Source organism: Rhodanobacter sp. TND4EL1, assembly GCF_054061035.1.
The window spans coordinates 57,672-171,723 of sequence record NZ_JBSSDT010000004.1; the positions used below are offsets into that span (position 1 = coordinate 57,672).

The 114,052-nt window shown below is 65.1% G+C and carries 105 protein-coding genes (2 of these 105 only partly in view); 59 read left to right on the plus strand and 46 right to left on the minus strand.

Annotated elements, in window-relative coordinates; all coding sequences use genetic code 11:
* The 5 genes from prmA to ACVWWQ_RS14085 all read left to right on the plus strand — a co-directional run.
* Positions 1-429, plus strand: partial view of a 50S ribosomal protein L11 methyltransferase gene (gene prmA, locus ACVWWQ_RS14065; RefSeq protein WP_133951594.1) — the end only. 471 nt of this gene lie to the left of the window's left edge; 429 of the gene's 900 nt are visible here — the last part of the coding sequence; its start codon lies off the left edge, out of view; it ends in the stop codon at positions 427-429.
* Between the two features lie 70 nt (positions 430-499).
* On the plus strand, positions 500-1,360 hold the full coding sequence (locus ACVWWQ_RS14070) for a zinc-ribbon and DUF3426 domain-containing protein (RefSeq protein ID WP_133951596.1): 861 nt from the start codon (positions 500-502) through the stop codon (positions 1,358-1,360).
* Between the two features lie 158 nt (positions 1,361-1,518).
* Entirely contained in the window at positions 1,519-1,842 is a 324-nt protein-coding gene (locus tag ACVWWQ_RS14075) for a helix-turn-helix domain-containing protein (protein WP_099654345.1), read from the plus strand.
* Between the two features lie 69 nt (positions 1,843-1,911).
* Entirely contained in the window at positions 1,912-3,522 is a 1,611-nt protein-coding gene (gene purH, locus ACVWWQ_RS14080; protein ID WP_133951598.1) for a bifunctional phosphoribosylaminoimidazolecarboxamide formyltransferase/IMP cyclohydrolase, read from the plus strand.
* Between the two features lie 88 nt (positions 3,523-3,610).
* Positions 3,611-4,321, plus strand: coding sequence for a glutathione S-transferase (locus ACVWWQ_RS14085; protein WP_133951600.1), 711 nt, complete (start codon positions 3,611-3,613; stop codon positions 4,319-4,321).
* Between the two features lie 141 nt (positions 4,322-4,462).
* Here ACVWWQ_RS14085 and ACVWWQ_RS14090 read toward each other — a convergent pair whose 3' ends face one another.
* Positions 4,463-5,008, minus strand: coding sequence for a DUF2782 domain-containing protein (locus ACVWWQ_RS14090; protein ID WP_457383439.1), 546 nt, complete (start codon positions 5,006-5,008; stop codon positions 4,463-4,465).
* A gap of 179 nt (positions 5,009-5,187) precedes the next feature.
* On the opposite strand from ACVWWQ_RS14090, the gene polA reads away from it, so the two are divergent.
* The 3 genes from polA (at position 5,188) to ACVWWQ_RS14105 (ending at position 10,789) form a co-directional block, all read left to right on the plus strand.
* Positions 5,188-7,929 carry a DNA polymerase I gene (gene polA / locus ACVWWQ_RS14095; protein ID WP_133951605.1) on the plus strand — a complete coding sequence of 914 codons (2,742 nt, stop codon included), beginning with the start codon at positions 5,188-5,190 and terminating at the stop codon, positions 7,927-7,929.
* A gap of 315 nt (positions 7,930-8,244) precedes the next feature.
* Positions 8,245-8,463, plus strand: a complete 219-nt coding sequence (locus ACVWWQ_RS14100) for a hypothetical protein (RefSeq protein WP_133951607.1) — start codon at positions 8,245-8,247, stop codon at positions 8,461-8,463.
* 73 nt (positions 8,464-8,536) lie between these two features.
* Complete coding sequence (locus tag ACVWWQ_RS14105; protein ID WP_133951609.1) at positions 8,537-10,789, plus strand: 3'-5' exonuclease; 2,253 nt, start codon at positions 8,537-8,539, stop codon at positions 10,787-10,789.
* Positions 10,790-10,796: 7 nt separating this feature from the next.
* Here ACVWWQ_RS14105 and ACVWWQ_RS14110 read toward each other — a convergent pair whose 3' ends face one another.
* Genes ACVWWQ_RS14110 through ACVWWQ_RS14120 form a run of 3 tightly spaced genes read right to left on the minus strand, consistent with a single transcriptional unit; the run spans position 10,797 to position 14,029 of the window.
* The gene (locus ACVWWQ_RS14110; RefSeq protein ID WP_133951611.1) at positions 10,797-12,053 is read right to left on the minus strand and encodes a heme biosynthesis HemY N-terminal domain-containing protein; all 1,257 of its coding nucleotides are present in this window, start codon (positions 12,051-12,053) and stop codon (positions 10,797-10,799) included.
* Positions 12,050-13,207 carry a uroporphyrinogen-III C-methyltransferase gene (locus ACVWWQ_RS14115; protein ID WP_133951613.1) on the minus strand — a complete coding sequence of 386 codons (1,158 nt, stop codon included), beginning with the start codon at positions 13,205-13,207 and terminating at the stop codon, positions 12,050-12,052. The genes ACVWWQ_RS14110 and ACVWWQ_RS14115 overlap by 4 nt, the downstream gene beginning before the upstream one ends.
* A gap of 57 nt (positions 13,208-13,264) precedes the next feature.
* Positions 13,265-14,029 (minus strand): uroporphyrinogen-III synthase, encoded by a 765-nt coding sequence (locus tag ACVWWQ_RS14120; protein WP_457383440.1) that lies wholly within the window; start codon positions 14,027-14,029, stop codon positions 13,265-13,267.
* Positions 14,030-14,117: 88 nt separating this feature from the next.
* Between ACVWWQ_RS14120 and ACVWWQ_RS14125 the strand changes: the two genes are divergently transcribed.
* The 3 genes from ACVWWQ_RS14125 to ACVWWQ_RS14135 all read left to right on the plus strand — a co-directional run bounded on the left by ACVWWQ_RS14125 (position 14,118) and on the right by ACVWWQ_RS14135 (position 15,590).
* A complete protein-coding gene (locus ACVWWQ_RS14125; protein ID WP_099654354.1) occupies positions 14,118-14,588 on the plus strand; it encodes a YiiD C-terminal domain-containing protein in 471 nt (156 codons plus the stop codon).
* A gap of 56 nt (positions 14,589-14,644) precedes the next feature.
* On the plus strand, positions 14,645-15,058 hold the full coding sequence (locus tag ACVWWQ_RS14130) for a hypothetical protein (RefSeq protein WP_133951619.1): 414 nt from the start codon (positions 14,645-14,647) through the stop codon (positions 15,056-15,058).
* Positions 15,059-15,143: 85 nt separating this feature from the next.
* The gene (locus ACVWWQ_RS14135) at positions 15,144-15,590 is read left to right on the plus strand and encodes a rhodanese-like domain-containing protein (RefSeq protein ID WP_099654356.1); all 447 of its coding nucleotides are present in this window, start codon (positions 15,144-15,146) and stop codon (positions 15,588-15,590) included.
* Between the two features lie 79 nt (positions 15,591-15,669).
* On the opposite strand, the gene ACVWWQ_RS14140 is transcribed toward ACVWWQ_RS14135, so the two are convergent.
* Positions 15,670-16,722, minus strand: coding sequence for a 2Fe-2S iron-sulfur cluster-binding protein (locus ACVWWQ_RS14140; RefSeq protein ID WP_133951621.1), 1,053 nt, complete (start codon positions 16,720-16,722; stop codon positions 15,670-15,672).
* 62 nt (positions 16,723-16,784) lie between these two features.
* Between ACVWWQ_RS14140 and ACVWWQ_RS14145 the strand changes: the two genes are divergently transcribed.
* From ACVWWQ_RS14145 to ACVWWQ_RS14180, 8 genes are all read left to right on the plus strand, one after another.
* The gene (locus ACVWWQ_RS14145) at positions 16,785-17,225 is read left to right on the plus strand and encodes a hotdog fold thioesterase (protein ID WP_133951624.1); all 441 of its coding nucleotides are present in this window, start codon (positions 16,785-16,787) and stop codon (positions 17,223-17,225) included.
* Between the two features lie 88 nt (positions 17,226-17,313).
* Positions 17,314-18,258, plus strand: a complete 945-nt coding sequence (locus tag ACVWWQ_RS14150; protein ID WP_133951626.1) for a serine/threonine protein kinase — start codon at positions 17,314-17,316, stop codon at positions 18,256-18,258.
* A gap of 182 nt (positions 18,259-18,440) precedes the next feature.
* Entirely contained in the window at positions 18,441-18,983 is a 543-nt protein-coding gene (locus tag ACVWWQ_RS14155; protein WP_099654360.1) for a DUF1190 domain-containing protein, read from the plus strand.
* Positions 18,983-20,161 (plus strand): glutathionylspermidine synthase family protein, encoded by a 1,179-nt coding sequence (locus tag ACVWWQ_RS14160; protein WP_133951628.1) that lies wholly within the window; start codon positions 18,983-18,985, stop codon positions 20,159-20,161. Before ACVWWQ_RS14155 ends, ACVWWQ_RS14160 begins: the two co-directional genes overlap by 1 nt.
* Positions 20,162-20,189: 28 nt before the next feature.
* Positions 20,190-20,624: a hypothetical protein gene (locus ACVWWQ_RS14165; RefSeq protein ID WP_099654362.1), complete on the plus strand. Its 435-nt coding sequence runs from the start codon at positions 20,190-20,192 to the stop codon at positions 20,622-20,624.
* Positions 20,625-20,655: 31 nt separating this feature from the next.
* Positions 20,656-20,991: a VOC family protein gene (locus tag ACVWWQ_RS14170; RefSeq protein ID WP_133951630.1), complete on the plus strand. Its 336-nt coding sequence runs from the start codon at positions 20,656-20,658 to the stop codon at positions 20,989-20,991.
* Between the two features lie 134 nt (positions 20,992-21,125).
* Entirely contained in the window at positions 21,126-22,298 is a 1,173-nt protein-coding gene (locus ACVWWQ_RS14175) for a class I SAM-dependent rRNA methyltransferase (RefSeq protein ID WP_133951632.1), read from the plus strand.
* A gap of 41 nt (positions 22,299-22,339) precedes the next feature.
* Complete coding sequence (locus tag ACVWWQ_RS14180) at positions 22,340-23,410, plus strand: DNA topoisomerase IB (RefSeq protein WP_133951634.1); 1,071 nt, start codon at positions 22,340-22,342, stop codon at positions 23,408-23,410.
* Between the two features lie 19 nt (positions 23,411-23,429).
* On the opposite strand, the gene ACVWWQ_RS14185 is transcribed toward ACVWWQ_RS14180, so the two are convergent.
* Complete coding sequence (locus tag ACVWWQ_RS14185) at positions 23,430-24,620, minus strand: NAD(P)/FAD-dependent oxidoreductase (RefSeq protein ID WP_133951636.1); 1,191 nt, start codon at positions 24,618-24,620, stop codon at positions 23,430-23,432.
* 123 nt (positions 24,621-24,743) lie between these two features.
* Between ACVWWQ_RS14185 and rmuC the strand changes: the two genes are divergently transcribed.
* The 3 genes from rmuC (at position 24,744) to ACVWWQ_RS14200 (ending at position 27,509) form a co-directional block, all read left to right on the plus strand.
* Positions 24,744-26,387, plus strand: coding sequence for a DNA recombination protein RmuC (gene rmuC, locus ACVWWQ_RS14190; RefSeq protein WP_166669776.1), 1,644 nt, complete (start codon positions 24,744-24,746; stop codon positions 26,385-26,387).
* A gap of 187 nt (positions 26,388-26,574) precedes the next feature.
* Positions 26,575-27,177 carry a GTP cyclohydrolase I FolE gene (gene folE / locus ACVWWQ_RS14195; protein ID WP_133951638.1) on the plus strand — a complete coding sequence of 201 codons (603 nt, stop codon included), beginning with the start codon at positions 26,575-26,577 and terminating at the stop codon, positions 27,175-27,177.
* A 29-nt stretch (positions 27,178-27,206) separates the two neighbouring features.
* Positions 27,207-27,509 carry an EF-hand domain-containing protein gene (locus tag ACVWWQ_RS14200; RefSeq protein ID WP_457383441.1) on the plus strand — a complete coding sequence of 101 codons (303 nt, stop codon included), beginning with the start codon at positions 27,207-27,209 and terminating at the stop codon, positions 27,507-27,509.
* Positions 27,510-27,639: 130 nt separating this feature from the next.
* Here the strand turns inward: ACVWWQ_RS14200 and ACVWWQ_RS14205 are convergent, their stop codons facing one another.
* The 8 genes from ACVWWQ_RS14205 to ACVWWQ_RS14240 are packed head-to-tail and all read right to left on the minus strand — an operon-like array spanning position 27,640 to position 33,480.
* Positions 27,640-28,845 (minus strand): ABC transporter permease, encoded by a 1,206-nt coding sequence (locus ACVWWQ_RS14205; RefSeq protein ID WP_133951640.1) that lies wholly within the window; start codon positions 28,843-28,845, stop codon positions 27,640-27,642.
* Positions 28,842-29,576: an ATP-binding cassette domain-containing protein gene (locus tag ACVWWQ_RS14210; protein ID WP_133951642.1), complete on the minus strand. Its 735-nt coding sequence runs from the start codon at positions 29,574-29,576 to the stop codon at positions 28,842-28,844. Before ACVWWQ_RS14210 ends, ACVWWQ_RS14205 begins: the two co-directional genes overlap by 4 nt.
* On the minus strand, positions 29,573-29,743 hold the full coding sequence (locus tag ACVWWQ_RS14215; protein WP_166669777.1) for a hypothetical protein: 171 nt from the start codon (positions 29,741-29,743) through the stop codon (positions 29,573-29,575). The genes ACVWWQ_RS14210 and ACVWWQ_RS14215 overlap by 4 nt, the downstream gene beginning before the upstream one ends.
* Positions 29,740-31,314 carry an alpha/beta hydrolase gene (locus ACVWWQ_RS14220; protein WP_133952035.1) on the minus strand — a complete coding sequence of 525 codons (1,575 nt, stop codon included), beginning with the start codon at positions 31,312-31,314 and terminating at the stop codon, positions 29,740-29,742. Before ACVWWQ_RS14220 ends, ACVWWQ_RS14215 begins: the two co-directional genes overlap by 4 nt.
* Positions 31,315-31,323: 9 nt before the next feature.
* Complete coding sequence (locus ACVWWQ_RS14225) at positions 31,324-31,518, minus strand: helix-turn-helix transcriptional regulator (protein ID WP_099654371.1); 195 nt, start codon at positions 31,516-31,518, stop codon at positions 31,324-31,326.
* Complete coding sequence (locus ACVWWQ_RS14230; RefSeq protein WP_099654372.1) at positions 31,511-31,915, minus strand: hypothetical protein; 405 nt, start codon at positions 31,913-31,915, stop codon at positions 31,511-31,513. The genes ACVWWQ_RS14225 and ACVWWQ_RS14230 overlap by 8 nt, the downstream gene beginning before the upstream one ends.
* On the minus strand, positions 31,899-32,534 hold the full coding sequence (locus ACVWWQ_RS14235) for a hypothetical protein (protein WP_208321638.1): 636 nt from the start codon (positions 32,532-32,534) through the stop codon (positions 31,899-31,901). Before ACVWWQ_RS14235 ends, ACVWWQ_RS14230 begins: the two co-directional genes overlap by 17 nt.
* Positions 32,535-32,580: 46 nt before the next feature.
* Complete coding sequence (locus ACVWWQ_RS14240; protein ID WP_457383442.1) at positions 32,581-33,480, minus strand: alpha/beta fold hydrolase; 900 nt, start codon at positions 33,478-33,480, stop codon at positions 32,581-32,583.
* A 491-nt stretch (positions 33,481-33,971) separates the two neighbouring features.
* Between ACVWWQ_RS14240 and ACVWWQ_RS14245 the strand changes: the two genes are divergently transcribed.
* From ACVWWQ_RS14245 to ACVWWQ_RS14260, 4 genes are all read left to right on the plus strand, one after another.
* Entirely contained in the window at positions 33,972-34,553 is a 582-nt protein-coding gene (locus tag ACVWWQ_RS14245; protein ID WP_133951647.1) for a fimbrial protein, read from the plus strand.
* 86 nt (positions 34,554-34,639) lie between these two features.
* The gene (locus tag ACVWWQ_RS14250) at positions 34,640-35,383 is read left to right on the plus strand and encodes a fimbria/pilus periplasmic chaperone (protein WP_133951649.1); all 744 of its coding nucleotides are present in this window, start codon (positions 34,640-34,642) and stop codon (positions 35,381-35,383) included.
* Entirely contained in the window at positions 35,380-38,157 is a 2,778-nt protein-coding gene (locus tag ACVWWQ_RS14255; RefSeq protein ID WP_133951651.1) for a fimbria/pilus outer membrane usher protein, read from the plus strand. The genes ACVWWQ_RS14250 and ACVWWQ_RS14255 overlap by 4 nt, the downstream gene beginning before the upstream one ends.
* Complete coding sequence (locus ACVWWQ_RS14260; protein ID WP_166669778.1) at positions 38,154-39,263, plus strand: fimbrial protein; 1,110 nt, start codon at positions 38,154-38,156, stop codon at positions 39,261-39,263. The genes ACVWWQ_RS14255 and ACVWWQ_RS14260 overlap by 4 nt, the downstream gene beginning before the upstream one ends.
* Positions 39,264-39,927: 664 nt before the next feature.
* On the opposite strand, the gene ACVWWQ_RS14265 is transcribed toward ACVWWQ_RS14260, so the two are convergent.
* The gene (locus ACVWWQ_RS14265) at positions 39,928-40,674 is read right to left on the minus strand and encodes an FAD-binding oxidoreductase (protein WP_133951655.1); all 747 of its coding nucleotides are present in this window, start codon (positions 40,672-40,674) and stop codon (positions 39,928-39,930) included.
* A gap of 93 nt (positions 40,675-40,767) precedes the next feature.
* On the opposite strand from ACVWWQ_RS14265, the gene ACVWWQ_RS14270 reads away from it, so the two are divergent.
* From ACVWWQ_RS14270 to ACVWWQ_RS14280, 3 genes are read left to right on the plus strand one after another with little or no spacing between them, the layout of a single operon-like run.
* Positions 40,768-41,730 carry an ABC transporter ATP-binding protein gene (locus tag ACVWWQ_RS14270; RefSeq protein WP_133951657.1) on the plus strand — a complete coding sequence of 321 codons (963 nt, stop codon included), beginning with the start codon at positions 40,768-40,770 and terminating at the stop codon, positions 41,728-41,730.
* Positions 41,727-42,500: an ABC transporter permease gene (locus tag ACVWWQ_RS14275; RefSeq protein WP_099654381.1), complete on the plus strand. Its 774-nt coding sequence runs from the start codon at positions 41,727-41,729 to the stop codon at positions 42,498-42,500. The genes ACVWWQ_RS14270 and ACVWWQ_RS14275 overlap by 4 nt, the downstream gene beginning before the upstream one ends.
* Before the next feature lie 8 nt (positions 42,501-42,508).
* A complete protein-coding gene (locus ACVWWQ_RS14280) occupies positions 42,509-43,228 on the plus strand; it encodes a pseudouridine synthase (protein WP_133951659.1) in 720 nt (239 codons plus the stop codon).
* Positions 43,229-43,388: 160 nt separating this feature from the next.
* Here the strand turns inward: ACVWWQ_RS14280 and tsaD are convergent, their stop codons facing one another.
* Positions 43,389-44,420: a tRNA (adenosine(37)-N6)-threonylcarbamoyltransferase complex transferase subunit TsaD gene (tsaD, locus tag ACVWWQ_RS14285; protein WP_133951661.1), complete on the minus strand. Its 1,032-nt coding sequence runs from the start codon at positions 44,418-44,420 to the stop codon at positions 43,389-43,391.
* A gap of 101 nt (positions 44,421-44,521) precedes the next feature.
* On the opposite strand from tsaD, the gene rpsU reads away from it, so the two are divergent.
* Positions 44,522-44,737, plus strand: a complete 216-nt coding sequence (rpsU, locus tag ACVWWQ_RS14290) for a 30S ribosomal protein S21 (RefSeq protein WP_007081639.1) — start codon at positions 44,522-44,524, stop codon at positions 44,735-44,737.
* A 187-nt stretch (positions 44,738-44,924) separates the two neighbouring features.
* Positions 44,925-45,371: a GatB/YqeY domain-containing protein gene (locus ACVWWQ_RS14295; protein ID WP_133951663.1), complete on the plus strand. Its 447-nt coding sequence runs from the start codon at positions 44,925-44,927 to the stop codon at positions 45,369-45,371.
* 27 nt (positions 45,372-45,398) lie between these two features.
* Here the strand turns inward: ACVWWQ_RS14295 and ACVWWQ_RS14300 are convergent, their stop codons facing one another.
* On the minus strand, positions 45,399-45,695 hold the full coding sequence (locus tag ACVWWQ_RS14300; protein ID WP_133951665.1) for a hypothetical protein: 297 nt from the start codon (positions 45,693-45,695) through the stop codon (positions 45,399-45,401).
* 151 nt (positions 45,696-45,846) lie between these two features.
* Between ACVWWQ_RS14300 and ACVWWQ_RS14305 the strand changes: the two genes are divergently transcribed.
* The 5 genes from ACVWWQ_RS14305 to ACVWWQ_RS14325 all read left to right on the plus strand — a co-directional run bounded on the left by ACVWWQ_RS14305 (position 45,847) and on the right by ACVWWQ_RS14325 (position 51,847).
* Entirely contained in the window at positions 45,847-46,017 is a 171-nt protein-coding gene (locus ACVWWQ_RS14305; protein WP_099654557.1) for a DUF1328 domain-containing protein, read from the plus strand.
* A 243-nt stretch (positions 46,018-46,260) separates the two neighbouring features.
* Positions 46,261-47,997, plus strand: coding sequence for a DNA primase (gene dnaG / locus ACVWWQ_RS14310; RefSeq protein WP_133951667.1), 1,737 nt, complete (start codon positions 46,261-46,263; stop codon positions 47,995-47,997).
* A gap of 130 nt (positions 47,998-48,127) precedes the next feature.
* On the plus strand, positions 48,128-48,748 hold the full coding sequence (locus ACVWWQ_RS14315; RefSeq protein ID WP_099654558.1) for a DedA family protein: 621 nt from the start codon (positions 48,128-48,130) through the stop codon (positions 48,746-48,748).
* Between the two features lie 8 nt (positions 48,749-48,756).
* Positions 48,757-49,758: a bile acid:sodium symporter family protein gene (locus ACVWWQ_RS14320; protein WP_133952037.1), complete on the plus strand. Its 1,002-nt coding sequence runs from the start codon at positions 48,757-48,759 to the stop codon at positions 49,756-49,758.
* A gap of 826 nt (positions 49,759-50,584) precedes the next feature.
* Positions 50,585-51,847, plus strand: a complete 1,263-nt coding sequence (locus tag ACVWWQ_RS14325; protein ID WP_133951669.1) for a low temperature requirement protein A — start codon at positions 50,585-50,587, stop codon at positions 51,845-51,847.
* Positions 51,848-52,429: 582 nt separating this feature from the next.
* On the opposite strand, the gene mgtA is transcribed toward ACVWWQ_RS14325, so the two are convergent.
* The 6 genes from mgtA to ACVWWQ_RS14355 all read right to left on the minus strand — a co-directional run bounded on the left by mgtA (position 52,430) and on the right by ACVWWQ_RS14355 (position 59,213).
* Positions 52,430-55,069, minus strand: coding sequence for a magnesium-translocating P-type ATPase (mgtA, locus tag ACVWWQ_RS14330; protein ID WP_133951671.1), 2,640 nt, complete (start codon positions 55,067-55,069; stop codon positions 52,430-52,432).
* Between the two features lie 209 nt (positions 55,070-55,278).
* The gene (locus ACVWWQ_RS14335) at positions 55,279-55,506 is read right to left on the minus strand and encodes a hypothetical protein (protein ID WP_133951673.1); all 228 of its coding nucleotides are present in this window, start codon (positions 55,504-55,506) and stop codon (positions 55,279-55,281) included.
* Between the two features lie 305 nt (positions 55,507-55,811).
* Positions 55,812-56,711, minus strand: a complete 900-nt coding sequence (gene cyoE / locus ACVWWQ_RS14340; RefSeq protein WP_133951675.1) for a heme o synthase — start codon at positions 56,709-56,711, stop codon at positions 55,812-55,814.
* Between the two features lie 2 nt (positions 56,712-56,713).
* Positions 56,714-57,889 (minus strand): COX15/CtaA family protein, encoded by a 1,176-nt coding sequence (locus ACVWWQ_RS14345; protein WP_133951677.1) that lies wholly within the window; start codon positions 57,887-57,889, stop codon positions 56,714-56,716.
* Complete coding sequence (locus ACVWWQ_RS14350) at positions 57,889-58,458, minus strand: hypothetical protein (RefSeq protein WP_099654391.1); 570 nt, start codon at positions 58,456-58,458, stop codon at positions 57,889-57,891. Before ACVWWQ_RS14350 ends, ACVWWQ_RS14345 begins: the two co-directional genes overlap by 1 nt.
* Positions 58,455-59,213: an SURF1 family protein gene (locus ACVWWQ_RS14355; protein WP_133951679.1), complete on the minus strand. Its 759-nt coding sequence runs from the start codon at positions 59,211-59,213 to the stop codon at positions 58,455-58,457. Before ACVWWQ_RS14355 ends, ACVWWQ_RS14350 begins: the two co-directional genes overlap by 4 nt.
* A 59-nt stretch (positions 59,214-59,272) precedes the next feature.
* Between ACVWWQ_RS14355 and ACVWWQ_RS14360 the strand changes: the two genes are divergently transcribed.
* On the plus strand, positions 59,273-59,488 hold the full coding sequence (locus ACVWWQ_RS14360) for a twin transmembrane helix small protein (protein ID WP_099654393.1): 216 nt from the start codon (positions 59,273-59,275) through the stop codon (positions 59,486-59,488).
* A 226-nt stretch (positions 59,489-59,714) separates the two neighbouring features.
* Here ACVWWQ_RS14360 and ACVWWQ_RS14365 read toward each other — a convergent pair whose 3' ends face one another.
* The 5 genes from ACVWWQ_RS14365 to ACVWWQ_RS14385 all read right to left on the minus strand — a co-directional run bounded on the left by ACVWWQ_RS14365 (position 59,715) and on the right by ACVWWQ_RS14385 (position 63,977).
* Positions 59,715-60,602: a cytochrome c oxidase subunit 3 gene (locus tag ACVWWQ_RS14365; protein WP_133951681.1), complete on the minus strand. Its 888-nt coding sequence runs from the start codon at positions 60,600-60,602 to the stop codon at positions 59,715-59,717.
* A 112-nt stretch (positions 60,603-60,714) separates the two neighbouring features.
* Complete coding sequence (locus tag ACVWWQ_RS14370; RefSeq protein ID WP_166669779.1) at positions 60,715-60,858, minus strand: hypothetical protein; 144 nt, start codon at positions 60,856-60,858, stop codon at positions 60,715-60,717.
* Positions 60,859-60,916: 58 nt separating this feature from the next.
* On the minus strand, positions 60,917-62,533 hold the full coding sequence (gene ctaD / locus ACVWWQ_RS14375) for a cytochrome c oxidase subunit I (RefSeq protein WP_133951683.1): 1,617 nt from the start codon (positions 62,531-62,533) through the stop codon (positions 60,917-60,919).
* A gap of 74 nt (positions 62,534-62,607) precedes the next feature.
* Positions 62,608-63,519: a cytochrome c oxidase subunit II gene (gene coxB, locus ACVWWQ_RS14380; RefSeq protein WP_133951685.1), complete on the minus strand. Its 912-nt coding sequence runs from the start codon at positions 63,517-63,519 to the stop codon at positions 62,608-62,610.
* A 20-nt stretch (positions 63,520-63,539) separates the two neighbouring features.
* The gene (locus tag ACVWWQ_RS14385; protein ID WP_133952039.1) at positions 63,540-63,977 is read right to left on the minus strand and encodes a DUF2244 domain-containing protein; all 438 of its coding nucleotides are present in this window, start codon (positions 63,975-63,977) and stop codon (positions 63,540-63,542) included.
* Between the two features lie 295 nt (positions 63,978-64,272).
* Between ACVWWQ_RS14385 and putA the strand changes: the two genes are divergently transcribed.
* The 6 genes from putA to ACVWWQ_RS14415 all read left to right on the plus strand — a co-directional run bounded on the left by putA (position 64,273) and on the right by ACVWWQ_RS14415 (position 75,158).
* Positions 64,273-67,428 (plus strand): bifunctional proline dehydrogenase/L-glutamate gamma-semialdehyde dehydrogenase PutA, encoded by a 3,156-nt coding sequence (putA, locus tag ACVWWQ_RS14390; protein ID WP_133951687.1) that lies wholly within the window; start codon positions 64,273-64,275, stop codon positions 67,426-67,428.
* Positions 67,429-67,574: 146 nt separating this feature from the next.
* Complete coding sequence (locus ACVWWQ_RS14395) at positions 67,575-68,657, plus strand: AraC family transcriptional regulator (RefSeq protein WP_133951689.1); 1,083 nt, start codon at positions 67,575-67,577, stop codon at positions 68,655-68,657.
* A gap of 128 nt (positions 68,658-68,785) precedes the next feature.
* Complete coding sequence (locus ACVWWQ_RS14400) at positions 68,786-70,021, plus strand: parallel beta-helix domain-containing protein (protein WP_099654561.1); 1,236 nt, start codon at positions 68,786-68,788, stop codon at positions 70,019-70,021.
* On the plus strand, positions 70,018-71,184 hold the full coding sequence (locus tag ACVWWQ_RS14405) for an SO2930 family diheme c-type cytochrome (RefSeq protein WP_133951691.1): 1,167 nt from the start codon (positions 70,018-70,020) through the stop codon (positions 71,182-71,184). Before ACVWWQ_RS14400 ends, ACVWWQ_RS14405 begins: the two co-directional genes overlap by 4 nt.
* 70 nt (positions 71,185-71,254) lie before the next feature.
* The gene (locus ACVWWQ_RS14410) at positions 71,255-73,741 is read left to right on the plus strand and encodes a TonB-dependent receptor (RefSeq protein ID WP_457383443.1); all 2,487 of its coding nucleotides are present in this window, start codon (positions 71,255-71,257) and stop codon (positions 73,739-73,741) included.
* Positions 73,742-73,748: 7 nt separating this feature from the next.
* Positions 73,749-75,158: a coniferyl aldehyde dehydrogenase gene (locus ACVWWQ_RS14415; RefSeq protein WP_133951695.1), complete on the plus strand. Its 1,410-nt coding sequence runs from the start codon at positions 73,749-73,751 to the stop codon at positions 75,156-75,158.
* Positions 75,159-75,232: 74 nt separating this feature from the next.
* Here the strand turns inward: ACVWWQ_RS14415 and ACVWWQ_RS14420 are convergent, their stop codons facing one another.
* Positions 75,233-76,732, minus strand: a complete 1,500-nt coding sequence (locus tag ACVWWQ_RS14420) for an OmpP1/FadL family transporter (RefSeq protein ID WP_133951697.1) — start codon at positions 76,730-76,732, stop codon at positions 75,233-75,235.
* A 268-nt stretch (positions 76,733-77,000) separates the two neighbouring features.
* On the opposite strand from ACVWWQ_RS14420, the gene ACVWWQ_RS14425 reads away from it, so the two are divergent.
* The gene (locus ACVWWQ_RS14425; protein ID WP_099654402.1) at positions 77,001-77,294 is read left to right on the plus strand and encodes a YcgL domain-containing protein; all 294 of its coding nucleotides are present in this window, start codon (positions 77,001-77,003) and stop codon (positions 77,292-77,294) included.
* An 82-nt stretch (positions 77,295-77,376) separates the two neighbouring features.
* Complete coding sequence (locus tag ACVWWQ_RS14430; RefSeq protein WP_133951699.1) at positions 77,377-80,811, plus strand: ankyrin repeat domain-containing protein; 3,435 nt, start codon at positions 77,377-77,379, stop codon at positions 80,809-80,811.
* A gap of 4 nt (positions 80,812-80,815) precedes the next feature.
* On the opposite strand, the gene ACVWWQ_RS14435 is transcribed toward ACVWWQ_RS14430, so the two are convergent.
* The 6 genes from ACVWWQ_RS14435 to ACVWWQ_RS14460 all read right to left on the minus strand — a co-directional run bounded on the left by ACVWWQ_RS14435 (position 80,816) and on the right by ACVWWQ_RS14460 (position 87,479).
* Positions 80,816-80,977, minus strand: coding sequence for a hypothetical protein (locus ACVWWQ_RS14435; protein ID WP_457383444.1), 162 nt, complete (start codon positions 80,975-80,977; stop codon positions 80,816-80,818).
* 429 nt (positions 80,978-81,406) lie between these two features.
* Complete coding sequence (locus tag ACVWWQ_RS14440; protein WP_133951703.1) at positions 81,407-83,236, minus strand: monovalent cation:proton antiporter-2 (CPA2) family protein; 1,830 nt, start codon at positions 83,234-83,236, stop codon at positions 81,407-81,409.
* A 147-nt stretch (positions 83,237-83,383) separates the two neighbouring features.
* Positions 83,384-85,594: a peptidyl-dipeptidase Dcp gene (dcp, locus tag ACVWWQ_RS14445; protein WP_133951705.1), complete on the minus strand. Its 2,211-nt coding sequence runs from the start codon at positions 85,592-85,594 to the stop codon at positions 83,384-83,386.
* Positions 85,595-85,712: 118 nt separating this feature from the next.
* Entirely contained in the window at positions 85,713-86,060 is a 348-nt protein-coding gene (locus ACVWWQ_RS14450) for a hypothetical protein (RefSeq protein WP_133951707.1), read from the minus strand.
* 52 nt (positions 86,061-86,112) lie between these two features.
* Positions 86,113-86,790 (minus strand): dethiobiotin synthase, encoded by a 678-nt coding sequence (bioD, locus tag ACVWWQ_RS14455; RefSeq protein ID WP_133952041.1) that lies wholly within the window; start codon positions 86,788-86,790, stop codon positions 86,113-86,115.
* Between the two features lie 2 nt (positions 86,791-86,792).
* Positions 86,793-87,479, minus strand: a complete 687-nt coding sequence (locus tag ACVWWQ_RS14460) for a TMEM175 family protein (RefSeq protein WP_099654409.1) — start codon at positions 87,477-87,479, stop codon at positions 86,793-86,795.
* Positions 87,480-87,538: 59 nt separating this feature from the next.
* On the opposite strand from ACVWWQ_RS14460, the gene ACVWWQ_RS14465 reads away from it, so the two are divergent.
* Positions 87,539-88,030 carry a GAF domain-containing protein gene (locus tag ACVWWQ_RS14465; protein ID WP_133951709.1) on the plus strand — a complete coding sequence of 164 codons (492 nt, stop codon included), beginning with the start codon at positions 87,539-87,541 and terminating at the stop codon, positions 88,028-88,030.
* A gap of 47 nt (positions 88,031-88,077) precedes the next feature.
* On the opposite strand, the gene yihA is transcribed toward ACVWWQ_RS14465, so the two are convergent.
* Entirely contained in the window at positions 88,078-88,779 is a 702-nt protein-coding gene (gene yihA, locus ACVWWQ_RS14470) for a ribosome biogenesis GTP-binding protein YihA/YsxC (RefSeq protein ID WP_133951711.1), read from the minus strand.
* A gap of 116 nt (positions 88,780-88,895) precedes the next feature.
* Between yihA and ACVWWQ_RS14475 the strand changes: the two genes are divergently transcribed.
* The 5 genes from ACVWWQ_RS14475 (at position 88,896) to ACVWWQ_RS14495 (ending at position 92,693) form a co-directional block, all read left to right on the plus strand.
* Positions 88,896-89,693 (plus strand): cytochrome c4, encoded by a 798-nt coding sequence (locus ACVWWQ_RS14475; protein ID WP_133951714.1) that lies wholly within the window; start codon positions 88,896-88,898, stop codon positions 89,691-89,693.
* Positions 89,694-89,758: 65 nt separating this feature from the next.
* On the plus strand, positions 89,759-90,649 hold the full coding sequence (locus ACVWWQ_RS14480; protein WP_133951716.1) for a thiol:disulfide interchange protein DsbA/DsbL: 891 nt from the start codon (positions 89,759-89,761) through the stop codon (positions 90,647-90,649).
* 58 nt (positions 90,650-90,707) lie between these two features.
* Positions 90,708-91,358: a thiol:disulfide interchange protein DsbA/DsbL gene (locus tag ACVWWQ_RS14485; RefSeq protein WP_133951718.1), complete on the plus strand. Its 651-nt coding sequence runs from the start codon at positions 90,708-90,710 to the stop codon at positions 91,356-91,358.
* Positions 91,359-91,470: 112 nt separating this feature from the next.
* Entirely contained in the window at positions 91,471-92,280 is an 810-nt protein-coding gene (locus ACVWWQ_RS14490) for an endonuclease/exonuclease/phosphatase family protein (protein WP_133951720.1), read from the plus strand.
* Positions 92,277-92,693, plus strand: coding sequence for a hypothetical protein (locus ACVWWQ_RS14495; RefSeq protein ID WP_133951722.1), 417 nt, complete (start codon positions 92,277-92,279; stop codon positions 92,691-92,693). Before ACVWWQ_RS14490 ends, ACVWWQ_RS14495 begins: the two co-directional genes overlap by 4 nt.
* On the opposite strand, the gene ACVWWQ_RS14500 is transcribed toward ACVWWQ_RS14495, so the two are convergent.
* On the minus strand, positions 92,607-94,205 hold the full coding sequence (locus ACVWWQ_RS14500; protein WP_133951724.1) for a glycoside hydrolase family protein: 1,599 nt from the start codon (positions 94,203-94,205) through the stop codon (positions 92,607-92,609). The two genes, ACVWWQ_RS14495 and ACVWWQ_RS14500, sit on opposite strands and share 87 nt — an antisense overlap.
* A 129-nt stretch (positions 94,206-94,334) precedes the next feature.
* On the opposite strand from ACVWWQ_RS14500, the gene ACVWWQ_RS14505 reads away from it, so the two are divergent.
* Positions 94,335-96,362, plus strand: coding sequence for a transglycosylase SLT domain-containing protein (locus tag ACVWWQ_RS14505; RefSeq protein WP_133951726.1), 2,028 nt, complete (start codon positions 94,335-94,337; stop codon positions 96,360-96,362).
* A gap of 37 nt (positions 96,363-96,399) precedes the next feature.
* Positions 96,400-97,338 (plus strand): complex I NDUFA9 subunit family protein, encoded by a 939-nt coding sequence (locus ACVWWQ_RS14510; RefSeq protein ID WP_133951728.1) that lies wholly within the window; start codon positions 96,400-96,402, stop codon positions 97,336-97,338.
* Positions 97,339-97,357: 19 nt separating this feature from the next.
* Here the strand turns inward: ACVWWQ_RS14510 and ACVWWQ_RS14515 are convergent, their stop codons facing one another.
* Positions 97,358-98,953, minus strand: coding sequence for a tetratricopeptide repeat-containing sulfotransferase family protein (locus ACVWWQ_RS14515; RefSeq protein ID WP_133951730.1), 1,596 nt, complete (start codon positions 98,951-98,953; stop codon positions 97,358-97,360).
* 216 nt (positions 98,954-99,169) lie between these two features.
* Here ACVWWQ_RS14515 and ACVWWQ_RS14520 point away from each other — a divergent pair, with 216 nt between their 5' ends.
* From ACVWWQ_RS14520 to ACVWWQ_RS14530, 3 genes are all read left to right on the plus strand, one after another.
* The gene (locus ACVWWQ_RS14520; RefSeq protein WP_166669780.1) at positions 99,170-100,786 is read left to right on the plus strand and encodes a tetratricopeptide repeat-containing sulfotransferase family protein; all 1,617 of its coding nucleotides are present in this window, start codon (positions 99,170-99,172) and stop codon (positions 100,784-100,786) included.
* Between the two features lie 79 nt (positions 100,787-100,865).
* A complete protein-coding gene (locus ACVWWQ_RS14525; protein WP_133951734.1) occupies positions 100,866-102,113 on the plus strand; it encodes a multifunctional CCA addition/repair protein in 1,248 nt (415 codons plus the stop codon).
* A 58-nt stretch (positions 102,114-102,171) separates the two neighbouring features.
* Positions 102,172-104,385 (plus strand): LTA synthase family protein, encoded by a 2,214-nt coding sequence (locus tag ACVWWQ_RS14530; RefSeq protein WP_457383445.1) that lies wholly within the window; start codon positions 102,172-102,174, stop codon positions 104,383-104,385.
* On the opposite strand, the gene ACVWWQ_RS14535 is transcribed toward ACVWWQ_RS14530, so the two are convergent.
* The 3 genes from ACVWWQ_RS14535 to ACVWWQ_RS14545 all read right to left on the minus strand — a co-directional run bounded on the left by ACVWWQ_RS14535 (position 104,362) and on the right by ACVWWQ_RS14545 (position 108,241).
* Complete coding sequence (locus ACVWWQ_RS14535; protein ID WP_457383446.1) at positions 104,362-104,784, minus strand: VanZ family protein; 423 nt, start codon at positions 104,782-104,784, stop codon at positions 104,362-104,364. The genes ACVWWQ_RS14530 and ACVWWQ_RS14535 overlap by 24 nt on opposite strands.
* The gene (locus ACVWWQ_RS14540; protein WP_133951736.1) at positions 104,781-105,974 is read right to left on the minus strand and encodes an SAM-dependent methyltransferase; all 1,194 of its coding nucleotides are present in this window, start codon (positions 105,972-105,974) and stop codon (positions 104,781-104,783) included. The genes ACVWWQ_RS14535 and ACVWWQ_RS14540 overlap by 4 nt, the downstream gene beginning before the upstream one ends.
* 89 nt (positions 105,975-106,063) lie before the next feature.
* Positions 106,064-108,241 carry a TonB-dependent receptor domain-containing protein gene (locus tag ACVWWQ_RS14545; RefSeq protein WP_133951738.1) on the minus strand — a complete coding sequence of 726 codons (2,178 nt, stop codon included), beginning with the start codon at positions 108,239-108,241 and terminating at the stop codon, positions 106,064-106,066.
* A 210-nt stretch (positions 108,242-108,451) separates the two neighbouring features.
* Here ACVWWQ_RS14545 and ACVWWQ_RS14550 point away from each other — a divergent pair, with 210 nt between their 5' ends.
* Together ACVWWQ_RS14550 and ACVWWQ_RS14555 are read left to right on the plus strand one after the other, a co-directional pair.
* On the plus strand, positions 108,452-109,246 hold the full coding sequence (locus tag ACVWWQ_RS14550; protein WP_099654427.1) for a hypothetical protein: 795 nt from the start codon (positions 108,452-108,454) through the stop codon (positions 109,244-109,246).
* A gap of 70 nt (positions 109,247-109,316) precedes the next feature.
* Positions 109,317-110,078 carry a pteridine reductase gene (locus ACVWWQ_RS14555; protein ID WP_133951740.1) on the plus strand — a complete coding sequence of 254 codons (762 nt, stop codon included), beginning with the start codon at positions 109,317-109,319 and terminating at the stop codon, positions 110,076-110,078.
* A 17-nt stretch (positions 110,079-110,095) separates the two neighbouring features.
* Here the strand turns inward: ACVWWQ_RS14555 and ACVWWQ_RS14560 are convergent, their stop codons facing one another.
* From ACVWWQ_RS14560 to folB, 5 genes are all read right to left on the minus strand, one after another.
* Complete coding sequence (locus ACVWWQ_RS14560) at positions 110,096-110,494, minus strand: type II toxin-antitoxin system PemK/MazF family toxin (protein ID WP_457383447.1); 399 nt, start codon at positions 110,492-110,494, stop codon at positions 110,096-110,098.
* A gap of 9 nt (positions 110,495-110,503) precedes the next feature.
* Positions 110,504-111,364: a DUF6159 family protein gene (locus ACVWWQ_RS14565; RefSeq protein ID WP_133951742.1), complete on the minus strand. Its 861-nt coding sequence runs from the start codon at positions 111,362-111,364 to the stop codon at positions 110,504-110,506.
* 76 nt (positions 111,365-111,440) lie between these two features.
* On the minus strand, positions 111,441-111,929 hold the full coding sequence (gene folK / locus ACVWWQ_RS14570) for a 2-amino-4-hydroxy-6-hydroxymethyldihydropteridine diphosphokinase (protein WP_133952047.1): 489 nt from the start codon (positions 111,927-111,929) through the stop codon (positions 111,441-111,443).
* 5 nt (positions 111,930-111,934) lie between these two features.
* The gene (locus ACVWWQ_RS14575) at positions 111,935-113,215 is read right to left on the minus strand and encodes a mechanosensitive ion channel domain-containing protein (RefSeq protein ID WP_133951744.1); all 1,281 of its coding nucleotides are present in this window, start codon (positions 113,213-113,215) and stop codon (positions 111,935-111,937) included.
* Between the two features lie 131 nt (positions 113,216-113,346).
* Entirely contained in the window at positions 113,347-113,706 is a 360-nt protein-coding gene (gene folB / locus ACVWWQ_RS14580) for a dihydroneopterin aldolase (RefSeq protein WP_133952049.1), read from the minus strand.
* A 93-nt stretch (positions 113,707-113,799) separates the two neighbouring features.
* Between folB and dbpA the strand changes: the two genes are divergently transcribed.
* On the plus strand, positions 113,800-114,052 hold the 5' portion of the coding sequence (dbpA, locus tag ACVWWQ_RS14585) for an ATP-dependent RNA helicase DbpA (RefSeq protein ID WP_133951746.1). It continues 1,127 nt past the right edge of the window; 253 of the gene's 1,380 nt are visible here — the first part of the coding sequence; its start codon is at positions 113,800-113,802; its stop codon lies beyond the right edge, outside the window.

Consider the following 114,052-nt stretch of genomic DNA (forward strand, 5'->3'; position numbering starts at 1 on the left):
CTGGACGGACTCGACCTGCAGGGCCGGACCGTCACCGACTACGGCTGCGGTTCCGGCATCCTGGCCATCGCCGCGCTGAAGCTCGGGGCGAGCAGCGCGGTCGGCGTCGACAACGATCCTCAGGCACTGACCGCTTCCGCCGACAATGCCGAGCGCAATGGCGTGGACAGCCAGCTGGCGCTGTTCCTGCCGCAGGACGTCGAGGTGCCGCCCGCCGATGTGTTCATCGCCAACATACTGGCCGGCCCGCTGGGCGAACTGGCACCCATCTTCGCCGCGGCCGCGAAGCCCGGCGCACCGTTCGCGATCTCCGGCATCCTCGCCGGCCAGCAGGATGAATTGCTGCAGCGCTACGGGGAATGGTTCGACCAGTTGCAGGTGGACACCCGCGAAGACTGGGTGCGCATCAGCGGCCACCGGCGCGGCTGAAGCCGTCATCGCCGCTTGACCGGGCGACGGCCCTGTTAAGCTTGGCCGATACCGATTCAAAGCGGCCTGCATGTATACCCAATGCCCAGAATGCCTGTCCGTGTTCTCGCTGGACGCGCAGACACTCGCCAAGGCGCACGGCCATGTCGTGTGCGGTCATTGTCATGCCGGTTTCGACAGTCTCGCCACGATCACCGAACAGCTCCCGCCCGAACCCTTCGTCGAGCTGCCTGTCAACGAACCCGCCTTTGAGCCCCCGTTGCTCGACCTGGTGGTCTACCGCCCGCAACCGGAGCAACCGATCGTCGCGGTCACTGGCGAAGCCCCGGCAGATGCCGGGGCGCTGGCGCCCCAGGACGATTTCTCGCAGCTGGTCTTCGCGCCGCGATTTGCCCGGGAAACCAAGCCGAAGACACCAAAGCGAACGCCGCGCGAGCGACCACGCCACCTGGCGCCATCCACCGAACGGCGCTGGCCCTGGCTGCTGGCCTGCGGTCTGCTTGCGCTGGTGTTGGGCGGTCAGTTGGCCTGGGCCAAGCGCGACAACCTGATTCGAGATCCGCTGACGGGCAGCTGGCTGCGCAGCAGTTGTGCGGCACTCAGCTGCCGCTTGCCGCTGGTGGCCGCACCACAACGACTGCGCTTGCTGGCCAGCAATGTCCAGGCTCACCCCAGCGTGGCCCACGCGCTCATGATCAGCGCCAGCGTGCGCAATGATGCTGCGTTCGCCCAGCCCTACCCGGTGCTGACGGTCACCCTGTCGAACGCCCTGGGACAGCGCATCGCCATGCGTCGGCTGCAGCCGCAAGAGTACCTGGATGATGCCTCGATCCTGCGGCGCGGAATGGCGCCCGGCGCCAGCGCCGTGCTGCTTCTCGAGGTGGAAGATCCCGGCGAAAAAGCCGTCGCTTTCGAGATCGGCTTCGAATAAGCCTGCCCGTGGTACTTAAAATTATCTGCCCGCGCGGGTAGACTCGCTTGCTCGCATCTGCACGCTCGACGGCATCGAACATACGCCGCGAGACGCCAAGCTTCATCGATAACCATTCGCGACGACCCATGCAGTCGTCGCTTCGTACGTGAGGGGAAATGCCCGTGAATGCCGTAAGACTGTCTGCCGACGAGCCCCTCAAAGCGGGTTCGTCGCAGAACGCAGCTTCGTCTGGCGCCAGCCTCCATGGCCAGAGCGCGCTGAGCGAGTGCGTTTCCCGCACGGTGCGTCGCTACCTCGCTGACATCGGCGACACCGAGTGTGCTGAAGGCTTGCACGCGCTGGTTCTGCGCGAAGTGGAAGTCCCGCTGCTGCGTGAGGTGCTGGCATTCCACGACGGCAACCAGAGTCGCGCCGCGAGCGCGCTTGGCATCAATCGCGCCACCCTGCGCAAAAAGCTGGCCGCACACGGCCTGCTGTAAGCGCACTCAAAAGCCGTCCGGCATTCGGGCGGCTATAATGACCGGCTTTCCCTCCCTGGAAACCCGCTCATGCCCGCTCCCCAGCTCGTCCCGGTTCGTCGCGCCCTGCTCAGCGTCTCTGACAAGACCGGCCTGATCGATCTGGGTCGACGCCTCGCCGCCAAGGGCATCGAACTGCTTTCCACTGGCGGTAGCGCGAAGGCACTGCGCGACGCCGGCATCACCGTCACCGACGTCAGCGACGTCACCGGCTTCCCGGAAATCATGGACGGCCGGGTCAAGACCCTGCATCCGAAAGTCCATGGCGGCCTGCTTGGCCGTCGCGGCACCGATGACGCGGTGATGGCAGAACTGGGCATCGCACCGATCGATCTGCTGGTACTGAACCTGTATCCGTTTGAGGCCACCGTGGCGAAGGCCGGCTGCACGCTTGAGGACGCCATCGAGAACATCGACATCGGCGGTCCGGCGATGCTGCGTTCGGCGGCGAAGAACTGGAATGACGTCGGCGTGCTGACCTCGCCCGATCAGTACGAAGGCGCGCTGGCCGAGATCGAGGCCCAGGGCGGTCTGACCCGCACCACCCGCTTCAAGCTGGCGGTGACGGCGTTCAATCGCGTGGCCAATTACGGCGGTGCGATCAGCGACTACCTGTCCGGGCTGGAACTCAACGACACGCAGGACGCCATCGCCGGCCATGCCGCGTTTCCGGCCCAGGTCAACGGCCGCTTCACCAAGGTGATCGACTTGCGCTACGGCGAGAACCCGCATCAGCAGGCCGCGTTCTACAGCGATCTGTATCCGCATCCGGGCACCTTCGCGACTTTTCGTCAGCTGCAGGGCAAGGAATTGTCGTTCAACAACATCGCCGACGCCGATGCGGCATGGGAGTGCGTGCGCAGCTTCGTCAAACCGGCCTGCGTAATCGTCAAGCATGCCAACCCGTGCGGCGTGGCGGTGAGCCTGGACGGCATCGGCAAGGCCTACGACCTGGCGTTCCAGACCGATCCGACCTCGGCATTTGGCGGCATCATCGCGTTCAACCGCGAGGTGGACGCCGCGACGGCCAAGGCGATCGTCGAACGCCAGTTCGTCGAAGTGGTGCTGGCGCCGGCTTATGCGGACGACGCGCTGAAGGCATTCCACAAGAAAGGCAATGTTCGCGTGCTGGTGATTCCGCTACCCATCGACGGCAGCCTGCTCGACGCACACCCGGGCAATCATTCCAAACGCGTGGGTTCGGGCCTGCTGATCCAGAGCGCCGACACCGGCATGATCGGCGCGGCCGATTTGAAAGTCGTCACCCGGAAGGCACCCACCGAGGCGCAGATCCATGACCTGATCTTCGCCTGGAAGGTGGCCAAGTTCGTCAAGTCCAACGCCATCGTCTACGCCCGCGACCGCCAGACCATCGGCATCGGTGCCGGCCAGATGAGTCGCGTCTACAGCGCGAAGATCGCCGGCATCAAGGCCGCCGACGAGAAGCTCGAAGTGCGCGGCTCGGTGATGGCCAGCGATGCATTCTTCCCGTTCCGCGACGGTATCGATGCGGCGGCGGCGGCGGGCATCAGTGCGGTGATCCAGCCGGGTGGCTCGATGCGCGACGCCGAGGTGATCGCCGCCGCCGATGAGCACGACATGGCGATGGTGTTCACCGGGATGCGCCATTTCCGGCATTGATGCCGGAAGCAAATCAGACCAGCGCGTCATTGAGTCTCGACGCGCGCAGGCGCACGCTGGGCATCCACCCTGGACGCGGGAGGCTGCCATGCATTACCAGCTGTTCTACTGGAGTGGCCTTCAGGGCCGCGGCGAGTTCGTGCGACTGGCGCTGGAGGATGCCGGCGCGCCCTATGACGACGTCGCCCGCGCGCAGGGCGACGATGCGATCGTGCAGTACCTTGATGGCGTCCACGAAGGCCCACTGCCATTCGCGCCGCCGTTTCTCAAGGCCGGTCGGCTGCTGATCGCGCAGACTGCGAACATCCTGCACTACCTTGGCCCGCCGCTGGCCCTGGTACCGGAAAGCGAGAGCCGACGGCTGTACGCGCATCAACTGCAGCTGACCATCAGCGACCTGGTCGCCGAAGTGCACGACTCGCATCATCCGATCGCCAGCGGCCTGTATTACAAGGATCAGCGCGAGGAAGCGAAACGCCGCGCCGCCGACCTCCTTGAGCAGCGGCTGCCGCGATTCCTCGACTATTTCGAGCAGGTGCTGGAACGCAGCGGCGGCCATCATGCCCTGCACGAACATTCCTACGTGGACCTGTCGCTGTTCCAGTTGATGAGCGGGCTGGCATACGCGTTTCCGCGCGCGATGCAGCGCATCGGCCACGGCGTGCCGCGGTTGTGCGCGCTGACCCAGCGGGTGGCGCAACGACCACGCATCGCCGCCTATCTGGCCTCACCGCGGCGCGTGCCGTTCAATGAAAACGGCATCTTTCGCCATTACCCGGAGCTGGACGATCCGGCATGAACTCGCTCAGAACAGCGCGGTCAGCGTGGAACCCGGCGCAGGCATCGGCCAGCTTTCACGCAGGCGCCCTAGGTATCCCTTGCCACGGTTAGCCGACGTCACCGGCAAACTGGCCGACGACGCCCTCGCGCGACGCTCGACTCAGTGCCCCGCGTCTTTCGTGGTCGTGTCCGTGGACTCGGCCGGCGGCTTGGCCTTGCCCCACTCCAGCACCTTGTACATCACCGGACCCACGGGCTTCTGGCCGTGCTCGTCGACCAAGCGCCCCTGCGGATCGACCATGTAGGTCTGGGTGATGCCGCTTTTTGGCGTGATCACGACCATGTAGACGCGACCGTTGCGGCTGTATTCCTGGATGTTGTTGTCGCCTTCCTGGCGCACCCGCACTTCCGGCGTGACCTGGTCGCGCGGCGGCTTCGCGGCACCGTCGTCATGCATGGAAGGCAGGGCCTGCGGCTTCAGGTTCAACGGCTTTTCCGAGGAACGGGCGGCCGCATCGGCAGCTGACTTGGTGGCCGAGCGGGTCGTCCTCTCCACCGGCGGAGTCACTGCCTTCACGCCCGGATCGTTGATCCCCGGCGGTGGCGGCACGTTGGTCGACGGAGCAGATTGCGCCAACGCGACCGAGCCCAGCAGGCTCGACGTGAACAGGAAGCTGGCAGCAGCCAGCAAGGCAGCGGTTTTCATGGCGGCAACCTCGTTCGGGGAAGGCAGCATAGCAGTGCGCCGGCCCCGCTTCCGTGAAGCGCGACGTTTCGCCATGCATGCCAAAATGGCCTGCCGGGCAGCGACATGCGCCCCACTCTTTCCTGTTCCGCCGGTCAGCCACTGCCGGCGCGACCTGCTTCCCATAGGTCAGCAATGCCATGCCCAAACTCATCCTCATCGACGGCTCGTCCTACCTGTATCGGGCCTTCCATGCACTGCCCCCGCTGACCAACGCGCACGGTGAACCCACCGGTGCGCTGTTCGGTGTGGTCAACATGCTGCGTGCGACCCTGAAAGCCAAGCCGGAGTACCTGGCCTTCGTCAGCGATGCACCCGGCCCGACCTTCCGCGACGACCTGTACGACCAGTACAAGGCAAACCGCCCGCCGATGCCGGACGACCTGCGCGCCCAGGTCGAGCCGATGCTGGCGATCGTCGGCGCGCTGGGCTTTCCGATCCTGCGTGTGCCCGGCGTCGAGGCCGACGACGTGATCGGCACACTGGCCGTGCAGGCGCGCGAACTCGGCATCGACGTGGAGGTGTCCACCGGCGACAAGGACATGGCGCAGCTGGTCGGCCCGCAGGTCACCCTGGTCAACACCATGAGCAATACGGTGATGGATCACGCCGGAGTGGTGGAGAAATTCGGCGTGCGGCCGGAGCAGATCATCGACTTCCTCGCGCTCACCGGCGACACCGTCGACAACGTGCCCGGCGTGCCCAAGTGCGGCCCGAAGACCGCAGCCAAATGGCTGGCTGAATACGACACGCTGGACGGCGTGATCGCCAACGCCGACAAGATCGGCGGCAAGATCGGCGAAAGCCTGCGCTCGGCGTTGCCGCAGCTGCCGCTGTCGCGCGAGCTGGTCACGATCAAGACCGATGTTCCGCTGGACGTCGGCCCCACCGGGCTGGCCCAGCGCGAGGCCGATACCGCGCAGCTGCGCGAGCTGTATGCGCGTTACGATTTCAAGGCGGCACTGAAGGATCTGGACGCCACGGCGGAACCTGCAGGAGCGCACCCTGTGCGCGATCACGACGAAGCGGAAATCGCCCCGCAAGGCGATCGCGCCCAGGATGCGCTCCTACAAGCTCCGGGCGAATACGAACTGATCACCACGCAGCCAGCCTTCGATAACTGGCTGGAAAAGCTGCGCCGCGCCGAGCTGATCGCGTTCGACACCGAAACCACCAGCATCGACGCGATGCGCGCCGACATCGTCGGTGTCAGCCTCGCGGTGGAGCCGGGCAAGGCCTGTTACATCCCGCTCGGCCACGACTACCCCGGCGCGCCGAAGCAGCTCGATCGGGATCAGGTGCTCGCCGCGCTGAAGCCGATCTTCGAGGATCCGTTCCGGCCCAAGCTCGGCCAGCACGCGAAATACGACATCAACATCCTGTCCCGTTACGGCATCGCCGTGCAGGGGCTCGCACACGACTCGATGCTCGAATCCTACGTGTGGAACGCCACGGCCACCCGCCACGACATGGATTCGCTGGCGAAGAAATATCTCGGCTACGACACGATCAAGTACGAACAAGTGGCGGGCAAGGGCGCGAAGCAGATCTCCTTCTCGCAAGTGGATCTGGACACCGCCTGTCGCTATGCCGCCGAAGATGCGGACATCACCCTGCGCCTGCATCACGCGCTGTGGCCGAAGCTGGAGAGCATGCCGGCCCTGCGCCGCGTGTATCAGGACATCGAGATTCCACTGGTGCCGGTGCTGGCCGAAATGGAACGCCGTGGCGTGCTGATCGACGGCGATGCACTGCGCCTGCAAAGTCAGCAGCTGGGCAAGCGCATGCTGGAATTGCAGCAGCAATCGCATGCACTGGCCGGGCATGAGTTCAACCTGGACTCTCCCAAGCAGTTGCAGGCGGTGCTGTTCGACGAGCTCGGTCTGGCGGCGAAGCTGAAGACACCGACCGGCCAGCCGTCCACCAACGAGGAAGCGCTGGAGGCGATCGCCGACACGCACGACCTGCCCCGCCTGATTCTCGACTATCGCGGTCTGGCCAAGCTGCGTTCCACCTACACCGACAAACTGTCGGGCATCGTCAATCCACGCACCGGACGGGTGCACACCAGTTATCACCAGGGCTCGGTGGCGACCGGGCGCATCTCCTCGTCCGACCCGAACCTGCAGAACATTCCCGTACGCACCGAGGAAGGCCGCCGCATCCGCCAGGCCTTCATCGCGCCGCCCGGCTGGCAGGTGATGGCGGCCGACTACTCGCAGATCGAGTTGCGCATCATGGCGCACCTGTCCGGTGACGAAGGCCTGCTGAAGGCGTTCCACGAAGGCGGTGACGTGCATCGCGCGACGGCTGCCGAGGTGTTCGGCCTGAAACCGGAGGACGTCAGCGCGAACCAGCGCCGCGCGGCCAAGGCCATCAACTTCGGACTGATGTACGGCATGAGCGCATTCGGCCTGGCCAGGCAACTCGGCGTGGACCGCGGCGAAGCCAGCGATTACATGGCCCGCTATTTCGCCCGCTATCCCGGCGTGCACGCGTTCATGGAGGCCACCCGCGAACGCGCCCATCGCGACGGCTATGTGGAGACGATCTTCGGCCGCCGGCTGTATCTGGACAACCTTGCCGCGCGCAATCAGGGCCTGCGTCAAGGTGCCGAGCGCGCCGCGGTGAACGCGCCGATGCAGGGCAGCGCGGCGGACATCATCAAGCGCGCGATGATCGCGGTGGCCGCCTGGCTGCAGCCGCGTGACGACGCGCACATGCTGATGCAGGTGCACGACGAACTGGTCTTCGAGGTACGGGCCGATGCGGTGGATGCCGTTCGGGCAGGAGTGGTCGAGCGGATGTCCGGCGCGGCAGAACTGGCGGTACCCCTGCTGGTCGAAGTCGGCGTTGGTGCAAACTGGGATGAGGCGCACTAAGCCTCGCGCGGCACCCGATGTCGGCCGATTCGTTAATTTTCCATGAGAATGAATTTTATTTAAATATCTTCGGAAACCATGCAACTTTTCGCCAAAGCCGCGCTCTAATCCATCGGATGCACGCAACGGCATCCATGGCGAGCTCACCTCCCTGAGCCGCCACAGCCACGAACCTCTCCCCTGGGTCTTCGTGTCTGCCCCGCCCCGGAGGCTCCCCCTAGCCTCCGGGGCCTTTTTTTGCCTGGCCCGGGGTCTGTACATTTCGTGCACACCGGCGTACGGCATACTCGACGCACATTCACCAAGGGGAACACCATGCGTACAGGCCTGATCATTGTCGGCGTCATCCTCATAGCTGCGGGTATCTGGGTGGTGGCTGGCCATGCCTTCTACCAGGACACCGACACCCTGCTTCAGGTGGGCTCGGCCAAGGTCACCGCGACCCATGACAAGGGCGTACCACAGTGGGTCGGCATCGGCGGTATCGTGATCGGCGCCTTGCTGGCGCTCGGTGGATTCATGCAGAAGCGATGATTCACCGCGAGCAGCTCCTGGAAAACCGCCGCTTTCGCGGCGGTTTTCTTTTGCGCCCACTACAATGGGCACGATGGATGTCTCGTACCTGATCGACCCGCTCAACGAAGCCCAGCGCGAAGCCGTCTGCGCCCCGCCCGGCCACTACCTGGTGCTGGCCGGCGCCGGTTCCGGCAAGACCCGCGTCTTGACCCACCGCATCGGCTGGCTGACACAGGCCGAGGCCGTGCCGCCGTGGGCGATCCTCGCCGTCACCTTCACCAACAAGGCCGCCGGCGAAATGCGCGCGCGACTGGACGCGCTGATTCCCGGCAGCACGCAGGGGCTGACCGTGGGCACGTTCCACGGCATTGCCCATCGGCTTTTGCGCCGACACTGGCGTGATGCGGGGCTGCCGGAAACGTTCCAGATTCTCGATTCCGACGACCAGTTGCGGCTGGTCAAGCGCGTGGTCGCCGGACTGGGCCTGGACGATGCGAAATTTCCGGCGCGCCAAGCCTGCTGGCAGATCAACCACTGGAAGGACGAAGGCAAGCGGCCGGACGGCATCGAACATCGCGACCATCCGGTCACCCACACCTTCGTCAACATCTACAAGGCGTACGAGGATGCCTGTCGCCGCGCTGGCCTGGTCGATTTTGGCGAACTGCTGCTGCGCGCGCACGAGCTCTGGCTGAAGAACCCGGCCGTGCTGGAGCACTACCAGCAACGCTGGCGGCATTTGCTGATCGACGAATTCCAGGACACCAACACGTTGCAGTACGCGTGGATCCGCGTACTCGCTGGCGCCACCGGCAAGGTCTTCGCGGTCGGCGACGACGACCAGTCGATCTACGGCTGGCGCGGCGCCAAGGTCGAGAACATGGCGCAGTTCCTGCGCGATTTCCCCGGTGCACGCACGATCAAGCTGGAGCAGAACTACCGCTCCACCTCGACCATCCTGAAAGCCGCCAACAGCGTGATCCAGCGCAACGGCAGTCGCTTGGGCAAGGAGCTGTGGACGGCCGGCGATGAGGGCGAGCGCATCGCGCTGTACGCCGCCTACAACGAGCAGGACGAAGCCCGCTTCGTGATCGAGCGCATCCGCGAATACATCGACGAACACGGTTCGGCCCGCGACTGCGCGATCCTCTATCGCTCCAACGCGCAGTCGCGCAACTTCGAGGAACAGCTGGTCCAGCGCAGAATCGGCTACCGCGTCTACGGCGGTCAGCGCTTCTTCGAGCGCGCCGAAGTGAAGGATGCGCTCGCCTATCTGCGGCTGACAGCCAATCGGCATGACGACGCCGCGTTCGAGCGCGCGGTGAACACGCCGCCACGCGGTATCGGCGAACGCACCCTCGACGTGCTTCGTCGCCGCGCGCGCGGCGAGAACATCTCGATGTGGGAAGCCTCACTCGGGGAACTGGTCGGCGGCAGCGAACTGGCTGGTCGGGCGAAGAATGCGGTCAAAGCGTTTCTCGCCATGATCGACGAAATGGCGAGCGCGTTCGCGGGAACGGCGAACGGGGCACGGGGAACAGCGGCCGAAGGATCCGGTGAGCCGGACCCTGCTTCTCCCGTTCCCGATCTTTTGACCCTGGCCGAACAGATCGAGCACGCGATCACCCATACCGGCTTGCGCGACTTCTACGAGAAGGACAGCCGCGGCAACGCCGAGTCGCGGGTGGAGAATCTGGACGAACTGATCAACGTGGCCAGCCGCTTCGAGCGCAGCAACGAAGACATCGACGCGGGCATCAGCGAGCTCAACGCGTTCCTGTCCAACGCCACACTGGAAGCGGGTGAGAACCAGGGCGAGGCGTGGGACGACTGCGTGCAGTTGATGACACTGCATTCGGCCAAGGGACTGGAATTCCCGGTGGTTTTCCTGGTCGGCATGGAAGAAGGCCTGTTCCCCAGCCAGCGCTCGGTGGATGACGAAGGCCGGCTGGAAGAAGAACGCCGGCTCGCCTACGTCGGCATCACTCGTGCCCGCGAAAAGCTCGTCGTCAGTCATGCCGAGTCGCGCCGCATGCACGGCACCGAGATGCTGGCGCGGCCCTCCCGCTTCCTCGCCGAGATGCCGGCCGAACTGATCGACGAAGTGCGCCCGCGCGTCAACGTCACCCGGCCGATGTACGCCGGCCGTCCCCGCGAAACCTCATCATCGCTGGAAGAAACACTGCCGGTGCAACTGGGTCAACGGGTCAGCCACCCCAGCTTCGGCGAAGGCGTCGTGGTCAGCGCCGAGGGCAGCGGCGCGCATACGCGGCTGCAGGTCAATTTCCACGAAGCCGGCAGCAAGTGGCTGGTGGCCGCCTACGCGAATCTGACCGTTCTGTAGCAGCCTTTTATTCGCGCAGCCTCGGCATGCCGTGCACATCACGCTCTTCGATCGCGATCGGGTGGGTGTCGGGCTGCATCGGGTTGGCGGATTGCGCCAGTGGCATGACCGCTTCGCCGCGACCGAGTGCCAGTGCGTTGCGATAGCAACGCTGGGCCTGGGCGGCGTCACCCTGCCCGGCAAAGGCTTCGCCGAGTGCTTCCCACGCCGCCGCACTGGGCACGAGCGCGAGGGAACGCTGCAGATATTGATGAGCCTTGCCCCACACCTTCAGCCGCACGCACATGCGGCCAAGCGTGAGCAGCAGCTGGGCGTCGTTCGGATGGGCATCAAGCCAGCCTTCGGCACGACGCAGGCGCGCTTCGACATCGTCGCCGGAAAGGCTGCCGTAGGTTTCGATCAGCAACGGAGACCATTCCCGGCGCAGCGCGGACTCCACTTCGTCCATCGCTGGCAGAACCAGACCGAAGCCGGCCGCTCGCCGCGCATAGGCATCGACCACCGCGGGCACCCGACGCTGCGCCTTCGGCCATTGTGACCACATGGCGTTCAGCGCAGCCCCGTCGGGAGCGGCACCGATGGCAGCGGCCAGCACCTGCGTTTCCAGCGCCGCATAGGCGCGATGGCCGAGCGCGCCGCTTTTCTGCAACGGCGCCAGGGCGTCACGGGCGCGGCGGATGTCGCCGGTCGCCAGCGCAGCCTGCACCAGCTCACGCCAGCCGCCCGGAGTCAGCGTGCCCTTGTCGGCTTCCGGCGCAAGCAGCGCCATCGCTTCGGCCGGCTTGCCGTCGCGACGCAGCACGCGTGCGCGCAGCACGCGGGCCGCCTGCGGCACCGATTGCGCGGCCTGGTCCAGCGCCTCCAGCGCCCGACCGGGCTCACCGCGACGCGAGGCTGCTTCCGCCGAAGCGAGCAGCGCCGGACCGCGCAGACTGTCCAGCCGCGAGGCACGATTGAGATCGCGCTCGGCGTCGCCGTGGCGCCCTTCGATCAGGGCCACCAGGCCTTCGCCAAGGCGCTGCTGACTCAGTCGCCGGTGCCGCCGCGACATCGCGCCAAACGGCCAGCGCAGCAGTCGCCACAAGCTGGTGAGCAGTGCCCACGCCAGCAGCAGGATGACGATCGCGGCCACCACCGTGGTTTCCACTTTCCAGCCACGCAGGCGCAGCAACACGTAGCCAGGATCCTCGGCTACCCAATGCCAGCCGAACGCCGCCAGCGCGGCGGCGACCACCGCCAGCAGGATCCAGTACCAGAGCTTCATGGTTGCGCCTCGGCCGGCGTGGCGCTGCTGCTGGACGAGGCCGGACCCAACGCACGCACCGAGCGCAGGTTGCGCAACTCGGTCAGCGCCGCACCCAGTTGCACCGTCGGCGTGGCCGGCAGTTGGGCCGCGAGTTGTTGCAACGTGGCGCGCGCCTGCTGCACGGCGGGTGCAGCCAGGTCGAACTGGCTGACCAGCGCGGCGTCCGTGCGCTGCAACGCCGCTGTGTAAGCCTTGCTGTCATAGGCCAGCAAGGCCGCTTGCGCCTGGGCCAGATCGAGCGAGGTCAGTTCGCGCGCGAAACGCGCGTCGGCCACCGCCAGCGGCGCGCCATTGTCCCGCTGCACGCTGACCACGCTGGCCAGTGCGCGACGAATGCGCGACCACGCGTCGGTGGCGCCCACCGTGCCCTGGTCCAGCGGCTTCAACGGCAGCGTGGCCAGTGCACCACGCAAGCCGAGCAATTGCTGCAGGGCGGCGGCCTGGCTGGCCGGCTGGCTTTTGACCAGCGCATCGCGCTCGGCGCCGATGCTCTGGCGCAGGCCACTGAAGGCCCCGTCATTGACCGCCGCCAGGGTCTGATCGGCCAGCGCATATGCGGCCGCAGCGCCCTGTGCGTCGTGGAACAAGGTGTAGCGTTCGCTGGCCATGCGCAGCAACGATTCGGTTTCGTCGAGCAGCATGCCGTCGCGGCCGCTCAGGCTCTTCTCGGCAAGCTTGGCCACCGCATCCTCGAGATGCCGCGTGCGCTCGGCCTGGCCAAGCAGTTCCTCACGCAGGGAACGATTGACCTGGGCCGCATCGTCCAGCCGCTGATTCAGGCTGCTGCGCTGCTCCCCCATCGCGGACAAGGTGGTTTCCAGGGTGCCCACGCGCTGGGTCAGGCCGGTGACGCTCTGTGCATCGGCGGCCACACCTTGTTCCTGCTGCCATTGGCGCCAGCCGACATAACCGGCGGCCCCGGCCGCCACCAGCGCCAGCAGCAGCGCCAGCGCCGCCATACCGCCGCCACGCTGGCGCGGTGCGGGACGCGCGAGGGTCGGCCGCGACGGGCGTACCGGCGGTTCAACCCGTACCGTTTTCTCAGGCACCACGGGGTCGGGACGGGCGCCCTCGGGCGCAACGGGCTCGTTCGGCATGTCTTGATTGCTCATGGGCGCATGCTAGCAGCCCATACGGGCGCGTTCGTAGCACATGGATGTGAAGAACGCTCAGTTTGCCGGCATGGCTTGGGCGAGCAGGTCAGCCGCCAGCGCCGAAGCCGCCACGCGGATACGCCGGAAACCGGCGGCTCGCGCCGCCTCCGCCAGGCGTTCGCTGCTGACTACCGCCGTAGCCGCGCACAGGCGCGCCCACGCGGTGGCCGGCAACCCCTGTTGCAGGTTCTGCAGCGCCTCGGCGCTGGACAGCAGCACCCGCGCCGACGCAGGCAACTGCAGCAGCGCCGCCACGTGACGACGATCCAGTCGTGGCGGCGCCCGATGGTAGACGTGCAACTCACGCAGTTGCGCGCCGCGCGCTGCCAGTTGCTCGCGCAAGACGCCGCGTCCGCCAGGCGCGCCGATCAGTGCCACCGAGCGTCCGCGCAAGGCCTGCAGTGCCGGAAGTTCAAGCAGGCCCTCGCTGTCCTGCCGGCGCGGTGCCGCAGCCGTGATGCCGTGCCGGCGCAGCGCGCGCGCGGTGCCCTGACCCACGGCGAGCACCACGGCGGTCGTGCGCAGCGGCAGCAACGCGGCCGCATGACGAACCGCTGCGGGACTGATGAACACGACCACCTCGTCGGCCAGCGCCGCACGCAAGCCCTCACGCGCTGCCGCGACATCCGGCGCCGCGCGCAGCGCCAGGCCCGGCAATCGCAGCGGCACGCCGCCCCGTACCTGCACCCGCCGCACCAGCGCGGACGCGGTACCGACCGGGCGGGTGATCACCACGACCCGGCCGCGCAGGCCGGCAGGTTTCAGAGAGGAAGGGCGCATCGGCGCGCCGCGCTCGGTCACTGTCATGGTCGCAGTGTACCGGTGGGCTTACACTGTCGGGCTTCCCCGCACGCGAATCCCCGATCACGTGAGTACCGTTGAAGCGATACCGGCTGCACAGCAACTGATCCAGTTCATCCGCAACGAGATTCCGCTGGCGCATGCCATGGATCTGGAACTGGCGAGCTGTGGCGATGACCATCTGACCTTGCGCGCCCCGCTGGCGGCCAACGTCAACGACAAGGGTTGCGCCTTTGGCGGCAGTCTGGTCAGCGTGATGACCTTGAGCGGCTGGGCTCTGGTCGAGCTGGCCCTGCGCAAGCGCGAACTGGACTGTGACGTGTTTGTCGCCGAATCCAGCGTGCGCTACCTCGCGCCGCTGTGGGACGATTTCTTCAGCGAGGCGCGGCTGACGGCGGACGCCAACTGGACGACGTTCTTCAGCACGCTGCAATCCCGCGGCCGGGCGCGCATCGCCGTCGACTGCGTGATACCCGGCGAGAACGGCGCACCGGCATGCACCTTGAACGCGCGCTTCGTGGCCAAACGCCGCGATTGAATGGATCCCCTGCGCATCAGGCAGAATGGGCAGGCAATCATCGGGGAGAAAACCACATGCGTCGCATCTTGAGCCTTCTTGTCGTGCTGTCCGTGCTGTTGCTGGCCGGCTGCGCCACCAAGACCCGCAGCGACTCGCTCACCACCACGCTGAAGGCCTTTGGCAGCACGCTGCGCTGGGGCGATTTCCAGAGCGCAACGCAGTTCATGGACCCGAAAACGCGCGCCGCGCATCCGCTGACCCCGCTGCAGCTGGCGCGGTTCCAGCAGGTACGGGTCACCGAATATGACGATGGCGCCGGCCCCGTGCCGACCGGCGACTTCGACGTGCAGCAGACCGCGATGATCAGCCTGGTCAACATCCATACCCAGTCCGAACGCAGCATCGTCGACCACCAGACCTGGCACTACGACGAGGCGACCAAGCACTGGTGGCTGACCAGCGGCCTGCCGGACATCACCCAGGAATAGGGCGGCCGCCCGCGCAGTCCACGGCAACCCCGTATAATCGCCGGTTTACCCGGATCGGTGCGCCTGCGCACGAAGTGGACTGACGATGAACGATTTCCTGCACAAGCTGCCCGAATTTATCGGCAACCATGTGGCCCTGGTGGCGCTGTTCGCGATCCTGCTGGTGGCGTTGATCGTCATGCAGGTCAGCACCTTGTTCAGCAAGGTCAAGGAGTTGAGCCCGGCAGGGCTGACTCACCTGATCAATCGCGAGAGCCCGCTGCTGATCGACCTGTCGGCGATCGCCGAGTTCGAGAAGATGCACGTGCCCGGCGCGAAACACGTGGCCATGAGCCAGTTCGACCCCGAGCACAAGGACCTGGCCAAAGCCAAGGAACTGCCGCTGGTGGTGATGGACAAGGACGGCCGCGGCAATTCGGTGAAGGCCGCGCAGCGGCTGATCAAGGCCGGCTTCAGCAAGGTTCACCGGCTCGATGGCGGCGTGCTGGCATGGCACGCGGCGCAGTTGCCCGTGGCCAAGGGCAGCCGCTGAGCCAGGAGTGAGTGAAGAGGCGTGGGAAAAGAGAGAACAACCTCGCTTGCTCTCACTTCTCACTCCTCCTCGCTCACTTCTAGCAGTCGTGGATGCCGGCGCGCCCGGCGATGATCTGCGCCAGCACGTCCGGCGCGTACTCGAACGAGTCGTAGTAAAGGCGATCTTCCGGCAGTCCCGCGGCGAGAAAGCGCGGGTGCGCGGCATCGATCATTGCCGGCGGCCCGCTCATGTAGAGGTCATGCCCTGACAGATCGGGATGGTCGGCCAGGACCGCTTCGTGCACCAGCCCCGTGCGCAGGCCAGTCGCACCCTCGGCATCGGACACCACGGCGTGAAACGCCAGGTTGGGCCACTCATCGGCCCAGTGCTCGGCCAGTGCGCTCAGATACAAATCCCCTTCCATCCGTGCGCCCCAGTAGAACTGGATGGAGCGACGGGTGCCCAGCGCCATGAAGTGCTCGATGATCGCCTTCACCGGCGCAAAGCCCGTGCCGCCGGCCATGAAGATCATCGGGCGTTCGGAATCCTCGCGCGGCACGAAGGTGCCCAGCGGCCCCTCGACGCGCAGGTGATCACCGATCTTCAACGTGCTGTTGACCCACGAAGTGAAACCGCCGCCAGCCACGTGGCGCACGTGCATTTCGATCATGCCGTCGGCCTGCGGGCCATTGGCGATCGAGAACGGGCGGCGTTTGCCGTCTTCCAGCAACACGTCGATGTACTGGCCGGGCAAACGCTTGAGGCGACGCTCGCCCGGCGCGGGCAACAGGCGCAAGCCGATGACGTCCGGCGCCAGTTGCCATTTTTCGATGACCACCATGCCGAGCTGGCGTCGGGCGATGTCCTCCACCGAGGTCACCTCGCGCGCCTGCAGCAACAAGTCGCTGGCGGGTACCGCCTGACACAGCAACACCGCGTGGTGTGCCTTTTCGTCCGCATTCAGCGCCAGCGGCGGATTGCGCGGGTATTCGCAGCGCCCGTCCAGCAAGGTCGCCTTGCAACTGCCGCAGACGCCGGCGCGACACGAGTAGGGCAAGGCCACGCCGGCCCGTTGCGCCGCTTCCAGCACGGTTTCGCCCGCGGCCACCGAAAACTGGCGGCCGGATGTTTTGAGGGTGACTTTGAACACGCATGCATTGTCGTGGCGATTGGCACGGACAACAATGCGGGCTCGATCTACGGGAATCAACGATGAGCATCTGGAAACAAGCCGCCGACCTGGCCAGCATCAACGCATGGAGCGCCAACACCATGATGGAGACGCTGGGCATCCGCATCACCGCCATCGGCGATGACTGGCTGCAGGGCACCATGCCGGTCGACCATCGCACCCACCAGCCTTACGGTCTGCTGCACGGCGGCGCCTCGGTGGTACTGGCCGAGACCCTGGGCAGCACCGCGGCGATGCTGACGCTGGATCCGAAGAAGGAACTGGCCGTGGGGCTGGACATCAATGCCAACCACATCCGCGGCGTGCGCAGCGGCACCGTCACCGGCACCGCGAAGATGCTGCATATCGGTCGCACCACCCAGGTGTGGGAAATCCGCATCGAAAGCGAGGAAGGATCACTGGTCTGCATCTCGCGCATCACCATGGCGGTGATCGCCGCGCGCGTGATGGCGCCACGTTGAGCATCTCCCACCCCGCCAGGGCAGCCGCTCACCGCAATCCTCTCGCCGGCAAGGAGAAGGGGCACGACCGCGACGCGCGGACGGCTTCATGACCGCTGCGCCGTATGCCAGCCTCACCCCCGACCTGGTGCTCGATGCCGTGAGCGCGTGCGGGTTGTGGCCGGACGGTCGTCTGCTGGCATTGAACAGTTACGAGAACCGGGTATGGCAGGTCGGCCTGGAAGACAGTCAGCCGGTGATCGCGAAGTTCTACCGTCCCGACCGCTGGAGCGATGCGGCGATCATCGAGGAACACACGTTCGCGCAGGAACTGGCCGACGCCGAGCTGCCGGTGGTCGCACCGCTGGTGTTCAACGGGCAGACGCTGTTGCATCACGGCGGCTTCCGCCTTGCGCTGACACCGCGCCGCGGCGGCCGCGCACCGGAACTGGAATCGGCCGACCAACTGCAATGGCTCGGCCGGCTGATCGCGCGCATGCATGTCATCGGCGCACGCCAGCCGTTCGTGCACCGCGGCCGGCTGGATCGAGACACGATGGTGCAGCAGCCGATGCGCGCGGTGCTCGACGCCGCCTTGCTGCCGGCGTCACTGGCGACCAACTATCGCGCTGCCGCCATCCGGCTGGATGCGGCGATCGCCGCGCGGATGGAGGCATTGGGCCCGATTCGTCAGTTGCGCCTGCACGGCGACTGCCATCCCGGCAATGTGCTGTGGACCGACGCCGGCCCGCATTTCGTCGACTTCGACGACGCCCGCACCGGCCCCGCCGTGCAGGATCTGTGGATGCTGGCCAGCGACGAGCGCGCGATGGAAGCCGTCCTCGAGGGCTACCAGCAATTCCGCGATCTCGACCACGCCGAACTGGCACTGATTCCCGCCCTGCGCGCGATGCGCCAGCTGCACTACGCCGGCTGGATCGCCGCCCGCTGGGACGATCCGGCGTTTCCGGCCGCCTTTCCGTTCGCCGCCGAATCACGCTGGTGGGAACAGCACATCGCCGACCTGCACGAATTGGCGGATGAGCTGGAATAGCCGAGACACTACCCGTAGGAGCCCACCCTGTGGGCGATGCTTTTGATCCGGGCAATGGGCAATGCAAGAAGCATCGCCCACAGAGTGGGCTCCTGCCGAGGCCATCCTCCAGCCATTCGCAAGAACTTCCTTCGGCGCGCCCAAGCAGGCATGCTTGGGCGGATATCCTGCTGAGTCTGTCCATGAAACGATCCCGCACCGCCGCCCTGTTGCTGATGAGCACGGCCCCGTTGTTGCTGACCGCCTGCGACCGCAATGAAAGCGCTTCGCGCGAAGGCCTGTACACCTCGGTCGAGGCCTGCGTGGCGCAGACCAACGACAGCGCGACCTGTGGCGAAGCCTTCGCCAAGGCGCAGCAGGAGGCCGTGGCCACCGCCCCGAAGTTTGCCAATCGCGAGGAATGCGAAGCCAGCTACGGCAAGGAAAAATGCGCCGAGCGCACTGACGGCAACAACCATTCGTTCTTCGGGCCGCTGATGACCGGTTTCTTCCTGTCGCAGATGATGCGCAACGGCATGGCCGGCAGCGCCTTCAACAGCGCACCGGCGTTCCGCGACAGCAACGGCGGCTGGCAGCGTCCGGCGGCGGGCGCCAGTGGTGGCGTCTACCGTGGCGGCACCGCCGGCACCGGCATGGTACCGATCAATGCCACGCCGAACCGTGCGGTCACCACCAGCCGGGCGGGTTTCGGCCGCTCCAGCGGCAGCCGCGGCTTCGGCAGCTGATGCGCCGCATCGCACTGGCCGAGCGCGCCGACTGGCGCGCGAAGGCGGCTGACTGCGGTTTCGGTTTCCACACCATCGACGATGCGCCGTACTGGGATGAATCGGCCTACTACGCGTTCACCCTGCGCGAGATCGAGCACGACATCGAGTCGCCCAGCGAAGAACTGCACGCGATGGCGATGGACATGGTGGAGAAGATCGTGGGCAGCGAGCAGCACATGCAGCAGCTGGCCATTCCCGAACCGTATCGGGACTGGATCGCGCAAAGCTGGCGCGATCGCCAGCCGCACCTGTACGGCCGGATGGATTTCGCCTACGACGGCACCGGTCCGGCCAAACTCTACGAGTTGAACTACGACACGCCGACCTCGCTGTTCGAGGCCGCGTTCTTCCAGTGGCAGTGGCTGGAAGACCAGCTCGCGCGCGGCCAGCTCCCCGCCGGCAGCGACCAGTTCAATTCGATTTACGAAACCCTGGTGGAAGCGTTCGGCACCATCGCGCGCGGCATCGCGCGGCCGTTCCACTTCGCCGCCGTGCGCGACTCGACCGAGGATCAGGGGACGATCGCCTACCTGCGCGATTGCGCCGTGCAGGCCGGCATCGAGTGCGGCACGCTGGCGATCGAGGACATCGGCATCTCCGAGGACGGCCGCTTCACCGATCTGGACGACAACGTGATCGGCGCGCTGTTCAAGCTGTACCCGCTGGAAGACCTGTTCCGCGAATCCTTCGGTCCGTATCTGCCGCGCTCCGGCCTGCAGCTGATCGAGCCGCCGTGGAAGGCGCTGCTCAGCAACAAGGGGATCCTGCCGCTGCTGTGGGATGCCCATCGCGGCCATCCCAATTTGCTGCCTGCAGAATTCGATACCGGCGGTGAACTGCCACGCGGCTGGGTGCGCAAACCACTGCATTCGCGCGAAGGCGCCAACATTGCGATGCACCTGGATGACGGCCGCGAACTGCGCACCGACGGTCCCTACGACGGACCGTGCATCCGCCAGGCCTGCCATCCGCTGACCAGTTTCGACGGCCACTACCCGCTGATCGGCAGCTGGGTGGTCGGCGACCGCGCCTGCGGCATCGGCATCCGCGAGGACAGCTCACTGGTCACCCAGGACAGCGCCCGCTTCGTGCCGCACGCCATCGTCGAGGAAGCACGCGGCGTGCTGATCGCCTAAGCTTGCGCTTTTTCCGCAAGGGCCTCGCATGCGCACTGTTCTGTTCCGCCTGATCGGCGTCCTCGAAATCGCCGGCGGCTTCTACGGCGTGGCCACGATGCTGCATCGGCTGCTGCCGTTCGGCGCGCACGACAGCCTGATCGCCCTGCTCGCACTGGCGCTGTACGGTTTCGTGCTGGCCGCCGGCATCCAGCTCATTGCCGGCAGCGAACACGGCGTGCGCATGTCGCGCTGGGCGCAACTGTTGCAGCTGCCGTTACTCGCCCTGCCCGTCTTCAGCTACGGCCTGCACTGCGGCGCGTTCGTCAACGTGTTCGCCACCTTGCAGGCGACGCCGCGACTGGGGCTGGACTGGCACCTCGGCTCGCAGGGTTTCATCCTGGCCGTGGCCGGACCGTCGGTATCCCGAGTGGGCATCAATCTGTTGGCGCTATTGTCGTGGCTGGTGCTACGGCTGCGCTGAAATCCTCACGCAACAACCCAGGGAGTCGACCATGGCACGTCCCAACTACATCGAATTGCCGGCCAGCGACATCGCGGCGGCCAAGGCGTTCTACAGCCAGGCCTTTGGCTGGGAGCTGACCGACTTCGGTCCCAGTTACGCCGCCACCATGACCGGTGATGTCGACATCGGCCTGCAGGCTGATCCTGCCGAAGCTACTCGCGCACCGCTGCCAGTGATTGCCGTGGACGACCTCGAGGCGGCTTTGCTTGCCGTGACTGCCGCCGGGGCGAGTGTCGTCCGGCCCATTTTCGCTTTCCCGGGTGGCCGCCGTTTCCAGTTCCTCGATCCGCACGGCAATGAACTGGCGGTCGTGCAGGCCGACTGAGTACCCTCATTTACTCACGCGCAGGGGGGGCACCGTCCGCCGCCTCCGCTCCCAGCCGCGACACGAGAGCGGCGGGCGGCGCCCGCCCTACTGTCGCCGGCGGGATTGGGGTTCCCACCAGTTATCATGCGCGGATGAATACTCCTGCCGCGCTCCCCATCATCCGCCTGAAATCCGACCGCAGCCCCGGCCACCCGTGGGTGTGGTCGGCGCAGATCTACAAGCCGGAATCCAAGCTGCCACCGGGCAGCGTGGTCGAGGTGCAGGATGCGAAGGGTCGCTTTGTTGGTCGCGCGTTCTGGAACGGCCACGCACGCATCGCGCTGCGCCTGCTGGATACGCGTCCCGAAGCCGGCATCGACGCCGAATGGATTGCCACGCGCATCGACCGCGCCGTGCAACTGCGCCGCGACTGGCTGCAGCTCGATCAGGTCAGCGATGCCTGGCGCGTGGTGCACAGCGAAGGCGATGACCTGTCCGGCCTGATCGTCGATCGCTACGCCGACACGCTGATCATCGAATACTTTGCCGCCGGCATGTGGAAGTTCCGCGAGGCGATCCACGCCGCGCTGCTCACCCACTTCCCCGGCACGCAGCTGTACTGGTTCGCCGAAACGCATGTGCAGAAGCAGGAATCGTTCGACGTGCGCAGTCCCGATGTTCCGGCACCGTTCGAAGTGCACGAGCACGGCCTGCGCTTCCACGCCGCACCGGGCTCGGGCCACAAGACCGGTTTCTTCGCCGACCAGCGCGACAACCGCAAGCGTTTCGCCGAACTGGCCAGGGGCCGTCGCGTACTCGACCTGTGCTGCAACGCCGGCGGTTTCGCCGTGCATGCAATGGCCGCCGGTGCGCGCGAAGCGGTCGGCGTGGATCTGGACGCGGGCATCCTCGAAGTCGCCCGCGCGAACGCCGCCGCCAACAACGTCGCGGTGACCTTCGAGCAGTCCGACATCTTCGACTGGGTACGCGCGGCGGTGGCTCGCGGCGAGCGCTACGACGCGGTGATCCTCGATCCGGCCAAGCTCACCCGCGACCGCAACAAGGTGATGGACGCGCTGAAAAAGTACTTCGCGATGAACCGCATGGCGCTGGACATCATCCCGCCCGGCGGCCTGCTGCTGACCTGCTCGTGCACCGGCCTGGTCGGCGAAGGGGAGTTCCTGGAAATGCTGCGCCGGGTCGCGCTGAACGCGGGCCGCGAGATCCAGGTGCTGGAAGTGCGTGGCGCCGGTGCCGACCACCCGTTCCGCACCGACGTGCCGGAAGGACGCTATCTGAAGGCGGTGTTTTGCCGGGTGGATTGAGGCTCACATCGGCTTGACCCATGGCGCGTGCACCATCGCGCATGGCCAGCCTTCCGAGCGACATCGATCCCGACTTGCGCCGCGAAGTCCGCGCGGTGGGTCTTGTTTATGTGAGCGACACCCAACCCGGCTTCACCCGCCTGCGGCGGGGCAAGGGCTTCAGCTATCACGATGCCGACGGGCAACGGCTCAGCGACGCCAGGGAAATCGAGCGCATCCGCGCGCTGGCGATTCCTCCGGCGTATGCAGACGTGTGGATCTGCGCCAACCCGCGCGGCCACCTGCAGGCCACCGGCCGCGATGCGCGCCAGCGCAAGCAGTACCGCTACCACGCGCAATGGCGCGCGCTGCGCGATCACGGAAAGTTTGGTCGCGTGCTGGCGTTCGGGGCCGCGCTGCCCGGCTTGCGTCGACGCGTGCGGCGCGACCTCGCCCAACCCGGCTTGCCGCGCGACAAGGTGCTGGCGCTGATCGTGCGACTGCTCGATGACACCCTGATCCGCATCGGCAACGAAGGCTACACGCGCGACAACAAGAGCTTCGGCCTCACCACGCTGCGTTCGCGCCACGTGCGCGCGGAACGTGGCCGCCTGCGCTTCGCGTTTCGCGGCAAGAGCGGGCAGGAGCGCGAGGTGGAGCTCAGCGACCGCCGGCTCGCCCGCATCGTGCGCCGCGTGCAGCAACTGCCGGGACAGCGGCTGTTCCAGTATCTGGACGACGACGGCCAGCGCCAGCCGATCGACTCCGGCCAGGTCAACGACTATCTGCACGCGGCCTGCGGCGAGGATTTCAGCGCCAAGGACTTCCGCACCTGGGGCGGTACCGTGCACGCCGCCGGGGTGCTGGCACGCACGCCGCTGCCGGAGAAGGGTGGTGAGCGCGCGATGCGCAGCGCGCTGGCGGCGGCCATCAAGGAGGTCGCGGCGACACTCGGCAACACGCCGGCCGTATGTCGCGCCTCGTACATCCACCCGCTGATTCTCGACGGCTGGCAGGACGGCAGCCTGCATCGCGGCATCCCTGCCCAGGTGGCAGCGCACCCGCGCCAGCTCGAACAGGCCGTACTGCGTTATCTCCGCCGCCAACTGCGAGCGACGCAGCGCAAGAGTTGAGGATCAGCGCGTCTGCACCTCAGGCTTTCGGCAATCGCCCGTGCAGGCTGGCGGCATCGAACGGTCCCGGCTCGGCGATCAGCGCACGCGCCGCGTCGACTTGATCCCAGGTGTTCCACAGCAGCACGCCACGCACGCGCCCGCCGTCGAGGTAATACACCACGCCTTCGCGGTAGGGCTCGCGCCAGTCCTCGACCACCTGCAGGCGGGTATCCAGCAAGCCGACCGCCTCGTAACCCAGGTCGAACAGGTCGGAGTAGAAGAACGGCTGGATGACATAGTCCCCGGCGATGCCAGCCATCGCGCGACCGGCATGCCGCCCCATGCTGACGGCGGCGTCCTCGTGCTCCACGCGCATGCGCCGGTCCAGACTCACGCTGTGGAAATTGGCCACGTCGCCGGCAGCCCAGATATCGGGATCGCTGCTGCGCAGCTGATCGTCGACGACGATACCGTCGTCGATGGCCAGCCCTGCCTGCTCGGCCAGCGTCACGTTTGGTGTCACGCCCAGGCCGGCGACGGCCGCTTCCACCAGCATGATCTCGCCATTGGACAGTTCCAGCTTCACACCGCCCCTGGCGGCTTCGCCACCCACCACGCGCGTGCCGGGATGCAAATCCACGCCACGGCTGCGGTAGTAGTCGTCCAGGTGGTGCGCCAGCGCTTCGGGATAGCGACCGGCACCGATAGTCTCGCCGGGAAACAGCAGGCTCACCTTGCAACCGACGCTGCACAGCGCGGCGGCCAGTTCACAGCCGATGAAGCCACCACCGATCACCGCGATGTACGCACCCGGTTGAGCGTAATGCCGCAGTGCCTCGTAGTCCGCCAGGGTACGGAAGTGGATCAGCCGCTCGCCACCATTGAACGGCAGCAGACGCGGGGTGGCGCCGGTGGCCAGCAACAATCGGCGATAGCGATAGCTGTCACCCTGCGCGTCATGTGCGACGTGCGCCGCCCGATCCAGCGCCGTGATCCGACGCCCCAGATGCAGGCTGGTTACGCTGGCCGCGGTACCGAGGTCGACGTCCGCGGGCGATTTGTCGCCTTTCCACAGCGCCTTGCTCAACGGCGGCCGCTGGTACGGTGGCGACGGATCGTCACCGACCATGCCGATATTCGCAGCGGCATCCACCTCGCGTATCGCCTTGGCGGCCGCGTCGGCAGCCATGCCGCCACCGATGATCAGATAATCGTGGATGTGTTCCATGACGTTCTCCGGGACTGACACCAGCCCATGATGCACCGCCCCGGCAACGGCAACGTGAAAACCGGGCGCAGCCGATGAGACGGCTCGACGTACACTGGATGCACTGACCCGGGAAAACGTTCCATGCCGCTCAATGAAATCCTGCTGATCCTTCTCGTCATTCTGGCCGCCGCCGTATTGCTGCTGCAGGTGTTGCTGCTGTTGCGCGGCCGCGGTGATCCCGGCTTGGGCCCGAAGCTCGACGCCTTGAAAGACGACAGCGCCCGGGTCGAACGCACGGTGCGCGAAGAGCAGCGCGCGGGCCGCGAGGAATTGCAGCAGGGTTTCGACCGCTTCCGCGGCCATCTGGGCGAGCAGTTGAATGCCTCGGCCCAGCAACAGGCCGAACGCATCGACAGCTTCAGCCAGCGCCTCAACCTGCTCACCGAGCGCACCGATGGCGGCCTGCAGACGCTGGCGCAACGGCTGGCCGAGGATGGTCGCAAGAGTCGCGAGGAAGCCTCGCTGACGCTGGGCCGTTTCGGCGAACAGCAGCAACAACACCTGGCGACGCTGACCGGTGACAACGAGAAACGCATGGGCGACGTGCGTGCCACGCTCGACGCGCGACTCACCCAGCTCACCGAACGCACCGACACCGGCCTGCAGTCGCTGACCCAGCGCCTGCTCGACGACGCGCGCAAGGGGCGCGAGGAAGTCACGATCACCCTCAACCGGCTCGGCGAGCAACAGCAGCAGCGACTGGCCGCGCTCACCGCCGACAACGAAAAGCGCATGGGCGAGATGCGCGCGACGCTGGAAGCCAAGCTCGGCGCGATCCAGCAGGACAACGCGGCGAAGCTGGAGCAGATGCGCGCCACCGTTGACGAAAAGCTGCACGCCACGCTGGAAACCCGCCTCGGCGAATCGTTCAAGCTGGTCTCCGAGCGACTGGAAGCCGTGCAGCGCGGACTGGGCGAAATGCAGAATTTGGCCACCGGCGTCGGCGACCTGAAGCGCGTGCTGACCAACGTGAAGAAGCGCGGCATCTTCGGCGAAGTGCAACTCGGCGCGCTGCTCGAGGACATGCTCACCGCCGAGCAGTACGGCTCCAACGTGATCACCGTGCCGGGCAGCAACGATCGCGTCGAATTTGCCATTCGCATGCCCGGCCAGGAGGAAGGCGAGCACGTCTACCTGCCGATCGACGCCAAGTTTCCGGTCGAGGACTACCAGCGCCTGCTCGACGCGCAGGAGGCGTCGGATGCCGACGGCGCCCAGGCCGCCGGCCGCGCGCTGGAAACGCGCGTGCGCGAGGAAGCCAAGCGCATCCACGCCAAATACGTGGCGCCGCCGCACACCACCGACTTCGCCGTGCTCTACCTGCCTACCGAAGGCCTGTACGCCGAAGTCATCCGCCGCCCCGGCCTGTTCGAGAACCTGCAGCGCGACCACCGCGTCACCGTCGCCGGCCCGACCACGCTGAGCGCCCTGCTCAACAGTCTGCAGATGGGCTTTCGCACGCTGGCGATCGCCAAACGTTCCAGCGAGGTGTGGAAGATCCTCGGCGCGGTGAAGAACGAGTTCGGCAAGTTCGGCGTGGTGCTGGACAAGACCCGCAAGCAACTCGACGCCGCCCGTAACAGCATCGACAGCGCCGGCGTGCGCACCCGCGCCATTGAGCGCACGCTGCGCGACGTGGAATCACTGTCTGGCGATGCCAGCCAGCTGCTGTTGGGCGACGTGCCGGCACTGGACGACGGCCCGGACGACGTCGTCGACGACTGACCTTCCGCGCCACCGCGGCCTTCTGCATCGCCTTCGGAACCCCCGGCGCAACCATGCATCCAATGGCGGCATGTTGTCGTATCGATACGGTGGCAAGGCCCCGCCAGCGCAGCGGCAGCAACCCCGGATAGCCAGCCAGGGCCGGCATCCGGGTAAACTTTCCCTTCGATTGATCCAAGGACCCGGCATGAGCGACCACGCCAACCACTCCGACGTCACCCGCGAACAGGCCGAAGAGGCCGTGCGCACCCTGCTGCGCTGGGCCGGCGAAGACCCCACGCGCGAAGGCCTGCTGGACACCCCCAAGCGGGTGGTGAAGGCGTATGGCGACTGGTTCTCTGGCTACGCCGAGGACCCGGCCGAATTCCTCAAGCGCACCTTCAAGGAAGTCCAGGGTTACGACGAAATGGTGGTGCTGCGCGATATCCAGTTCGAAAGCCACTGCGAACACCACATGGCGCCGATCATCGGACGCGCCCATGTCGGTTACCTGCCGACCAATCGCGTGGTCGGCATCAGCAAGCTGGCGCGCGTGGTGGACGGTTTTGCCCGGCGCTTTCAGGTGCAGGAAAAGCTCACCGCGGAAATCGCCCACTGCATCCAGGAAACTCTGCAGCCGGCCGGCGTGGCGGTGGTGATCGATGCCAGCCACGAATGCATGACCACGCGCGGCGTGCACAAGCGCGGCGTGTCGATGGTGACCAGCCAGATGCTCGGCACGTTCCGCGAGGACGCACGCACCCGCGCCGAGTTCCTGCAATTCATCGGCATCCACGGCGGTCACCGCTGAACATCTCGCTGCGCTGGGTCGCGCTGACGTTGCTGCTGGCCACGTCGGCGGCGCTTGCGCAGGACACCCGCACGGCCTATCTGCAGATGTTCGACCGCGATGGCGACGGTCGGGTCAGCGAGAATGAATACCTGGCCTACATGGATCGCAGCTTCCGCAGCATGGACAGCAACGGCGACGGCATTCTCGAAACCGACGAGCTGCCCGGCCACCGTGGCCAGCCGATCACCTTGAAGGCTTTCCACGCCAACCTGCGCGAGCAGTTCCACAAGCTCGACCGCAATCACGACGGTTATCTCAACGCCCGCGAACTGACTGCCCCGCCGCGCTGAAGTCACCATTTTCAGGGTGCCTTCGACGGTCGCGCGGCGGTCGAAGACCTACGCGGCAATCCATGGATGGGCGATGCCCTTCGTGGCGCAGAGCATCGCCCACCAGTGGGTTTCCCGGGCCTCTTCGGAACTAGGCGGAAATCGCCAGCTTCTCCGAACGGTACAGTTGTGCCGTGACCACCACGACGATCAGCGCCACCACCAGGCTTCCTGCCAGACACAGGCCGACCTGCTCGCTGGTGACGCCGTCGCCACGCAGCAATTGCATGATGCCGAGGTTCTGGCCCAGCAACGGCACCGCGTACATCCACGGCTGCGCCTTGATCGGCATGAACGACAACAACAGGCTGGGAATGATCGGCAGCAGCATCAACAGCGAGATGTAGGTCTGCGCTTCGCGATAGCTTTTGGCGAATGCGGCCACCAGTGATTGCAGCGCGGCCAGCAGCAGTACCAGGGGCAGCATCAACAACAGCACGTAGCTGGCGAAGTGCATGCCAAGGTCCAGCTCCATGCCGATCTTTTCGGCCGGGATGAACTTGCCGACCACGGCGAACGCCAACAGGGTGATCAGCAGGCTGGCCGTGGAGAACACGCAGATGGCCGCCAGTTTTCCGCACAGAACCTTCCAGCGCGACACGGGATTGGCAAACAGCGGCTCCAGCGATTGGCGCTCGCGTTCGCCGGCGGTCAGGTCGATGGCCAGATACATGCCGCCCATGAAAATGGTGATCACCAGAAAGTACGGCAGCATCGCGAACATCAGCACGGCGCGCGATTGCGGCGTGGCCTGGTCACGCGCCGCCACCTGCAAGGGCCAGGCGGTGGAGGGCGACAGGCCACGGGCCACCAGCCGCATGGCGCCTTGCTGGCGCGCGTAGCTTTCGACCAATCGGGTCACCCGCTCCACCGAAGTCTGCGCGTCCCGCTGGGACGAATCATGAAACAGCTCCACCTGCACCGCCTCGCCCTGGCGCCATGCCTTGGCGTAGCCGGGCGCAATGCGCAACACCACATCCGCATCCTGTTTGCGTACAGTTTTTTCCGCGTCGGCGACTGCCGGACCCGGCACCACGCCGCCGTCGCGCAATGCATTGAGCAGGTTCGGTGCGTATTGCGCCCCGATCACCGGCACGGTCAGCGGCTGGTCCGCCTTGTCGAGTTCGCGGTTGACCGTGATGCTGATCAGCATCACGAACAGCAGCGGCCCCAGCAACGGTCCGGTCAGGAAGGCGCTCATCAGGGTGCGGCGGTCACGCAGGTTCTCCCTGACCTCCTTGAGGAACACGGTGAGCCACGCACTTCGTCGCGGCGTATTCTTGATGATGGTGGTCATGCCGCCAGTCCCTCTTCGCTGCCGATGATCTTGACGAACGCTTCCTCGAGATTCGTTTCGCCGGTTTGTGCGCGCAGTGCTTCAGGCGTTTCATCGGCCACCACGCGGCCATGCGCGATCACCACGATGCGGTCACACAGCGCCGCCACCTCCTGCATGATGTGGCTGGAGAACAGCACGCAGCGGCCTTCGCTTTTCAGTCGCTGCATGAACTGGCGCAATGCTCGTGTGGCCATCACGTCCAGGCCATTGGTGGGTTCGTCGAGAATCACGTTGCGCGGATCGTGCACCAGCGCGCGGGCGATCGCGGTCTTCACGCGCTGGCCCTGGGAGAAGCCTTCGGTGCGTCGGTCGGCGATGTCGCGCATCTCCAGCGCCTCGATCAGCGCCTCCCGCCGACTTGCCAATAGCGCCTCCGGCAATCCCTGCAGCCGGCCGAAATAGTCGATGTTCTCGCGCGCGCTCAAACGCTTGTACAAGCCACGCGCATCGGGCAACACGCCAAGCTGCCGGCGCACGGCCAACGGGTCGACTGCGGCATCGATGCCATCCACCAGTACCTGGCCACAGTCCGGCGCCATCAGCGTGTACAGCATCCGCAACGTGGTGGTCTTGCCCGCGCCGTTGGGGCCGAGCAAACCGGTGATCTCACCGTCGCGAGCACTGAAACTGACGCCATCCACGGCTTTCACCGCGCCGAATGCCTTGTGCAAATCACGGACTTCAATCACGACAATTCACTCCGTTTGAAGCAGGTGTCTGCGTCCGTGGCCAGCAAGGAAAGAAAGGCCAGGGTCGGCAGCAGGATGAGGGAAACAAAATGAGGTGCGTCGAGCGCCGCCGCCGCGACGATGGCGGCGCTCCACAGGATCGCGTTCACCAGGATCTGCCGTTTCATGGCGTGGCTCCGTTGAAGTCGATGAAGACCGGCGTGGGTTGCAGCCGATCCAGACAGCTCGCGTCGAGCGTCTTCGGATCCAGCTTCTCGACGAAATGCTGGACAAGCCGCGGCGTGCAGCCCACGGCCATGACACCGTGCGCCTGACCCTTGAGCGTGAGCACGCGTGCATTCGACAGGCTCTTGGCGATTTCCGTGGCGTAGCGTGGCGGCGTCACCGGATCGTACTGACCGGCCAGCAGCAACACCGGCTTGTCGGTTTTCAGTGGCTGGTGGAAGTCTGCCGGACGGGAGCCCTTGGGCCAGACCGAGCAAACCGCCTTCAGCGCATCCACCATCCGCGTACCCAGGATCGTGTCGGTATCCTGCGGGCGTACCGTGAGCAGGTCGGCGTCTTCACTGCAGATCACCGAGTACTGCATGCCGCTGCCCATCAGCTCCGACAACTCGCCGGACAGCAGCTTGGCCTGGCCGAGCAGCGGACCGACGTCGCCATGCGCCGCCGCGTCGATCGACAACGGCAGCAAGGCGGCGGTGGCCGGCGTGTAGGCGAACATCCGCACCACGCTGGCCAGCGAGTCCTCGTCCAGCAAGCGTTTCACCGTCTGATAGGTCTGCGGGTCGCGGAAACTGACCTGATGCGGATTGGCCCGCAGCGCATCGCGCAACTGATACAACGTCTGGTCGGGGTCACCAAACTTTTTCTTGCACGCCGGCTCGGCGGTGCAACGGGCGAATTGTGCCTTGAGCGCGTCATCCAGATTGCGCGCGAAGTCCTCGCCCAACGCCGAGGAATTCGGCACCGCACTGTCCAGCACCACGCTGCGCACCGACTGCGGGAAACGCATCAGGTATTGCTGCGCCATTCGCGTGCCGTACGAGACACCCAGCAGATCGAACTGCGGCGAGCCCAGCGCCCGTCGCACGTCCTCCAGGTCCTGCGCCGCGATGGTGGTGGTGTAGTAGCGCGGATCCGCGCGCCCAGCCAGTTGCCTGGCGCATCGCGTCGCCGCTTCGCTCAACTTGTCGACATCAAACGTGCTGTCGTCCGCCGCCGGCGTGGCAGCGGAATCCTGGCAGCTCAGCGCATTGGATCCGCCGGTGCCGCGCTGGTCCAGCAACAGCACGTGGCGATGCGACAGCAGGGGCCGCAGCGTCGCCGCTGCCTGCGCGGCGGAATCTGTCGCCGCCTGCCCCGGACCGCCGGCGAGCAGAGTCAGCATGTCGTCACTGGCCACCTGCGCCCGCGATCGCAACACCGCCAACTTCAACTTGATGATGCGGCTGTGGGGATCGGCACGGTTTTCCGGCACCGGGAAGTCCGCGCACCACGCCGCCGTGCTCAGCCCGCTGTTCGGCTGGGACAATTCGCAGGCGGTCAGCATCAGGCTGCCCAGTTTCCATGTGGCCGGCGGCGCCTGGGCCACCGGTGCTGTTGTCGTCGCTGTTGTCGTCGTTGTCGTTGACGCAGGCGCTGGTGCTGTCGCGTCGCCGTGATGGGCCACGCGATTGCCGGCGAGGATCGCCACGGCAATCGCGACCACCACGCCCATGCGTTTTCCGGATTTCATGCTCACGGGTTATTCCCCAGGTTCAAAAATGGATTCAATCGCTTGCCCGAACAGGCGGGCGATCTTGAAGGCCAGCGGCAGGCTCGGATCGTATTTGCCCGTCTCGATGGCGTTGATGGTTTGACGCGACACATCCAGCCGCTCGGCCAGATCCGCTTGCGACCAGCTCTGCTCGCCGCGCAATTCACGCACACGGTTATTCATGGTTGCGATAGCGCCTTGCAACCATCCACTTGGCCAGCCCGAACGTGCCGAACAGGCACGGCAATACCCAGATCGCGACGTCAGCCGATGTGACTTTCAGGCCGACGCCCGCGTTCAACAGGAAGCCGAAACTGAAATAGCCGAACCCGGTCGACATCGCGGCAATCGCGATCGCCTCCAGATCGATGCGGCGCTCCAGTTCATCCTGATCGCGAATGACCCTCACGATGGCGCGAATCACCAGCACCACCGGAATCAGCGGCAGCACAGCCAATACCAACCGCCACAGCACCTCTTGCGTCCTTGGCATCAACACGCCGTAAAGCAGCATCAACACCACGTACGCCGACATCGCCGGAATGAACTCGCGCATATAGCGCTTATGGACGGCGCGCATGCCCGTTTCCTTCTGTTTTGACAAAGGGGAGGTCAACCGGCACGACGCTGCCGTCCGTGCGCGCGCGGTGACGGCGCCAGCGGATGAGGGCCTGCACCAGCACCACCCCCGTCGCCGCTGTTGCCATGCCCAGAAACAGGCCGGTATCCAGATCGTCATGCCGGCGCCAGGCAACGGCACCCACGACACCCATCAATGCGGCAATGCTCAACAACCGCCAGCGCAACGCAATGCCTGCATCGCCGGCGTCGCACGAGAAGTTGTTGCCGTAATGGCGCGCCACCAATCCCTGCGCCATGTAGTAGCTGATCAGCGTGACCGGAAACACCCACACCAAAATCGAACCATCCAGCTGCACCGCACCGGAAGACGCCAGAAATCCCCCGACCAGACTGCCCACCCCCACGATCGCGGTGGCCGCCCCCAGCGCGATCAGATGCGTGCGCTGCTGCAATTCGTCGCTATGCCATATGCGCTTTGCCATCTGCCAGATCACGTACAACATGGGCAGTACCGGCAACAGCGACAACAGGATCTTGAGTGTCGCGCTGGTGCTTGAGCGTGCGAGCGGCCAGATCAGCACCAGCAGAAAGACATACAGCATCATCGCCAGGATCACCCGAACCTGATAGCGCTTTTCCGAGAAACGAGGCATGGCCATCTCCTCAAAGCGCCTTCAGAAAGCCGTCCAGCGCCTGCTGGAATTTTTCCGGCTGATCGAGCATCACGAAATGCCGGGATGGCGAGATCGACACCACCTTCGCGTTCGGCGCATTCGCCAGCAGCGATTGGTAGTAGGCGGTCTTCTGCGTTTCGGTCATCACCATCGGCGGGGTGCTGAAGTCCGGCGCGTTGTACGGCGAGATCTCCAGAATCGGCACGTTGGCCTGCTTCAGGCCCGGGCGTCCGTCAAAGGCGAGATCTTCGGCCATGTATTGCGCGCTGGCCTTGACGTCACTGCGCGCATTCATCGGCGCATAGCGTGCCGCCATTCCGGGATCGATCACGCCGATCTTCTGCATGTAGCCCAGCGACTGCGCCTGGAACTGTTCCGGCGTGGCGACCGCCATCTGCTGCTGCATCTGTGACGCCATCGCCTGGCGTTGCTCTGCGCTCACCCGCTCCATACCGGGGAAGATCGGCAGCCCATCCACCGCCACCACGCCTGAAATCAGTTCCGGGTGCTCCCCGGCAAAACGCAAAGCCAGCGTGCCACCCAGGCTGTGACCGACCAGCACCGGCTTGTCGATCTTCTGCTGCTCGATCAGCTGCTTCAGCGACGCATCCGCGCGATCGAACAGGTTGCCGCCGTCAGCCGGCGGCGCCATGCCGTCGAAGCCCGCCAGCGTGAGCGCGTACACCACATGATTCTTCTGCAGTTGCTTGATCGTCTGCTGCCAGACCCATGGCCCGCCCTGCAGGCCGGGGATCAGGATCACCGCCCGACCGCGCTCGCCGTGACATTCCACCTTGAGCGTACCGGTCACCTCCGGGGACGCGGAACAAGCCAGGGCCGTGCCACTCGCAAGCATCGCCAGCGCCAGTCCAAGCCACGGAAAAATCATTCTTCCTGAAGTTCTTTTCATACGGGTGCTCCTCGCCGGTTATGTCAAGCAGCCTTGACAACTCGAACCTTATTCATTGCCTCCCACGATGTCAAGCCAACTTGACAAAAAGTGCTTCCAAGGTGAAAAAGCCACAAATATTTCGTGACGCGAAGCACGAAGAAAAGGTGACGTGGTTCGCATTTCTATGTAAAAATTTGTCAGGGTTTGCCACAGGATCGCGCGAAATCGTGGCCCAGCCTCGGTCTGGTCAAATATAGAGTCAGCCCATAGCCTTAAGTAATCGTTTACATGGTGGATCTGGCACGCCGATTGCTTAACTCACGGCGGTCACGGCAGAATCCACAGCTGACACTTCGTCCGGGGGGACACAAGAAGACGTCAGCCAAGACCCAAAAGCCGTACCGAATCGTGCATGTCGCCGATATCGGCTCATCGTCTATACGCAGTCCAAGCCAACTCCAACCGAAACTCTCTCAAGGAAAAACGCAATGAAGAAGACCCTGCTTTCCACCGCGCTGGTTGCCGTCATGGCCGCTGCCGGCTTTGCTCCGCAGAGCGCTGGCGCTGCAACCAACAATCCCGTCAGCAACAACCCAACCGATGGCACGATCTCCATCAGCGGCCAGGTCATTGCGCAGACCTGCAAAGTCGACGGCCAGTCCGCTGGTACCGCGGACGCCAAAACTGTCAACCTGCCCGACGTACTCACCTCTCAGTTGAGTACGGTGGGCGCCACTGCTGGCGACAAGCCGTTTTCCATCGCCGTAACCGGCTGCGACGCCGCACTGTCCAACGTGCACACGTATTTCACCGGCACCAATATCGACCCGACTAGCGGTCGCTTGACCAATGCCACGGGCAACGCGACGGGCGTCCAGGTTCAGCTACTCAACGGTGACAACACGATCATCGCACTCAACTCGGCTGATGGCTCGCAGAACTCGAAGTCCGTCAACCTTGTGACTGGCGCGGCCACGCTTAACTACAAGGCGCGTTATTACGCGAGCAGCGCTACCGTGGGTGCCGGCTCGGTCACCACCAGCGTCGCGTTCACGATGGTCTACCAGTAATCGTTGCCCTTTGGCCGCGGCAAGCAAGGCCTGCCGCGGCCAAATCAAACGTAGCCCACGCGATCAAAGCCACGGATCTTCCAAAGATGAAACACGTCCTTCTGGCCCTGTGTGTGGGCATCCTTGTTTCTTGCCTATGCGTCACGGCTACCCAAGCTACCGTCGTGATTGGCGGGACGCGTGTGGTCTTTCCGGCCCAGCGCGGAGAGGTGACAGTTCGCTTGTCCAACGTGGGCAACAGCCCCGCCCTGATTGAAGCGTGGATCGACAGCGGTAATCCACAGTCCACTCCGGACAATGTGGAATCACCTTTTCTCATCACCCCGCCCCTGTTCCGCATTGAAGCGAACAAGGATCAGAGCCTGCGCATCCTGGCTGCCTCACCTCAGTTGCCGGCGGATCGAGAGTCGCTCTTCTGGCTCAACGTGCTGGAAGTACCTCCCAAGCCGACGAATTCTCAAGCCGCAGGCAAGAACATGCTGCAATTCGCCGTTCGCTCGCGCCTGAAGCTGTTCTACCGTCCCGCCAAGCTGGTAGGGGACGCCTTGAAGGCTGCGGGCCAGTTGACTTGGCAGGCGCATGTCGGCGATCAAAAAGTCAGCCTGGACACACACAACAACTCACCCTTTTACATCACGATCAGCAAGCTCTCGCTACAGGTCAACGGCAAGCAATACACCGCTTCCAGCGGGATGGTGGCGCCTTTCAGTGATCTTCAACTAACTGTGGAAGGGCTCGCGAACTTGCCAGCGTCAGGCACTACGGTGACGTACACCACCATCAATGACTACGGTGCTGCGGACGCCCATCAGGGGGCCGTGACTCCATGATTTCCTGGCTCTCCACACGCAGGAGCACCCCGGTGCGCGCGCATGTGGCGAGCCGTCAGGTGCGGTTGTGCACGGCCATAACCGCGTCCCTCGTTTTTTGGGCGAATTTCGCAACCGCCGCCGCACCAGCCGCGGCCAGCGGAGCAGAGGCCAGTGCAGGCTTCGCCAGTTTCGATCGCAGCCTCCTGGCTGGCGCAGGTGACAACACCACCGATCTGTCCCGCTTCGAACGCGCCAATCTGGTGCTCCCTGGCGTGTACAACATCGATGTCTATTTGAACGGCGCATGGACCGGCCGATCGAACGTGCGCTTCGCCTCGCCCTCCGGGGAGGTCAATGCGGTTCCATGCGTCGATCAAAAACTGCTCGACCAGCTTCGCGTTGAGCCGGTCAAATTGTCATCCGCGACACCGCTGAATGATCCGAGAGGCTGCGTGAACATCGGCACCTTGATTCCCGATGCGAGCATGACGTTCGACATGACCAATCTGCAACTGGACACGAGCGTACCGCAAGCCTATCTGGCTCAGAAACCACGTGGTTACGTCAGCCCCGAATACTGGGATCAAGGCGTATCGGCTGCGCTTCTCAACTACAACCTCAACAGCTACCGGTCGAGCAGCCAAGGGCAGAGCCAGACGTCGACCTATTTGGGCCTCAATGCCGGAGTCAACCTCGGACTTTGGCATTTTCGCCAAAACTCCACCGTCAACTGGCAATCTGCCACCTATGGCGGAGGAGCGCAGCGCAAGTGGCAAAATATCGCCGCCTATGTGCAGCGCGACCTGCCTTCGTTGCGCTCGCAACTGACCATCGGTGACAGCTACACCGATGGCGCCGTGTTCGACAGCTACGCTCTGCGCGGCGTGCAGCTTTCCACCGATGACCGCATGTTGCCTGATTCGCTGCGCGGCTATGCTCCGGTGATCCGTGGCGTAGCGGATACCAACGCCAAGGTCACCGTCCGGCAGAACGGAGTGCAAATCTACCAGGCCACGGTGGCACCGGGCCCTTTCACCATCAATGACCTGTACCCGACCGGTTATGGCGGCAACTTGGACGTCACGGTGACCGAAGCCGATGGCCGCGTGCGCACGTTCTCAGTGCCCTATGCGTCGGTGGCCCAGCTGCTACGTCCGGGCACTACCCGGTTCGACATTGCCGCGGGCAGCTTGCGCAACAGTTCTCTATCGCACCAACCCGCGGTGATCCAGGCTACTGCGCAACACGGCTTCAGCAATTTGTTCACTGGCTATGCTGGCTTGGCAGGATCTCGGGGTTACGCTTCGGCGCTGCTCGGTGGCGCCATCAACACCCGCTACGGCGCAGTTGCACTGGATGTTACGCAGGCCCGTGCGCGCATTGCCGGGCAGACAGCGCAATCCGGTCGCAGCATGAGAGTGACCTACAGCAAGATCATTCCATCGACTGAAACATCGTTGTCCGTCGCAGCCTATCGCTACTCGACCAGCGGCTACCTCAGCCTGTCTGATGCCGCCACCGCGCGCGATTATGCGCAGCGCGGCCTCAATGCCTTCGTGTATGTGCCTGCAGCGGTGCCGATGATCGATGGCGTACCCCTGCAAAGCGCGCTCACTCATTCGCAACTGGCTGTACTGAACGGTGCGAACTTCGCGAACAACCCCAGTTTTTCTGACACCGGTCTGCAGCGACGGCGCAACAACTTCACGTTGACTCTCAACCAGCGCCTGGGGAAAAGTGCGGGATCTCTGTACGCCAACGGCACGATCAGCAACTACTGGAACCGTAGCGGTACCGATACTCAATTCCAAGTGGGTTACAACAACAATTTCCACCGCCTCAGCTACGGTCTTTCGGCCACGCGTACGCGTGACCCGATCGGCCGTTATGGCAACGAATACTTCGTCAGCTTCAGTTTGCCGCTGGGAGCTAACGTGAGGGCGCCGAATTTCACACTCAACGCCAATCGCACCAGCACGGGGATCTCCCAGGAACAAGCCATGGTAAATGGCACGCTGGGCGATCACAGTCAATTCAACTACAACGCCTCCGCCTCGCACAGCAGCAACGATAACGGCGACGCCGGTACGTTGAGTGCCGGTTATCTCAGTCCGTACGCGGTGCTTGGTGCCAGCTACGGCCATGGCCGAGGGTACTCGCAGAATTCGGTAAATGTCAGCGGCGCGATCGTGGCGCATTCGGGTGGCATTTCTTTCGGGCAGCCCATTGGCGACACCGTCGCCATCATCCATATTCCCGGAGCCATGGGCGCTACCATCAACGGTCTGCCCGGCGTCAAAGTGGACCGTGCGGGCTACGCCTTGATGCCTTACCTGACCCCATACACGCTCAACGACATACAAGTCGACCCTCAGGGACTTCCGCTCAGCGTGCAACTCGATGCCACCAGTTCGCAGGTAGCCCCTTATGCTGGCTCGGTAGTCATGGTGAACTTCAAGAGCAAGTCAGGTCGCTCGCTGATCGCTCGTATCCGCCTGTCCAGTGGCAAGTCGGCACCCTTCGGAGCACAGGTCTTCAATGCCAAGGGCGATCCACTAGGCCTGGTCGGACAAGGCGGCATGACCTTGCTGCGAGGAGTCGACACGGATGGTCAACTCCACGTCGAATGGAATGATGAACAAGGAGAAGCGAAAACCTGTGTATTCCATTACGCGCTTCCTGCATCTGGCCAAGCCGATGAGCAACACCCCAACCCATTCCATCAAGTAGTTGTGGAATGCAAAAGCAGCGCACTCGCAGATACGGCATCTATGACACGGAGCGGTACATGATTCGGCTGGCTCGTACTTTCGTGGTGGCGCTGAAACTGAGCGGCATGCTGATGTTCGCCTCCTTTCTATGCTGGACGCCGCGCGCATTCGCGGCAGCCACCAATTGCACATCTGGGGGCGGGGCCCTCACCCTTCCACCGGTTACGGTGCCTTCAAATCCGGCCGTCGGGACGCTGCTCGGTACGCCAACAAGCACAACCGTAACATTTACCTGCAACAACCTCCCTTACAGCGCACCGTCCGCCCCCAATAACTACAGCCTTACCGCCACGATCCAGGCCGGCTTACTCGCTCTGGCCGACGCCACCAACACCCCTGGCAGCGGCGGCATCATTTTTGCCACCAATCTTTCGGGCATTGCCTTGAAATTGACTGCCACCCCGGTCCAAGCCAGCGACAAGATTGACATCCGTGGTGGTCCGGGAAGTACGCGGGGGTTCGAGCCAGGCAGCGTGACCGCTCCGACTTCAGCATGGAAATGCATACAATATAATTGGTTGGGCTACTGCAGTGAAATGGGTGGCACCTATACAGGTTCGGTCAGCGAAACGTTTACGGCTCAGCTGATCGTGACCGGTCCCGTGACACCGGGTACGCTCAATAGCGTGAATTTGATGCAGTTCAATTGGTACATCTACGGCATCGGTCCCAGCCAAGGCTATTTTGCCTCACTAAAGCTCAACAGCAGCATCGTGAGCGCTCCGGCTTGCTCGGTAGTCAACTTCGACACTCCCGTCCAGTTACCGACAATATTCAGTTCGGCCTTAAAGGGCACGGACACCTACTCTGACCAGCCCACCCCGTTTTCCGTGAAATTGATCTGCCAATCCCAGATGAAGCTTGCCATCACCCTGGATGCCACCAGCAAGACGGGCAAGCCCGGTGTCATTACGAACGTTACGGGTCCTGGTTACGCAGGCAATGTCGGGGTGCAAATACTCAAGAGCAACGGCGATCCCGTTCTATTTGGGTCGGCCATTGACGAGGGCACGACACCGATCGGCACGATGAACCTGCCGTTCTCTGCACGCTATTACCAGACTGGCGCGCCCATAACTGGAGGCAAGGTATGGGCTACGGCTACTTACACCCTGACTTATCCCTAGTGGCTCAGCGTATCCGGTTCAGCGACTACTCGTAGATGCGCACCACCAGTGATGCCTCTGCAAGAGTTCTGTCAGAGCCAACGTAACCAGAAAAATATCTCAACAATCGATCACCCGAAATATTTACCTCGCCAAGCCTAACCACTGCGACCGAATAGGAGCGGCTATGGCCAGCTGAATTCGAGCCGCACGCCAAGCGATCGAGTAACTCCACTGGCCTGACCTGGCTCGCTCCGAAGGCCGCTGCCCCCCCGACAGAACAGGTCGGTTCAACCACCGCACCCGAAAATACAATTCGCCCACCCGCCCCACGCGCATCCGACATGCCCACCAGCATGATCAATGCGCACCCTGCCAACATGCCAAGCGAACTCACCATAACGCCCACCTCTCGAGGTGCACCCCGTCGATACGGGGCCTCTCAAGGGCTGTCGGCCTGAAAGGTCCGGGCTTGACGGGTTTCGGTGACGCCACTCCCGATAATGTGATGTGCATCACATTGCACGAGGGGTTCGGGGCGATGACTCTTGGAAGAGCCGCCTCCGCACCTGTCATTTAGTCTTGGAGAGGTTATTTCGCGGTGAACCAACGGTGAGCTGACGTTGACATGGTTGTGGCATGGATCAGGGCAACCAAGACATCGGCCGGGCGAGGCCGATCTTTATCAGCGCGACGAAATATATTTCTCGCGCCGGATCTGCTTCACCGGCAGGCCGAATTCCTGCAATACCGCAAAGGCAGCGTCAACCATGTTCGGGTTGCCGCACAGGTACGCGATGTCGCGGTCGGCGTGCGGGCCAAGTTCGGCCAGCACGTGCTGGACGTGGCCGCTGCGGTCGGTGGAGCGCGGAACGGCGCGGGCTTCGCGGCTGAGGCAGCCGTGGAACAGGAAGCCGGGGTGGGTTTGCGCGAAGGCCTCGAACTCCTCGCCATAGAGCAGCTCGGTTTCGGTGCGCGCGCCGTACAACAGCACCACCTCGCGGTCGCCTTTGGCCAGCAGTTTCTCGATCTGCGGCAGCATCGCCCGGTACGGGGTGACGCCGGTACCGGTGGCCAGCAGCAGGTAACGCGGATGGGTGTCCGCCTCCTGCAGGCAGAAGCGACCGTACGGGCCGCTGGCGTCGATCATCCCGCCGTGTGCCAACTCGCCCAGAAGTTTCGTTGCCGCGCCGCCTTCGACATAGCTCACCGCGATCTCGATTTGCTGCACCGGACCGTTGCCGTCGCCGATGGTGCCCACCGAATAGCTGCGCTTGGTCGCCGTGCCGTCGTCGTAATGGAAGTGCACCTGCAGGAACTGGCCGGGAAGGAAGGCCAGCGGCTGGCCATCGACGCGTTCGAACACCAGATGACGCACGCTGGATGCAAGCATGCGACTGTCGACAAGACGGAGCTGGAAGTGATCGGCCATGTGGGGTTTCCGGAAACAGTGTGTGCCGCCCGACACGGTCGGGTGGCGGGGCATAGCCCGCTATAATAAGGGCTAACCCCCTCGGTGCAGCCCATGTCCCCGCAATACGCCTCCACGGCCCCCGCGCTTGTCGTCGACAATTTGCGCAAAACCTACCGCAACGGCGTCGAAGCCCTGAAGGGCATCAGCCTGACCGTGCAGCCGGGCGATTTCTTTGCCCTGCTCGGCCCCAACGGTGCCGGCAAGTCGACCCTGATCGGCATCCTGTCTTCGCTGGTGAACTCCACCTCGGGCGATGCGCAGGTATTCGGCGTGTCAGTGAACAAGAATCGCAGCGCCGCGATGCAGTTGATCGGGCTGGTACCGCAGGAGATCAACTTCAACCAGTTCGAGAAGCCGTTCGACATCTGCGTGAACGAGGCCGGTTTCTACGGCATTCCACGCAAGATCGCTGCCGAACGCGCGGAAAAGTACCTGAGGGAATTGCGCCTGTGGGACAAGGCGTTCCATCAGGCGCGCGAGATGTCCGGTGGCATGAAGCGCCGCCTGATGATCGCCCGCGCGATGATGAACGAGCCGAAGCTGCTGATCCTGGATGAGCCCACCGCGGGCGTGGACATCGAGATTCGCCGCTCGATGTGGCAGTTCGTCAGCGGCATCAATGCCGCCGGCACCACGGTGATCCTGACCACGCATTACCTGGAGGAAGCCGAGTCGCTGTGCCGCAACATCGCGATCATCGATCACGGCAAGATCATCGAGAACACCAGCATGAAAGCGCTGCTGGCCACGCTGGACGTGGAAACGTTCGTTCTCGACGTTAACCAGGCACCGCAGGCATTGCCGCAATTGAACGGGATCAGCATTCGCCGCGTCGACGACCGCACCCTGGAAGCGGAAATGGCGCGTTCGCAGGATCTCAATTCGCTGTTCGGCGCACTCACCAGCAGCGGCATCACGGTCAACTCGATGCGCACCAAGACCAATCGGCTGGAGGAGTTGTTCGTGAGACTGGTGGAGAACGGCCGCGAGCCGGGCAAGGAGGTTGCGGCATGAACGCCTCGACCAACATGATCGCGCTGTACACCGTGGCGCGCCGCGAAATCATCCGCATCATGCGGATCTGGACCCAGACCCTGATCCCGCCGATCATCACGATGACGCTGTATTTCGTGATCTTCGGAAAACTCATCGGCAGCCGCATCGGCCTGATCGAAGGCTTCAGCTACATGCAGTTCATCGTGCCGGGGCTGGTGATGATGACCATCATCAACAACAGCTACATGAACATTTCCAGCTCCTTTTACGGCGCCAAGTTCCAGCGTTCGGTGGAAGAGATGCTGGTGGCGCCGATGGCGAACTGGACGATTCTTTCCGGCTATGTGATCGGCGCGGTGGCACGCGGCCTGGTGGTCGGTGCGTTGGTGCTGGTCGTGGCGCTGTTCTTCACCTCGCTGCACGTGGCGCATCCGTGGATCGCGCTGGCATCGGTGACGCTGGGCGCAGTCATCTTTGCGCTGGCCGGTTTCATCAACGCGGTGTTCGCCAGCAAATTCGACGACATCGCGCTGGTGCCGACGTTCGTGATCACGCCGCTGACGTATCTGGGCGGCGTGTTCTATTCCATCAACATGCTGGGCCAACCGTGGCGCGCGATCTCCCACGCCAACCCGATCCTGTACATGGTCAACGCGTTTCGCTACGGCATTCTGGGCGTCAGTGACGTGCCGATTGGCTGGGCTTTCGTGTTGATGCTGGTGTTCATCGCCGCGCTGGCGATCGTGGCGCTGCAACTGCTCAAGCGCGGCGTCGGCCTGCGGTCCTGAGCTGACTTGTGCGCGTAAACAAGTACATCAGCGAAGCCGGTCTGTGCTCGCGACGCGAGGCGGACGAACTGCTGCTGGCCGGTCGCGTCAGCATCAACGGTGAAGTGGTCTCCACCGGCGCCAAGGCGCTGGACGGCGACGAGGTGCGCGTGGATGGCGAGATCGTCAAGGCGCGCATCCTGGCCGCCACGCCGGGCGCGAAGAAGGCCATCTACATCGCGCTGAACAAGCCGGTCGGCATCACCTGCACCACCGACCAGAGCGTGGCCGGAAACATCATCGATTTCATCGACCATCCGCAACGGATTTTCCCGATCGGCCGGCTGGACAAGGATTCCGAAGGGCTGATCCTGCTGACCAGCAATGGCGACATCGTCAACGAGATCCTGCGCGCGGAGAACAACCACGAGAAGGAATACCTGGTCGGCGTGAACAAGGCGGTCACCGACGAATTCCTTGCCGGCATGAGCAAGGGCGTGCGCATCCACAACCAGATGACCAAGCCGTGCAAGGTGCGACGCATCGCCAAGTTCGGCTTCTCGATCGTGCTGACCCAGGGCCTGAACCGGCAGATCCGTCTGATGGCGGCCGCGTTCGGCTACCGCGTGACCCAGCTGCGTCGCGTGCGCATCGACAACGTCAAGCTGGCCCACCTGAAAGTCGGCCAGTGGCGCAACCTCACCGAAGCGGAGCTGAAAGGCCTGCTGCCCGGCCGCACGCAATGGTGATTCCCGGCGTTTTGTAGGGGGACACTGTCCGCCGGCTTTCGCGAACGCCCACCAAGAGCGGCGGACAGCGTCGTAGGGCGGGCACTGCCCGCCGGCTCTTCGGCAACGCGCACGAAAAATGCAAAAGCCGGCGGGCAGTGCCCGCCCTACGACGCCGCGGCTACGCGGCAGGCAGGGTTTGCAGATCCCAGCGCGGACGCACCTGGATGGTTTCGTCCTGGTGCTGGCCGCTGGCCAAGCGGATGGCGCCGGCCAGCGCGACCATCGCGCCGTTGTCGGTGCAGAAATCCAGCCGCGGGAAATACACCCGGAAGCCGTCCTTTTCGCCAGCCCTGGCCAGCTCGCTGCGCAGGTGCCGGTTCGCGCCCACGCCACCGGCGATCACCAGCCGGCGCGCTCCGCTGGCTTCCAGCGCACGGCGGCACTTGATGATCAATGTGTCGACGATCGCTTCCTGGAAGGCGCGGGCGACGTCGGCACGGGTCTGCTCGCTCTGGTCGGACTTCTGCCAGGCAAGCAGCACCTGGGTCTTCAGGCCGGAAAAACTGAAGTCCAGGCCCGGCCGGTCCGTCATCGGCCGCGAGAAGCGGAACGCACCGGCGCGACCCTGTTCGGCGAGTTTCGCCAGCGCCGGGCCACCGGGGTACGGCAGACCCATCAGCTTGGCGGTCTTGTCGAACGCCTCGCCGGCCGCGTCGTCCAGGGTGTCACCCAGAATCGTGTACTGACCGATCGCCTTGACCTCGACCAGCATGGAATGGCCTCCGGACACCAGCAAGGCCACGAACGGCGGCTCGGGCGGATCGTCCTCCAGCAGTGGCGCCAGCAGGTGTCCTTCCATGTGATGGACGCCAATGGCCGGCACGCCGAGCGCCCAGGCCAGCGCCCGACCCAGCGACGCGCCCACCAGCAAGGCGCCGACCAGACCGGGACCGGCGGTATAAGCCACCCCGCCCAGATCCTGCACGGTCAGGCCGGCTTCGGTCAGCGCCTCGCGGATCAGCGGCACCAGTTTGCGCACGTGGTCGCGGCTGGCCAGCTCGGGCACCACGCCGCCGTAGTCGGCGTGCAGCTTGATCTGGCTGTACAAGGTATGAGCCAGCAGACCCCGTCCGGGCGCCTGCGGATCCCAGCGCAGCAGGGCCACGCCGGTCTCGTCACAGGAGCTCTCGATGCCCAGAATCGGCTTCATCACTCCGGGCTTTGAAAATTCTTCGTTATGCACGGTATAATTCCCGGCTCACCACATTCAACTGTCCTGCAAGAGCAGGCAGATTACCACCCGGAGTTTCCATGCCCAACGTAAAAGTTCGCGAGAACGAGCCGTTCGAGATCGCACTGCGTCGTTTCAAGCGTACCTGCGAAAAGGCCGGCGTCCTGGCCGAAACGCGCAAGCGCGAGTTCTATGAGAAGCCGACCCAGGAACGCAAGCGCAAGCGCGCTGCTGCCGTGAAGCGTCACCTGCGCCGTCTGTCGCGCGACGTTTCGCGCAAGGTCCGTCTGTACTGAGTTTCCTGATCTGCCGTCATGGCAGGTCACGCGGCGCTCCGGCGCGGCATAGCCGGAAACGCGGTCGGCGCGGGTTCTCGCAGCCACCGCAAGCACAGCAGATTCGACATGGCCGGTGTTGTCCCCAGGGCAACGCCGGCTTTGTCGTTTCCGTAGAATCGACTTTCCATCTCCAGAGGCCCCGCTCATGACGCTCAAGCAGCAGCTCACCGAAGACATGAAGAACGCCATGCGCGCCGGCGAAAAGCATCGGCTGGGCGTGATCCGGCTGATGCTGGCGGCGATCAAGCAGCGCGAGGTGGACGAACGGATCGAGCTGGACGACACGCAGGTGCTGGCCACGCTCGAAAAGATGATGAAGCAGCGCAAGGACTCGGTCAGCCAGTTCGACGCCGCCGGCCGCGAGGACCTGTCGGCGATCGAGCGTGCCGAGATGGTGGTGATCGAGACTTACCTGCCCGCCAAGCTCGGCGACGAGGAAATCGACGCCCTGATCACCGCCGCGATCGCCGAGACCGGCGCCAGCTCGCCGCGCGACATGGGCAAGGTGGTGGCCGCCGTGAAGGAAAAGGCGGCCGGGCGCGCCGACATGGGCGTGGTGTCGGGCCGGATCAAGACGCGCCTGGCCGGCTGACGCCTCTCAATTCGCGGCAATGGTCTTTCAGCCCGGCCGCGTCAGCAGGATCAGCGCCAGCAACGACAACAGAATCGCCATGATGCCCAGCGCCATGCGCCGGCGTCGCTGGCGCAGCCGTTGCCAGTTCGCCATGTCGAGGAAGTAGCGCCCCTCGCCCGGACAGCGCAACACCGCGTGCTGCACCAGTTGATACCAGGCCATGCCCTGTTTCAGCCCCAGCTGCTCCGGGCTGCACGCGGTCGGCGCGGTGGTCGCGGCCGCGCGTTCAAACGCGCGCACGATCGCCCGCTGCTTCACCATCATCACCGCATTGATCACCACGATTCGTCACTCCCTCGGCCGACCGGGCAGCTTGCCGCGGCGAACGGGCGCGGGCAAGCCTGACGATGCATCGCGTTCACGCGAGGGGCGCTACAAAGCCCGTGGAATCGGTGGAACCCCACCGCCATAACCGTCGTTGCAGGAGATCTTCATGCTGAAGTGGGCCATCATTTTCGCCATCGTCTCGCTGGTCACCGGCTGGCTCGGCTTCGGCGGCGTTTCCGGCGCCAGCGCGACCATCGCCAAGGTGCTGTTTGCGTGCTTCGTGATCCTGTTCCTGCTGGCGCTGCTGGCGGTGATCGGCGTTTTCCACATTCTCTAGGACTTTCCACCGGCGCCTGCCTTGGCGTGCGCCGGTGATCCGGCAGGTGGCGATGGCGATGGCCGGAGCCGAGCAACACCCGGCCCGGGCCGGCGGATCAGAGCACCGTGCTCGCCGCGCCTGAGCGGTTGCCGCGCGAAGACCCATCCAGCTCTCGCCGTCACACTCCCGCTGAGACCCCAGCCCGGTCCACGCCATCGTTATCCGGCGGACCCGGCCCTGACCGACTAAACTAGGCCGCTTATGCGTGGCCTGATCCCCGACAGTTTCATCGATGAATTGCTTGCTCGCGTCGACATTGTCGACGTGATCGAGCGGCGGGTGCCGTTGAAGAAGGCCGGGCGCGAGTGGACGGCCTGCTGCCCGTTCCACAACGAACGCTCGCCCTCGTTCTACGTCAGCCCGGCCAAGCAGTTCTTCCACTGCTTCGGCTGCGGCGTGCACGGCAGCGCGATCAAGTTCCTGATGGATTACGACCGGCTGGAATTCCCCGACGCGGTCGAGGAACTGGCGCAGACGGTCGGCCTTACCGTGCCGCGCGAGGGTGGCCGCGAAGCGGCGCCGCGCGAGGACAAGACCGATCTGTACGCGCTGCTGGATGCCGCCGCGCTCTGGTACGAAAGCGAGCTGCCGCGCAGCAGCGATGCCCAGGCCTATTGCAAAAAGCGCGGACTCGACGCCGAGGCGATCAAGCGTTTCCGCCTCGGCTGGGCGTCGGCCGGCTATGACGGGGTGATCAAGGCGTTGGGCAATACGCCTCGGCGGATGGAACTGCTCACCGAAGCTGGCATGGTGGCCAGCAATGAACGCGGCAGCAAGTACGACCGCTTCCGCGAGCGGCTGATGTTCCCGATCCTCGACCGTCGGGGTCGGGTGATCGCGTTCGGCGGCCGCGTGCTGAGCGCGGAGCAGTCCCCCAAATACCTCAACTCGCCCGAGACACCGCTGTTCCACAAGGGCCGCGAGCTGTTCGCGCTGTGGCAGGTGAAACAGGCCAACCAGAGTCTTCTCCGCATCGTCGTGGTCGAGGGCTACATGGATGTGATCGCGCTGCACCAGGCGGGGTTGCCGATCGCGGTGGCCACGCTGGGCACGGCGACCACGCCCGAACACACCGAGGTCTTGTTCCGCGCCGCACCGGACGTGGTGTTCTGTTTCGATGGCGACCGTGCCGGTCGCGCCGCCGCGTGGAAGGCGCTGGAAGCGGCGCTGCCGCGTTTGCGCGACGGTCGGCAGGCCTACTTTCTGTTCCTGCCCGATGGCGAGGACCCGGACTCGCTGGTGCGCAAGGAAGGCAAGGACGGTTTCGAAAAACGCATCAAGGAAGCGATGCCGCTGTCCGACTACTTCTTCAACGAACTGTCGCACGACGTCGACATGGCCAGTCTCGACGGGCGCGCCCGGTTGGCCGAGCGCGCCCGTCCGTTGATCGCGAAACTGCCCGACGGCGCGTTCCGCGACCTGATGGCACAGGAGCTGGAAAAGCGCAGCGGTGCCCGCGCGCTGCTGCAGGCCGAACCGTCCGGTCAGCGCAGCATGCAACGACCGACGGCGGTGCAGCGCAGCCTGGTACGCAGTGCCATCTCGCTGCTGCTGGCCCAGCCAGGCCTGGCCGACCAGGTGGAAAAACCCTATCGCTTCCTGCGCCTGGACAAGCCCGGCGTGGACCTGCTGGCCGAGTTGCTCGATCTGGCGCGCGCGCGTCCCGGCATCAATCCGGCGATGCTGGTGGAACACTTCGCCGAGCGTCCGGAATATCCGTCGCTGCAGAAACTGATGGCGGCACTGTCGGTCGGCGAACCGGAAAGTCAGGGCATCGAGTTTTTCGATGCCCTGGCACGGATGGAAGACCAGGCAATCACCCAGCGCCGCGACGCGCTGACGGCCAAGAGCCGGGAAGGCACGCTGGAAAGCACCGAGAAAGCCGAACTGCGCGAACTGCTGGCTGCCCGGGTGCGCCCGCCAGTGGCGTCCGCGTGACTGCGATGACGTGCCGCATGCCCTGGCCTGCCATGGGCGTCATCCCGGCGCTGACAGCGGGCGACAATGCGAGTGTGGGATCATGCATGGCTTCGGCCTGGCGTATTTCGCAGGCCGCACGGGATTATTGATGGATCTTTTGCCCCAACTGATCAGGATTTTCGCCGAGAACGGCTACGTTGCCGTGTTCATCGCGCTGATGATCTGTGGCGCCGGCCTGCCGCTTCCCGAAGACATCACCCTGGTCGCCGGCGGCGTGATCGCGGGACTGGGCTACGCCAACGTGCATGTGATGGTGGCGCTGGCGATGTTCGGCGTGCTGCTCGGCGACTGCGCGATCTTCCTGCTCGGCCATCACTACGGCTCGCGGATTCTCAAATGGCGTTTCGTGGCGCGCATCCTGACCCCCGCGCGTTACAGCAAGGTGCAGGACAAGTTCCAGCGCTACGGCAACCGCGTGCTGTTTTTCGCACGTTTCCTGCCCGGCATGCGCACCACCGTCTACCTCACCGCCGGCATGACCCACCGCGTCTCGTTCGCGCGTTTCCTGTTCATTGACACCGTCGCCGCACTGATCAGCGTGCCGTTCTGGGTCTACCTCGGTTTTCTCGGCGCCGACAATCATGAGTGGCTGGTCAAATGGATCCATCGCGGCCAGAGCAGCCTGTGGGCCATGGTGGGCATTCTCGTGGTGATCGGCTTGTTCCTGTGGTGGCGTCGAAAACACCGCGATCAATGCGGACTGGACTGAACAAGGGCATCTCTTTGCGTCGCTTTCTGCCGGACAACTTCACCCTCGCCCTGCTTGCCACCGTCGTACTGGCTTCCCTGTTGCCCTGCCACGGCTCCGCGGCCCGGGTGTTCGACTGGATCACCAACGCCGGCATCGCCCTGCTGTTCTTCCTGCACGGTGCGAAATTGCCGCGCTCGGCGATCGTGCAGGGATTGACCCACTGGCGACTGCACCTCACCGTCTTCGCGGGCACCTTCGTGCTGTTCCCGTTGCTCGGACTGGCGCTGCGCCCGCTGGGCCATGCGCTGCTGACGCCCGACCTCTACCTCGGCATCCTGTTCGTCTGCGCGCTGCCTTCGACGGTGCAGTCCTCCATCGCGTTCACCTCGATCGCAGGCGGCAACGTTTCCGCCGCCGTGGTCAGCGCCTCGATGTCGAACCTGATCGGCATCGCGCTGACGCCGCTGCTGGTCGGCCTGTTGCTGGCCACCAGCGGCGGCGGCGCCTCATGGCATGGCGTGCTGGACATCATGCTGGAACTGCTGCTGCCATTCACGCTTGGCCATGTCGCGCGGCGCTGGATCGGCGACTTCGTCGATCATCACAAGCCCCTGCTCGGCTACACCGACCAGGGCACGATCCTGCTGGTGGTCTACACCGCCTTCAGCGCGGCGGTGGTCGAAGGCTTGTGGCACGACACGCCGCTCTCCGCGCTGCTGTCGACACTGGCGATGTGCGGACTGCTGCTGGCGCTGGTGATGCCGACGCTGACCTGGGCCGCACGACGGCTGGGCTTTTCGCGCGAAGACGAGATCACCATCGTGTTCTGCGGCTCCAAGAAGAGCATGGCCAGCGGCATCCCGATGGCCAAGATCCTGTTCGCCGGCCAACTCGGCGGCCTCGGCGCACTGGTGCTGCCATTGATGATTTTTCATCAGCTGCAGCTGATGGTGTGCGCGGTGGTGGCGCGGCGGTATGCGACGCGTGGGGCGCATCCTGTTGGCGAGGATGATCGCGAGGCGGATTGATGTCCGGGGCCGCGTTGTTTTCGGCGACAGGCCGTGACTTCAGAGCAAAGGCTTTCGTCTGCCTGCGGCAGCCGAGCCACCTTTCTCTGCGTGGCCAGAGAAACGTGGCCCAAAGAGAGGCCACCCCGCTTGGCGCTTGTTGGGCTTCCTGCCCAACAAGTCCGTGAGCCGGGGCCGGGCTTTTCGAACGGGCCTCCTGCCCGTGCGAAAAGGAACCGACCTCCATGTCGGTTCCCGCTACGCGGCCTGTCGACCCCGACTCACCGCCGCACAAGGGACCCCGTGTAAAGCAGCGGGCCATCCTGGCCCGCACTCGGTGCGCAACCGCGTTGCGGTTGCGAAGAGCGAAAAGCGACTCAGCGCAGTTGATGGCCCGACTACTGCTTTAGCTGATGCGAGGCGATCGTGAACCGGCCGCTTTCGGCCAAGAACGGCCGGTCGGCTACTTCGGATGCTTGCCGCAACGGGGCCGTTCGAAAGCCGTTGAGCATCACCCTGCACTGACGAAATTGACGCTCACACGGTCAGCGGATTCTTGCCAAGCGAGCGAGTTCTTGACGCGAGTCAATTATGGGCATGCACGCACCGTGGTTCGCCATCGCGTGGGCGGCGTTGAAGCGCAACATTCAAGAGGCTCGGCGCGCAACGACCGCGGAGCCCCGATCCAGACAGCCATCAATTCCGCGGACTTGCATCTGCAGGAAACCTCGGCGTCGACAATTCCGGCAGGACAAATCATGGTTTTCGCTCATAGGAATGAGGGACATCTTCATTCGAACGACTCACAGCGACACAATGACGATATCAATGAGCCGCGGTATTCCCCATGAGCACATCGTCGTCCAGCGCAGAATCTGTCCACCACCACGTTCGGCGCATGGTCGGACGCGACCCGCATGAACAGCATCGGGTGGCTACCCCACTCGAACTGCTGTTCGACCTGACCTTCGCAACGAGCTTTGGCGTGGCGGCCTTCCAGTTCGCGGAGGCATTTGGTGCGGCTCACTACGGAGCCGCATTCCTCGGCTTCGGCTTCGCCGCCTCGATTATCTGCTGGGCCTGGGTCAATTTTTCGTGGTTTGCCTCGGCCTATGACACCGACGATTGGGTGTTTCGCGTGGCCACCATGGTGCAGATGACCGGCGTATTAATTTTGGCCATCGGCCTGCCGCCGATGTTCAAGTCGATCGGGCATGGGGTGCATCTTGACGCCTCCGGAACGGTGCTCGGCTATGTGGTGATGCGCGCCGCGATGGTCTTTCAGTGGTCGCGCGCTGCGTGGCAAGACCCGCGCCGGCGGCGTGCTTGTCTGACCTATGCCATCACCATCTCGATCGCCCAGATCGGTTGGGTCGCGTGGGCTTTCCTCAACACGAGTCTAGTCCTGGGCGTGGTAATTTTCTGCGTACTCTGGTCGATCGAATTTGCAGCACCGTGGCTGGCCGAGCGCAAGGACGGCGGCACGCCGTGGCACGCTCATCACATCGCCGAGCGCTACAGTCTTTTTGCGGTCATTGCCTTGGGCGAGTCAGTCGTCGGCACGGTCGACGCGATGAGCGCCGTGATCGGGCGGCAAGGCTGGACGCTGGACGCAGTGCTTGTTTGCGTTGCCGGCGTGGGACTGACGTTTGGTCTGTGGTGGGTCTATTACCTGCTTCCCTCGGGGCGAGCCCTGCACGAGCATCGATCCCGCGCTTTCGCCTGGGCCTACGCACAGATGTTCATCGTCACCTCGATCATCGCAGTCGGCGCCGGCTTGCGTGTGGCTGCGCTTTTCGTAGAAGGAAAGACGGCCACTGGTGCGCTTGGCGCCCTGCTCACCGTGGCGGTTCCGGTAGGCGTATTCATCGGCCTCGTGTATGGCCTTTACCATTACCTCGTGCGTCGCCCGGACCCTCTCCACGTGTGGCTTCTCGCCGCGAGTGCGGTGACGTTGGCCGGTGCCGTTGTCGCGGCCGTCCTCGGTGTCGAGATGGCGATCTGTCTGGTTGTCGTCACCTGCGTGCCAGCCATCACCGTCGTTGGGTACGAGGTACTTGGCTACCGCCACCAGTCAGTTGTGGGTGAAACCCGCCCTTTGCTTCAGTGAACGTGTACGCGCCAGGTTTAGATCGGCGAGGAGCAGTCAAAGCGGAGCCCAAGATTGCTCGGGCCGATAACAGCCGGTCGACTCCTCAAATGGCTGCCACAAAGCAGCCACTCGCGACCGGCGGAAATGGGTCGATAGCAGACCGTCAAACGCACTGCGACTGGCTGTTTCCAGCACGACTACCGTTCGCGACACCCGTCACTTTTGACTTGGCTCTTCTGAAGAATGCGGGCCACGATGGCCCGCTGCTCTACCCGGGGCCCCTGTGCGGCGGTGAGGCGGGGACGACAGGCCGCGTAGCGGGAACCGACAGGAAGTCGGTTCCTTTTCGCCAGCACATGGATGTGCTGTCGAAAAGCCCGGCCTCGGCTCACGGACTTGCCGGGCAGGATGCCCGGCAAGCGCCAAGCGGGGTGGCCTTTCTCTTTTGGTTACTTTTCTCTTGGCCACGCAAGAGAAAAGTGACTCGGTCGCCGAAGGAGGACGAAAGCTCTTCGCTCTAATGAAACCCGCCACCATTGATGAAACAAGAGCATCGCGCACAGGGTGCGCTCCTACAAAGAGCAGAAGAAGCGGCAGCGATCAGAGCCAGCGCCCATAACGGCGGATGTAGATCAACTTCATCAGCTGCGTCAGCACGCAATAGCTCACCAGGGTCAGCGCCAGCCAGGCGAAATACATCGGCGGCAACGGCATCATGCCGATCTTCGCGCCCAGTGCGCTGAACGGAATCAGCATGCCGATCACGATGATCGCGATGGTCAGGCCCAGCACCGGCGCGGCAGCAATGCTCTGCACGAACGGGATCCGTCGAGTGCGGATCATGTGCACGATCAGCGTCTGCGACAGCAGCCCTTCGATGAACCAGCCTGACTGGAACAGCGACTGGTGCGCCGGCGAGTTTGCGCCGAAGTAATGCCACATCAGCCAGAACGTGGTGAGGTCGAAGATCGAGCTGACCGGGCCGATCCACACCATGAAGCGGCCGATGTCGCCGGCATCCCACTTGCGCGGCTTGCTCAGGTATTCCTCGTCCATGCGGTCGAACGGGATCGACAGCTGCGAGATGTCGTACAGCAGGTTTTGCACCAGGATCTGCAGCGGCAGCATCGGCAGGAACGGCAGGAACGCGCTGGCCACCAGCACGCTGAACACGTTGCCGAAGTTCGAGCTGGCGGTCATCTTGATGTACTTCATGATGTTGCCGAAGGTGACGCGGCCTTCCAGCACGCCCTCCTCCAGCACCATCAGATTTTTTTCCAGCAGGATGATGTCGGCCGACTCCTTGGCGATGTCGGTGGCGGTGTCCACCGAGATGCCGACATCCGCATCGTGCAGCGCCGGCGCGTCGTTGATGCCGTCACCGAGGAAGCCCACCGTGTGGCCGAGCCGCTGCAGCGAACGCACCACGCGCGCCTTCTGCAGCGGCGACATCTTGGCGAACACGGTGACACGCGCGACCAGCGTGTCCAGCGCCGGATCGTCCAGTGCCTCGATCTCGCGGCCCTCGACGGAATGGGTGACGTCGAGGCCGACTTCGCGGCAGATCTTCCGCGTCACCGCCTCGTTGTCGCCGGTAATCACCTTCACCTCGACGCCATGCTGGTGGAGCGCGCGGATCGCGGTGGCAGCGGAATCCTTGGGCGGATCGAGAAACGCCAGGCAGCCGACCGCGACCAGCTCGTTCTCGTCAGCCACGCCGTAGGGCCGCTCATGCGCCGCCTCGCGCCGGGCCGCGACGACCAGCACGCGCAGGCCGTCTTCGTTGAGCTTGTGCGTCATCGCCTTGACCTCGCGGCGGCGCTCATCGGTGAGTGGCTCGGTAACCTCGCCGATTTTTGCGTACGCGCAGATCGACAGCATTTCCTCGACCGCACCCTTGCAGATCAGCAGGTGCGCGCGTTCCCCGTCGGCGACCACCACCGACATGCGTCGGCGCTGGAAATCGAACGGGATCTCGTCCACCACGCGGTAACGCCGGGCCGCCGACTCGAGATCGCGGTGTTCCAGCACCGCCTTGTCCATCAGGTTCTTCAGGCCGGTCTGGAAGCGGCTGTTGAGGTAGCCGTACTCCAGCGCCTCGTCGGACTCTTCGCCATCCAGGTCGAGGTGCCGCTCCAGCACGATCTTGTCCAGCGTCAGCGTGCCGGTCTTGTCGGTGCACAGCACGTCCATCGCACCGAAGTTCTGGATTGCGTTGAGTCGTTTCACCACCACCTTGCGCTTGGACATCGCCAGCGCCCCCTTGGACAGGTTGGCGGTGACGATCAGCGGCAGCATCTCGGGGGTCAGTCCCACCGCCACCGACAGCGCAAACAGGAATGCTTCGGTCCAGTTGTGCTTGTCCAGGCCGTTGAGCAGAAACACCACCGGCACCATTACCGCCATGAAACGGATCAGCAGCCAGCTGACGCTGCTGATCCCGCGGTCGAAACTGGTCTGCACCCGCTGACCGGACATGCTGTGCGCCAACGAACCCAGATAGGTCTGCGTGCCGGTCGCGACCACCACGGCGGTGGCGGTGCCACTGACCACGTTGGTGCCCATGTAGCAGACGCTGGGCAGGTCCAGCGGGTTGGGATGGCCGGCGTCACCGACCGCATCACGCGCGGGCGCCGACTTCTCCACCGGCAGCGATTCGCCGGTGAGGATCGCCTGGCTGATGAACAAGTCCTTCGCACCGAGCAGGCGCAGGTCGGCGGGCACCATGTCACCTGCCGCCAGGTGCACGATGTCGCCGGCGACCAGCTCTACCACCGGCACCTCGATCTGCTCGCTGTGCCCGTCCGAGGCGCGTCGCGTCACCGTGGCGGTATTGCGCACCATCGCCTTGAGCTTTTCGGCGGCACGGGTGGAGCGGTATTCCTGGGTGAAGCTCAGCAGCACACTGATGCCGACCATCACCGCGATGATCAGCGGGCCGACCAGATCCTCATGGTCGGTGAACAGCTGTACGCCGGCGAGCACCAGCAACACCACGATGAACGGGTTCTTGAACGCACGCAGCAACTGCAGCGACCAGTGCGGCGGCTTCTCGTGCAATACCTCATTGGCACCATCGCGATGCAACCGCGCCTCGATTTGCTCCGCGTCCAGGCCACGGATCGAGGTGTCCAGTTCGGCGAACAGGGTCTCGCTTGCGCTGAACGCGCGCGCGGCGACGACCACGGGTGCGGCACGGCCGGCCGCTCGCTGGGCCGGCGTGGAGGAAATCTTGCTCATGCGGCGTTTCCGTGAGGCGGAATATTGATATTGCGGAACGCGGCCGCTCGGGCTCGGCGTCTCGTCAGCGGGATGTCGCGGAGCAGGCCCTGTCGTGCCCGCTCAATCGCGTGTCATGGACAATCGGCAGCCGCCACGTCAAACCGGACGGCAGCCCACAGCCGCGGTGGAAGCTGGCGGAGGCCATGAAAAACGCAGGATGCCGACCATCATCCGCGCCGGACGCCGCGTCGATGGTGGCGGGAGGTTTTCAGGAACGAGGCCGGTTCGCGACGGACCGTGCTCACCGCTTCATGCGCCACGCGGGCGGCATCGGCAGCCGGCGGCAGCGGCGCGGGCACGGTCACCCGGAACCCGGACACGGGGGCGCCGCCACGAGCGACTGCCGTGAGCGGGCCTGCAAGGTGCAGACGGAAAAAATCGTGAAGGAGCTTCATCAGCCCATCTCCTCATGACAACGCCAATGGCGTCCTCAGGAGTGGGCCGGACTTTCCCTAGCGGAAAGCACCAGCCGACCGCAGGCGGTCGCCGCAGGCGTTCTTGTTGTTATGCGGCGCCGGCACCCGAAGCGAGCGGATGTCGACGTTGCGACTAGGGTAAACGTCCATATGCCTTGGTTAGTCAGGACAGAAAGCCAGCCGACGCAGCGCGCCGGAGGGCGCGCGCATTGTGGTGCTGCGCCGCGCAAGTGTCAATGCGCAATCGGGATCTTGCGTGCTCGGGTACGCCCTTGCAGCCCCGCTCAGATCACCTGCATCACCGTGGCCTGTTGCACCATCGGCTCGACCAGCCAGTGGTCGGCCAGCAGGAACGCAAACAGCGCCATCAGGTAGATGATCGAGTAGTTGAATACCTTCATCGAGTACAACTCGTCCGGCGGGTTCAGCAGGCGCACCGCGTAATACAGGAACGCCCCGCCCAGCACGGCCGCACCACCCAGGTAGACCATGCCGCTCATGCCGGTCAGCGCCGGCAGCAGGGTCACCAGCACCAGCAGCACGGTGTAGAACAGGATGTGCCAGCGGGTGAACACCACGCCGTGGGTCACCGGCAGCATCGGCACCTGGGCGCGCGAGTAGTCGTCACGACGGAAGATCGCCAGCGCCCAGAAGTGCGGCGGCGTCCACACGAAGATGATCAGGCACAACTGCAGCGCGTAGGGGTGCAGCGCGCCGGTGACCGCCGTCCAGCCCAGCACCGGCGGAATCGCGCCGGCGAGGCCGCCGATCACGATGTTCTGCGGCGAGGCGCGTTTGAGGAAGGCGGTGTAGATCACCGCATAGCCGATCAGCCCGGCAAAGGTCAGCACCGCGGTCAGCGTATTGACCAGCAGCACCAGCACCACCATCGACAGGATGCCCAGCGACAGCGCGAACACGAACACCTGGCGCACGTTGAGATGGCCGGTGGCCAGCGGCCGGTTTGCCGTGCGCACCATCACCTTGTCGATGCGCTGGTCGATCAGCTGGTTGAAGGCAGCGGCCGAAGACGACGCCAGCCAGATGCCCAGCGTGCCGAATACCAGAGCGCGCCACGGCGGCATGCCCGGCACGGCGAGGAACATGCCGATCACCGCGCAGAACACCAGCAGGGCCACGATGCGCGGCTTGGTCAATTGCAGATATTCGCGAAAAACGTTCATCTTCAGTGTCGCCCCAACGACTGGAACATAGGATCATCATGCCGGCGCTGCGTACTGGCCAGCGTGGCCAGCAGGGTGACCAACAGCAAGGCGGCGCCACCATTGTGTGCCGTCGCCACCGGCAGCGGCAGCCCGAAATAGACGTTGCTGATGCCCAGCATCACCTGGAGGGCCAGCGCCACGGCGATGGCCAGGCCGGCCAGGCGCAGGCCGCGCCGCGCCGCGCTGAGCGCCACCCAGCCGAGGTAGCAAAACACCACCAGGGCGCCGATCCGGTGCGCGATCTGGATCGCGCTGCGTGCGGCCATGTCGAGCACGCCGCCTTCATAGTTCACGCCGATGCCGCGCCACAACACGAAGCCCTCGTGAAAGTCCGTCGGTGGCGCCCACTGGCCGAGGCACTGCGGGAAGGAGCCGGGGCCGTAGCCGCACGCCAGCGCCGCGTAGTTCGCCGAGGTCCAGCCACCCAGCGCGATCTGGCAGAACAGCAGCACCACGCCGATCGACACCCAGCGCCGCAGCGCGGCGTGACGGTCGTCCACCGCCGTCACCCCGGCGAAACGCAACGCCGCCCAAGCCAGCAGCGCGAAGGTGGTCATGCCACCCAGCAGATGGCCCATCACCACTACCGGCTTGAGCAGCAGGGTGACCGTCCACATGCCCAGCATTGCCTGGAAGATGATCACGGCCAGCGCCAGCACGCAGATCTTCCACGCCCCGGGACGCGGCAACCGGATCGCCGCGAACGTGGGCAGCGCAATCGCGGAGGCGGCCAGCAGCGACGACCACAGATGTTCGCCGCGCATGTACAGAGCCACCCCGACCGCCGCGAACAAGGCGCCGGCGCACACCGCCAGCAGCGCGGCGCGGCGACGCCAGCTGGCGATCAGCGCAAGCACCAGCACCAGCACGCCGAGGGTGCCGGCGAAGAAGCGGTGCACTTGCTCGCGCCAGGCCTTGTGCGCCTCGTACGGTCGGTCCGGGAACGTGGCGTCGGCATGAGCCACCGCCTGGGCGTGCTGCGGCCAGGTGACCTGGCCGTAGCAGGTCGGCCAGTCCGGGCACGACAGGCCTGCGTTGGACAACCGCACGAACGCGCCGAACATCACCAGGCCGAACGCGAACACGGTCGCGAACACGGCCAGCCAGCGCAGCCAGCGCAAGCCGCGCGGCGACATCACTTGATCACCTTCTGCAGATCCTTGCGCAGGCCCGACGGATCAAACCCTGCCGGGTACAGCGACAAGGCGGTGCCGTTGGACTCCACCAGCACGGCGCTCACGCTGTCCGGCGTGGTCGGCCGGAAGCGCTCCAGCTTGCCGTCGACGTCCTTGCCAAGCAGCCAGTAGTTGCGCATGCCATCGCGCGCATCGTCCGCCGGCGGCGTACCCAGGTAGAGCAGGCGCAGGCGCGACTGGTTGCGGTTCAAGGTGACCCGCGCCGCGGCCATGCTGGTCAACGTGGCCAGACAATGACTGGCGCAGTCGGGGCCGGCCAGCGCGATCAAGGTCAGCCGCGGCTCACTGTCGCGCCAGGCGTAAAGCTTGCCGTCGGCCAACTGCACAGCCAGCTTTTCGGACACGAAATTGCGCTGCGGCATGATCGGCTCGCCATTGCCCTTGGTGCCGGGCATCCAGCCGCTCCAGGTGAGCAGCCCGGCAACGAGCATCGGTGCGGCGAACACCAGCGCGATCAATACCAGGAACACTCGGCTCTTGCGCACGGCAGCGGGATCGGCAGCTTTCATCGGACGTCATCAACCTTGGTGGAATCGGATTTGCGCGGCTTGCGCTTGCGATGCAGGACCAGAAGGATCACCACCGCAGCGAGCGCAAAGGTGAACCACTGGAAGGCATAGGCCCGATGCCGCGCGGGCGGCATCGAGGAAAAGTCGAGCGTGTGCACGCGCACGTAGATCGACGCCGGATCCGGATCCAACGCCAGCAGGTGCGGATAGATCGGCTGGCCCAGGTCGCGGGACACTTCCCCCGGATCCAGGAAAATCGTGGTTTTCGGCCAGCTCGACTGCTGCGTCAGCGCATCACCGCCCATCTCGAAACCCACCGGCGGTGGCGGCAGGTAAAGGCCATGCAGGGTCACTTCGCCAGTCGGCAACGACGGCAATTGCGGCGCCTTGCCGTTGCCGTTACCGGCCAGGAAGCCAAGGTCGACCAGCAGCAGGCGCGAGTCGCCAGCCAGCGCCAGCGGCGCGAATACCTCCACCCCGCCCATGCCATCGTGTTTCGGGTTGTCCAGCAGATACAGCCGGTCAGCGAGATAACGACCGCTCACCCGCACCCGCGCGAAGCTGTCCGCGGCCGGCGTGGGCGGCAGCGTCGAGAAGTCCTGCAGCGGCGCGGTGGCCGCCGCGGCATACCGTCGCAGAAGTGCCTCCTTGAAGTCCGCGCGGTGCAGTTGCCAGACACCCAGACGCACGAACAACAAGGCTCCGGCCACGGTCAGCAGCAACGCCCACCACGACGGACGGCGAAAGCCGCTCACGCCGGGCGCCTGCCAGCGACCGCTATACTGGTCATGTCGAACTGGATCGGATAAATCACGTGGAAACCATCTATAAAATTGCGCTGGTCGTGGTGCTGCTGGTGGTGATCTTCAGCCTTGGCCAGGCGCTGTACTTCATGATGAAAGACAAGGACGACGACCGGCGCACGGTGTGGGCACTGACTCGCCGCATCGGCCTGTCGCTGCTGTTCATCGCCATGGTCGCGTTTGGCATCTGGATGGGTTGGCTGCACCCGCACGACGTCGGCCAGTGATTGTACCGGTTGTGCCGACAGCGCGCTCCCTCGGTACGGTGCGCTGAATCCCGCCGATCCGGACACCGCTACCCACAAAAAACCCGCCGATGGCGGGTTTTTTGTGGTCTGTCTGCCGCACAACGCCTGCCTCTCGAAGAGTCTGGCCAGGGCGATGGCACGCATTCCCTCGCAGACCCAACGCTCGAGCGTTTGCCCGATGGTCGCGACAGGACGTCGCGTCAAATCAAAGAATGTAGACGAACATGAACAGGCCGAGCCAGACCACGTCGACGAAGTGCCAGTACCAGGCCACGGCTTCGAAACCGAAGTGATGGTCCTTGTTGAAGTGACCTGCCAGCACGCGGAACCAGATCACCGCCAGCATGATCGTGCCCAGAGTCACGTGCAGGCCGTGGAAGCCGGTGAGCAGAAAGAAGGTCGAACCGTAGACACCGCTGTGCAGGGTCAGATTGAGCTCGCGGTAGGCCTCCATGTACTCGTGGGCCTGGAAGTACAGGAAGGTGGCGCCGAGCAGGACGGTCAGGCCGAGGAACAGGAGGATCTTGCCGCGATGACCCGCGCGCAACGCATGGTGCGCGATCGTCACCGTGACGCTGGAGGTCAGCAGGATCATCGTGTTGATCAGCGGCAGGCCCCAGGCCGGCACGGTGCGGAACGCACCACCGATCCGTTCCGGACCGTTGCCACCGTTGGCGCCCCAGGAAGCCGCGTAATCACTCCACAGGAACTGGTGCGTCAGCACGCCATGGCCTTCGCCACCGAGCCACGGCACCGAGAACATGCGGATGTAGAACAACGCACCGAAGAAGGCACCGAAGAACATCACCTCGGAAAAGATGAACCACATCATGCCCATGCGGAACGAGGTGTCGACCTGGTGGTTGTAGCTGCCAGCCAGTGATTCGCGAATCACCGAGCGGAACCAGCCGAAGAACATGGCCAGCACGCCGATCACGCCGACGGTCAGCACGGTCTTGCCGAAGCCGGCTTCACCGGGGGCGGCGTTCAGCCAGTGTGCGGCACCAAATACGGTGATGAACATGACCACCGCGGCCACAATTGGCCACTGGCTCTTGGCTGGTACGAAGTAAGCGTCGTGCTGCTGACCCATGGTGTAACCCCGTGGATTTCTCTTGATGGCTCTACCCCGTCGTGCCGCCCGGGGAACTGCGTGCCGGCCGCCTCAGCGAACCGGAGAATGACTCTGTAGCAATCGCGACCGACTATTTCATCAACACTATCTGCACGAACGAAATCAGGAAGAAGAACGCCACGATCGCCACCAGTACCGTCACCGTGCGTCGCACGCCTTTGCGGCGCTGGTCGTCGCCATCGGCAGGCGGGTGATTCGTCATTTGCTGCTTCATGTTCCTGCTCATTCCTGCACGACATCCTGCCCACATGGCCGGGATGTCGTGAAAACCATCAGTCGTTCACGTGACCGTGCGCCAGCTCGTCGTCGTTGATCACCGGCGGCACTTCGAAGGTGTGATACGGCGCCGGCGACGGCACGGTCCACTCCAGACCCTTGGCCCCTTCCCACACGCGATCGGTGGCCTTCTTCTTGGAGAAGAACACGCAGTGGATCAGCACGCCGATGAAGATCAACTGGGTGGCGCCGAACAGGAAGCCGCCGATCGAGCTGATCATGTTGAAGTTGGCAAACGCCACGTTGTAGTCGGGGATGCGGCGCGGCATGCCGGCCAGGCCCAGGAAGTGCTGCGGGAAGAACAACACGTTGACCCAGATCACGCTGTTCCAGAAATGCACCTTGCCCCAGAACTCGCTGTACATGTTGCCGGTCCACTTCGGCATCCAGTAATAGGCGGCCGAGATGATCGCGAACAGGGCACCGGTGACCAGCACGTAATGGAAATGCGCCACCACGAAGTAGGTGTCGTGATACTGGAAGTCGGCCGGCACCAGCGCCAGCATCAGGCCGGAGAAGCCGCCGATGGTAAACAGGATGATGAAGGCCAGCGAGAACAGCATCGGCGTCTCGAAGGTCATCGAGCCGCCCCACATGGTGGCCACCCAGTTGAACACCTTCACGCCGGTCGGCACGGAGATGAGCATGGTGGCGTACATGAAGAATATCTCGGCACCCAGCGGCAGGCCGACGGCGAACATGTGGTGCGCCCACACGATGAACGACAGGAATGCGATGCAGGCAATCGCGAACACCATGGCCTTGTAGCCGAAGATCGGCTTGCGGGCGAAGGTCGGCACCACTTCGGAGATGATGCCGAACGCCGGCAAGATCATGATGTAGACCTCGGGGTGACCGAAGAACCAGAAGATGTGCTGGTAGAGCACCGGGTCACCGCCGCCGCCCGGGTTGAAGAAGTTGGTACCAAAGTACTTGTCGGTCAGCAGCATGGTGACCGCGCCGGCCAATACCGGCATCACGGCGATCAGCAGGAACGCGGTGATCAGCCAGCTCCACACGAACACCGGCATCTTCAGCAGGTCCATGCCGGGAGCGCGCATGTTCAGGATGGTGGCGATGATGTTGATCGCGCCCATGATCGAGCTGATGCCCATCAGATGGATCGCGAACACCACGTAGGCCAGCGAGTCGCTCTGCAGCGACAGCGGCGGATACATCGTCCAGCCACCGGCCGGGCCACCGCCCGGCATGAACAGGGTGGACAACATCAGGATGAAGGCGAACGGCAGGATCCAGAACGACAGGTTGTTCATGCGCGGCAACGCCATGTCCGGCGCACCCACCATCAACGGGATCATCCAGTTACCCAGGCCGACGAAGGCCGGCATGATCGCGCCGAAAATCATCACCAGCGCATGCATCGTGGTCAGCTGGTTGAAGAAGTACGGCTGCATCAGCTGCAGGCCGGGCTTGAACAGCTCGGCGCGGATCAGCATCGCGAAGCTGCCGCCGATGAAGAACATCGTCAGCGCGAAGATCAGGTACAGCGTACCGATGTCCTTGTGATTGGTGGACATGACCCAGCGCTGGAAGAAATTCTTCGGCGCGCCGTGGTGATCATCGTGGTGATCATGGGTGGCTGCGTAGGACATGGCCTTGCACCTCTAACCTGAAATATGAATGCGACTGCGAAAAAAAAGTGTGCGGACAACGGTGGGGCGAAGGCTCAGCCCTGCTTGCCACCGGCCGGCGCGGCAACCTGCGCGGTTTGCGGCGCCGCGGCGGGTGCAGCGGACTGCGCCTCCTGCTCGGCCAGCCACTTGGCGAAGTCCGCCTTGGATTTCACCACCACCACGATCGGCATGAAGCCGTGATCCTGGCCGCACAACTCGGCGCACTGGCCGCGATAGGTGCCCGGCGCGTTGAAGTTCGCCCACGCCGCGTTGATGATTCCGGGGATCGCATCGAGCTTCCAGCCGGTTGCCGGCACCCACCAGGAGTGGATCACGTCGCCACTGGTGATCACGAAACGGATCTTGGTGTCAACCGGGACCACCAGCGGCTTGTCGACATTCAGCAGGTAGGTGCTTTCGTCGCCCACCTTGACCGCGTACGGATCCATGCCCGAACCGAGCTGGCGGGTCTGGTCGCTCTGCGTGTCCAGCTTGGACATGAAACCGACCTTGTCGATCGACTTGCCCATGTAGTCAACGTAGTCATAGCGCCACTTCCACTGGTAGCCGGTGACCTTGACGGTCATCTGCGAACCGGTGGTGTCGGCCCAGCTGGTGAGACCACCGGTGGCCAGATAGGCCAGGGTGATCAGGATCAGCACCGGGATGGTGGTCCAGATGACTTCCACCATGGTGTTGTGCGACCACTTCTCGGCCACGGCGCCGCGCGACTTGCGGAAGCGGAACATGGCGACGAACATCGCGCCGAACACCAGCACGCCGATCACGGTGCACACGGCCAGCGAGATGTTGTTGAGATGGTAGGGCACCTGCGACCAGGTGCTGGCACCGCGCTCCATGTTCAATTGCCACGGACCGGGGGCGGCCAGGGCCACGCTGCCGAACGAAGCAAGGGCGAGGAACGCCGTTGCCATGATGGATCGCCTGATGCCGCCAGATGTCATGTCTTGCACCTTTGTTGAACCTACTTGCGCGGCTGGTTGAGTTCGCCCAGCAGCACCATGAGTTTCTTCGACAGCGCGACGCGTTCCTGTTCCGCAAGGAATGCGCCGATCTCCAATTCACGTCCATGCGATGTCAGCAACAGCCGCTGGCGCCCATGGCCCGGCTCCAGCAGCACGCGCACCCAGCAGGACTGGAAACGCGTGCAGCGCCTGCCCGGCAGCGATTGCACCTCCAACGACACGTCGTCGAGAGTGATGCGCTCACTACGGTCGCCGGCCCGCCAGGCCACGCTCAACGCGAAGGCCACGGCGGCGGATTCAACCAGGGCAAACAGCGGAGCGAACACATTCCCCTGCCAAGCCCCCAGTCCAGCCGTCATCAGCACCAGCGCCGCAAGAACCATGATCAATCGACGCAAGCCGCGTCGGCTTAGCGTGCGATTGGGCCTGAGCCACATCGTCACGCAGGGCAAGCCGGCGGTAGCTGGTCGAAGCACGATCATGGAGATCCGGCGTGCCTGGAACGCGGGAATGATAGGCCGCGGCGGCGCAACGGGCAAGAATGTCGCACCCCATTGACGTGGATCAATGTCTGACATGCGCCCGCGAATGGCCACGGCCGACCGCATCCGGGCCGATTCGTCACACAGGGCGAGGACCCGCCATGCCCCGTGAATTCCCCAAAATTCTCGGGGTCGGGCGTACAATCCGGCGTTTGCCCCATCCCCATTCACCACCCTTTATCGGCACGCCGTGACCTCAACCATACTCAGCCCCGAGCTACCGGCTCAAACCACGCCCGCCCGCGCCCGCATCACCGCTGCCTGGTTGCGCGACGAAACCGAAGCGGTCAATGACCTGCTCGACCAGGCCGACTTGCCGCCGGACGAACGTGAACAGGTGATCGAGCGTGCCTGCGCGCTGGTCACCCGCGTGCGCGCACGGGCCAAGGACCAGAGCGTGGTCGAAGCCTTCATGCGTCAGTACGACCTTTCCAGCGAGGAAGGCATCTTGCTGATGTGCGTGGCGGAGGCGCTGCTCCGCATCCCCGACAAGGCCACGACGGACAAACTGATCCGCGACAAGCTGGGTGACGCGAACTGGCGCAAGCACATCGGCCGCAGCGAGTCGCTGCTGGTCAACGCGTCCACCTGGGGGTTGCTGCTCACCGGTCGGCTGGTGAACCTGGCTGACACGGGCTACGACGACTTCAACGGCTCGCTGCGCCGGCTGGTCGCGCGCGTCGGCGACCCCGCCATCCGCGTCGCGGTGCGCCAGGCCATGCGCATCATGGGTCACCAGTTCGTCATGGGGCAGGACATCGAGAAGGCGCTCGATCGCAGCAAGAAGAAGGAGAACGCGGTCTACCGCTATTCCTTCGACATGCTCGGCGAATCGGCGCTCACCGCCGAAACGGCCGAACGCTACCAGCAGGATTATCGCAACGCGATTGCCGCGCTGGGTTCGCGCGGACCCTACGCCAACCACACCGACGCGCCGTCGATCTCGGTGAAGCTGTCGGCCTTGTTCCCGCGCTACGAAGTGGCCCAGCGCGAACGGGCGCGGGCCGCACTCACCGAAAAGCTGCTGGAACTCTCGCAGCTGGCGATGAAGCACGGCATCGCGCTATCGGTCGACGCCGAAGAGGCCGATCGGCTGGAATTGTCGCTGGACATCATCGGCGACGTCTTCGCCCACCCTTCGCTGGAGGGCTGGAACGGCCTCGGCATCGTGGTGCAGGCCTACTCCAAGCGCACGCCGTTCGTGATCGACTGGCTGGTCGAAACGGCTTTGGCCACCGGCCGGCGCTGGTACGTGCGACTGGTGAAGGGCGCCTACTGGGATGCCGAGGTGAAGAAGGCGCAGGAACAGGGCCTTTCGGGCTACCCGGTGTTCACCCGCAAGCCGAATACGGACGTTTCCTACCTGGCTTGTGCGCGGCGCCTGTTCAATGCCGGCACCCAGTTGATCTATCCGCAATTCGCGACCCACAACGCGCACACCATCGCCGCCGTGCATCAACTGGCGCAGGGGCGGCCGTTCGAGTTCCAGCGTTTGCATGGCATGGGCGTGGACCTGTATGCCGAGGTGATCGGCAAGAACCATCTCGACGTGCCCTGCCGCGTGTATGCCCCCGTGGGCACGCACGAGGACCTGCTGCCTTACCTGGTGCGGCGCCTGCTCGAGAACGGCGCGAACACCAGCTTCGTCAACCGCGTGGTGGACGAGAGCGTGCCTCCGCGGGAACTGGTCGCCGACCCGTGCCAGACGGTGCGCGCGTTCGACCACATACCGCATCCGCGCATCCCGCTGCCGGCCAATCTCTACGGTGAACTTCGGAAGAATTCCATGGGCGTCAACTTTGCCAACGACAACGAATTGAACGAACTGGCCGACGCGGTCAATGCCCAGCAAGGCCCCTGGAGCGCCGGCCCGCTGGTACCCGGTGCCAGCGGCAAGGGCGAGACGGTGCAGGTGACCGACCCCTCCGACCGCCGCCGCACGATCGGCAGCTATGTGTGTGCCGATCAGGCCACGGTGGACCAGGCGATGAGCAACGCCGTCGCCGCGCAGGATCGCTGGAATACCCTGCCCGTGGCCAATCGCGCCGCCATGCTTGAGTACGCGGCGGATCAGCTGGAAGCGCGTCGCGCCGAGTTTCTCGCCCTGTGCGTTCGCGAGGCCGGCAAGAGCCTGCCCGACGCGATTGCCGAAGTGCGCGAGGCGGCGGATTTCCTGCGCTACTACGCCACCATGGCGCGTCGACTGTTCGCCGAACCGGAGCAGTTGCCCGGTCCCACCGGCGAGACCAATCAGCTGTTTCTGGAAGGTCGCGGCGTGTTCGTGGGCATCAGCCCGTGGAACTTCCCGCTGGCGATCTTCATCGGTCAGGTCAGCGCGGCACTGGCTGCCGGCAACACCGTCATCGCCAAGCCTGCCGAACAGACCAGCCTGATCGGCTATCTCGCCACCCAGCTGCTGCACGAGGCCGGCGTTCCGAAGGACGTGCTGCAATTCGTGCCCGGTGACGGCGCCACCGTGGGCGCCGCACTGACCCGCGACCCGCGCGTCGCTGGCGTGGTGTTTACCGGCGCCACCGAAACCGCCTGGGCGATCAACCGCGCACTGGCGGCGCGTGATTCGCAGATCGCGGTGCTGGTCGCCGAAACGGGTGGCCAGAACGCGATGATTGCCGACTCCTCCGCGCTGCCCGAGCAGATCGTCAAGGACGTGATCGCCTCGGCGTTCCAGTCCGCCGGACAGCGCTGCTCCGCGGCCCGCGTGATGTACGTGCAGGAAGATATCGCGGACAAGGTGATCGAGATGCTGGCCGGCGCGATGGCCGAACTGAAGGTCGGCGACCCCGGCCTGCTGTCCACCGACGTCGGCCCGGTCATCGACGAAGACGCCAAGGCGATCCTGGTGGCCCATGCCGCACGCATGGACAAGGAAGCGAAAAAGATTGCGCAGGCACCGATGGATCCGGCGGCCACCGAACACGGTACCTTCTTCGCTCCGCGCGCTTACGAAATCCCCTCGCTGTCCATGCTCAAGCGCGAGATCTTCGGTCCGGTGCTGCACCTGATCCGCTTCAAGGCAAGCCAGCTGAAGGACGTGGTGGACGAGATCAACAGCACGGGTTACGGCCTTACCCTGGGCGTGCACAGCCGCATCGACGCCACCGTGCACTACATCAGCCAACACGCACGGGTGGGCAACTGCTACGTCAACCGCAACCAGATCGGTGCGGTGGTCGGGGTGCAGCCGTTCGGCGGCGAAGGTCTCTCCGGCACCGGCCCGAAGGCGGGCGGCCCGCACTACCTGCTGCGCTTTGCCGGCGAACGCACGCTGACCATCAACACCACCGCAGCCGGCGGCAACGCCTCGCTGCTGACCATCGGCGAGTAACCCGTCGCGGCCCGGGCCAGCGCCAGGGCCGCGATCGCGACAGCGGGCCAAGTTGTGCATCGCGCAAGCTGCCGACTGCGCGCACGTGGTAGAAAGGGGGCCGAACGCCGGCCACGCCGGTTTGCACGCGCCGGAGCAACCCACCCATGGCACGCCCCGCCGAAAACATCGGCCTGAACCCGTCGCCGGCCACTCTGGCCAGCGATGACCCGCGTTATACCGCGGCGGAGTTTCCGCCGAACAAACTGCTTTATCTGGTGCAACTGGCCGACGCCGCGGGCGTCGACAGCCGGCCATGGTTCGCCGGCTTGGCGCTGAGCCGGACGCAGATTGCCGACCCCGCGCTGCGGGTGTCCTATCGCCAGGCCCATGCCTTCGTGCGCCGCGCGCTGCAGTCGTTGCGCGTGCCTGACGCCGGTTTGCGCATTGGTCGCGAAGGCACCATTGGCGGCTTCGGTCTGCTCGGCCTGGCGATGATGACCTCGCGCACGCTCGGCGAGGCGATGTTCGCCGGCATCACCCATCACAAGATATGCGGCTGCCTGCTGGAAGTGGCGGTCGAGCCGGTCAGCGAGCGCGAGGTGGCGCTGGTCGCCTGGCCACGTTTTGGCGACACCGAATTGATGTCGTTCTTCTGCGAGGAGCTGTTTGCCAGCTGCCTGATGATCGCCCGCGAACTGGTCGGTGCGGAGTTGTGCCCGGTCCGCGCGGACTTCGCCTACGTCCGGCCCGCCTATGCGGCGGAGTACGAAACCCTGTTTGGCTGCGAAGTGCGCTTTGGCGCCGCGCGCAACCAGTTGCTGATCGATACCCAATGGCTGGCGCGACCGTTGCCCGGGTACAACCCGCTGACCGCGCAACAGGCGCTGGCCCTGTGCGCGCAGCAACGAACGCCGGACGGCGGCGAACCGCATCAGGAAATCGTCGCGGCGGTCGAACGACTGCTGCGCAGCCAGTTGTCGCAGCAGCCCCGCCTCAACGACGTGGCGCGCACGCTCAACCTCAGCGAACGTTCGCTGCGCCGCAAACTGGCCGAAAGTGGCCGCATCTTCCGCGAGATCCATGACCGCGTGCGCGCCGAACGCGCACTGCAACTGCTGCAGGCCGGTACGCTCAGCGTGGCCCAGGTCGGCAGCGAGGTCGGCTTCAATGATCCGCGGGAATTCCGCCGCGCCTTCAAGCGGTGGACCGGCATGCCGCCACAGGACGCCCGGCGCAACGCCGCCTGAGTCGGCAAGTCCGCGCATCTGGCCTGTTTGCCCCCCGTGCACTGGCCGTTCTGCCCTCCCCCTCACCGATGGTTTGAGGGAGAGTGTTCCCATTCGTGGCATTCGATCCGAATGGGGAGTTCAAGATCATGCGCAAGTTGCTCATCACTGCGGCCATTGCCGCGGCGCTCGCCGGGTGCGGCCAGTCCGCGCCGGCACCGCAAGCCAGCAGCGACATCAGCTTCGAAGCCAAGCTGCAGGAACAATTGCTGGATGCCAAACCCGGCAGCGTGATCGAGATTCCGGCCGGCCACTACTCGCTCCGGCGCGGCCTCAGCCTGCGCACCGATGGCGTCACCATCCGCGGTGCCGGCATGGACAAGACCGTGCTGTCGTTCAAGGGCCAGGTCGTGGGCCCGGAAGGGCTGCTGGTCAACGCGAGCGACTTCACCATCGAAAACCTGGCGCTGGAAGACACCAAGGGCGACTCGCTGAAGATCAACCAGGGCAAGAACATCACCATTCGCGGCGTGCGCGTGGAATGGACCGGCGGCCCGAAGACCACCAACGGCGCTTACGGCCTGTATCCGGTCAAGACGCAGAATGTGCTGATCGAGGATTCGGTGGTGATCGGCGCCTCGGACGCCGGCATCTACGTGGGCCAGTCCAGCAACATCGTGGTGCGCAACAACCGCGCCGAATACAACGTGGCCGGCGTGGAGATCGAGAACTCGGTGAATGCCGACGTCTACGGCAACACCGCCACCAACAACACCGGCGGCATCCTGGTGTTCAACATGCCCAACCTTTCGCAGGAAGGCCACGGCACGCGCGTGTTCAAGAACAAGGTTTACGGCAACAACACCGGCAACTTCGCCGCCAAGGGCGCGGCCGTGGCCAGCGTGCCGGCCGGCGCCGGCGTGGTGGTGAACTCGAACGACAAGGTGGAGATCTTCGACAACGACATCGCCGACAACAAGACCGCGAACCTGATCATCGCCAGCTACTTCTCGACCAATTACTACAACACCCGAGGCGTGTCGCCGAACTACAACCCGTATCCGAAGGGCATCTTCATCTACGGCAACCGACTCAAGGGTGGCGGCGATTCGCCCGACGGAATCAAGCTGAAGACGCTGAAAACGGCGATGTATGGTCTTGGCGGGCATTTCCCTGACGTGCTGTGGGACGGCTATGTCGACGCGAAAACTCTGGTGAACGGCGTGCCGCCGGCGGCCGATCGCATCTGCATCCAGGACGTCAACGGCGTGCTGAACGCCGACGGTCCGCACGACTACAAGAACCCCAGCAACGACACCAAGGCCTACGCCTGCACCCTGCCGAAGCTGCCGGCCGTGACGCTGGACCCGGAGCCCAAGGCATGACGGCAAGGCCGCTGTGGCAGATGGTGCTGGCATTGCTGACCGGGATGCTTCTGGCTGGCTGTCAACGAGGCATGGCACCGGTGACTTTCCACGCGGAGGGACGACCGGCCAAGCTCAGCGACTGGCACGTGGTCGAGGTACGCGACGGCAAACTGCAACTCAATGACAGCGTGGTCCCGTACGATCTCAACACGCCGCTGTTCACCGACTATGCGCACAAATTGCGCACCGTCTGGATGCCCAAAGGCACTTCGGCGACATACAACGCCACCGACACCCTGGATTTCCCGGTCGGCACGGTGATCAGCAAGACGTTCTACTACCCGCGCGCGGCGACCGGCAAGGTGGGTGACGTCTTGCGCAATGACGACTACGCGCACGACTTCGCCGGACAGGGCCTGGACATGGCCCACGTGCACCTGATCGAAACGCGCATTCTGGTCCGTCGCAACGACGGCTGGGCCGCGATTCCGTACGTGTGGAACGAGGCGCAGACCGAAGCCACGCTGGCGCGCACCGGCGCGGTGTTGCCGTTGACCCTGGTCGCGGCGCAGCCGGTTGCCGGCCAACCGGCGCGGGAGGATTTCAACTACGTCGTGCCCGACGAAAGCCAGTGCGCCAGTTGTCACGCCCAGGACTGGATCGACCGCAAAGTGCATCCGATCGGACCGAAGGCACGCCACATCAACAAGGATTATCACTACGCCGACGGCAGCGCGAACCAGCTCGAGCACCTGGTGAAGGTTGGCTACCTGAGCGGACTGCCCGCATTGGCCGGCGTGCCGCGCGACGCGAACTGGGAAGATGCCCATGCCAGCCTGGACACCCGTGCGCGCGCCTACCTGGACATCAACTGCGGCCATTGTCACAACGTGAACGGAGCGGCCAACACCACCGGCCTCACGCTCGATGTCGGTACGCCGGAGGACCGCCACCTCGGCATCTGCAAACCGCCAACCGCGGCCGGCCAGGGCACCGGCGATCATTTTTTCGACATCGTGCCAGGCAAGCCGGAGGATTCGATCCTGCCTTACCGCCTGTCATCCACCGAGCCGGGCGTGATGATGCCGGAGATCGGGCGCAGCACGGTCCACCGCGAAGGCGTGGCCCTCATCAAGGCATGGATCAAGGCGCAGCCGGGGAGCTGCGTGGCGATCCACTGATTCACCTGACACCTGTGTGCGGCTGCCAGCAGCCGCGCGATCCGATGCAAGGGGAGAGCACCGAATGAACATGCGTCAACGCCCACTTTCGATCAGCCTGCGCCGCCTGTTGTTCGGTGGCAGCGCGTTGCTGCTGCTGTGCAGCCCGTCCCTGGTCCTGGGCGCAAACGCGCCGCAGGATCCGTCCACCGACGGCGCCACACCAGCCGCTGACCCGGCGAAGGATGTCACCCAGCTGGGCAAGATCACGGTCACCGCGCAAAGCCGCTCGCAGGAAATGCAGGAAGTGCCGATTCCGTTGCAGATCGTCACGGCGCAACAGATCGACAAGCTGGCCGCCACCGACCTCAGCAAGATGGACATCTTCGTGCCGGGCCTGGTGGTCGGCGCCAGCCAGCCGACCCAGCCGAGTTATCAGATGCGCGGCATCGAAACCAGCAACTTCGGCATCGGCACCGAGTCGGCGGTGGGCGTCTACGTCGACGGCGTCTACGCCGCGCGCTCGGGCGGTGCCTTGCTGGCGTTCAACGACATCGCGCGAATCGAGGTATTGAAGGGACCGCAGGGCACATTGTTCGGCCGCAACGCCGCCGCCGGTGCCATATCGATCGTCACCAACGAACCGTCTGACCATTTCGAGGGCAAGGCACGCGTGCGCCTCGGCAATGATGGTCGCCAATATGCGGACGCGCTGATCAATGTGCCGGTGAATCGCGACATGGCCGTGCGCATGAGCGTGCTCGACAATCGCAGCGACGGCTGGATCAAGGACGCCGCCACCGGCAAGAGCTACGGCAACGACCACGACTGGGGCAGTCGCCTGGTCTGGCGCTGGAATGCCACGCCCGACACGCGCGTGTTGCTGTCATGGGACCACGAACAGCTGAAGCAGCCACCGCAGGCGGCGATCGGCTTGATTGCCAAGTCCGATTACATCACGCGCCCGGCACCGTTCAACGACCAGGTCCCCCCGTTCCCGGCCGACCCGTCGAGCTATCTCGACCCTCGTCACGCCCCGCTTTACAACGACACGGTGGATGCCGGCGAGAAGCGCCATTTCAACGGAGCCACGCTCTCGGTCGATCATTCCCTCGGCTGGGGCAGCCTGACCTCCACCACCGCCTGGCGGCACTTCAACACCTACAACCGCGGTGACTATGACGGCACCAACAATATCGCCACGTACCTGGACACGGCCAACATAGAAAGCAACAACAGCTGGTACCAGGAATTCAAAGTCGCCGGTACCACGGGCATCGCCGACTGGGTCGGTGGCCTGAGTTACTACGACGAACACGCACGACAGACCAGCCAGACCAACGTGTTCACCAACAGCGTCGATTCGCTGGCGATGAATGTGGGCGGAGCCGCGCCCACCGACACGTTCGCCTTTTATGACACGCTGCTGCCGCTGGTCGGCTACGGCCAATATCACCTGCTGGGCGACCCATGGCGCGAGCAGATCAGCAACGTCGGCCGCTTCAAGGCGTATGCGGCGTATGGCGACGTGATCTGGCACCTCACCGACCGACTCAGCCTGACCACCGGCGCCCGCTTCACCCGCGACGAGAAGAGCTTCTCGTGGTTCAACCCGCCGCGCCAGGCCGATGAACTGGACGCGACCATCGACGCGTTGATGCCTTTGCTCACCGCGATCGGCATTGATCCCAGGGCGTTCCAGCAGAACCTGATTTTCAATGCCGCCAGTGGTGCCCCGGTCAACGTGCTGGTGAAGGACCAGAACAGCTGGAACGACTTCAGCCCCCGCGTGGTGCTCGACTACAAGTTCACCCCTGACGTGATGGGTTACGCCTCGGTCACCAAGGGCTACAAGGCCGGAGGCTACAACAGCGTGCAGATCGGCTCGCGCTTTGCCCCGGAGAAGGTACTGAACTACGAAGCCGGCCTCAAAACACTGTTCCCCGAACAGCACCTGCTGCTGAATGGATCGGTCTATTACTACCGCTACGACAACAAGCAATCGCTCACCCTCGACCCCAACAGCACCGGCTCCCGCGTGCCCCGTTATCTGGTGAGCAGCACCGATCAGGAGGCCCACGGCCTGGAGTTCGAAGCGCAATGGGAGCCGGTCGACGCGCTCAAGCTGAGCGTCACCGGCGCCTACATTGACGCCACTTATCGTCAGGCGGTGGCACCGTCGGGGGTCGATCTTTCCGGACAACCGACTGGCGAGCCGCTGTTCTCCTTCGCCACGGCCCTGTCGTACGTCTGGCAAGGCGTGGCCGGCGGCGCGCTGGAGTTCGACCTGTCACATGCGTATCGAGGCAAGTCACGCTGCAATCGTGACTCCCAATTGCAGGGCACTTGTCAGATCAGCCCGAACTTTGACACCGGTACCGCACAACAGCGCACCGACACGCGACTGGATTGGCATTCGGCCAGTGGTCAATGGGGCGTGGCACTGTACGCGAACAATGTGTTCGACAAACGCTATGTCACCGGGGTAAACAACATCTCCACCAGTGTGTTCGGCACACCGTTTGCCAGCATCTCCCCGCCACGCACCATCGGCGTCGAATTACGCGCGAAATTTTGAGAACCCCATGACCGAAAGCCAAGCGCTGACCGCCGACCTGCAACGCATGCGTGACGCGCAGTCCAGCGAACCGATGCCCGGATGGGCGCTGCGCGAGCAGCGTCTGCGCAAGCTGGAAACGATGCTGCGCGAGCAGCGCGACGCGTTCGCCACGGCCATCAACGCGGACTTCGGTTGCCGTCCGCGCGAAGAGACCGATCTGCTGGAGATTTTCCCAAGCCTGTCGGCCATTCGCCATGCGCTGGGCCACGGTCGGCGCTGGATGAAACCACGCCGAGGCCTGGCCGACCTGCTGTTCCTGCCGGCGCGCACCGAACTGCGCCCGCAGCCGCTGGGCGTGATCGGCATCATCGTGCCGTGGAACTACCCGTTGTACCTGGCCATCGGCCCGCTGGTCGACGCGCTGGTCGCCGGCAACCGCGCCATGCTGAAGATGAGCGAGTTCACGCCGCGGTTCTCGGCGTTGTTCGCCGAACAGGTGGCCAGGCACTTCGCCGCCGATGAGGTATGGGTGGTGAACGGCGACGCGACCGTGGCGCAGGCGTTTTCCGCGCTGCCGTTCGACCATCTTCTGTTCACCGGCTCCACCACGGTGGGCCACCACGTGATGCGCGCCGCAGCGGCCAACCTCACCCCGGTGACGCTGGAGCTCGGCGGCAAGTCGCCGGCGATCATCGGGCCCGGGGCGCGCTTTGACCACGCGGTGGAGCGCATCGTGTTCGGCAAGATGGTCAACGCCGGGCAGACCTGCATCGCGCCGGATTACGTGTTGTTGCCGCGCGCGCAGATGACGGCGTTCATCGATGCGGCCGGCAAGGCGTTTGCGCAGATGTATCCCGACCTCGGTCGCAGCGAGCAGTACGCCAGCATTGTTTCGGACCGGCAATACCAGCGGCTGACCGGCTTGCGCGACAGTGCGCTGGCAGCCGGAGCGCAAGTCCATGCACTCGGCCAGACCAGCGAGGATCCGGCAAGGCGCCTGCTGCCGCCGCAGCTGCTCACCGGCGTGGCCGACGACATGGCGGTGATGCGAGAGGAGATTTTCGGCCCGCTGCTGCCACTGGTGCCGTACGACAGCCTGGACGAGGCGATTGCGTACGTGCGGGCGCGCGCGCACCCGCTGGCCCTGTATCTGTTCGAGAACGACCAGAGCCTGGTGGACCGGGTCCTGACCCACACCCACGCCGGTGGTGTCACGGTCAACGACACGCTGTACCACATCGCGCAACACAACCTGCCGTTCGGCGGCGTGGGCGCGTCAGGCATGGGCGGCTATCACGGCGAAGCGGGCTTCCGCACGTTCTCCCACCTCAAGCCGATCTTTCGCCAGGCTCGACTCAACGGCACCGGCCTGCTCAACCCGCCCTACGGCGCACGCTTCCGTCGCATGCTCGGCCTGCTTCTTCGCCGCGGCTGAGATCGGCACAAAAAAGCCTCCCCGCCGAAACGGGGAGGCTCACTTCCTGACTCAGAACGCGGCCGTGGCCGTGATCAGAACTTGTACGTCGCCGACAGACTGAGCAGGTTGCCGTAGTCCGAGAAGTTGCCGCTGACGACGTCACCGGTCGAACTTTCGCTGTCGATGTGCGCCTGATTCACGAAAATGTGCGCATACGAGGCATTGATCTCGAACCGATCGCTGGCCTTGTAGCCGATGCCGACCGTCGCCAGCTTGCGGGTGGAGTCAGGCACGCGCACGTCACGCACCCGGTAATAGCTCGGGGTCGTGTCGACCGCGATACCAGCCCGCAGCGTGACCTTGCTGCTGAGGTAGTAGTCGCCACCGATCGAGGCGTACACCGTGTTGCGCCAGTTGAACGTCTCGGCCGTATCCGGCTGGGCCGCATTGCCGTACTTGACGCGGAGCTCCTTGAACACATCCCACTTGGTGTAGGCCAGATCGATGCCCAGGCCGAACTTCTCGGCCTGATGCCAGTAGCTGGCGCTGATCACGGCCGGGGTGGTGAAGCCTGCGGTGCCGGTGGTGTTGGAGAACGGCGGAATACCGCCCGCCAGCGCCGGGTTGCTCAACAGCAGCTGGTAGCCTGCGGTGGTATCAAACTTGCCGGTACCCTGCAGCTGATGGCTGATTTTCGAGCGGTAGTTCAGCGCGAACTTGTCGTTCGGCGTCAACTTCCAGAAACCACCCACCTGGTAACCGTATCCCCAGTCGTCACCCTTGATGGTGGCAAAGCCGTCGGCACCTGGCGGCGTAACTGCGGCCACGCCGGCGGCAGCGGCCTGACCCTGGGCGACGGCCTGCTGGATCATCGCACCAGCCTGCTGTGGAGTGAGCTGGCCCGCGGCGGCAGCAGCCTGGATCTGCGCGACGCCTGCGGCGGTCTTCGCGCCAATGCCCTGCTGGATGCTCAGGCCCACGGCGTTGAAGTTGATCGCACTGCTCAGTTCGGCCGAGGTGCGCTGCGCGATGGCGCTCACGCCCACCGCAAAGTTGTCGGTCACGTCAAACGACGCCGAGAGGGTCGCGTCGAGGGACTGGAACTTGGACTTGACGCCGTTGTAGCGGCCCACCCAGTCACGGTCGTATTCGGTCTGGAAGCCGAACGGCACGGAGAAACCGAAGCCCAGATGCACCTTGTCCGACACCTTGGACGAAATGAACAAGGCCGGTACCGGAAGCGTGGTTCCCGCATCGCCACCATTGCCGCCACTGATCGGGCGGCCGAGCACATCGTGCGCGCTGCCCTTGAATTTGGCGCTGAAATTGATGGCCGTGACGTCAGCCTGGAGGTAGGTGCCATCCAGTTCGGTCATTGCCGCAGGATTGTTTGCCACCACCGAGGCATCCCCACCGGCCGTCGCCGAGCCGGCGTAGGCACGCCCCAGGCCCTTGGCACTGTTTTCCTTGAGCTGAAACGCACTGGCGTCGGCGTTGGTCGGCGCGAACAACGCACCGACGATGGCAATGCTCAGCGCGGCGAGCGCAAGCGGACGGGTAACACCCGCGATGGAACGGAAGGACGTCTGCATCACTTGCTCCTGCTTTTTATGTGGCGGCCTGAGGCCCATGTTTGATGGTGCCGAATGAGGCAGGAACTGCCAATTCATACGCGCGTTTGAACTGCCCCGCAGGCACTTTGCCGACTTGCCCCGGGGGTTGCAAGTGCGAACGCAACAAAATACTAACATCCGCACGCCATACCGACAGGCGTTGGAGGCCTCAGCCGACACTCAGCATTGCGACCGGCGCGGCTGCTACCCTTCCCTGTCGCACACCCACCTCTCGGATCCACTCACCATGCAATGTTTCGTCTACGCCAGCCTGCGCAAGGCTGACAGCTACCTGTGGCTGGCCGAGCGCGATGCGTTCGAGAGGCTGCCCGAATCACTGGTACTGCTGCTGGGTGAACTGCGTTTCGTGATGGAAGTGCAGCTGGACGAGCAGCGCAAGCTGCCGGTCGAGGACAACCTGCAGGTACTCGCCCATCTGCGCGAACAAGGCTGGCATCTGCAATTGCCGCCCAATGAAACACTGGCAGCGGCCAACCACCTGCCTTACACCCACTCCCCGCAGGATGACCGGGACGAGTGACGCGCCGTTGCCTGGCGAAGATCCCCGTCGGCGTTAACACTTGGTTACCGTCTGCCCATCCAACGATTTCTATACTCTGCCCATGACCCAGCCCAGATCGCGACGCCGCCCACCCTTCCTGCAAGCCCTGGCCTGGTTTCTTCCCGGTTTGTTGGCGGTGTTCGTTGCCGGACTGGTCAACCATCCGTTGACCCTGATTCCCCTGCTGGCGGCCAATGCGCTGACGCTGGCGGCGGTATGTCACGCGATCGGCTTCGATCCCGAACCGCAGTTCATGCGCACCGTGCTGCGCCGCGGGGCCGCCCATCTGGTGATGTTCACTGGCTACACCGTGCTGGTGTTCGTGCTGGTCGCCTGGCCGATGATGCAACTGACCCACACGCCGAGCCTCAGCGCCGCGCTGATGCTGGCCGCGGCACTGGTGCTGGCGCTGGTCGCACTGTGGCGGTTGTGGCCGGCGTTCGGTCTGGTGTTTCTGTGGGATGACGCCTACCCGAGCCAGCGCGATGGATCGTGGATCTTCACCGCCACCTTGCGCAGTCTCGCGTTCGGTCGGCATCTGTCGGGCGAAGAACGCTTCTTCAGTCACTTTCTCCCGGTCGCATTTTCCGTGCTTCTACTCTCCTTCGGCGCGATTGCGTTGACCGGACTGTATGGCCTGGTGCCGGCCGAACCGCGCACCGCCGCACTGGCGTTGTACGGCATCGTGCTGCTGCCGGCGGGCTGCCTGGTGATTGCCAACCGCACGCTGCGCGCTCTGCTGTGCGAAAGCCGGCATTCGCGTCGGCGTGGCGACCCGACGGCGCCCGCCGCACCTCGTCCGACCCTCACCGAAACCGAGCGCACCGCCGGCACGCCGGAACAGGCTGCCGCCCTGCTTGCCGCAACCCGTGACGGCGACATCGAGCGGGCATTGGCGCTGGTGGAAGTGGGTGCCGATCCTGATACCGCACCGGCATCGACTGATCGCGACCAGCGACCGGTGCTGATGCTGGCTGCGCTGCTGCCCGATACCCGCCTGTTGCGCGCCTTGATCGCCAAGGGCGCCGACGTCAACCGCGCCAGCGGCGGACTTACGCCGTTGCTCGCTGCCACCCGTGACAGCTGGCACGGCCGCGCCGAAGCGGTGCTCACCCTGCTTGCCAACGGCGCCAGCCCGCTGGTCACCGATGCGGAAGGCAACACCGCTTTGCATGGTGCGGTGCTGAGTGCCGATGCCGGCGTGGCCGCGATGCTGCTGGATGCATCGGCGCCGATCAACGCCCTGAACCAGGCCGGCATCAGTCCGTTGGCCACTGCCTGCCGCGCGGCCAACTGGCCGTTGGCAAAATTCCTGCTCGAACGCGGTGCCAAGACGGCCCCGCTCGATGGCGAACCCGCGCTGGTCGCCGCCAGCAGCATTGCCGACGATGACGTCGAAGGCGTGAAGCTGCTGCTCAAGCATCGTGCCGCGGTGAATGCACTCGACGCACGCCATCGGCATGCTCTGCTGATCGCCGCCGCGGAAGGCCATGAACAGCTGGCCCGTGCGCTCTGTGCGGCCGGCGCCGACGTGAACCTGGTCGACCAGCGCGGCAGCACCGCGTTGATGGAAGCGGCCCGCGCCGGCGCGGGCGGCATCGTGAAGCTGCTGGCCGAAGCGAAAGCCGATGCCGGACTGCGCGACAGTCACGGTCGCGATGCACTGACCCTGGCCTGCCAGTCACCCCACGCCGATGCCGAAACGATTCGCGCACTGCTTTCGCTGGGCGCCGACCCGAAGGCGATCGGCGGCGACGGTCGCAGCGCGCTCGACCACGCCGCCGATGCCGGGCGCTGGGATCTGGTGGCGCTGCTCGATCCGGACACGCCGCTGCCGACCAGCCTCAGCCAGGACGTGCTTGCCGAAGGCGCGGATACGCCGGGGCACCTGATCGATGCCCTGCGCTTTGGCCACTGGGCAGTCGTTTCCGGTTTCAGCACGCGCGTGCGCGACTGGCCGCAAGCCGATCTGGCGCGCATGTATCTCGAGCTGGCCTCGCCCGGACTGGCAGCGGCCCGCCGCTGGCTGCTTGAGCACGGCCTGAGCGCTGAAGCGCGACTGGAAGCACCGCGCACCGACGACGCCGACACCGGCGACGAGCCGAGCCTCCCGCCGCTGGGCCAGCGCCTGTTTGATGCCTTGCTGCCGCGACTGCCGGACTCCACCGAGGCGCTCGACGACCTGTTGCAGGCAGGCGCGTCGCCCGCCGGAGCGCGGCTGTTGGCCCAAACGCTGCTCCACACGAACGACGCAGCGCAGTCCGCCGCGCTTCCGTTGAAGATGCTGGAAGCCGGCGCCGATCCGTTCGGTGCCGACGCGCGCTCGCGCACGCCGCTGCAACTGGCCGCCGTGAATGGCCAGCTGGATCTGCTGCAGGCGCTGCTCAACCGCGGCTGCGATCCGAACACCCGCGACCGCGACGGCCACACGCCGCTGTTCGCCGCACTGGAACATGGCGCGCAGGCACTGCCGCTGGTGCGCGCACTGATTGCGCACGGCGCCGATCCGGAAGCCACCGACGCAAATGGCGAAACACCGCTGGGCCTGGCGCTGGAACACCCGGCCGTGGAGCGATGGCTGGACTGGCGCGACTGGTCACGGCCCCATCGCCCGCTGCGTGCCACCGATCTCCCCGCCGCAGCCAGGGCCGGCGCGCTGGCCAGCGTGCAGCGACTGCTCGAGCTGGGGTTCGCGGTGGACACCTGCGACGAACAAGCTGCCACCGCGCTGCTGCATGCCTGTGGTGCCGGCCACCGCGAGATCGCCAGCTGCCTGCTGGCGGCGGGCGCCGACGCGGCCCTTGCCGCACGCAGCGGTGTCACGCCGCTGGTTGCCGCCGTCGCCGCCCGGCGCGAATCGCTGGTGGCGTTGCTGCTGCAACACGGCGTCGCGATCGACCAGCGCCTGCCGAACGACACCACCGCGCTGATGGCGGCGGCGGCAATGGGTTACCCCGAAATAGCCGAGCAGCTGCTGGATGCGGGCGCCGACATCAAGGCGGTCGACAGCGCCGGCCGCGGCGCGCTGCATGCGGCGGCGCAATTCGGCTTCGAACACAACGACAGCCTGCGCACGCGCCGCCTGTTCGACGCGCTGTTGAAGCGCGGCGCCGACATCAACCATGCGGACAACGAAGGCAAGACGCCGTTGCTGCTGTTGCTCGGCGCCCACCTGCGACCGGGCAGCCCCTGCGATGCCACCCATATCGGGGCACTGGTACCGCTGTTGCTGGATGCCGGCGCCCAGGCCGGCCACGCCGATCAGCGTGGCGTCACGGCGTTGCATGCCTGCGCCATGCACGCTCTGCTGCCGCCCGCACGGGTGCTGCTGTCGCGGGGTGCCGATCGCAACGCCGCCGACGCGTTCGGGCGCAGCGCGGCGGATGTGGCGCGGCAACTGGGTTACGTCGACATCGCCCATGAATTTGCCGCGCGCAGCAATGCGATTCCCAGCGTGCGACAGACCTTGCGTCAGCCGGCGCAGCCGTCCGACTGAGTGATCACACGCAAACGTCGAACGCCTGCGGCGGCCGCACCCGCGAAGGCAGGCTGCGCCAGGCATCGATGACCTGCCCGAACGGCAATTGATCGACCCGCTGCACCTCGGGCAGGCCGCCAAGCAAGGTCACTGCACTGCGACTGGCGCTGCGCGGTTTCCACAAATGTGACGACCGCGCCCCCACCAACACCACCAACGGGCAACCCACCGAAGCAGCCAGATGCGCGGGGGCCGGTATTCACTGACACCCTGGCTGTGCGCAGTCGCCAGCAGAGCCTTCAGGCGACCCAGCGGCACTGCGGCCGCGGTGATCCGTGATGACGCCGTGGCTGCGGCGGCCACGATGGCATCAAGGTAGATCGCCTCGGCCGCCGAGCCGCAAAAAACGACTTGCGCCTGCGGCAGTTCGGCAACAATCGTCCGTGCGACGGCGGTCCAGCGATCGATCGGCCAGGACTTGTCGTCATCATCAGCACGGCGCACACCGTTCCAGCGCATGGTCCGCTTGTTGGCTGGCTGCAGCGGCACCAGCGGCGCATCAGCGACGCCGCGTGCGCTCCGCCAAACCAGCGCATCGGCGCGCTCCGCAGGCTTACAAATCCCCGTCCGGCACCGAACCGATCGGGCGCTGCCGCTCGCGCTCGGCCGCCGGCTCGGCGTCGGCCTCGAACAGACGCTGCAGATCGATCAGCGCATCGCGGTTGCTCTGGATGAGCTTGGTCTCGTCGTCGTAAACCAACGCCTGCTTCTTCAACAGCTCCTCGTCGTAGCGACGGAAACGCTCGACGCGATCCACCGCCATCTCCGCTGACAGCCCCAGCGCCTCCAGCGTCTTGCGAGTCATTTTCAGGCTGGAGTGGAAGGTTTCGCGCACCGGCTCTTCAACGCCCAGATCCATCAGCCTGAACACATGCTGGCGGTTGCGCGCGCGGGCGATGATCTTCAGGTGCGGGTATTGCCGTCGCACCAGACGCGCGGTGCGCAGGTTCGCCTCCGGATCGTCGGTGGCCAGCACAAACACTTCCGCCTTGTCCGCCTGTGCCGCACGCAACAATTCCGGCCGCGCCGGATCGCCGAAAAACAGGTCGATGCTGCCAAAACGGCGCGACAGGTCCACTTGTTCGGCCGAATGTTCCAGCGCCACGAAGGGAATCCCCTGGGCGCGCAGCAGTCGGGCAATGATCTGGCCGACCCGGCCGAACCCGGCAATGATCACCCGCGGCGTGGCCGCGTCAATCGTGTCGAACTCGCGTGCGGGCTTCTTCGGCTTCACGTTCAGCGCGCGTGCGGCAAGCACGACCAGCAGCGGCGTGAGCCCCATCGACAAGGTGATTGCCAGCACCAGCGCATCGCGCTGGGCCGCAGCGATCAGGTGTTGCTCGGCGGCCTGGCGCAGCACCACGAAGGCAAACTCGCCGCCGCAAGCCAGCAGCACCACCAGACGCAGCGTGTCAGAGCGATTCAAGCCGCCGAGCAGGCGCCCCAGCGGCCACAACAGCAGGCCCTTCACCAGCAGCAATGCCAGCACCAGCGCAAGAATCACCAGCGGCCGGTGCAGCAGCAGCGACACATCCATCGACATGCCGACGCTGATGAAGAACAGGCCCAGCAACAGTCCCTTGAACGGCTCGATGTTCGATTCCAGCTCGTGGCGGTATTCCGAATCGGCCAGCAGCATGCCGGCCAGAAACGCGCCGAGCGTGACGGATGCGCCGGCTAGTTCCATCAACCAGGCCACACCAGTGACCACCAGCAAGGCCGTGGCGGTGAACACCTCGACCGAATCGGCCCTGGCCACGAAACGGAACACCGGGCGCAGCAGATAGCGGCCACCGACCACCACCGCGAGAATCATGCCGACCGTGCGCAGTACCGCAACCAGATGGAAATCCTGCGCGCTCGACGATGCCAGCAGCGGCACCGCGGCGATCAGCGGGATCGCCGCCAGATCCTGGAACAGCAGGATCGAGAACACCTGGCGTCCGTAAGCCGAACCCGCCTCCTTGCGCTCGGCCAGGATCTGCAGACCGAACGCGGTGGACGACAGCGCCAGGCTGCCGCCCACGATCACCGCGCCCTTGCCGGACAATCCGAACAGGTAATACGCCGCCGCGGCAATCGCGATACTGGTGGCCAGCACCTGTGCCATGCCGGTGCCGAACACCGAACGCCGCATCACCCACAGACGCTGCGGCGACAACTCCAGGCCGATCACGAACAGCATCAGCACCACGCCGAACTCGGACACCGTGGCCACGCCCTCGGTGTCACTGACCAGTCCCAGCAACTGCGGCCCGATTACCACACCAGCCAGCAGATAACCCAGCACCGCGCCCAGCCGGAACCGCTTGGTCAGCGGCACGGCGATCACCGTGGCCAGCAGGAACACCACCGCGGTTTGCAGAAAGTTATGGCTGTCCACGCGTCAACGGCTCCGTTCGGTTGGCCCCGATTATTCCACGCGAAAGGCGGCGCAGGACTTCCCGGTTCTGATTCGGTGATGCGGTGGCCGAAAAAAAATCAGGCCCGCACAAGGCGGGCCTGATCCGGAAACCGGGCAATCGCCGGATTATTTCTTCGGTGCGTCTTTCAGACCGCGATTCTCCAGCATCGGCTCGATCTTCGGAGCCTGGCCGCGCCAGTCCTTGTACATTTTCGCGAGGTCTTCGGTGTTGCCGCGCGACAGCACCATGGCGCGGAAGCGGTCGCCGTTCGCGCGGGTCAGGCCGCCCTTGTCCTTGAAACCGACGAACGCGTCATCGGCCAGCATTTCGGTCCACAGGTAGGCGTAGTAACCGGCGGCGTAGCCGTTGCCCCAGATGTGCTGGAAGTAGCTGGAACGGTAGCGTGGCGGCACGTAGCTCAGATCGATGCCATCCTTCTTCAGCGCATCGGCCTCGAACTTGTCGGCGTCCTGCAGCGGGGCATCGGCACCGAGCATGTGCCAGTTCATGTCCAGCAGCGCGGCGGAGACCAGCTCGGTCATGTTGTAGCCGGAGTTGAACTTGCCGGCCTTCGTCATCTTGTCGACCAGTGCTTTCGGCATCGGCGCACCGGTCTGGTAGTTCTTCGCGTAGTTGGCAAACACCTTCGGATCGGTGGCCCAATGCTCGTTGAACTGCGACGGGAACTCGACGAAGTCGCGTGCGGTATTGGCGCCGGACAGGCTCGGATACTGCGTGTCGGCAAACATGCCGTGCAGCGCATGACCGAACTCGTGGAACATCGTGATCACGTCATCAAACGACAGCAGTGCAGGCTGGCCCGCGGCCGGCTTGCTGAAGTTGCCGACGTTGTAGATGACCGGCTTGTTGCCCAGCAGCTTGGACTGGTCGACCAGGTTGCTCATCCAGGCGCCACCGTTCTTGTTGTCGCGCTTGAAGTAGTCGCAGTAGAACAGCGCCATCGAGGTGCCGTCCTTGTCGAAGACCTCGAACACGCGCACGTCCGGCTGGTACACCGGGATGTCCTTGCGCTCCTTGAAGGTCAGCCCGTACAGCTGGTTGGCCGCGTAGAACACGCCGTTCTGCAGCACGTTGTCCAGTTCGAAATACGGCTTGATCTGGCTTTCGTCGAGGTCGTACTTGGCCTTGCGCACCTGCTCGGCGTAGAAGTTCCAGTCCCACGGCTGCACCTTGAAGCCACCGTGCTGCTGGTCGATCACGGCCTGGATGTCGGCGGCCTCGACCTTGGCGCGACCGGTGACGGCCGGGACCAGATCCTGCATGAACTTCAGCGCGGTTTCCGGCGTCTTGGCCATCTGGTCATCGAGCTTCCACGCCGCATAGTTCGGGAAGCCGAGCAGCTTGGCCTGTTCGGCACGGATCTGCGCCAGCCGCTCGATGGTCTTGCGGGTGTCGTTCGCGTCGCCCTTCTCGGCGCGATTCCACGACGCCTCGAACAGCGCCTGGCGAGTGTCGCGGTCGGTCAGGTCCTGCAGCTCCGGCTGCTGCGTGGTGTTCTGCAGCGACAACACGTATTTGCCGTCCTGCTTGCGGTCCTTGCCGGCCTGGGTGGCCGCGGCCAGTTCCGCATCGGACAGACCGGCCAGCTTGGCCTTGTCGGCAATCACCGGCGCGGCATCCTTGGTCGCCGCCAGCAGCTTGTTGGTGAACGCGGTGCTCAGCGTGGACTCTTCCTTGTTGAGGTCTTTCAGCTTCGCCTTGTCCGCATCGGACAGCTTGGCACCGGCGTGCACGAAGTTCTTGTAGACCACATCCACCAGGCGCGCCGACTCGGGGTCGAGCTTGAGCGTGTCGCGCTGGTCGTACACCGTCTGCACGCGCTGGAACAGCTTGCTGTCGAGATAGATCGCATCCGAATGCGCCGCGAGCTTCGGCGCTTCTTCTTCCTGCACCTTTTGCAACGCGTCATCGGTGTTGGCGCCGGTGACCGCATTGAACGCGGCCATCACCCGGGTCAGCATGGCGCCGGATTTTTCCATCGCCACGTAGGTGTTCTCGAACGTGGGTGCATCCGGGTTGTTGGCGATCTTCTCGATTTCCGCCAGGTGCTGCTTCATGCCCTCTTCGATCGCGGGCTGGTAATCGGCGTCTTGGATCTTGTCAAACGGCGGCGCATGGAATGGCAGCGTGCTGACGTTGTAGAACGGGTTGCTGCTGATATCGGTCGCCGCGGGCGCCGTGCTGGCGGTGCTGGCGGTGCTGGCGCTGGCGGCCGAAGCGGCCGGGGCGGGAGCGTTGGCGGCGCCTTCCGGCTGTTGCGAGCAGGCGGCCAGGGCCATCGTGGTGGCAATCACAATCGTGCGCAGACGAAGCATCGGGTTCCCCATGAGTGGTGCGCCCGGCATCGGGCGCGGAAGTCTGACCGCCGACTCTAGCGAGAGAACGGTCAGTTTCCAAACAATGTCGACGTCAACAGTCGCAGAATCCTGCGAATCAGGCGCTGCGCAGGTCGCGCAACTGCCAGGCCCCGCCGATCAGCAAATACAGACGATGGCGCAGCACGTTCATCGGCAGGTCGGTGATCACGTCAACTTCGGCATGCAGATCAGCGACCCTGGCGTTCACCTGCGCCGCGGGGTCGGTGGCGCCGAGGCTTTCTTCCACCGCGTCCGGATCGGGTTGGGCGGCGCGCCAGCGCTGGAACAGGTCATCGCTGCGCAGCGCCTGCTGCAAGGTGCTGGCGAAACCCTCGGGAGCGGCGCCATCCCACGAGAAGCGGGGATCGTCGCCGCGGGCGCGGGCGATATCGGCGATCGACAGATAGTAGTGATTGCGGGCCATGGTTACTCCGACGTTGGGGATGATCGCTATCCGAGCACAACGAGTGTGAAGTTCAGTCCAACGCGGCCACGGCCGCGCCCAGGAAGCCGGCCGCCTCCCGGGCTCCCACGCCATGGGGCAGCACACCCAGACAGGGTGCCGGCAGCAAGTCCCGCAAGGTGGCCAGGTTTTCTTCCGGCGCCTCCATGGCCGGATCCACGCGGTTGCCGATCCAGCCGAGCAAGGTGCAGCCATCGGCCACAATGGCCCGCGCACTGAGCAGTGCGTGATTGAGACACCCCAGACGCAGGCCCACGACCAGGATCACCGGCAGCTGCCATCGCCGGGCAATGTCGGACGCGAACAGGTCCGGCGCCAGCGGCACCAGCCAGCCACCGACGCCTTCCACCACGACCGTCGCATGCCGCACGGCCAATTGTTCGAACGCCGCACGCAACGGCGCGAGGGAGATCTCGACGCCATCGTGGGCGGCCGCAAGGTGCGGCGACAACGGATCGCGCAGCGCGACTGGATTGACCAGTGAATAGGGAAGCGCCGTGTCCGCGCCCGCAGCCAGCAACGCCAGCGCATCGTCGTTGCGCAGCCCTTGCGGTGTTTCCAGGCAACCGCTGGCGACCGGCTTCATGCCGCAGGCATCATGCCCCGCCGCACGCAAGGCGTGGATCAAGGTGCAGGCCGCATGGGTCTTGCCGATGCCGGTATCGGTGCCGGCGATGAAAACCGCCTTCATTCTCATGCCATGTCCATGCCGTGACGACGACGAAATCGCCCGATGATCGGCCCGATCAACACCATCAGGAAGTATGTGAAGCCCGGCAGTCCCCACCACCAGCCTGCCGCCGACAAGGGAAGCAGCAGCGAGATCGTCACGGACAGCAGGCCGATCACCGTCGGCACGCTCCACAAGACCACTTCCTTCTGCATGTCGAGCGGGCTGACGCCATCCTTGATGGCCCGTCGTGCGGCATGTCGGAACAGCAGCACGAGCGTGCCCGCCATGCAGGCAAACGACAGCCCGTAGCAGATGAACAACGTGCGCATGTCCACCGGGCCGTTGGCATGGAACGCACTGGGAAACAGCGGACTGATGCCGTTGAAGACGCTGGCGAACACCATGTGCAACGGGTAGATGAAGATCAGCGCGAGGAATACCAGCAGCAGCGACAGCCAGCGCCCGGTACCGTCACTGGTCAGGCAGTGCCGCCGCCAGCGGACGTGGCCATGCCAGAACATCATGATCTGCAGAAAGCAGGCCGCGAAGGCCGGGATGCCGCCAAGTATCTGCAACAGCTTGGCGGTGCTGTCCGGCACCGCGTCGCCGCCGATCACCAGCAAGGTGAGCGTGAACGCGAACGCGCCATCCACGAACATGTCCAGTCGGCCCGCCTCGATGCCTTCGCGCTGCTCGGTCAAGCTCATGCTGCATCCCCTGATGATCGCTCGGCGCATAATACGGGCTTTGCCGAGGGACGCATCGCATGTTCGAGATCAAAGCCCAGACCTATGCCAGCAAGCGCGAGCACTATGCCGACCTGGTGCAGCAGGCGCGCGGCCTGCTTGCCGGCGAGCGCGATCTGATTGCGAATGCGGCAAATTTCGGCGCCTTGATCTATCACAGCCTGGCGCAGGTGAACTGGGCCGGTTTCTATCTGTACGACGGCACCGAGCTGGTGGTCGGTCCGTTCCAGGGCAAGCCGGCATGCATCCGCATTGCGCTGGGCCGCGGCGTCTGCGGTACCGCCGCGCAGACGCGGGAAACCCAGCTGGTGCGCGACGTCAACGCGTTCGCCGGTCACATTGCCTGCGATGCCGCCTCGCAATCGGAAATCGTGGTGCCGCTGGTCAAGTCCGACGGCAGCCTGCTCGGCGTGTGGGATGTCGACAGCCCGGTGACCGATCGCTTCGACGAGGACGACCGAGCCGGCATGGAAGCGCTGTGCGCCGTGTTCATGGCCGCCGCGCAAGGCTGAGCGCCCAGCTGTTTTTTGCTGGCAGCAGTTCGCTGGCGTGGTCTGGTTCAGCGCTCCTGATGGGCGCCGTCGCGCGGCCGGGCCAGCAAGGTCATCACCGCCTGCCGCGCCTCATCCACGCCGGTGCCGGCGGATGAGGAGAAAATCTGCGCGGTGGCGGACAGGTTTTCGGCAGCGAACTGCTTGCGCAGCGCCGCCAGGTTCTGCGCGGCCTGTCCACGCGAGATCTTGTCCGCCTTGGTCAGCAACACGTGGCAGGGCAGCTGGGTGTCAAAACAGAACTGCAACATCAGCCGGTCGAACTCCTTCAGCGGGTGACGGATGTCCACGATCAGCACCAGCCCGCGCAGGCTGCGGCGCTGGTGCAGGTAGGCATCGATTTCCAGCTTCCAGTGTTCGCGCATTTCCAGCGGGACCTTGGCGTAGCCGTAGCCGGGCAGGTCGATCAGACGCAGATCGGACGTGGACGGGCCATTCGCCGCAGCTGGCGGGCGCTGCTGCGCGTCCTGCGCTCGCGACACCGGCGCATCCCGCGGCGGCGGCAGGCTGAAGGCCACCATCTGCTGGGTGCGTCCGGGCGTCTTCGACGTACGCGCCAGACCCTTGTGATTGGTTAGCGTATTGAGTGCGCTGGATTTGCCCGCGTTAGAGCGACCGGCGAAGGCCACCTCGGCGCCCTGGTCGGCGGGAAGCTGGCTGATGCGATGAGCGGCAAGCACGAATTGCGCGCCCTGAAGGGGATTCGACATGGGAATGGTTTGACCAAGCTGGGGTGGCACAGGGATAATTCTTCGGTTTCTGCCTGTTGCGGGCCTTGTGGCCACAATCTCCGGCAGTGTTTGCAAGTCTCTCGGGAGTCAAGTGTATGAGTTTTCGGTCCGCTGGTTTTCGGCCCGCTGTTCTCGGGTCAGCCCTGGCCTTCGTTTTTGCGCTGTCTGCCAGCGCGGCGATCGCTCAAGATGCCAAGCCGGAGACTGCGGCACCTGCTGCCGCCAGCACCGCCGCCGCAGCTCCTGCGGCCCAGCCGGCCGCGGCCACCAGCGCCGCCACGCCGGCTGTCACTGCGGCCGAAGCCCCGGTCAAGCCCGGTGACGCCACCGCCGGTCAGGCCAAGGCCGCCGTGTGCGGCGCCTGCCACGGCATGGACGGCAATTCGGCCGACGCGCAATACCCGAAGCTGGCCGGCCAGAGCGAGCAGTACATCGTGCGCCAGCTGACCAACTTCAAGGCCGGCAAGCGCCAGAACCCGATCATGATGGGCATGGCCGCGCCACTGTCCACCCAGGACATGCACGACGTGGGTGCCTACTTCGCCAGCAAGACGCCGCTGCCGGGCGTGGCCGACCAGGCTCTGGTCGAACATGGCCAGACGCTGTTCCGCCAGGGTGACTCCACCCGCGGCATTCCGGCCTGCATGGCCTGCCACAGCGCCGATGGCCGCGGCAATCCGGGTGCGATGTACCCGCAGCTGACCAGCCAGCACGCGCAGTACGTGGAAGCGACGCTGAAGTCGTGGCACGACGGCACCACGTGGGGCGACGATGCGCACGCGCAGATCATGCCGGCCATTGCCAAGCAGCTCACCCCCGACGACATTGCCGCCCTGGCCAGTTACATCGAAGGCCTGCACAGCGCCGACCCCCAGCCGGCTGCCACTCCCTGATCGAACCCGCGCCGACCTTCCAATGTCGGCGCGCTGGTTTTTGCGACCCACTATCGAGGTTTGCCATGTTGAAGCGTCTGCCGTTCCTGTGTGCCGCCCTGCTCGCGCTCGCCGCCTGCAGCCATGACAGCGACACCGGCAGCGCCGCCGGGGCACCGACCCCGGCCGCCGCCAGCACGGCCGCCCCGACTCCCGCCGCGCCCGCCAGCGCGGTGAGCAGCATCGCACCGGCAGCCGCCGCTACCAGCGCTGCCGCCGTCGACAGCGCCGCAGCCACGCCTGCCGAGGCTCCCGCCAAAACGGCGACGCCGACCGTGGCTGCGGCTCCGTTCGTGGATAACGGCAAGTGGGTCGAAGGCAAGAATTATTTCCTGATCGATCCGGCGCAGCCGACCAGCCACCCCGGCAAGATCGAGGTGACCGAAGTGTTCTCCTACGGCTGCCCGGCCTGCAACGGTTTCCACTCCACCGTCGACCAGATCGCCAAGAGCCTGCCGTCGGACGCGGTGATGAACTATCTGGCGGCCTCGTTCCGCCCCGACGAAAACTGGCCGATGTACCAGCGCGCGTTCTACGCCGCGCAGGCCTTGGGGGTGGTCGACAAGACCCATGACGCGATGTACGACGCGGTGTGGAAGAGCGGCGAGCTGTCCACCTACAACCTGAAGGCCAGCGGGCTCAAGCCGCACGATGCATGGCCGACCATCGAGGACGCGGCCAAGTTCTACGCCAAGTACGGCGTGGATCCGAAGGAATTCGTGGCCGTGGCGAACTCCTTCAGCGTCAATACCCAGATGAAGCGCGCCGATGACCTGATGAAGGCCTACGGCGTGGAGAGCACGCCCACCATGATCGTCAACGGCAAGTACCGCTTCACGGCGAGCGACGCCGGCGGCTACGCGCAATCGATCGAGCTGACCCAGTGGCTGGTGTCGAAGGAAGCGGCCGGCAAGTAAGTCGCTTCCGCTAAGCTGGCCTGCCCGGTACTCCCACCGCATTCGAGCGAAGAAACCCATGTTCCAGCGATTCGCCTGCCCCCGCTTCGTGATCCTGCTCGCCGGCCTGATGCTGGCCACCGCCTGCACCGCCAAGTCCGGCGCATCCGCGCCGTACACCGACGGTGTCGAATACGTCACGCTGCCCGCCCCGCACCAGCGCTACAGCAGCGAGGGCAAGGTGGAAGTGGTCGAGGTGTTCTCCTACGGCTGCATCCATTGCGCACAGTTCGCGCCGGTGGCGGCGGCGCTGAGCAAGGTGCTGCCGGCGGGCGTGGCGTTCAAGGAACTGCCGGCGCCGTTCAGTGCCGAATGGGTGCCGTTCGCCCGGGCCTTCTATGCCGCCAAGCAGCTGGGCGTGCTCGATCGCACGCATCTGGCCCTGTTCCAGGCGAAATTCGAGCAGCACTACCCGATCAACTCGATGGACGAACTGGCCGACTTCTACGCCCGCGAAGGCGTGAACCGCGATGAATTCATGCGTGCGGCGACATCGCCGCAGACCACCGCGCAGATGAAGAGCGACCTCGCCCTGATCCAGAAATGGCAGGTGGATGGCACGCCAACCATCGTGATCGATGGCAAGTACCGCGTCGCCACCGTGCACTCCTACGACGAGATGGTTGCCGTCACCCAGTGGCTGGTGAAGCGCGAGCTGGCCGGCAAGTAATCGCGGCACGGACTGCGGCTGGCATGACGTTCACACCAGATGGATCATGCTCGCTGCAGTCTGGGTGCATGAAGTCATGTGCCTGCTCTCCCTTTTCGCTTAGTGCCCCGCAATGACTGGCGTCCCTGTCCCTACTGCCGCTGCCGAGCGGCACCTGCGTCTGCTGAGCTGCAATATCCTGGCCGGCGCCAGCGTGCAGCGTTACAGCGAGTACGTGACCCGCAGCCTCAGTGCAGTGCTGCCGGGGCGCAGCAAGATGGACAATCTGGATCGGCTCGCCGAAGTGCTCGCGCAGTTCGACGTGATCGGCCTGCAGGAAGCCGACGCGGGCAGCCTGCGTTCGGGCTTCCTCAACCAGACCCGCTACCTGGCCGAAACCTCCGGCCTGCCGTTCTGGAGCCACCAGCCCAATCGCGCCATGGCCAAGCTGGCGCATTCCGCGAACGGCCTGATCAGCCGGCTGGAACCGCACTCGGTGATGGACTATCCGCTGCCCAGCCGCATCCCGGGCCGCGGCGCCCTGCTGGCCCAGTTTGGCGAAGGCGACAACGCACTGGCGGTGATGATTGCGCACCTGTCATTGAGCGCCCAGGCACGCGCCCGCCAGCTCGGCTTCATCGCCGAGTTGCTGCAGGACTTTCCGCACGCGGTGTTGATGGGTGACCTCAATGCCGAACCCGACAGCGCCGAGATGAAGCATCTTTTCGCGAAGTCGACGCTGCAACCGCCGGCCCAGTCCACGCCGACGTTTCCCAGCTGGAAGCCGAGCCGGGCGCTCGACCACATCCTTACCTCACCGGCGATCACGCTGGAAAAGACCTGGGCGCTGCCACAGGCGTTCTCCGACCATCTGCCGCTGGCCGCGGAAATCAGGCTGCCGGCCACCGTGGGCACCAAGGCCACGGCCAGGCGCCGCCGATGACATCGACCCGGTGGCAACTCGCCTGGCCCTGGCTGGCCCTGCTGCTGGTGGCCCTGCTGGTGGCGTGGTTGCGCTACGGCGTGGTCGAACCCGGCTCGATGGCGCAGCAATGCGGCGGCGGCCACGGCCCGTGGTGGTGCCCGTGGCGGCAATGGCTGGTATGGGGTTTCCTGCACAACGTGTACGGCATTGCCGCGGTGGTCGCGACCGTCGCGGCGTTATTGTGGCGGCGCCCGTGGCTGGCATGGCTGGCTGCGGCGCTGGGTATCGTCGCCTTGCAGTTGTACTGCTTCGAAAGCGGCGCGCTGGCCTTGCTGCTGGGCTGCCTACGCTTGATCAGGTTGCAGGCGGACCGCCTGCCGCCACGCGCACAGCACCGGGATCACCAGCAGCAGATTCACACCCAGCCATAGCCAGGCGACCCACGTAAGCCCGGCTTCCTGCAGCAAGACGATGGCTGCCAGCAGCGGCAACGCGCAGGCGAGGAAACGCTCCTCCAGCAGCGGCATCGACGGCGTGCCGCGATCCGTCAACCAGCCGACCAGGGCATGGCCGGCACAAGGCAGCAGGAAAAGCCCGAGCGGGAAGTCGCGATAGCGCCCGTCGACCACCAGCAGCAAACCATAGAACGCCAACGCAAACAGCCAGCCCAGCCGCCACCAGGTGCGCGGCATGGCGGCAGGCGCCACGCCGCACAGGCGGCTGGCGATCCAGTGCGCCAGACGCCATGCGGTGAGCAGCGCCAGCACGCAGGCAGCGAGCGAAACCGTCCACTCCCAGAGGTCGCGACAGGCAAACCACATCTGCCGGAACTGCCAGGCCAGTGCCCCGCCGCTGGCCACGCCAGCCAGCGCCAGCGCGCACCAGCCGCGTGCGTCGTGCCAGCGCCGCCGCCAGCCGCCAACCAGCACGAACAGTCCGGCGCCCGCGAAGCCAGCCAGCCACCCAGCCCACCAGTGGGGCGCTTCCGTCACCGGCCCCTGCATCGGAAACTTGGGACGCGCCTGCGCATCGAAGATGCCCCAGTAGCCACCCACGGTGCCTTCCTGCGCGCGCTTCCACGGCTGATCGAAGGCTTCGATCACGTTGTACGGCATGTGCACGCTGGCCGCGTACAGCAGGAACTCGCGCAGATAGCGCGCCTCGTTGACGACGCTGGCGCTGGCCGCCTGGCGCGGGCGTCCGGCGCTCGGCCAGCCGGTTTCGCCGATCATCACCGTTCGCCCGGGGAATGCCTGCTGCACCTTCGCGTAAACGTCGGCGACATGCTTTACCGCGCGTTCGGGCGACACTGGCTGATCCTCCCAGTACGGCAGGATGTGGATGGTCAGATAATCGACCGACCCCGCCAGTTCGGGATGACGCAACCAGAACTCCCACACGTCGGCATAGGTCACCGGCACGCTGACCGCCTTGCGCACTTCTTGCAGATAGCCGGCCAGTTGCGCCGACGACAACTCGCCGCGCAACAGCACTTCGTTGCCCACGATCACCCCGCGCAAGACCTGCGGATACTTGTTCGCCGTGGCAATGCCCAGCCGCACCTGTTCGGCGTTTGCCTTCGCATCGCCACCCAGCCAGATACCCATCAACACCTTCATGCCGTGGCGTTCGGCGATGGCAGGCACCTCGCTGAGGCCCTGGCCTTGCGAGTAGGTGCGTACGCAGTCAAAGCGCTGCGACAACGCGGCAAGGTCCGCCTCGATGCGCTCGGCGCTGATATAGGCGCGTGGATCCAGCGGTGTCTCGCCAGCACGCCGGAACGGCGCGTACGAGACACAGGCAATTCGCGACGACGGCGCATCCGGCAAACTCACCGGCCGACCGATCGTCCACCACCAGCCCATCGCGGCCAGCGCCATGATCACCAGGCCAAGCCACGCCGGCCAGACGCGACGAAAAACAGGCGAAACAGCTGGCGACATGCCGATCCCGATAGAACGCGTGGACGAAGCACCGCAGCTTAGCAGGGCGATTGCCATCCACTCACCGAATGCCGACAAGTGGAGAGAGGCCATCCACTACACTGGCCGCGTTCCAGCCCAGGAGTTGTCATGTTTTTTCCCGCTTCGTCGCGTCGTGTGCGGCTGCTCTGGCTTGCCCTGACCGGCAGCTTGCTGTTGGCCGGCTCGGCCGCCATGGCTGCCACGCCCACGGCCGCGCAGCGCGCCGCCTTCAAGCAGGCCTACGCGTCGGCCCAACAGGGCGGCGACGGCTGGCATCAGCTGGCCAGCGGCCTGGGCGACTACCCGCTGTATCCGTACTTGCCCGCTGCCGCCATGCAGCACGATATCCGGCAGCTGGACCGGGCCAGTGTGGAGGCTTATCTCAAGCAATATCCGGACTGGCTGCCGGCTGCCGATCTGCGCCGCGCGTTTCTGCAGGAACTGGCACGCCGACAGGATTGGAGCGGCTTTCTGGCGATGTACCAGCCTGGCCTCGGCGACGCGCTGAGCTGCGATGCGCTGCAGGCGCGGCTGGCTGGTGGTGGCAAGCTGGACTTTCAGCGCGACCTGGCCGACCTGTGGACCCGCGCCAACCTGCCTGCTGCCTGCGACCCGGTGCTTGCCGCGGCGCACGATCAGGGCTTGCTCACCGACGCCCGGCTGTGGACGCGGATTGATCGCGCGGTGGACGCCGGCCAGGCCGGTACGGTCGCCAGCCTTGCCGCCTGGTTGCCTGCGAACGATCGCGCCACGGCGCTGCAACTGGCACTGGCGCTGCGCGATCCTGCCGCGGCCGTGGTCGACGCGGCGAACTGGCCCGACGGCACGCGCCAACGCGAGGCCGTCACGCTGGCGTTGACGCGACTGGCCCGGCGCCAGAGCATCAGCGCCGACGCGGCATGGCAACAACTGCAGTCACGGTTCACCCTGAGCGAGGCTCAGCACAATCGCATCGAACAGAACCTGGCGCTGTTCCATGCCACCGACTTCAACGATGGCGCACTGGCGCGCCTGATCGCACTGCCGGCCGCGGCGCAGAACGACAGCACGCGCGAATGGCGCGTTCGCGTGGCGCTGGCCCGGCAGAACTGGCCCGAGGTACTGGCCGGCCTCGACGCCATGCCCCCCAGCCAGCAGCAGGATGGTGAGTGGCAGTACTTCCGGGGTCGCGCGCTGGCGGCGCTGGGTCGCCCGGCCGAAGCACGCCAGCAGTTCGTCGCCCAGGCCAGCCAGCCGACGTTTTTCGGCTTCCTCTCCGCTGACGAGCTGGATCAGCCGTATGCGATCTGCCCGCTGACCCTCGCCGACGACCCGCAACGCGAACAGCAGTTGCTGGCCATGCCGGGGCTGGTGCGTGCGTTCGAACTCTACGCCGTGGACCTGCCGAAACTGGCGCGGCGCGAATGGACACGCGCGTTGCGCGGCAGCGATGCCGCCACCTTGCGCGTGGCGGCCGACATGGCAAACCGCCGCGGCTGGTACGACCGCGCCGTGTTCACCTTCAGCAGCGGCGACGCGTTGCGCCTGTACGCAATGCGCTTCCCGCTGGCCAGCCAGGATGGCCTGGTGCCGCAAGCGGAGCAGGCCGGCATCGAGCCGGCGTGGGCTTACGGGATCCTGCGGGCGGAAAGCGCCTGGATGAGCGATGCCCGTTCCGGCGCCGATGCACGCGGCTTGATGCAGCTGTTGCCGGACACGGCCGCATTGGTGGCCAGGCGCAATGGGCTGAACTGGACCGGTGGCGACAGCCTGTATGACCCGGCGACCAACATCGCGCTGGGCACCCGTTACCTGGCGCAGATGGCGGCACGCTTCAACGGTTCGCCGTGGCTGGCCAGCGCCGCCTACAACGCCGGCCCGAACAAGGTGGACCAGTGGCTGGCCGCCCGCGGCACGCTGCCCACCGAACTGTTCGTCGCCACCATTCCCTACAAGGAAACCCGCGAGTACGTGGCGCGCGTGATGGCGTTCAGCGTGATCTACGACTGGCGGCTGGACGGTCGCACTGTGGTGCCGCTGGCCACGCGCATGAACGCCATTGGCCAGCCGTATGCCTTGCCGGGCAGCGGCACGCCGCGACGCGAGGTGAGCTGCCCGGCCCCGACGCCAGACCCGGCCCGCAGCGTTTCCCCCTGATCCACCACCGCAACCGCTTCACCAAGGAACGCCGCACATGGCCGCACAGCAACTTGTCATCCTCGGCGGCACCGGCTTCGTCGGCCAGCATCTGGTACCGCGACTGGCCGCCGATGGCCATCGCATCGTGCTGCTCAGTCGCAATCGCGCGCAGCATCGTGCGCTGGGCGTGTTGCCGGGGGTCAGCGTGCACAGTGCCGACATCTACGACGACGCGGTGCTGCGTAATCATCTGGCCGGGGCCGATGCGGTGATCAATCTGGTCGGCATTCTCAATCAGGGTGGTCGGCACAGTTTTCAGGCCACGCACGTTGAACTGACCCGCCGCCTGATCGCCGCCTGCAACGACAGCGGCGTGCGCCGCCTGCATCAGATGAGTTCGCTGAAGGCCGGCCAGGGCCTGTCCCAATATCTGAAGACGCGGGGCGAGGCCGAGGCACTGGTCAAGGCATCCGCCCTCAACGGGACGATCTACCAGCCAAGCGTGATGTTCGGACACGCCGACGGTCTGGTCAGTCGTTTCGCCGCGCTGCTGCGGAAGATGCCGGCGCTGCCGCTGGCGCGCGCGAAGGCGCGCATGGCGCCGACCTGGGTCGGCGACGTGGCGGAAGCCATCGCACGCTGCGTGGGTCACGAACGGCTGGGCCAGACACGCAGCTTCGAGCTGTACGGCCCGGAGGTGTTCACCCTGGGCGACATCGTGCACAAGATCCGCGACGCAGCCGGCCTGCGGACACCGATCATCGCGCTGCCGGACAGCCTGGGACAGTTGCAGGCGCAGTTCGCCGAGTTGCTGCCCGGCAAGCCTTTTTCGCTGGACAACTTCCGCTCGCTGCGCACCGATTCAGTGGGCAAGATGGACGGTTACGCCGCACTCGGCATCACGCCGCAAGCGCTGACCTCATGGTTGCCGGTACTGCTGCAGGAACCGGCCCGACAACGCCGGCTGTCGGCGGCGCGATCCCTGCGTCGCTGAAGGTCCGCGGCAAACCGATTCAGCGCAGACCCAGCAGCACGCGCAGGCGGTCCAGTTTGCTCGCGTAGCGCGGCGCGCGCGGCTCCTGCCAGCGCAACGGTCCACGCAAACGCACGGCGTTGCCGGCCGCGCCCTGGCGTTTGTTCGCATGGACGTCCAGACAGTGCCGGTCCTCGTCCAATCCCAGAAAAGCCAGCAATCGGTGCAGCTGCAACGGCGGATCGGCCAGCAGGGACTCGTGCTGATGCACGAACACCCTCCCGTGATACAGCTGCTGCCAGGGCGTGGCGAGGCCATCGTAGTCGCGCCAGAAACTGGCCAGCTCGTCGAGGTCATAGCTGAACTCGTGGGCACGCGCGAACAGCTGGCGATAGCAGCTGAAGCAGTTTTCCAGGGCGTCGCGCCGACAATCCACCAGGCGCGCGCCGGGCAACATCGCCATCGCCGCATCCATCAGGTGCCAGTCCTGATCGCTCTGGTCGATGAACCAGCGTTTGTCATCCGGCGTGCGAATGGCACGCGCGAGGTATTCACGCCCAAGCCGCGCCCAGTCCGCCGGCGTCGCCGCGAGAGTCCATTGCGGAAACCCCTGCTGCCGGCGCTTCGATTCCTCCTCGATGACCTCCCGCAAATGCTGCGGCCGATCGCTCGCGTCCACCTGCGCATGGCCAGCGAGCACTCGTCGCAGCAGCCCACCGCCGGCGCGCGGCAGGCCCGCAATGAAGATCACCTGCCCGCCCAGCCCCGGGTCCTCGACGTCGTCCGACGGTTGTGCGAACGCCGCGCGAATGCCTGCCACCCTCGCGGAGACCACCGCCGCATTCCAGCCCACCTGCTTGCGCGCCTGCCCGTTCGCCTTGCGCAGTGCGCGGAAGGCCGCGTGGTAGTCGCCCTGATCTTCCAGGCATCGGCTCAGTGCGAAGCCCAGCATCACGCGCGCCTGCGACGACGTGGAGGGCCGCTGCATGGCCTGTTTCAGACGGGAAAGATCGTCGTGGGTGAACCGCTCGCCCTGCATTCGGGCCAAGCCGAGCCATGCCTCGGCCTGATCCGGCTCATGCCGCAACGCTTCGCGATAGTTCGTGCACGCGGCGGCGACCGCACCCAGGCTGGCCTGCGCCTCGGCCAGCAGGCTGCGCATCACCGCATCCTCAGGGGCAAGATCCACCGCGCGATGCAAGGCCGTGATCGCGCCTGCGGAACGGCCCTGATGCTGGAAGGCCCGGCCCAGGCTGAACCATGCCGGCGCAAAATCGGGCGCCAGTTCGCAGGCACGCCGCAACGAGGAGAACGCCGTGGCGAACTCCCCGCAGCCATACAACGCCATGCCGAGGTTCATGTGCAGCAGCGCGTTGTCGGGATGGGCGGCCAGCGCCTCGCGCAGGATTGCCACGGCCGCGGCATGGTCGCCACGCATGTGGGTCACCAATCCTTGCAGGCGTCGTGCCTCGACAAAGTCAGGCGCCAGCACGCGCAGCCCGCTCAGTGCCTCGCTTGCCACATCCAGATCGCGGCGGGCCAAGGCGATCGTGGCCTCGTCGTAACGCTGGCGCGCCGCCAGCGGCAGACCGACGGCACGGTCCCGCAGCAGCGGATGAACCTGCATTTGCGTCATCTTCCCCTTCCCGGATTACCCCTTGGCAGCCAGCTTAAGCGAGGGACACCGCATCTGGAAGCGTCGATCAGCGCGGCATTTCCGGATCAAGACCACATTTCCGGGAACGAAGATGTCCCGCGCCCGTCCGTAGCAGCGGGGCATCCTGAGGATTGGCGGCCATTGCGGCATGACTTCCTCTACCATGATTTTCCACTTGCGCAGGAATCGCTGAACATGTCTGGCAACCCGGTAACACCCCACCTGCAGACGCCCGTCGAGCTTTCGCCGGCAGCGCTCCAGCAGCTCGTCGAGGCACGGGGCGCCCTGAGCCGCGGTCAGCTCGATCACGCCGAACAATTGATTGCTCGCGTACTGGACTCGGCTCCCGGATGCACCGAAGCCCATCGCCTGGCCGGGATCGCTGCACTGATGGGCAACAACGCGGCGAAGGCCATTGGCCATCTGCAACGAGCGCTCTCCGCGCGACCCGATGACGCCACGCTCAACATGAATCTGGGCAGCGCACTGATCGAAACCGGTGCGTCCGACGAAGGCCTGGATTATCTGCGACGCGCCACCGCGCTCGCTCCCGACGTGGCCTCGGGCTGGTACAACCTCGGCAAGGGCCTGCAATTTTGTGCGCGCATGGAACACGCCCGCGACGCTTTGCAAAAGGCTCTGACAATCGACCCAGCCTACCTGCAAGCACGCAATGCCCTGGCGACCGTACTTTCCACGCTGGGAGACACGGCCGGCGCAATTGCCACCCATCGCGAGACGCTGCGGCAGCAACCCGACTGCGCCGCAACGTGGTTCGCCCTGGCCAACATGAAGGTCGAGCGCTTCAGTGCGGATGACGTCAGCCAGCTGCAGCAACAGCTCGCCCGTCCGAACCTGTCCGACGACGCGCACCTGCTGCTGGGCTTCACTCTGGCGCAGGCATTGGAAGACCAGGGCGACTACCTGGATGCGTTCGATGCCGTCACCGCCGCCAATGCCGTGAAGCGACGCTCCATCTACTGGAGTCGGGAAGAGGAGCGTGCCCGCGTGAATGCGATTGCCGAGGCTTTCGGCAGGCCGTTGCCCACGCCGCTGGATGCGATGCTGGGCAAGCAGGTCATCTTTGTCGTCTGCCTGCCGCGTTCCGGATCCACCCTCACCGAACAGATCCTGGCCTCGCATCCGCAGGTAGAAGGAGCCGACGAAATCCTCACCCTGCCGCAACTGCTCAATGAGGAATCCACGCGCCGCGGACAGCCGTTCCCGGCGTGGGTGCCGGCGGCCACGGCCGAAGACTGGCAGCGGCTGGGCAACGAATACTTGTCCCGTACCCAACAATGGCAATTGCACGGCTTGCGTTTTACCGACAAGAACGTCGACAACTGGGCCTTCGTCGGCGCTGCCCTTGCGATGTTGCCCGGTGCCCGCGTGGTGAATTCCCGCCGCGATCCGCTGGAAACCTGCTTCGCCCTGTATCGCCAGCTGTTCGGCAACCAGTCCGTCCACTACAGCTACGACCTCGACGACATCGTCGACTACTACGGCGGCTACGCTGACCTTTGCCAACTCTGGCAACAGCGTTATCCCGCGCAGTTCTTCGATCACCAGTACGAAGCGCTGCAAGCCGATCCCGAGGCACAAATCCGTCGATTGCTGCATTTCTGCGGATTGCCATTCGACCCGGCCTGCCTGGCCTTCCACCAATCATCCCGCACCGTGCTGACCATCAGCGCGGCGCAGGTACGACAGCCGTTGCGAAGCGATACGGCGCGCAGTTCGCGCTACGGCGAAAAGCTGGATGCGCTGCGCGCGAAGTTGCGTGCAGCTGGGGTCCTGGCCGCTGACGTCTGACGTACCCACGGCGAATGGAGCGGCACCACCCCAGCGCGGAGCAGCGCATCCCGCACGCAACGCATGGCATCATCCTGTCATGCACATCTATCTGGTTGGCGGCGCGGTCCGCGACAAACTGCTGAAGCGCGGCGTGGTCGATCATGACCGCGTGGTCGTCGGTGCACGGCCGGAAGAGTTGCTGGCCCTGGGTTACAAGCCGGTGGGCAAGGACTTTCCGGTGTTTCTTCACCCCGACACGGGCGAGGAATATGCGCTGGCGCGGACCGAGCGCAAGACCGGGCGTGGTTATCACGGCTTCGTGTTCCAGGCCGATGCGACGGTGACGCTGGAACAGGACCTGGCGCGGCGCGACCTCACCATCAATGCGATCGCCGAGGACGAACACGGCGTGCTGACCGACCCTCACCGCGGCGTGGCGGACATCGAGGCGCGGGTGTTGCGCCACGTGTCGCCGGCGTTCGTGGAAGATCCGGTGCGCGTGTTGCGGGTGGCGCGGTTTGCCGCGCGCTTCGCGCCGCTCGGCTTCAGCGTGGCCGAGGAAACGATGGTGTTGATGCGGCAGATGGTGGCCGATGGCGAGGTCGATCACCTGGTGCCCGAACGGGTCTGGGCGGAAACCCGCAAGGCACTGGGCGAGGCGCAGCCGTCGGCGTTCCTGCGCGTGTTGCGCGACTGCGGTGCGCTGGCCGTGCTGTTTCCGGAAGTGGATGCGCTGTACGGCGTGCCGCAGCGGGCCGAGTTTCATCCGGAGATCGACACCGGCGTGCATGTGGAAATGGTGCTGGATGCGGCCGCACAACTGGCGCCGGGCAACGACGTGGTCGGTTTCTGTGCGCTGACGCATGACCTCGGCAAGGCTCTGACCCCGCCGGATGAACTGCCGCGCCACATCGGTCACGAACATCGCGGCGTGGCGCCGCTGCGGGCGCTGGCCGCGCGATTGAAGGTACCCACGGAACACGCCACGCTGGCCGAACTGGTTTGCCGCGAGCATCTGAACGCGCACCGCGCGTTCGAGTTGAAACCGGTCACCGTGCTGAAACTGCTGACCGCGACGGACGCATTGCGACGGCCGGCGCGACTCGACCTTTTCCTGGCCGCCTGCATGGCGGACAAGCGCGGCCGGCTGGGTCACGGCGACGACGCCTACCCACAGGCCGATTATCTGCGCCAGGCGCGCGGCGCCGCCGCCGCGGTCGATGCCGCCGGGTTCATCGCGCAGGGCATGGCCGGCCCGGCGATCGGACAGGCGATGGAAAACGCGCGCGTCCATGCCATCGCGGAACGGAAGGCTAAGTCTTCGGAAAGCCGATCCGGGGTATAAAGGCGCAATGATTTCGCCCCGCGCGGGCGGCTGCTGTCTACCTTTGCCGGAGTTGCCCGTGTCGAGCGCCTTTAACCCGACCTCCCCCTTGCGCCAGCGCTTCCGTCCGCTGCTGTGGCTGGCGATCACTTATCTTGCGATCAGCTTCGCCACCCGCGTGGCCTTGCTGGTGATGTCCGGCGCCGAGGTGCCGCACACCGCATTCAACCTGGCCTATGCCTTTGGCGTGGGACTGTTCTACGACGTGGTCACCTTCATCTATGTGGCCTGGCCGCTGGTGCTGTTCCTGTGGATCGTGCCGACCCGCTCCCGGCGAATGGCGCCGCTGCTGCGCTGGCTGATCTACGCCGCCGCCATGGCGCTGGCCTGCGCGCTCTGCATCGGCGCGTTGCACCTGCATTACCACGCCAGTCTCAAGCAGACCTGGCCGGTGTTCCTGCCGTTCCTGTTCGTGCTGCCGCTGGCGGCGTTCACCTACACCTCGCGCATCGGCCAGTGGGTGCTGTACGTGTTCGCGCTGCTGCTGATCTACGGCCTGCTGTTCGTGGGTGCATCGGAGCTGGTGTTCTGGAACGAATTCAGCGTGCGCTTCAACTTCATCGCGGTGGACTATCTGGTCTACACCACCGAGGTGATCGGCAATATCCGCGAGTCCTATCCGATCGGTCTGTGGGTGGCCTTGCTGGCCGTGCTTGCACTGGTGGTGTTTGCGCTCGGTCGGCGCGGCCTGCGGGCGCGCGATGATGGCAGCCGCTTCTGGCAACGTGGCAAGGTGGTCCTGCTCTGGCTGGTGCTGACGGTGATCTCGGTGGCCGCGGTGAATGGCGGCATGAAGGACCGCACCGGCAACAACTACGTCAATGAGTTGGCCGGCAACGGCATCTACCAGTTCTTCAACGCGTTCCGCAGCAGTCATCTCGACTACGCCAAGTTCTACCGTACCCTGCCGGACGACGAAGCCTATCGCCGCGTGCGTGACATGCTGAAAACACCGGATTCCAGCTACGTCAGCAATGACCCGCGCGACCTCACCCGCGCGATCCGTCGCAACGGTCCGGAGAAGCGCCTGAACGTGGTGTTGATCAGCGTCGAGAGCCTGTCCGGCGATTACCTCGGCACCTTTGGCAACCAGGAGAAGATCACCCCGTATCTGGATTCACTGGTCGATCAGAGCCTGTTCTTCGACAAGCTGTATGCCAACGGTACACGCACCGTGCGCGGACTCGAAGCGTTGGCGCTGTCGGTGCCGCCGACGCCGGGCGATTCGCTGGTGAAGGCGCACAACAACGAAAACCTGTTCTCGCTGGCCGACATTTTCAACGATCGCGGCTACCAGTCCGACTTCGTCTATGGCGGGTATGGCGAGTTCGACAACATGAACCAGTTCTTCGGCAGCAACGGCTATCGCGCGGTGGACCGGCGCGACATCCCGAAGAACGCTACGATTCACGGCGAAAACGTGTGGGGTGTGGCCGACGAGGACCTGTACACGCTGGCCCTGGGCCAGATGGACCAGATCCACGCCGAGGGCAAGCCGTTTTTCCTGCACATCATGACCACCTCGAACCACCGCCCGTTCACCTTTCCGGCCGGCCGCGTGAAGCAGGCCAACGGCACCCGCGAGGGTGCGGTGGCGTACACCGATTGGTCGATCGGCGACTTCATCCGGCGCGCGCGCGAAAAATCCTATTTCGACGACACCATCTTCGTGATCACCGCTGACCATTGCGCTTCCAGCGCGGGCAAGACCAGCGTGCCGATCAACCGGTATCACATCCCGCTGTGGATCTACGCGCCGAAGCAGATCAAGCCACAGCGGGTGGACCGGCTGATGGGTCAGGTCGACATCGCGCCGACCGTGCTCGGCCTGCTCAACTTCAGCTACCGCACGCGCTTTTTCGGCTACGACCTGTTCCAGCTGGAAGCGGGACGCGAGCGCGCGTTCCCGGCCACCTACGAGAAGCTCGGCTACCTGCATGACGACGTGCTCACCGTGCTGGAACCACAGCGCAAACTGGAGCAGATGAAGCCGGATTACGCCACCGGCGACGCCACCCCGATCGAGCCGCAGAACCAGGAGCAGATCGCCGACGCCATCGCCTACTACCAGGTCGCCAGCGAACTGTTCAAGCGCGGCCAGCTGGTGCGCCGCCCGGCCGATTCGACGCCGGTGGAACCGCTGCCTGCGCCGGCCAGTTCGGCTCCCGCACCGGCGAGCACGGCTCCCGCACCGGCCAGCTCGACTGGATCAGTGCCCGCGACGCTGCATTGAAAAGGCTTCCACGCTCGCCAGCACCCTGGCGAGCGGAGTACGCAGCAAGAGCAGTGCGATGAGAATGCCGATGCCATCGGCCAGCACGTCGAAGGCATCGGCATCGCGGGGCGGATCCAGCCACTGCGCAAACTCGATGAAGACGCCGAACGCCAGACAGCCGAGCGCAGCCCAGGCGCGCGGGCGGCGTTCACGATAGACGTTGCCCCACCAGCCCATCAGGCAGGTGAAGGTGGTCGCGTGCAGCAGCTTGTCGCCGTCAGGGAAATCCAGGGTGATGTCCGGATCCGGCGTCAACGCCATCCACAGCGTCCAGGCCATGATCAACGCGCCCAGCACCACCCAGGCGGTGTGCCAGCGCAGCCGCGTGGACGGATGGACCGGTCCGGGTTCGTTCAAAGCCGCCCGCCCTGGTCGGCCGCCAGCAACTCCGCCGGCAGCGGCAGCGCGTCCAGCCCGCGCGCGAACAGCATTGCCTGGAAGCGCTCGCCCATCTGGTCGGGCAGCATCAGGCGCTTCACCTGTTGCGAAAGCCGGTATCGGGCGTGCTCGTCAGCTGCCTTTTCGTGGGCGTCCTCAAATACCTGCTGCAAGCCCGCGCCGATCAGAAACTGGGCTTGCGGCAAATACCCCGCCACACCGAAGCCGGCGCTGTTGCCGGCCTCGGCCAGCGCGGTGAAGTCGACCGACGCGGTGAGGTCATTCAAACCCGGCAGGTACAGCGGATCGTTGTGCGCGTAATGGCGGTAATGCGCCATCAGGGTGCCGTCGTCGCGTTCGGGCAGGTAGAACTCGCGGCGCACGTAACCGTAGTCGATGAACAACATCAGGCCGGAGGTGAGTGAACCGGCCACCGCCTGGATCCAGTACGGCAGCTGCGGCAGTATTTCCGAGCGGTAGCCGTCGGCAAAGTCGGCACCAAGATCACGCTCGACATGACGCACGGCACCGGACACCAGCGCATCGGCCGGACGATCGGTGCGCAAAAGACGACCTTCGCCGTCCAGCACCACGTGCTCCTCGTAGATTTCACCGGCGCGCGCCGTGAAACGGGTGGCTGGCAGGGCGTCGATCACCTCGTTGGCGAACAGCACGCCGCGCCAGTCCTGCTCGGGCGGGCGATCCAGCCAGGCCACGCGGGCGTTGAGCTCGGCCGGCAGATTGGCCCGCAGCCGCTCGCGCTGGCGCTCGCGCAGGTCGGCGCTGGGTTCCAGGATCAGGTAATTGCGCGGCAACGTGCCGCTGGCTGCCAGCGCCTTCAGCGCAGACTCGGCGAACGCGCCGCTGCCGCCGCCCAGCTCGAGAAAGTCGGCCGCATCACCCAGCATCGCCAGCACCGGCTGCACCGCATTGACCACGCAGCCGGCGAACAGCTCGCCCAGTTCGGGCGCGGTGACGAAATCGCCGGCCGCACCGAACTTGGTGCGCCCGGCGCTGTAATAGCCCAGCCCTGGCGCGTACAGGCAGCGTTCCATGTACTGCGCAAATGGCATCGGACCGTGCGAGGCGATCTGCTCGCGCAAAAGTTGCAGCAAGTGGTCGGAGTGGGCGCGCTCGTCGGCGCTGGCTTCAGGTAAACGGCTTTTCATGCTTGCGGCTCTGGATTTCAGCGCCGCAAGGATAACGGATGACGCCGATGAACCCGCGTGATGGCCAAAACCGTCACGCGTTGCCCTGCTCAGAAGTCTTTCTGCAGGCTCAGGTACACGCCGCGGCGCGGACCGAACTGCGGCGCACCGACACCGATGCCGCTGCCGTCGCGCAGCTCGTAGGTGCGATCGAGCACGTTGAGCACGGCCAGCTGGGTATGCAGCTTGCCGAAGCCGTCGAAGGCGAAGTCGTGCGATACGTTGAGGTTCAACTGGAAGTACGCCGGCAGCGAGGCACCATTCGGCACCTCACCATCCTTGCGCAGGCCGCTGCCGAACAGATAGTCGGCGCCCACGCGGGTTCGCTCGCTCAAGGCGTAGTTGATGCCGCCGGACGAGGTCAGCTTCTGGTCGTGGTCGAGGAAGATGTAATGGTCGTTGACCCAGGCCAGATCATCCGGAGCGAAGTTGTATTGGCTGGTGATGATGCGCTTGCCGATGGCCTTGCCCAGCGAGGCGTTGAAATACGCCGACAGCGGTCCCTGCTCGTAATTGGCGGTGAATTCCAGGCCCTTCACCCGACCGGCGGCGTAGTTGAACGTGGAATAGACCAGCGCGGAGCCGAACTGACCTTCGTCCTGCAGGCGCTGCACCTTGCGGTAATAGGCATCCAGACCAACCGTCCAGGCGGTGCCGATGTTCTGCGAGATGCCGGCATCGAAATAGTCCGAGCGTTCGGCCAGCGGCATGTTGTTGCCGTTATCCGCCACCGCGTTGGTGGTGCCGTCGAATCTGGCGATGTTGCTGCTGGCGATCATTTCGGTCGCTGGCGGCGTGAAGTAGCGGGAGTAGCCGGCATGCACGACGGTGCCGCCCGCAGCCTGCCAGACCAGGCCCAGGCGCGGGCTCAACTGGGTTTCGGTGCGCTGCAGCTGATAGCGGTCGCCGCGCACGCCGTAATTCATGGTCCAGTTGTCCGCGAAGCTCCACTCGTCCTGCACGTAGGCGGACCAGGTCTTCGCGCTGAGGCGGCTGTCGTCGAGAATGTTGAGCGGCGTGGTGCTGGTCGGCGTGCCATCGGCGTCCACCGGGAACACCCACGCATCGTTGCCGCTGGCCGCACGCTCGAAGCTGCCGTAGACGCCGTAGCGCAAGGTGTGGCGATTGCCCAGCGGCATCGCGAAGTCGGCCTGCAAGGTACTGGCGCGGTTGCTGCGGCTGACCGCGGAGGCGACGCCGTTGAACATCAGTTCGCCGATCCGGTCGGGTGTGTAGACAAGGCTGCTGTAACGCTGGCCGACCGACACCTGGTAGTCGGTAGCACCAAGCTTGCCTTGCAGGGCGAGCACGCCGAAACGGGTGTTTTCGCGCTGGCGCTCGTTCAAGTCGGCGGAGTTGAAATCGACCGTGTCGAGATAGCCGAACTGCGGCGTCTGCCCCGGGTTGTTGGGTATCTGGAAGCGATTGTTGGCGACGCCGAACAGGAAGCTCAGGCGGGTATCGTTGTCGATCAGATAGCTGATGTCGCCGAAGCCCTTGGCCTGATGGGTGTGGTCGTGGATCGGCTTCTTGCTGGCCGTGGGATTCTCGATGCCGGCGTCGTTCTCCATGTAGTTGCCGGTGAGGAACCAGCTCCAGCGATCGTTGCTGCCCCACACCGACGCATTCGGGTTCAGCGTGCCCTGGCTGCCACCGGTGATGCCAACGCTGCCGCCGTTGCCGAGGTCGTGCCCACTCCTGGTGGTGATGTCGACCACGGCGGCCGTGCGCAAGCCGTACTGCGCCGGCAAGGCGCCATCGAGCAGCTTCACGGTATCGATCGTGCGGGCGTCCAGACTTTGTCCGAAGCCGCCGATCGATTCGGGGATGATCACGCCGTTGATACGGTATTGCAGGTTCGCGTGATCACCGCGCACATGCAGGCCGCCGTAGGAATCCTGCACCACCCCGGGCGCCTGCAGCAGCACCTGGTTGATCGGCGTGGACGGGCCCAGCGGCAATTGCGCGATCGCCTTTTGGCTGATCACGTACTGGCTGCTGCCGGTATCCGGCGACAGCGCGTTGCGTGCCTGATCCAGCGCCGCCGAGACCGAAATCGGGCCGAGCTCCTGCACCTGCGGCTGCCGGTTGCGACTGCCGCCGTCGGTCGGGTCATCGCCATTGGCCGCCGCTGGTGGCGCCGCCAAAGGAGCGGTTGGAACGGCAGCGTGAGCGGTGGTTGTGACCAGCGCGGCGGCAAGACTCAGGGCGAGCAGAGTGGGCTTCATGAGAGAGCTTCCAACAGGGGCGAAGTGATTTGGTTGTTATGTTATAACATCACAAACAAGGAATCACCCCGGGTCAGAAGTCATGCCTTCCGCTTGATCCAGCAGCACGCCGCCGGCGCGTCGCATTGAGCCCCGCTTCACGCGACATCCATAGACTGCACGGACAACCAAGGTCGCGCGCCGCGCCTTGCCCGCCTCATGGAGTCACGCATGACCAAATCCAGCAGCCAGCAAGTGGCCGCCGTGCCCGCCCCGGTCGAACCGGGCCGCATCACCGCGGCGATTCTCGATTTCGTCAGCGAGGTGCCCGACAGCAAGATCGGCAGCAGCAAGGAGCCCGCCATCGAGGCGCGGAGACTGGCCAATCGCGCTGCCCAGCGAGCCGCACTGACCGCCGGCTCGCTGGCGTTGCCGCCCGGTCCGCTGGGCTGGCTGACCCTGCTGCCGGAGCTGATCGCGATCTGGAAAATCCAGGGTCAGATGGTCAGCGACATCGCCGCCGCTTATGGTCGCCATGCCACGTTGGGGCGCGAGCAGATGATGTGGTGTCTGTTCCGTCACACCGCGGCGCAGGCGTTCCGCGACCTGGTGGTGCGCATGGGCGACCGACTGGTTTTCCGGCGCGTGTCTTACGGCGTGGTGGAACGCGTCGCCAAACAGATCGGCGTGAAGCTGACCCAGCGCACCCTCAGCAAGGGCCTGTCGCGCTGGCTGCCGGTGGTGGGGGCGCTCGGCGTCGGCGCGTATGCGTATTACGACACCGGACAAGTCGCCCATACCGCGATCGAGATGTTCGAGAGTGAAGTGACGATCGAGGACGAAAGCGGCGCGGACGACGAAGCCAGCGGCAAGCCCGACGTGTCAACGAAGCCCAAGCCGAAAGCCAAAGCGATGCGCCGGGTGGCCGACAAGCTGGTCGACAAGGCCGTCGCCGGTGCCGCGCGCAAGGTTGCCAGCACGGCGCGCAAGGCCGCCGGCAAGACGCGCAAGAAGCAGCCTGAGTAGAGCGCAATCCGGATGACGTTGGTGCGGCTTTGCGGCAAGCTGCAGGTTGTCTGTTTGCCGGAGCCGCCGCATGTCACCTATTCATGATCCCCACGACGCGGATCGGCCGGTGGCGCTGATCACCGGCGCCGGCCGACGGGTCGGCGCGGTGATTGCGCGCACCCTGCATGCGGCCGGCTACGACGTGGCCCTGCACTACCGTCATTCCGCCGACCAAGCACGCGCGCTGGCCGATGAGCTGGAAACACAACGCCGCGGCAGCACCCTGCTGCTGCAAGCCGAGCTTGCCGAACTGCCGGCACTGCACGCCATGATCGACCAATTGCTGGCCCATTACGGTCGCCTCGACGCGCTGGTCAACAATGCCTCGGCGTTCTTCGCCACCCCTTTGGAGACGGCCACGCCGCAGCAATGGAACGAGCTGTTTGCCTCCAACGCGCAGGCACCGTTCTTCCTCAGCCAGGCGGCCACGCCCGCCTTGCGCGCATCGCGTGGCGGCATCGTCAACCTGATCGACATCTACGCCGAGCGCCCGCTGGCGGATCATCCGCTCTATTGCATGGCCAAGGCCGCACTCGCCGCGATGACCCGCTCGCTGGCACTGGATCTGGGCCCGGACATCCGCGTCAACGGCGTCGCGCCGGGAGCCGTGTTGTGGCCCGGCGACGGCAAGCCGTATGACGACCAACAGGCGATGCTGGCACGCACACCGCTGCAACGCGCCGGCTCACCCGATGACGTGGCCAGTGCGGTGCGGTGGCTGTTGCGCGACGCGCCGTTTGTCACCGGGCAGATCATCCGGGTGGACGGCGGAAGAACGCTGTCGGTATGAACGATGGCGGCCCGTTCTCAGGGTCGATGGTGGAAAGCCCGCTGGACAAAGCGCAGACCCGCGATGATGCTGTCAACCCGCGCAGATGAAAGCGCACCGATGTGTTCGCCGAGCCGTTCCTTGTAGACACAGGACACTTGCGAGACAACCACCACGCTGTGCTTGTCCAGGCCCGCCTCGCCCGGATCAAGCAGGACATTGCCCGGCTCCGACGCCCTGCGCAGGTTGGAGCTGAGGGCACAGACGACCACCGTGCCGATGCGCGAATGATTGAACACATCCTCCTGCACCACCACATGAGGATGCGGTGACCCGGGCAGCGAACCTCTCGCCTCATCGGCGGCCATCCAGAAAATATCCCCGCGACTGATCACGCGGTTGCCAACTTCCGATCGCGCGAATGCCTGCCTGTCCACGGGGGCGCGCTATTTTTTCTTCGGCGCGAAGGCCTGCTGCAGCAACGCCTGGTCGAAGCCCACACTGGCCTCCCCGGCTTCGGCATAGCGATACAGTGCGGCGGCGTAGATGCCCTGCAGCGAGGCCTGGACCAGGCCGAGCAGGATGAAACCGACGATCACGATCACCACGGCCACCGCGATCGCGGCCACTGATTGCAACGCCACTGCGCCGCCGATCAGCGCGGCACTGACCAGCACCGCCAGCACCATCATCAGGCTGAACACGATGCCGATGCCGCCGTTGCCGATCAGATTTTCACCCCAGCTGCGCTTGAGCAGTTCGACGCTCTCCTTCACTGCGTCGACCGGGCCCACATTCTTGCTGGCCAATACCGGCACCACCAGGAAGGTGGCCACGGTCCAGGCCAGGCCGATGAAACCGATCACCAGACGACCGATCAGGCCGAGCCGTTCCTGGATCATCCGCAGCAGCAGCCCGACGGTAGCGGCGATCAGTGCATAGCCGAAGATCTGCGGCAGCTTCGCGCGGGCCAGCGCAAGGCCGGCGCGCACGCTGGTCGGTTCGCCACGCAGATGCATCAGCGCCACGCCGGTCAGCGCGGTCTGGAAGAAGATGATCACGAAGTACTGCACCAGATAGAACACAAACATCAGCAGGTAGCTGCCGACCGACATGCGCTCATGCATACCCTCGCCGACATGGGCGCCGCCGAACACCATCATGCCCACCGGAATCAGGAAGCTCGCCGCCACCAGCAGCGTGCAGACGCCGGACAACAGCGGAAACAACAGCAACGACTTGTCCGAGCGCAGCACCGCCGCACTCGCCTTCATCAACGCCCAACTGCGTGCAAATTTCCCCGCCATGTCCGCTCCCCGTCCTGTGCCACTTTGGCTGCGCCCTTTCTAGCATCCGTTGCGGCAGCGCGAAAGTGCGTGTCGTTTATTCCACCAGCACTTCGCGCTGAAGTGGCTCGGCGCCCGCCGGAAACGCTGCCCACAACTCGGCCATGCGCGCTCCGCTGCGAGGATGCCGGAAGTCCGGCGCGATATCCGCGATCGGCTTGAGCACGAAGGCATGTTGCAACTCGTTGCGGGGAATCTGCAGGTGACCGGGGCCGTCGAGCACGAGGTCGTCATAGAACACGATATCGATGTCCAACGTGCGGTCGGAGTAGCGCGGAACGTCGCGCCGGCGCCCCTGCAGGTCTTCCAGCGCGTGCAGCCAGTCGTTCAGCGCTTCGGGCGGCAATTCGGTGTCCAGCCCAACGGCGAGGTTGACGAAGGCGCCGCCGTCGAAGCCGACCGCCGCGCTGCGATACGCCGGCGACACCACCAGCGCACCGAACCGCGCGCGCAACGCCGCCAGTGCGGCAGACAGATGACGATGCGGCTCGAGGTTGGAGCCCAGACTCAGATAGACACGCGCCACGGATTTCATGCCTCGTCGAGTTCGACCGCCGGTTGCGCCGTGGTCGATTCTGCCGGTTGTTCGTCGCGCAACGCCAGCGCCGCCCGCACGTCCTGCCCCGAAGGCTGCTGATACAGCGCCAGCCCGAACTCCGGCAACGAGGCGAACAGGTGATCGAAGATGTCGGACTGGATGCCTTCGTATTCGGCCCACACCACCGTCGTGGTGAAGCAGTACAACTCCAGCGGAATGCCCTGCGGACCACTGGCCAGCTGGCGCACCATGCAGCTCAACTCGCGATGAACCCGCGGATGCCCGTCCAGATACGCCTGCACATAGGCGCGAAACGTACCCAGATTGGTCAGCCGCCGGCGGTTCGCCGGCAGACCTGCGGCCTCGCCCAGCGCCTGATTCCACTCCTGCACGTCGCGCTCTTTCGACGGCAGATAGTCGGCCAGCAGGCGCAGTCGCGACAGTCGCCGGATTTCATTCTCATCGAGAAAGTGCACGCTGGCCGCATCAAGGTAAATCGCGCGCTTGATGCGCCGGCCACCGGTTTCCTGCATGCCACGCCAGTTCTTGTACGAATCGGAGATCAGCCGCCAGCTCGGAATGCTGGTGATGGTCTTGTCGAAATTGCGCACCTTGACCGTGTGCAACGCAATGTCGATCACGTCGCCATCGGCGTTCAGCTGCGGCATCTCGATCCAGTCGCCCACCCGCAGCATGTCGTTCGAGGACAGCTGCACGCCCGCCACGAAACCCAGGATGGTGTCCTTGAAAATCAGCATCAATACCGCCGACATCGCGCCCACGCCGGACAGCAGCAACCCCACCTGCTTGCCGGTGATGGCCGCGATGATGATCAACGCGGCGACGATGAACAGGCCGATCTTGATCAGCTGCACCAGCCCCTTGATCGAGCGCTGCTGGCCACGCGGCGTCTGCCGGTACATGTCCTCGGAAGCCGACAGTGCGGCGCTGATCGCCATCACGATGCAGAACACCACCAGCGCCGTCATCAGGTTGCCGATCAAGCCTTCGGTACTCGCCGGCACCCCCGGCACCAGCACGATGCCGTACTGGACGATCAGCGCTGGCAACGCTCGCGCCAGCCAGCGGAACGTGCCGTAGTCCAGCAGTGCATCATCCCAACGGGTCGACGTGCGCCGGGCAATGCCGGTGACCACACGGCGCAACAGCAGGCGCACCAACTCCCCCGCCAGCCACGCCAACCCCAGCAGGGCCAGCACGCCCAGCGTGGTGCGCATCCAGGGAAGTTCAAGCAGGTCTTGCAGGTTTTGCATCAGGGTTCCTGTCGGCTCGTGGGTCCGTGCGCGAAAACAGCGCACGGCTCTGGGCGGCATGGCCCGCGGAAAATCACGTCAACCTGAAAGGATGGGGACCCGACGCCGATGAAACAACCACTGGCGCCGTCTTACTGCGGTCGCAGACCGCGCTCGATGCGTACCCCAACCGACTTCGCGCCGCGTACCGCGCCCGGCTTGGACAGCTTCAAACGCACCCAGCTGACCCCGAATTCCTCGCGGATGATCGCTGCGCAGCGCTCGGCCAGCGTCTCGACCAGGCCGAAGCTGGACGCGCCCACATAGTCGATCAGACGCTTGGACACGTCCTTGTAGTTCAGCGTCAGCGCGATGTCGTCGCTGGCCGCCGGCACCGTGTTGTCGAACGCCATCTCGATGTCGAACGCCAGCGTCTGCCGCACGCGCCGCTCCCAGTCGTAGATGCCGATGACGGCATCGATGCGCAAATCTTCGATGAAAACAATATCCATGGCGGTGGTCGGCAAGAGGCGATAGCCGTACAGGGTCGGCGAGCCGGCGCGCGGATGCAAGTCGCCGCCGGGCGCCCGTGCGATCATAGGCACATGACCGCCTTCCATACGCTCCCGCTCAAACCCGCCCTGCTCGCCAGCGTCGACACCCTCGGTTATACCGAAATGACGCCGGTGCAGGCGCAAAGCCTGCCGCCGATGCTCGAGGGCCGTGACGTGATCGCGCAAGCCCAGACTGGCAGCGGCAAGACCGCGGCGTTCGGCTTGAGCCTGCTGCAGTCGATCGACCCGGACGTCATCCGGCTGCAGGCGCTGGTGCTGTGCCCGACCCGCGAACTGGCCGACC

Coding starts and splice junctions, on each gene's coding strand:
- ACVWWQ_RS14070 (WP_133951596.1), top strand. CDS start 500: ATGTATACCCAATGCCCAGAATGCCTGTCCGTGTTCTCGCTGGACGCG.
- ACVWWQ_RS14075 (WP_099654345.1), top strand. CDS start 1,519: ATGCCCGTGAATGCCGTAAGACTGTCTGCCGACGAGCCCCTCAAAGCG.
- purH (WP_133951598.1), top strand. CDS start 1,912: ATGCCCGCTCCCCAGCTCGTCCCGGTTCGTCGCGCCCTGCTCAGCGTC.
- ACVWWQ_RS14085 (WP_133951600.1), top strand. CDS start 3,611: ATGCATTACCAGCTGTTCTACTGGAGTGGCCTTCAGGGCCGCGGCGAG.
- ACVWWQ_RS14090 (WP_457383439.1), bottom strand. CDS start 5,008: ATGAAAACCGCTGCCTTGCTGGCTGCTGCCAGCTTCCTGTTCACGTCG.
- polA (WP_133951605.1), top strand. CDS start 5,188: ATGCCCAAACTCATCCTCATCGACGGCTCGTCCTACCTGTATCGGGCC.
- ACVWWQ_RS14100 (WP_133951607.1), top strand. CDS start 8,245: ATGCGTACAGGCCTGATCATTGTCGGCGTCATCCTCATAGCTGCGGGT.
- ACVWWQ_RS14105 (WP_133951609.1), top strand. CDS start 8,537: ATGGATGTCTCGTACCTGATCGACCCGCTCAACGAAGCCCAGCGCGAA.
- ACVWWQ_RS14110 (WP_133951611.1), bottom strand. CDS start 12,053: ATGAAGCTCTGGTACTGGATCCTGCTGGCGGTGGTCGCCGCCGCGCTG.
- ACVWWQ_RS14115 (WP_133951613.1), bottom strand. CDS start 13,207: ATGAGCAATCAAGACATGCCGAACGAGCCCGTTGCGCCCGAGGGCGCC.
- ACVWWQ_RS14120 (WP_457383440.1), bottom strand. CDS start 14,029: ATGCGCCCTTCCTCTCTGAAACCTGCCGGCCTGCGCGGCCGGGTCGTG.
- ACVWWQ_RS14130 (WP_133951619.1), top strand. CDS start 14,645: ATGCGTCGCATCTTGAGCCTTCTTGTCGTGCTGTCCGTGCTGTTGCTG.
- ACVWWQ_RS14135 (WP_099654356.1), top strand. CDS start 15,144: ATGAACGATTTCCTGCACAAGCTGCCCGAATTTATCGGCAACCATGTG.
- ACVWWQ_RS14145 (WP_133951624.1), top strand. CDS start 16,785: ATGAGCATCTGGAAACAAGCCGCCGACCTGGCCAGCATCAACGCATGG.
- ACVWWQ_RS14150 (WP_133951626.1), top strand. CDS start 17,314: ATGACCGCTGCGCCGTATGCCAGCCTCACCCCCGACCTGGTGCTCGAT.
- ACVWWQ_RS14155 (WP_099654360.1), top strand. CDS start 18,441: ATGAAACGATCCCGCACCGCCGCCCTGTTGCTGATGAGCACGGCCCCG.
- ACVWWQ_RS14160 (WP_133951628.1), top strand. CDS start 18,983: ATGCGCCGCATCGCACTGGCCGAGCGCGCCGACTGGCGCGCGAAGGCG.
- ACVWWQ_RS14165 (WP_099654362.1), top strand. CDS start 20,190: ATGCGCACTGTTCTGTTCCGCCTGATCGGCGTCCTCGAAATCGCCGGC.
- ACVWWQ_RS14170 (WP_133951630.1), top strand. CDS start 20,656: ATGGCACGTCCCAACTACATCGAATTGCCGGCCAGCGACATCGCGGCG.
- ACVWWQ_RS14175 (WP_133951632.1), top strand. CDS start 21,126: ATGAATACTCCTGCCGCGCTCCCCATCATCCGCCTGAAATCCGACCGC.
- ACVWWQ_RS14180 (WP_133951634.1), top strand. CDS start 22,340: ATGGCCAGCCTTCCGAGCGACATCGATCCCGACTTGCGCCGCGAAGTC.
- ACVWWQ_RS14185 (WP_133951636.1), bottom strand. CDS start 24,620: ATGGAACACATCCACGATTATCTGATCATCGGTGGCGGCATGGCTGCC.
- rmuC (WP_166669776.1), top strand. CDS start 24,744: ATGCCGCTCAATGAAATCCTGCTGATCCTTCTCGTCATTCTGGCCGCC.
- folE (WP_133951638.1), top strand. CDS start 26,575: ATGAGCGACCACGCCAACCACTCCGACGTCACCCGCGAACAGGCCGAA.
- ACVWWQ_RS14205 (WP_133951640.1), bottom strand. CDS start 28,845: ATGACCACCATCATCAAGAATACGCCGCGACGAAGTGCGTGGCTCACC.
- ACVWWQ_RS14215 (WP_166669777.1), bottom strand. CDS start 29,743: ATGAAACGGCAGATCCTGGTGAACGCGATCCTGTGGAGCGCCGCCATC.
- ACVWWQ_RS14220 (WP_133952035.1), bottom strand. CDS start 31,314: ATGAAATCCGGAAAACGCATGGGCGTGGTGGTCGCGATTGCCGTGGCG.
- ACVWWQ_RS14225 (WP_099654371.1), bottom strand. CDS start 31,518: ATGAATAACCGTGTGCGTGAATTGCGCGGCGAGCAGAGCTGGTCGCAA.
- ACVWWQ_RS14230 (WP_099654372.1), bottom strand. CDS start 31,915: ATGCGCGCCGTCCATAAGCGCTATATGCGCGAGTTCATTCCGGCGATG.
- ACVWWQ_RS14240 (WP_457383442.1), bottom strand. CDS start 33,480: ATGATTTTTCCGTGGCTTGGACTGGCGCTGGCGATGCTTGCGAGTGGC.
- ACVWWQ_RS14245 (WP_133951647.1), top strand. CDS start 33,972: ATGAAGAAGACCCTGCTTTCCACCGCGCTGGTTGCCGTCATGGCCGCT.
- ACVWWQ_RS14250 (WP_133951649.1), top strand. CDS start 34,640: ATGAAACACGTCCTTCTGGCCCTGTGTGTGGGCATCCTTGTTTCTTGC.
- ACVWWQ_RS14255 (WP_133951651.1), top strand. CDS start 35,380: ATGATTTCCTGGCTCTCCACACGCAGGAGCACCCCGGTGCGCGCGCAT.
- ACVWWQ_RS14260 (WP_166669778.1), top strand. CDS start 38,154: ATGATTCGGCTGGCTCGTACTTTCGTGGTGGCGCTGAAACTGAGCGGC.
- ACVWWQ_RS14265 (WP_133951655.1), bottom strand. CDS start 40,674: ATGGCCGATCACTTCCAGCTCCGTCTTGTCGACAGTCGCATGCTTGCA.
- ACVWWQ_RS14270 (WP_133951657.1), top strand. CDS start 40,768: ATGTCCCCGCAATACGCCTCCACGGCCCCCGCGCTTGTCGTCGACAAT.
- ACVWWQ_RS14275 (WP_099654381.1), top strand. CDS start 41,727: ATGAACGCCTCGACCAACATGATCGCGCTGTACACCGTGGCGCGCCGC.
- tsaD (WP_133951661.1), bottom strand. CDS start 44,420: ATGAAGCCGATTCTGGGCATCGAGAGCTCCTGTGACGAGACCGGCGTG.
- rpsU (WP_007081639.1), top strand. CDS start 44,522: ATGCCCAACGTAAAAGTTCGCGAGAACGAGCCGTTCGAGATCGCACTG.
- ACVWWQ_RS14295 (WP_133951663.1), top strand. CDS start 44,925: ATGACGCTCAAGCAGCAGCTCACCGAAGACATGAAGAACGCCATGCGC.
- ACVWWQ_RS14305 (WP_099654557.1), top strand. CDS start 45,847: ATGCTGAAGTGGGCCATCATTTTCGCCATCGTCTCGCTGGTCACCGGC.
- dnaG (WP_133951667.1), top strand. CDS start 46,261: ATGCGTGGCCTGATCCCCGACAGTTTCATCGATGAATTGCTTGCTCGC.
- ACVWWQ_RS14315 (WP_099654558.1), top strand. CDS start 48,128: ATGGATCTTTTGCCCCAACTGATCAGGATTTTCGCCGAGAACGGCTAC.
- ACVWWQ_RS14325 (WP_133951669.1), top strand. CDS start 50,585: ATGAGCACATCGTCGTCCAGCGCAGAATCTGTCCACCACCACGTTCGG.
- mgtA (WP_133951671.1), bottom strand. CDS start 55,069: ATGAGCAAGATTTCCTCCACGCCGGCCCAGCGAGCGGCCGGCCGTGCC.
- ACVWWQ_RS14335 (WP_133951673.1), bottom strand. CDS start 55,506: ATGAAGCTCCTTCACGATTTTTTCCGTCTGCACCTTGCAGGCCCGCTC.
- cyoE (WP_133951675.1), bottom strand. CDS start 56,711: ATGAACGTTTTTCGCGAATATCTGCAATTGACCAAGCCGCGCATCGTG.
- ACVWWQ_RS14345 (WP_133951677.1), bottom strand. CDS start 57,889: ATGTCGCCGCGCGGCTTGCGCTGGCTGCGCTGGCTGGCCGTGTTCGCG.
- ACVWWQ_RS14350 (WP_099654391.1), bottom strand. CDS start 58,458: ATGAAAGCTGCCGATCCCGCTGCCGTGCGCAAGAGCCGAGTGTTCCTG.
- ACVWWQ_RS14365 (WP_133951681.1), bottom strand. CDS start 60,602: ATGGGTCAGCAGCACGACGCTTACTTCGTACCAGCCAAGAGCCAGTGG.
- ACVWWQ_RS14370 (WP_166669779.1), bottom strand. CDS start 60,858: ATGAAGCAGCAAATGACGAATCACCCGCCTGCCGATGGCGACGACCAG.
- ctaD (WP_133951683.1), bottom strand. CDS start 62,533: ATGTCCTACGCAGCCACCCATGATCACCACGATGATCACCACGGCGCG.
- coxB (WP_133951685.1), bottom strand. CDS start 63,519: ATGACATCTGGCGGCATCAGGCGATCCATCATGGCAACGGCGTTCCTC.
- ACVWWQ_RS14385 (WP_133952039.1), bottom strand. CDS start 63,977: ATGTGGCTCAGGCCCAATCGCACGCTAAGCCGACGCGGCTTGCGTCGA.
- ACVWWQ_RS14395 (WP_133951689.1), top strand. CDS start 67,575: ATGGCACGCCCCGCCGAAAACATCGGCCTGAACCCGTCGCCGGCCACT.
- ACVWWQ_RS14400 (WP_099654561.1), top strand. CDS start 68,786: ATGCGCAAGTTGCTCATCACTGCGGCCATTGCCGCGGCGCTCGCCGGG.
- ACVWWQ_RS14405 (WP_133951691.1), top strand. CDS start 70,018: ATGACGGCAAGGCCGCTGTGGCAGATGGTGCTGGCATTGCTGACCGGG.
- ACVWWQ_RS14410 (WP_457383443.1), top strand. CDS start 71,255: ATGCGTCAACGCCCACTTTCGATCAGCCTGCGCCGCCTGTTGTTCGGT.
- ACVWWQ_RS14415 (WP_133951695.1), top strand. CDS start 73,749: ATGACCGAAAGCCAAGCGCTGACCGCCGACCTGCAACGCATGCGTGAC.
- ACVWWQ_RS14420 (WP_133951697.1), bottom strand. CDS start 76,732: ATGCAGACGTCCTTCCGTTCCATCGCGGGTGTTACCCGTCCGCTTGCG.
- ACVWWQ_RS14425 (WP_099654402.1), top strand. CDS start 77,001: ATGCAATGTTTCGTCTACGCCAGCCTGCGCAAGGCTGACAGCTACCTG.
- ACVWWQ_RS14430 (WP_133951699.1), top strand. CDS start 77,377: ATGACCCAGCCCAGATCGCGACGCCGCCCACCCTTCCTGCAAGCCCTG.
- dcp (WP_133951705.1), bottom strand. CDS start 85,594: ATGCTTCGTCTGCGCACGATTGTGATTGCCACCACGATGGCCCTGGCC.
- ACVWWQ_RS14450 (WP_133951707.1), bottom strand. CDS start 86,060: ATGGCCCGCAATCACTACTATCTGTCGATCGCCGATATCGCCCGCGCC.
- bioD (WP_133952041.1), bottom strand. CDS start 86,790: ATGAAGGCGGTTTTCATCGCCGGCACCGATACCGGCATCGGCAAGACC.
- ACVWWQ_RS14460 (WP_099654409.1), bottom strand. CDS start 87,479: ATGAGCTTGACCGAGCAGCGCGAAGGCATCGAGGCGGGCCGACTGGAC.
- ACVWWQ_RS14465 (WP_133951709.1), top strand. CDS start 87,539: ATGTTCGAGATCAAAGCCCAGACCTATGCCAGCAAGCGCGAGCACTAT.
- yihA (WP_133951711.1), bottom strand. CDS start 88,779: ATGTCGAATCCCCTTCAGGGCGCGCAATTCGTGCTTGCCGCTCATCGC.
- ACVWWQ_RS14475 (WP_133951714.1), top strand. CDS start 88,896: ATGAGTTTTCGGTCCGCTGGTTTTCGGCCCGCTGTTCTCGGGTCAGCC.
- ACVWWQ_RS14480 (WP_133951716.1), top strand. CDS start 89,759: ATGTTGAAGCGTCTGCCGTTCCTGTGTGCCGCCCTGCTCGCGCTCGCC.
- ACVWWQ_RS14485 (WP_133951718.1), top strand. CDS start 90,708: ATGTTCCAGCGATTCGCCTGCCCCCGCTTCGTGATCCTGCTCGCCGGC.
- ACVWWQ_RS14490 (WP_133951720.1), top strand. CDS start 91,471: ATGACTGGCGTCCCTGTCCCTACTGCCGCTGCCGAGCGGCACCTGCGT.
- ACVWWQ_RS14495 (WP_133951722.1), top strand. CDS start 92,277: ATGACATCGACCCGGTGGCAACTCGCCTGGCCCTGGCTGGCCCTGCTG.
- ACVWWQ_RS14500 (WP_133951724.1), bottom strand. CDS start 94,205: ATGTCGCCAGCTGTTTCGCCTGTTTTTCGTCGCGTCTGGCCGGCGTGG.
- ACVWWQ_RS14505 (WP_133951726.1), top strand. CDS start 94,335: ATGTTTTTTCCCGCTTCGTCGCGTCGTGTGCGGCTGCTCTGGCTTGCC.
- ACVWWQ_RS14510 (WP_133951728.1), top strand. CDS start 96,400: ATGGCCGCACAGCAACTTGTCATCCTCGGCGGCACCGGCTTCGTCGGC.
- ACVWWQ_RS14515 (WP_133951730.1), bottom strand. CDS start 98,953: ATGACGCAAATGCAGGTTCATCCGCTGCTGCGGGACCGTGCCGTCGGT.
- ACVWWQ_RS14520 (WP_166669780.1), top strand. CDS start 99,170: ATGTCTGGCAACCCGGTAACACCCCACCTGCAGACGCCCGTCGAGCTT.
- ACVWWQ_RS14525 (WP_133951734.1), top strand. CDS start 100,866: ATGCACATCTATCTGGTTGGCGGCGCGGTCCGCGACAAACTGCTGAAG.
- ACVWWQ_RS14540 (WP_133951736.1), bottom strand. CDS start 105,974: ATGAAAAGCCGTTTACCTGAAGCCAGCGCCGACGAGCGCGCCCACTCC.
- ACVWWQ_RS14545 (WP_133951738.1), bottom strand. CDS start 108,241: ATGAAGCCCACTCTGCTCGCCCTGAGTCTTGCCGCCGCGCTGGTCACA.
- ACVWWQ_RS14550 (WP_099654427.1), top strand. CDS start 108,452: ATGACCAAATCCAGCAGCCAGCAAGTGGCCGCCGTGCCCGCCCCGGTC.
- ACVWWQ_RS14555 (WP_133951740.1), top strand. CDS start 109,317: ATGTCACCTATTCATGATCCCCACGACGCGGATCGGCCGGTGGCGCTG.
- ACVWWQ_RS14565 (WP_133951742.1), bottom strand. CDS start 111,364: ATGGCGGGGAAATTTGCACGCAGTTGGGCGTTGATGAAGGCGAGTGCG.
- ACVWWQ_RS14575 (WP_133951744.1), bottom strand. CDS start 113,215: ATGCAAAACCTGCAAGACCTGCTTGAACTTCCCTGGATGCGCACCACG.
- folB (WP_133952049.1), bottom strand. CDS start 113,706: ATGGATATTGTTTTCATCGAAGATTTGCGCATCGATGCCGTCATCGGC.